This is a genomic window from Pseudomonas sp. JQ170C, assembly GCF_035581345.1.
Lineage (GTDB): Bacteria > Pseudomonadota > Gammaproteobacteria > Pseudomonadales > Pseudomonadaceae > Aquipseudomonas.
The window spans coordinates 227,956-341,467 of sequence record NZ_CP141608.1; the positions used below are offsets into that span (position 1 = coordinate 227,956).

At 63.8% G+C, this 113,512-nt stretch carries 103 protein-coding genes (2 of these 103 running past the window's edge); 47 read left to right on the forward strand and 56 right to left on the reverse strand.

The window, feature by feature from the left end:
- Positions 1–3, reverse strand: partial view of an HAD family hydrolase gene (locus tag U9R80_RS00985; RefSeq protein WP_301838611.1) — the beginning only. It extends 654 nt beyond the left edge of the window; the window shows 3 of its 657 coding nt (coding positions 1–3); its start codon is at positions 1–3; the stop codon falls past the left edge of the window.
- 140 nt (positions 4–143) lie between these two features.
- Between U9R80_RS00985 and U9R80_RS00990 the strand changes: the two genes are divergently transcribed.
- Together U9R80_RS00990 and ptsP are read left to right on the forward strand one after the other, a co-directional pair.
- A complete protein-coding gene (locus U9R80_RS00990) occupies positions 144–623 on the forward strand; it encodes an RNA pyrophosphohydrolase (protein ID WP_010222140.1) in 480 nt (159 codons plus the stop codon).
- A 22-nt stretch (positions 624–645) separates the two neighbouring features.
- Positions 646–2,925 carry a phosphoenolpyruvate--protein phosphotransferase gene (ptsP, locus tag U9R80_RS00995; protein ID WP_301838600.1) on the forward strand — a complete coding sequence of 760 codons (2,280 nt, stop codon included), beginning with the start codon at positions 646–648 and terminating at the stop codon, positions 2,923–2,925.
- 57 nt (positions 2,926–2,982) lie between these two features.
- Here the strand turns inward: ptsP and U9R80_RS01000 are convergent, their stop codons facing one another.
- On the reverse strand, positions 2,983–3,729 hold the full coding sequence (locus tag U9R80_RS01000; RefSeq protein WP_301838599.1) for an NRDE family protein: 747 nt from the start codon (positions 3,727–3,729) through the stop codon (positions 2,983–2,985).
- Between the two features lie 130 nt (positions 3,730–3,859).
- Here U9R80_RS01000 and U9R80_RS01005 point away from each other — a divergent pair, with 130 nt between their 5' ends.
- The 3 genes from U9R80_RS01005 to U9R80_RS01015 are packed head-to-tail and all read left to right on the forward strand — an operon-like array spanning position 3,860 to position 6,485.
- The gene (locus tag U9R80_RS01005; RefSeq protein WP_301838597.1) at positions 3,860–4,642 is read left to right on the forward strand and encodes a sulfite exporter TauE/SafE family protein; all 783 of its coding nucleotides are present in this window, start codon (positions 3,860–3,862) and stop codon (positions 4,640–4,642) included.
- A 14-nt stretch (positions 4,643–4,656) separates the two neighbouring features.
- Positions 4,657–5,466 carry a prolipoprotein diacylglyceryl transferase gene (gene lgt / locus U9R80_RS01010; protein ID WP_301838596.1) on the forward strand — a complete coding sequence of 270 codons (810 nt, stop codon included), beginning with the start codon at positions 4,657–4,659 and terminating at the stop codon, positions 5,464–5,466.
- A gap of 47 nt (positions 5,467–5,513) precedes the next feature.
- Positions 5,514–6,485: a thymidylate synthase gene (locus U9R80_RS01015; protein ID WP_301838595.1), complete on the forward strand. Its 972-nt coding sequence runs from the start codon at positions 5,514–5,516 to the stop codon at positions 6,483–6,485.
- 74 nt (positions 6,486–6,559) lie between these two features.
- Here U9R80_RS01015 and cadR read toward each other — a convergent pair whose 3' ends face one another.
- The gene (gene cadR, locus U9R80_RS01020) at positions 6,560–7,003 is read right to left on the reverse strand and encodes a Cd(II)/Pb(II)-responsive transcriptional regulator (protein WP_028943868.1); all 444 of its coding nucleotides are present in this window, start codon (positions 7,001–7,003) and stop codon (positions 6,560–6,562) included.
- 82 nt (positions 7,004–7,085) lie between these two features.
- On the opposite strand from cadR, the gene U9R80_RS01025 reads away from it, so the two are divergent.
- From U9R80_RS01025 to U9R80_RS01055, 7 genes are all read left to right on the forward strand, one after another.
- Positions 7,086–9,305 (forward strand): heavy metal translocating P-type ATPase, encoded by a 2,220-nt coding sequence (locus U9R80_RS01025; RefSeq protein ID WP_301838592.1) that lies wholly within the window; start codon positions 7,086–7,088, stop codon positions 9,303–9,305.
- A gap of 11 nt (positions 9,306–9,316) precedes the next feature.
- Complete coding sequence (locus tag U9R80_RS01030; RefSeq protein WP_301838591.1) at positions 9,317–10,186, forward strand: LysR family transcriptional regulator; 870 nt, start codon at positions 9,317–9,319, stop codon at positions 10,184–10,186.
- Positions 10,187–10,390: 204 nt separating this feature from the next.
- A complete protein-coding gene (locus U9R80_RS01035; protein WP_301838590.1) occupies positions 10,391–11,455 on the forward strand; it encodes a putative 2-aminoethylphosphonate ABC transporter ATP-binding protein in 1,065 nt (354 codons plus the stop codon).
- 1 nt (position 11,456) lies between these two features.
- Positions 11,457–13,181, forward strand: a complete 1,725-nt coding sequence (locus U9R80_RS01040) for a putative 2-aminoethylphosphonate ABC transporter permease subunit (protein WP_301838589.1) — start codon at positions 11,457–11,459, stop codon at positions 13,179–13,181.
- Between the two features lie 40 nt (positions 13,182–13,221).
- Complete coding sequence (locus U9R80_RS01045) at positions 13,222–14,247, forward strand: putative 2-aminoethylphosphonate ABC transporter substrate-binding protein (RefSeq protein WP_301838587.1); 1,026 nt, start codon at positions 13,222–13,224, stop codon at positions 14,245–14,247.
- 74 nt (positions 14,248–14,321) lie between these two features.
- Positions 14,322–15,449: a TIGR03364 family FAD-dependent oxidoreductase gene (locus U9R80_RS01050; protein ID WP_301838585.1), complete on the forward strand. Its 1,128-nt coding sequence runs from the start codon at positions 14,322–14,324 to the stop codon at positions 15,447–15,449.
- A 10-nt stretch (positions 15,450–15,459) separates the two neighbouring features.
- The gene (locus U9R80_RS01055) at positions 15,460–16,014 is read left to right on the forward strand and encodes a phosphonate degradation HD-domain oxygenase (RefSeq protein WP_301838582.1); all 555 of its coding nucleotides are present in this window, start codon (positions 15,460–15,462) and stop codon (positions 16,012–16,014) included.
- A 57-nt stretch (positions 16,015–16,071) separates the two neighbouring features.
- Here the strand turns inward: U9R80_RS01055 and U9R80_RS01060 are convergent, their stop codons facing one another.
- Together U9R80_RS01060 and U9R80_RS01065 are read right to left on the reverse strand one after the other, a co-directional pair.
- Entirely contained in the window at positions 16,072–17,436 is a 1,365-nt protein-coding gene (locus tag U9R80_RS01060) for a GTPase/DUF3482 domain-containing protein (protein WP_301838580.1), read from the reverse strand.
- The gene (locus U9R80_RS01065; RefSeq protein ID WP_301838578.1) at positions 17,429–18,820 is read right to left on the reverse strand and encodes a DUF2868 domain-containing protein; all 1,392 of its coding nucleotides are present in this window, start codon (positions 18,818–18,820) and stop codon (positions 17,429–17,431) included. The genes U9R80_RS01060 and U9R80_RS01065 overlap by 8 nt, the downstream gene beginning before the upstream one ends.
- Positions 18,821–18,883: 63 nt before the next feature.
- On the opposite strand from U9R80_RS01065, the gene U9R80_RS01070 reads away from it, so the two are divergent.
- Positions 18,884–19,402, forward strand: coding sequence for a dihydrofolate reductase (locus U9R80_RS01070; protein ID WP_301838577.1), 519 nt, complete (start codon positions 18,884–18,886; stop codon positions 19,400–19,402).
- 63 nt (positions 19,403–19,465) lie between these two features.
- Here the strand turns inward: U9R80_RS01070 and U9R80_RS01075 are convergent, their stop codons facing one another.
- Positions 19,466–20,857 carry an L-cystine transporter gene (locus tag U9R80_RS01075; RefSeq protein ID WP_301838576.1) on the reverse strand — a complete coding sequence of 464 codons (1,392 nt, stop codon included), beginning with the start codon at positions 20,855–20,857 and terminating at the stop codon, positions 19,466–19,468.
- A gap of 230 nt (positions 20,858–21,087) precedes the next feature.
- Between U9R80_RS01075 and U9R80_RS01080 the strand changes: the two genes are divergently transcribed.
- The 3 genes from U9R80_RS01080 (at position 21,088) to U9R80_RS01090 (ending at position 25,132) form a co-directional block, all read left to right on the forward strand.
- Positions 21,088–21,621, forward strand: coding sequence for an RNA polymerase sigma factor (locus U9R80_RS01080; protein WP_301838575.1), 534 nt, complete (start codon positions 21,088–21,090; stop codon positions 21,619–21,621).
- A 29-nt stretch (positions 21,622–21,650) separates the two neighbouring features.
- Complete coding sequence (locus U9R80_RS01085; RefSeq protein WP_301838574.1) at positions 21,651–22,595, forward strand: FecR family protein; 945 nt, start codon at positions 21,651–21,653, stop codon at positions 22,593–22,595.
- Positions 22,596–22,726: 131 nt separating this feature from the next.
- Positions 22,727–25,132, forward strand: coding sequence for a TonB-dependent siderophore receptor (locus U9R80_RS01090; RefSeq protein WP_301838573.1), 2,406 nt, complete (start codon positions 22,727–22,729; stop codon positions 25,130–25,132).
- Positions 25,133–25,543: 411 nt separating this feature from the next.
- Here the strand turns inward: U9R80_RS01090 and ilvD are convergent, their stop codons facing one another.
- Together ilvD and U9R80_RS01100 are read right to left on the reverse strand one after the other, a co-directional pair.
- Complete coding sequence (ilvD, locus tag U9R80_RS01095; protein ID WP_301838572.1) at positions 25,544–27,385, reverse strand: dihydroxy-acid dehydratase; 1,842 nt, start codon at positions 27,383–27,385, stop codon at positions 25,544–25,546.
- Between the two features lie 285 nt (positions 27,386–27,670).
- Complete coding sequence (locus U9R80_RS01100) at positions 27,671–28,867, reverse strand: class I SAM-dependent rRNA methyltransferase (protein ID WP_028943884.1); 1,197 nt, start codon at positions 28,865–28,867, stop codon at positions 27,671–27,673.
- A gap of 208 nt (positions 28,868–29,075) precedes the next feature.
- Here U9R80_RS01100 and U9R80_RS01105 point away from each other — a divergent pair, with 208 nt between their 5' ends.
- Both U9R80_RS01105 and mutM read left to right on the forward strand, forming a co-directional pair.
- Positions 29,076–29,888 (forward strand): HDOD domain-containing protein, encoded by an 813-nt coding sequence (locus U9R80_RS01105; RefSeq protein WP_301838673.1) that lies wholly within the window; start codon positions 29,076–29,078, stop codon positions 29,886–29,888.
- A 3-nt stretch (positions 29,889–29,891) separates the two neighbouring features.
- Positions 29,892–30,704, forward strand: a complete 813-nt coding sequence (mutM, locus tag U9R80_RS01110; RefSeq protein ID WP_301838571.1) for a bifunctional DNA-formamidopyrimidine glycosylase/DNA-(apurinic or apyrimidinic site) lyase — start codon at positions 29,892–29,894, stop codon at positions 30,702–30,704.
- Positions 30,705–30,710: 6 nt separating this feature from the next.
- On the opposite strand, the gene ggt is transcribed toward mutM, so the two are convergent.
- From ggt to U9R80_RS01140, 6 genes are all read right to left on the reverse strand, one after another.
- Entirely contained in the window at positions 30,711–32,399 is a 1,689-nt protein-coding gene (ggt, locus tag U9R80_RS01115) for a gamma-glutamyltransferase (protein ID WP_301838570.1), read from the reverse strand.
- Positions 32,399–32,650 carry a YfhL family 4Fe-4S dicluster ferredoxin gene (locus tag U9R80_RS01120; protein ID WP_010222176.1) on the reverse strand — a complete coding sequence of 84 codons (252 nt, stop codon included), beginning with the start codon at positions 32,648–32,650 and terminating at the stop codon, positions 32,399–32,401. Before U9R80_RS01120 ends, ggt begins: the two co-directional genes overlap by 1 nt.
- 108 nt (positions 32,651–32,758) lie before the next feature.
- The gene (gene coaD, locus U9R80_RS01125) at positions 32,759–33,238 is read right to left on the reverse strand and encodes a pantetheine-phosphate adenylyltransferase (protein ID WP_028943888.1); all 480 of its coding nucleotides are present in this window, start codon (positions 33,236–33,238) and stop codon (positions 32,759–32,761) included.
- A gap of 112 nt (positions 33,239–33,350) precedes the next feature.
- On the reverse strand, positions 33,351–34,949 hold the full coding sequence (locus tag U9R80_RS01130; RefSeq protein ID WP_301838566.1) for a GMC family oxidoreductase: 1,599 nt from the start codon (positions 34,947–34,949) through the stop codon (positions 33,351–33,353).
- A 28-nt stretch (positions 34,950–34,977) separates the two neighbouring features.
- Positions 34,978–35,511, reverse strand: coding sequence for a twin-arginine translocation pathway signal protein (locus tag U9R80_RS01135; protein WP_301838565.1), 534 nt, complete (start codon positions 35,509–35,511; stop codon positions 34,978–34,980).
- A 24-nt stretch (positions 35,512–35,535) separates the two neighbouring features.
- Entirely contained in the window at positions 35,536–36,969 is a 1,434-nt protein-coding gene (locus tag U9R80_RS01140) for a coniferyl aldehyde dehydrogenase (protein ID WP_301838564.1), read from the reverse strand.
- Between the two features lie 147 nt (positions 36,970–37,116).
- Between U9R80_RS01140 and U9R80_RS01145 the strand changes: the two genes are divergently transcribed.
- Positions 37,117–37,782, forward strand: coding sequence for a TetR/AcrR family transcriptional regulator (locus U9R80_RS01145; RefSeq protein ID WP_301838672.1), 666 nt, complete (start codon positions 37,117–37,119; stop codon positions 37,780–37,782).
- Between the two features lie 39 nt (positions 37,783–37,821).
- Positions 37,822–38,676 carry a sulfurtransferase gene (locus U9R80_RS01150; RefSeq protein ID WP_301838563.1) on the forward strand — a complete coding sequence of 285 codons (855 nt, stop codon included), beginning with the start codon at positions 37,822–37,824 and terminating at the stop codon, positions 38,674–38,676.
- A gap of 98 nt (positions 38,677–38,774) precedes the next feature.
- Here U9R80_RS01150 and U9R80_RS01155 read toward each other — a convergent pair whose 3' ends face one another.
- The 4 genes from U9R80_RS01155 to U9R80_RS01170 all read right to left on the reverse strand — a co-directional run bounded on the left by U9R80_RS01155 (position 38,775) and on the right by U9R80_RS01170 (position 43,283).
- Positions 38,775–39,767, reverse strand: a complete 993-nt coding sequence (locus U9R80_RS01155) for a hydrolase (RefSeq protein WP_301838562.1) — start codon at positions 39,765–39,767, stop codon at positions 38,775–38,777.
- 75 nt (positions 39,768–39,842) lie between these two features.
- Positions 39,843–40,436, reverse strand: coding sequence for a 16S rRNA (guanine(966)-N(2))-methyltransferase RsmD (rsmD, locus tag U9R80_RS01160; RefSeq protein WP_301838561.1), 594 nt, complete (start codon positions 40,434–40,436; stop codon positions 39,843–39,845).
- The gene (locus U9R80_RS01165; RefSeq protein WP_301838560.1) at positions 40,436–41,935 is read right to left on the reverse strand and encodes a M16 family metallopeptidase; all 1,500 of its coding nucleotides are present in this window, start codon (positions 41,933–41,935) and stop codon (positions 40,436–40,438) included. The genes rsmD and U9R80_RS01165 overlap by 1 nt, the downstream gene beginning before the upstream one ends.
- Positions 41,928–43,283: a M16 family metallopeptidase gene (locus tag U9R80_RS01170; RefSeq protein WP_301838559.1), complete on the reverse strand. Its 1,356-nt coding sequence runs from the start codon at positions 43,281–43,283 to the stop codon at positions 41,928–41,930. The genes U9R80_RS01165 and U9R80_RS01170 overlap by 8 nt, the downstream gene beginning before the upstream one ends.
- A gap of 230 nt (positions 43,284–43,513) precedes the next feature.
- Between U9R80_RS01170 and ftsY the strand changes: the two genes are divergently transcribed.
- The 4 genes from ftsY (at position 43,514) to rpoH (ending at position 47,797) form a co-directional block, all read left to right on the forward strand.
- Positions 43,514–45,136 (forward strand): signal recognition particle-docking protein FtsY, encoded by a 1,623-nt coding sequence (gene ftsY / locus U9R80_RS01175; protein WP_301838558.1) that lies wholly within the window; start codon positions 43,514–43,516, stop codon positions 45,134–45,136.
- Positions 45,133–45,804 (forward strand): cell division ATP-binding protein FtsE, encoded by a 672-nt coding sequence (ftsE, locus tag U9R80_RS01180; protein WP_075805208.1) that lies wholly within the window; start codon positions 45,133–45,135, stop codon positions 45,802–45,804. Before ftsY ends, ftsE begins: the two co-directional genes overlap by 4 nt.
- Positions 45,801–46,829: a permease-like cell division protein FtsX gene (gene ftsX / locus U9R80_RS01185; RefSeq protein ID WP_301838555.1), complete on the forward strand. Its 1,029-nt coding sequence runs from the start codon at positions 45,801–45,803 to the stop codon at positions 46,827–46,829. Before ftsE ends, ftsX begins: the two co-directional genes overlap by 4 nt.
- A 113-nt stretch (positions 46,830–46,942) precedes the next feature.
- Entirely contained in the window at positions 46,943–47,797 is an 855-nt protein-coding gene (gene rpoH, locus U9R80_RS01190) for an RNA polymerase sigma factor RpoH (RefSeq protein WP_301838554.1), read from the forward strand.
- Positions 47,798–47,860: 63 nt separating this feature from the next.
- Here rpoH and mtgA read toward each other — a convergent pair whose 3' ends face one another.
- Positions 47,861–48,619, reverse strand: a complete 759-nt coding sequence (gene mtgA / locus U9R80_RS01195) for a monofunctional biosynthetic peptidoglycan transglycosylase (RefSeq protein WP_301838553.1) — start codon at positions 48,617–48,619, stop codon at positions 47,861–47,863.
- A gap of 33 nt (positions 48,620–48,652) precedes the next feature.
- Here mtgA and U9R80_RS01200 point away from each other — a divergent pair, with 33 nt between their 5' ends.
- The 4 genes from U9R80_RS01200 (at position 48,653) to trmB (ending at position 50,901) form a co-directional block, all read left to right on the forward strand.
- On the forward strand, positions 48,653–49,024 hold the full coding sequence (locus U9R80_RS01200) for a DUF423 domain-containing protein (RefSeq protein ID WP_301838552.1): 372 nt from the start codon (positions 48,653–48,655) through the stop codon (positions 49,022–49,024).
- A 101-nt stretch (positions 49,025–49,125) separates the two neighbouring features.
- Positions 49,126–49,326 carry a sulfur carrier protein ThiS gene (gene thiS / locus U9R80_RS01205; protein ID WP_301838550.1) on the forward strand — a complete coding sequence of 67 codons (201 nt, stop codon included), beginning with the start codon at positions 49,126–49,128 and terminating at the stop codon, positions 49,324–49,326.
- 48 nt (positions 49,327–49,374) lie between these two features.
- Positions 49,375–50,169: a thiazole synthase gene (locus U9R80_RS01210; protein ID WP_038615579.1), complete on the forward strand. Its 795-nt coding sequence runs from the start codon at positions 49,375–49,377 to the stop codon at positions 50,167–50,169.
- Positions 50,170–50,178: 9 nt separating this feature from the next.
- The gene (gene trmB, locus U9R80_RS01215; RefSeq protein WP_301838548.1) at positions 50,179–50,901 is read left to right on the forward strand and encodes a tRNA (guanosine(46)-N7)-methyltransferase TrmB; all 723 of its coding nucleotides are present in this window, start codon (positions 50,179–50,181) and stop codon (positions 50,899–50,901) included.
- Between the two features lie 65 nt (positions 50,902–50,966).
- Here the strand turns inward: trmB and U9R80_RS01220 are convergent, their stop codons facing one another.
- The 9 genes from U9R80_RS01220 to U9R80_RS01260 form a co-directional block, all read right to left on the reverse strand.
- A complete protein-coding gene (locus tag U9R80_RS01220) occupies positions 50,967–51,290 on the reverse strand; it encodes a DUF3392 domain-containing protein (RefSeq protein ID WP_028943907.1) in 324 nt (107 codons plus the stop codon).
- Between the two features lie 9 nt (positions 51,291–51,299).
- A complete protein-coding gene (hemW, locus tag U9R80_RS01225; protein ID WP_301838547.1) occupies positions 51,300–52,514 on the reverse strand; it encodes a radical SAM family heme chaperone HemW in 1,215 nt (404 codons plus the stop codon).
- Positions 52,511–53,107 carry an RdgB/HAM1 family non-canonical purine NTP pyrophosphatase gene (rdgB, locus tag U9R80_RS01230; RefSeq protein ID WP_301838546.1) on the reverse strand — a complete coding sequence of 199 codons (597 nt, stop codon included), beginning with the start codon at positions 53,105–53,107 and terminating at the stop codon, positions 52,511–52,513. Before rdgB ends, hemW begins: the two co-directional genes overlap by 4 nt.
- Positions 53,104–53,538, reverse strand: coding sequence for a DUF4426 domain-containing protein (locus tag U9R80_RS01235; protein ID WP_301838544.1), 435 nt, complete (start codon positions 53,536–53,538; stop codon positions 53,104–53,106). The genes rdgB and U9R80_RS01235 overlap by 4 nt, the downstream gene beginning before the upstream one ends.
- A gap of 22 nt (positions 53,539–53,560) precedes the next feature.
- Positions 53,561–54,181: a methionine biosynthesis protein MetW gene (gene metW, locus U9R80_RS01240; protein WP_028943911.1), complete on the reverse strand. Its 621-nt coding sequence runs from the start codon at positions 54,179–54,181 to the stop codon at positions 53,561–53,563.
- Positions 54,182–54,188: 7 nt separating this feature from the next.
- Entirely contained in the window at positions 54,189–55,328 is a 1,140-nt protein-coding gene (metX, locus tag U9R80_RS01245; RefSeq protein ID WP_028943912.1) for a homoserine O-succinyltransferase MetX, read from the reverse strand.
- A 131-nt stretch (positions 55,329–55,459) separates the two neighbouring features.
- Positions 55,460–56,050: a YggT family protein gene (locus U9R80_RS01250; protein ID WP_301838541.1), complete on the reverse strand. Its 591-nt coding sequence runs from the start codon at positions 56,048–56,050 to the stop codon at positions 55,460–55,462.
- Between the two features lie 10 nt (positions 56,051–56,060).
- Entirely contained in the window at positions 56,061–56,879 is an 819-nt protein-coding gene (gene proC, locus U9R80_RS01255) for a pyrroline-5-carboxylate reductase (protein ID WP_301838540.1), read from the reverse strand.
- Positions 56,880–56,917: 38 nt separating this feature from the next.
- Complete coding sequence (locus tag U9R80_RS01260; protein WP_301838539.1) at positions 56,918–57,604, reverse strand: YggS family pyridoxal phosphate-dependent enzyme; 687 nt, start codon at positions 57,602–57,604, stop codon at positions 56,918–56,920.
- 66 nt (positions 57,605–57,670) lie between these two features.
- On the opposite strand from U9R80_RS01260, the gene U9R80_RS01265 reads away from it, so the two are divergent.
- Positions 57,671–58,699: a type IV pilus twitching motility protein PilT gene (locus tag U9R80_RS01265; RefSeq protein ID WP_301838538.1), complete on the forward strand. Its 1,029-nt coding sequence runs from the start codon at positions 57,671–57,673 to the stop codon at positions 58,697–58,699.
- On the opposite strand, the gene U9R80_RS01270 is transcribed toward U9R80_RS01265, so the two are convergent.
- Positions 58,696–59,319, reverse strand: coding sequence for a C40 family peptidase (locus tag U9R80_RS01270; RefSeq protein ID WP_301838536.1), 624 nt, complete (start codon positions 59,317–59,319; stop codon positions 58,696–58,698). The two genes, U9R80_RS01265 and U9R80_RS01270, sit on opposite strands and share 4 nt — an antisense overlap.
- Before the next feature lie 246 nt (positions 59,320–59,565).
- Between U9R80_RS01270 and U9R80_RS01275 the strand changes: the two genes are divergently transcribed.
- Positions 59,566–59,985: a TM2 domain-containing protein gene (locus U9R80_RS01275; protein ID WP_301838535.1), complete on the forward strand. Its 420-nt coding sequence runs from the start codon at positions 59,566–59,568 to the stop codon at positions 59,983–59,985.
- A 43-nt stretch (positions 59,986–60,028) separates the two neighbouring features.
- Here the strand turns inward: U9R80_RS01275 and U9R80_RS01280 are convergent, their stop codons facing one another.
- The 3 genes from U9R80_RS01280 to U9R80_RS01290 form a co-directional block, all read right to left on the reverse strand.
- A complete protein-coding gene (locus tag U9R80_RS01280) occupies positions 60,029–60,718 on the reverse strand; it encodes an SPOR domain-containing protein (protein WP_028943919.1) in 690 nt (229 codons plus the stop codon).
- Position 60,719: 1 nt separating this feature from the next.
- The gene (gene argS / locus U9R80_RS01285) at positions 60,720–62,456 is read right to left on the reverse strand and encodes an arginine--tRNA ligase (protein ID WP_301838533.1); all 1,737 of its coding nucleotides are present in this window, start codon (positions 62,454–62,456) and stop codon (positions 60,720–60,722) included.
- Between the two features lie 141 nt (positions 62,457–62,597).
- Complete coding sequence (locus U9R80_RS01290; RefSeq protein ID WP_301838531.1) at positions 62,598–64,817, reverse strand: primosomal protein N'; 2,220 nt, start codon at positions 64,815–64,817, stop codon at positions 62,598–62,600.
- A gap of 168 nt (positions 64,818–64,985) precedes the next feature.
- Here U9R80_RS01290 and rpmE point away from each other — a divergent pair, with 168 nt between their 5' ends.
- The 3 genes from rpmE to U9R80_RS01305 all read left to right on the forward strand — a co-directional run bounded on the left by rpmE (position 64,986) and on the right by U9R80_RS01305 (position 67,469).
- Positions 64,986–65,198, forward strand: a complete 213-nt coding sequence (gene rpmE, locus U9R80_RS01295) for a 50S ribosomal protein L31 (RefSeq protein WP_107024884.1) — start codon at positions 64,986–64,988, stop codon at positions 65,196–65,198.
- 2 nt (positions 65,199–65,200) lie between these two features.
- Entirely contained in the window at positions 65,201–66,022 is an 822-nt protein-coding gene (locus tag U9R80_RS01300; RefSeq protein WP_301838529.1) for a thermonuclease family protein, read from the forward strand.
- 178 nt (positions 66,023–66,200) lie between these two features.
- On the forward strand, positions 66,201–67,469 hold the full coding sequence (locus tag U9R80_RS01305; protein ID WP_301838528.1) for a malic enzyme-like NAD(P)-binding protein: 1,269 nt from the start codon (positions 66,201–66,203) through the stop codon (positions 67,467–67,469).
- A 120-nt stretch (positions 67,470–67,589) separates the two neighbouring features.
- On the opposite strand, the gene U9R80_RS01310 is transcribed toward U9R80_RS01305, so the two are convergent.
- Entirely contained in the window at positions 67,590–70,040 is a 2,451-nt protein-coding gene (locus U9R80_RS01310; protein ID WP_442964955.1) for a penicillin-binding protein 1A, read from the reverse strand.
- A 178-nt stretch (positions 70,041–70,218) separates the two neighbouring features.
- Here U9R80_RS01310 and pilM point away from each other — a divergent pair, with 178 nt between their 5' ends.
- From pilM to U9R80_RS01365, 11 genes are all read left to right on the forward strand, one after another.
- Positions 70,219–71,157: a type IV pilus biogenesis protein PilM gene (gene pilM / locus U9R80_RS01315; protein ID WP_301838525.1), complete on the forward strand. Its 939-nt coding sequence runs from the start codon at positions 70,219–70,221 to the stop codon at positions 71,155–71,157.
- Entirely contained in the window at positions 71,145–71,672 is a 528-nt protein-coding gene (locus U9R80_RS01320) for a PilN domain-containing protein (RefSeq protein ID WP_301838524.1), read from the forward strand. The genes pilM and U9R80_RS01320 overlap by 13 nt, the downstream gene beginning before the upstream one ends.
- Before the next feature lie 5 nt (positions 71,673–71,677).
- The gene (locus U9R80_RS01325) at positions 71,678–72,607 is read left to right on the forward strand and encodes a pilus assembly protein PilP (RefSeq protein ID WP_301838671.1); all 930 of its coding nucleotides are present in this window, start codon (positions 71,678–71,680) and stop codon (positions 72,605–72,607) included.
- 51 nt (positions 72,608–72,658) lie between these two features.
- On the forward strand, positions 72,659–73,894 hold the full coding sequence (locus U9R80_RS01330; protein WP_442964956.1) for a type IV pilus secretin PilQ: 1,236 nt from the start codon (positions 72,659–72,661) through the stop codon (positions 73,892–73,894).
- Between the two features lie 4 nt (positions 73,895–73,898).
- Positions 73,899–74,417 carry a shikimate kinase AroK gene (gene aroK, locus U9R80_RS01335; RefSeq protein WP_301838523.1) on the forward strand — a complete coding sequence of 173 codons (519 nt, stop codon included), beginning with the start codon at positions 73,899–73,901 and terminating at the stop codon, positions 74,415–74,417.
- Positions 74,418–74,516: 99 nt separating this feature from the next.
- A complete protein-coding gene (aroB, locus tag U9R80_RS01340) occupies positions 74,517–75,614 on the forward strand; it encodes a 3-dehydroquinate synthase (protein WP_301838521.1) in 1,098 nt (365 codons plus the stop codon).
- Between the two features lie 16 nt (positions 75,615–75,630).
- Positions 75,631–77,232 (forward strand): SPOR domain-containing protein, encoded by a 1,602-nt coding sequence (locus U9R80_RS01345; protein ID WP_301838520.1) that lies wholly within the window; start codon positions 75,631–75,633, stop codon positions 77,230–77,232.
- 363 nt (positions 77,233–77,595) lie between these two features.
- Positions 77,596–82,041 (forward strand): glutamate synthase large subunit, encoded by a 4,446-nt coding sequence (gltB, locus tag U9R80_RS01350; protein ID WP_301838519.1) that lies wholly within the window; start codon positions 77,596–77,598, stop codon positions 82,039–82,041.
- A gap of 116 nt (positions 82,042–82,157) precedes the next feature.
- A complete protein-coding gene (locus tag U9R80_RS01355; RefSeq protein ID WP_301838518.1) occupies positions 82,158–83,576 on the forward strand; it encodes an FAD-dependent oxidoreductase in 1,419 nt (472 codons plus the stop codon).
- Between the two features lie 175 nt (positions 83,577–83,751).
- On the forward strand, positions 83,752–84,816 hold the full coding sequence (hemE, locus tag U9R80_RS01360) for a uroporphyrinogen decarboxylase (protein ID WP_301838517.1): 1,065 nt from the start codon (positions 83,752–83,754) through the stop codon (positions 84,814–84,816).
- A 112-nt stretch (positions 84,817–84,928) separates the two neighbouring features.
- On the forward strand, positions 84,929–85,276 hold the full coding sequence (locus U9R80_RS01365) for a YgiW/YdeI family stress tolerance OB fold protein (protein ID WP_301838516.1): 348 nt from the start codon (positions 84,929–84,931) through the stop codon (positions 85,274–85,276).
- A gap of 63 nt (positions 85,277–85,339) precedes the next feature.
- Here the strand turns inward: U9R80_RS01365 and U9R80_RS01370 are convergent, their stop codons facing one another.
- Positions 85,340–86,566, reverse strand: coding sequence for an MFS transporter (locus U9R80_RS01370; protein WP_301838667.1), 1,227 nt, complete (start codon positions 86,564–86,566; stop codon positions 85,340–85,342).
- A gap of 152 nt (positions 86,567–86,718) precedes the next feature.
- On the opposite strand from U9R80_RS01370, the gene U9R80_RS01375 reads away from it, so the two are divergent.
- The gene (locus U9R80_RS01375; protein WP_301838514.1) at positions 86,719–87,624 is read left to right on the forward strand and encodes a LysR family transcriptional regulator; all 906 of its coding nucleotides are present in this window, start codon (positions 86,719–86,721) and stop codon (positions 87,622–87,624) included.
- A 4-nt stretch (positions 87,625–87,628) separates the two neighbouring features.
- On the opposite strand, the gene U9R80_RS01380 is transcribed toward U9R80_RS01375, so the two are convergent.
- From U9R80_RS01380 to U9R80_RS01460, 17 genes are read right to left on the reverse strand one after another with little or no spacing between them, the layout of a single operon-like run.
- Positions 87,629–88,855, reverse strand: coding sequence for a beta-ketoacyl-ACP synthase (locus U9R80_RS01380; RefSeq protein ID WP_301838513.1), 1,227 nt, complete (start codon positions 88,853–88,855; stop codon positions 87,629–87,631).
- Complete coding sequence (fabG, locus tag U9R80_RS01385; protein WP_301838512.1) at positions 88,855–89,583, reverse strand: 3-oxoacyl-ACP reductase FabG; 729 nt, start codon at positions 89,581–89,583, stop codon at positions 88,855–88,857. Before fabG ends, U9R80_RS01380 begins: the two co-directional genes overlap by 1 nt.
- The gene (locus U9R80_RS01390; protein WP_301838510.1) at positions 89,576–90,046 is read right to left on the reverse strand and encodes a hotdog family protein; all 471 of its coding nucleotides are present in this window, start codon (positions 90,044–90,046) and stop codon (positions 89,576–89,578) included. The genes fabG and U9R80_RS01390 overlap by 8 nt, the downstream gene beginning before the upstream one ends.
- On the reverse strand, positions 90,043–91,242 hold the full coding sequence (locus U9R80_RS01395) for a beta-ketoacyl-[acyl-carrier-protein] synthase family protein (RefSeq protein ID WP_301838509.1): 1,200 nt from the start codon (positions 91,240–91,242) through the stop codon (positions 90,043–90,045). Before U9R80_RS01395 ends, U9R80_RS01390 begins: the two co-directional genes overlap by 4 nt.
- Positions 91,239–91,724 (reverse strand): hypothetical protein, encoded by a 486-nt coding sequence (locus tag U9R80_RS01400; RefSeq protein ID WP_301838507.1) that lies wholly within the window; start codon positions 91,722–91,724, stop codon positions 91,239–91,241. The genes U9R80_RS01395 and U9R80_RS01400 overlap by 4 nt, the downstream gene beginning before the upstream one ends.
- Positions 91,721–94,036 (reverse strand): MMPL family transporter, encoded by a 2,316-nt coding sequence (locus U9R80_RS01405; RefSeq protein WP_301838506.1) that lies wholly within the window; start codon positions 94,034–94,036, stop codon positions 91,721–91,723. Before U9R80_RS01405 ends, U9R80_RS01400 begins: the two co-directional genes overlap by 4 nt.
- Positions 94,026–94,628 carry an outer membrane lipoprotein carrier protein LolA gene (locus U9R80_RS01410; protein ID WP_301838505.1) on the reverse strand — a complete coding sequence of 201 codons (603 nt, stop codon included), beginning with the start codon at positions 94,626–94,628 and terminating at the stop codon, positions 94,026–94,028. The genes U9R80_RS01405 and U9R80_RS01410 overlap by 11 nt, the downstream gene beginning before the upstream one ends.
- Positions 94,625–95,050, reverse strand: coding sequence for an acyl-CoA thioesterase (locus tag U9R80_RS01415; protein WP_301838504.1), 426 nt, complete (start codon positions 95,048–95,050; stop codon positions 94,625–94,627). The genes U9R80_RS01410 and U9R80_RS01415 overlap by 4 nt, the downstream gene beginning before the upstream one ends.
- Positions 95,040–96,587 (reverse strand): HAL/PAL/TAL family ammonia-lyase, encoded by a 1,548-nt coding sequence (locus tag U9R80_RS01420; RefSeq protein WP_301838503.1) that lies wholly within the window; start codon positions 96,585–96,587, stop codon positions 95,040–95,042. The genes U9R80_RS01415 and U9R80_RS01420 overlap by 11 nt, the downstream gene beginning before the upstream one ends.
- Positions 96,568–97,506 (reverse strand): LpxL/LpxP family acyltransferase, encoded by a 939-nt coding sequence (locus U9R80_RS01425; RefSeq protein ID WP_301838502.1) that lies wholly within the window; start codon positions 97,504–97,506, stop codon positions 96,568–96,570. Before U9R80_RS01425 ends, U9R80_RS01420 begins: the two co-directional genes overlap by 20 nt.
- A complete protein-coding gene (locus U9R80_RS01430) occupies positions 97,503–98,237 on the reverse strand; it encodes a glycosyltransferase family 2 protein (RefSeq protein ID WP_301838501.1) in 735 nt (244 codons plus the stop codon). Before U9R80_RS01430 ends, U9R80_RS01425 begins: the two co-directional genes overlap by 4 nt.
- Positions 98,230–99,903, reverse strand: a complete 1,674-nt coding sequence (locus U9R80_RS01435; RefSeq protein ID WP_301838500.1) for an AMP-binding protein — start codon at positions 99,901–99,903, stop codon at positions 98,230–98,232. Before U9R80_RS01435 ends, U9R80_RS01430 begins: the two co-directional genes overlap by 8 nt.
- Complete coding sequence (locus U9R80_RS01440; RefSeq protein WP_301838499.1) at positions 99,900–100,445, reverse strand: hypothetical protein; 546 nt, start codon at positions 100,443–100,445, stop codon at positions 99,900–99,902. Before U9R80_RS01440 ends, U9R80_RS01435 begins: the two co-directional genes overlap by 4 nt.
- Entirely contained in the window at positions 100,442–100,696 is a 255-nt protein-coding gene (locus tag U9R80_RS01445) for an acyl carrier protein (RefSeq protein WP_301838498.1), read from the reverse strand. Before U9R80_RS01445 ends, U9R80_RS01440 begins: the two co-directional genes overlap by 4 nt.
- Before the next feature lie 9 nt (positions 100,697–100,705).
- Complete coding sequence (locus U9R80_RS01450) at positions 100,706–100,978, reverse strand: phosphopantetheine-binding protein (protein ID WP_301838497.1); 273 nt, start codon at positions 100,976–100,978, stop codon at positions 100,706–100,708.
- On the reverse strand, positions 100,953–101,765 hold the full coding sequence (locus U9R80_RS01455; RefSeq protein ID WP_301838496.1) for a lysophospholipid acyltransferase family protein: 813 nt from the start codon (positions 101,763–101,765) through the stop codon (positions 100,953–100,955). The genes U9R80_RS01450 and U9R80_RS01455 overlap by 26 nt, the downstream gene beginning before the upstream one ends.
- A complete protein-coding gene (locus tag U9R80_RS01460; RefSeq protein WP_301838495.1) occupies positions 101,741–102,457 on the reverse strand; it encodes a beta-ketoacyl synthase chain length factor in 717 nt (238 codons plus the stop codon). Before U9R80_RS01460 ends, U9R80_RS01455 begins: the two co-directional genes overlap by 25 nt.
- Before the next feature lie 311 nt (positions 102,458–102,768).
- On the opposite strand from U9R80_RS01460, the gene U9R80_RS01465 reads away from it, so the two are divergent.
- On the forward strand, positions 102,769–103,542 hold the full coding sequence (locus tag U9R80_RS01465) for a ParA family protein (protein ID WP_301838494.1): 774 nt from the start codon (positions 102,769–102,771) through the stop codon (positions 103,540–103,542).
- Positions 103,543–103,615: 73 nt separating this feature from the next.
- Here U9R80_RS01465 and trxC read toward each other — a convergent pair whose 3' ends face one another.
- From trxC to U9R80_RS01485, 4 genes are read right to left on the reverse strand one after another with little or no spacing between them, the layout of a single operon-like run.
- Positions 103,616–104,050: a thioredoxin TrxC gene (trxC, locus tag U9R80_RS01470; protein WP_301838493.1), complete on the reverse strand. Its 435-nt coding sequence runs from the start codon at positions 104,048–104,050 to the stop codon at positions 103,616–103,618.
- A 36-nt stretch (positions 104,051–104,086) separates the two neighbouring features.
- The gene (selO, locus tag U9R80_RS01475; protein ID WP_301838492.1) at positions 104,087–105,547 is read right to left on the reverse strand and encodes a protein adenylyltransferase SelO; all 1,461 of its coding nucleotides are present in this window, start codon (positions 105,545–105,547) and stop codon (positions 104,087–104,089) included.
- Positions 105,548–105,605: 58 nt separating this feature from the next.
- Positions 105,606–108,959, reverse strand: a complete 3,354-nt coding sequence (mscK, locus tag U9R80_RS01480; protein ID WP_301838491.1) for a mechanosensitive channel MscK — start codon at positions 108,957–108,959, stop codon at positions 105,606–105,608.
- A 39-nt stretch (positions 108,960–108,998) separates the two neighbouring features.
- Entirely contained in the window at positions 108,999–110,741 is a 1,743-nt protein-coding gene (locus tag U9R80_RS01485; RefSeq protein WP_301838489.1) for a potassium/proton antiporter, read from the reverse strand.
- A 208-nt stretch (positions 110,742–110,949) separates the two neighbouring features.
- Here U9R80_RS01485 and U9R80_RS01490 point away from each other — a divergent pair, with 208 nt between their 5' ends.
- The gene (locus tag U9R80_RS01490; RefSeq protein WP_301838488.1) at positions 110,950–113,226 is read left to right on the forward strand and encodes a dermonecrotic toxin domain-containing protein; all 2,277 of its coding nucleotides are present in this window, start codon (positions 110,950–110,952) and stop codon (positions 113,224–113,226) included.
- Positions 113,227–113,275: 49 nt separating this feature from the next.
- Here U9R80_RS01490 and betA read toward each other — a convergent pair whose 3' ends face one another.
- Positions 113,276–113,512, reverse strand: the final stretch of a protein-coding gene (betA, locus tag U9R80_RS01495; RefSeq protein WP_301838486.1) for a choline dehydrogenase. The gene runs 1,455 nt beyond the window's last position; only the last 237 of its 1,692 coding nucleotides appear in the window; its start codon lies beyond the right edge, outside the window; its stop codon occupies positions 113,276–113,278.

Below are 113,512 nucleotides of genomic sequence, written 5' to 3' on the forward strand. Positions count from 1 at the left end.
CATTGAAGTCACTCGCATAACATCTGAAAAGTCCCACAGAATACGGACTTTTCACAACGATGCACATAACGTAAACAGGCGCGTTGCTGGCCTTGTGACCTTTGTGGAACAATGCCGTGACATGCGTTTGCGAGGTTGCTGCCGTGATCGACCCCGATGGTTTTCGCCCCAATGTCGGGATCATTCTGACGAATGATCTTGGGCAGGTGCTATGGGCTCGACGGATCAACCAGGATGCCTGGCAGTTTCCCCAGGGTGGGATCAATCCTGAAGAAACGCCGGAAGATGCCCTGTACCGCGAGCTGAACGAAGAAGTGGGGCTTGAGCGGGATGATGTTGAAATTCTTGCCTGCACCCGCGGCTGGTTGCGTTATCGTTTACCCCAACGTCTGGTCCGTACCCACAGCCAACCGCTGTGCATCGGTCAGAAGCAAAAATGGTTTCTCCTGCGCCTGGTCTCCAACGAGCAGCGGGTGCGGATGGATCTGACCGGGAAACCGGAGTTCGATGGCTGGCGTTGGGTCAGTTATTGGTATCCGCTGGGCCAGGTGGTGACATTCAAGCGCGAGGTTTACCGCCGCGCTCTCAAAGAGCTTGCCCCGCGCCTGCTGGCGCGCGACTGACGACGGAGTTCGACCCCGAGCCATGCTCAATACGCTGCGCAAGATCGTCCAGGAAGTTAACTCCGCCAAGGATCTCAAGACGGCGTTGGGGATCATTGTGTTGCGCGTAAAAGAGGCCATGGGCAGTCAGGTCTGCTCCGTCTATCTGCTTGATCCGGAATCCAACCGCTTTGTGCTGATGGCCACCGAGGGCTTGAACAAGCGCTCGATCGGCAAGGTCAGCATGGCACCCAACGAGGGCCTGGTCGGCCTGGTCGGCACTCGCGAAGAGCCGCTGAACCTGGAACACGCCGCCGACCACCCGCGTTATCGCTACTTTGCCGAAACCGGTGAAGAGCGCTTCGCTTCATTCCTAGGTGCACCGATCATCCACCACCGGCGTGTGGTGGGGGTACTGGTTATCCAGCAAAAGGAGCGTCGCCAGTTCGACGAGGGCGAAGAAGCCTTCCTGGTGACCATGAGCGCCCAGCTCGCCGGTGTTATTGCCCATGCCGAGGCCACGGGTTCGATCCGTGGCCTTGGTCGTCAAGGCAAGGGTATCCAGGAAGCCAAGTTCGTCGGTGTGCCGGGTTCGCCCGGCGCGGCAGTGGGCAAGGCGGTTGTCATGCTGCCGCCGGCCGATCTCGACGTGGTGCCCGACAAGTCCGTCGATGACATCGACGCCGAGCTCCAGCTGTTCAACAATGCCCTGGAAGGGGTGCGCGAAGACATGCGCAACCTCTCCGCCAAACTTGCCACCCAGTTGCGCCCGGAAGAGCGCGCGTTGTTCGACGTCTACCTGATGATGCTCGATGACGCGGCCCTGGGCGGCGAAGTGGTGCAGGTGATCAAGACCGGGCAATGGGCCCAGGGTGCGCTGCGCCAGGTGGTGACCGAGCACGTCAATCGCTTCGAGCTGATGGACGACGCCTACCTGCGCGAGAGGGCCTCCGATGTGAAGGATCTGGGCCGGCGTCTGCTGGCCTACCTGCAAGAGGCAAGGCAGCAGACGTTGGTCTATCCCGACAACACCATCCTTATCAGCGAAGAGCTGACCCCGGCCATGCTCGGCGAAGTGCCGGAAGGCAAGCTGGTGGGCCTGGTGTCGGTACTGGGCTCGGGCAACTCCCACGTTGCAATCCTCGCCCGCGCCATGGGCATTCCCACCGTGATGGGCCTGGTCGACCTGCCGTACTCGAAGGTCGATGGCATCGACATGATCGTCGATGGCTACAAGGGCGACGTCTATACCAACCCCAGCGACGTGCTGCGCAAGCAGTATGCCGAGGTGGTCGAGGAAGAACGCCAGCTGGCCCAGGGGCTGGACGCCCTGCGCGAACTGCCGTGCATCACCCTTGATGGCCACCGCATGCCACTGTGGGTCAACACGGGCCTGCTCGCTGATGTGGCCCGTGCCCAGCAGCGCGGCGCCGAAGGGGTCGGGCTGTACCGCACTGAAGTGCCGTTCATGATCAACCAGCGCTTCCCCAGCGAAAAGGAACAGCTGGCGATCTACCGCGAGCAACTGGCCGCCTTCCACCCCCTGCCTGTGACCATGCGCAGCCTGGACATCGGTGGTGACAAGGCGCTGTCGTATTTCCCGATCAAGGAAGACAACCCCTTCCTCGGATGGCGCGGTATTCGCGTTACCCTCGACCACCCGGAAATCTTCTTGGTGCAGACCCGCGCCATGCTCAAGGCCAGTGAAGGCCTGAACAACCTGCGCATTTTGCTGCCGATGATTTCCGGTATCCACGAACTTGAAGAAGCCCTGCACCTGATCCACCGTGCCTGGGGCGAAGTGCGCGACGAAGGCACCGACGTGCCGATGCCGCCGGTGGGCGTGATGATCGAGATCCCGGCAGCGGTGTACCAGACGCGCGAGCTGGCTCGCCAGGTGGATTTCCTCTCGGTCGGCTCCAACGACCTGACCCAGTACTTGCTGGCGGTGGACCGCAACAACCCGCGGGTCGCCGACCTCTATGACTACTTGCACCCGGCAGTGCTGCAGGCCCTGCAGAACGTGGTGCGTGATGCCCATGCCGAAGGCAAGCCGGTGAGTATCTGCGGCGAGATGGCCGGCGATCCGGCGGCGGCGGTACTGTTGATGGCCATGGGCTTTGACAGCCTGTCGATGAACGCCACCAACCTGCCGAAAGTGAAGTGGATGCTGCGTCAGGTGAGCCTGAGCAAATCCCAGGAGTTGCTGGCCCAGGCCATGGGTATCGACAACCCGCAAGTTATCCACAGCTCGCTGCAACTGGCCCTGAAGAACCTGGGGCTGGCGCGGATGATCAACCCAGGGTCGTCCAAGACCTTGTGACATCGCGGGGCAAGCCCGCTCCTACACGGGTAGGCGCGGGCTTGCCCCGAGATGACATCAAACCTGCAAATCCACCTCGCCCAGATGCCCCCCGAACGGCCCAAAGCTGCGCTCGACCAGGCGCCGCCGGCCATCCGCCTCGACAATCAGCACCGTACTGGCTCGCGTGCCGTAGTTCTGGCTGGCAATGAACACACTCGACAGCAACCGCTCGGTACTCATCCCCACGCCGGTTTCCGGCAGCTCGCCGTCCGCCGCCTGCAGGTTATCCCCCAGCAGCTCCAGCAGCTGTGCCGGTTGAGGCTCGGCCAGGTGCTGCTGCAGGCCCGTCCGCGCCTTGACCAGCTTTGGCCACGGCGTATCCAGGCCGGCATTGGAGAGCCCATACACGCCCTCGCTCAGTAACTGCGGCGCTGCCTCACGGGCACTCAAGTAGCCCAGCTGTCCACTGTCACCGGCCAGCAGGTTGAACCCCGAATAGTGCTGGCTGCGGCTGGCCACCTGGTCCAGGTAGGCCTCGACCCCCAGATCCCCGCGCAAAAACGCCGCCACCAGCTCACCCCGTGAGCGGGCGCCCTGGGGTTGGTGCGGGTCGCGGATGTTGGTCAGCGCGGCGAAACGACCTGCCGGGCCCACGCCCAGCCAGGTGCCACCGGCTTCCAGGTCACGGCCGGCATAAACCCCGGGCGCATCGTCCCAAGCCTCAAGCACACGGCTGGGGCGGGCGTAGAACTCATCGCGGTTGGCCGCGACGATCAGCGGTTGGGCATGCCCGGGCCGCCAGGCGAAAACGATCAGACACATAGGTGGTCCTCTGTGTTTTTCACCCACTCTACCCATAGCGTCCGCGCTGTTCCATTGTCTTCACATGTCTTCACTAGAGCCACAGGCCTACCTTCCGTTACCATGCCGGACTGAATTTACGGGGGCGACAATGGAATTCGTGCTCTATCTGCTGCTGGGCGCCTGTGCAGGCGTGCTGGCCGGGCTGTTCGGCGTGGGCGGCGGCATCATCATCGTGCCGGTGCTGGTGTTCAGTTTCACCTTGCAGGGCTTCGATGCCTCGGTGCTGACCCACCTGGCGGTGGGAACTTCCCTGGCGACCATTGTCTTTACCTCGGTCAATGCCATCCGCGAGCACCATCGCAAAGGCGCGGTGCAGTGGCCGATTTTTGTCTGGATGACCCTGGGCATCCTGGTCGGTGCCGGTATCGGCGCCAAGACCGCCTCGGCAATCCAGGGCCCGATGCTGCAGAAAATCATCGGCGTGTTCGCCCTGGTGATCGCCGCGCAGATGGCCCTGGACCTCAAGCCCAAGGCCAGTCGCGGCATTCCTGGCAAGCCCGGGCTGACGGCCGCCGGCGGTGTGATCGGCTGGGCCTCGGCAATCTTCGGAATCGGCGGTGGATCGTTGACCGTGCCGTTCCTGACCTGGCGCAGCCTGCCCATGCAGCAAGCGGTGGCGACGTCCTCGGCCTGCGGTTTTCCGATTGCCGTGGCCAGCGCCCTGAGCTTTATCTGGCTGGGCTGGCACGACCCGCACCTGCCCGACCATAGCCTGGGCTTCGTGTACTTGCCCGCACTGCTGGGGATTGCCCTGACCAGTATGTTTTTTGCCCGCTTTGGCGCGCGACTGGCGCACAAGCTGTCGCCGCGCCTGCTGAAACGGCTGTTCGCCGCGCTGCTGTTCTGCGTTGGCTTAAGCTTTTTGCTTTAACGAGAGGAGTCACCATGCTGCCTTACCCGCAGATCGATCCAGTGGCCATCGCCCTGGGTCCGCTGAAAATCCATTGGTACGGCCTGATGTACCTGATCGGTATCGGCGGCGCCTGGCTGCTGGCGTCGCGCAGGCTCAACCGCTTCGATCCGACCTGGAGCCGGGAGAAACTCTCCGACCTGGTGTTCTGGCTGTCGATGGGTGTGATCGTCGGCGGACGATTGGGCTATGTGCTGTTCTATGACCTGCACGCGTACCTGGCCAACCCGGCGCTGATCTTCGAGGTCTGGAAGGGCGGCATGTCGTTCCACGGCGGCTTCATCGGCGTGATGCTGGCGGCCTTGTGGTTCGGCAAGCGCAACAACAAGTCGTTCTTCGAGCTGATGGACTTTGTCGCGCCGCTGGTGCCGATCGGCCTGGGCGCCGGGCGTATCGGCAACTTCATCAACGCCGAATTGTGGGGCAAGGCTACCGATGTGCCGTGGGCCATGGTCTTCCCGCCGTTCAGCGATCCGGCGCAACTGCCGCGTCACCCGTCGCAACTGTACCAGTTCGCCCTGGAAGGTGTGGCATTATTCCTGATCCTTTGGCTGTACTCGCGTAAACCGCGCCCGACCATGGCCATTTCCGGCATGTTCGCGCTGTTCTACGGCATCTTCCGCTTCATCGTCGAGTTTGTGCGGGTGCCCGATGCCCAGCTGGGCTACATCGCCTTCGGCTGGTTGACCATGGGTCAGTTGCTTTGCGTGCCGATGATTCTCGGCGGCCTCGGCCTGATCTGGTGGGCCTACAACCGCAAACCCACGGCCAAGGCCGCCGTTTGATTTTCCACGGCAGGGTGATCCCCTGCCGTCTTTGTTACAGGTAAGCCATGAAACAGTATCTAGATCTGGTCCGCGATGTGATCGAAAACGGCACCCTGCAGGGTAACCGTACCGGTGTCCGTACCATCAGCCTGCCGGGCGCCATGCTGCGCTTCGACCTGCAGAAAGGCTTCCCGGCCATCACCACCCGCAAGCTGGCGTTCAAGTCGGCCATTGGCGAGATGGTCGGCTTTCTGCGCGGCGTGAAGAACGCTGGCGAGTTCCGCGAACTGGGCTGCAAGGTCTGGGACCAGAACGCCAACGAAAACGCCCAGTGGCTGGCCAACCCGTTCCGCCAGGGCCATGACGACCTGGGTGAGATCTACGGCGTGCAATGGCGCCAGTGGCCGGCCTACAAGCGCATCCCGCTGAGCAACCCGGCTGCGATCGAGCTGGCCCAAAGCCAGGGCTTCCAGCAGATTGCCCAGGCCGAGGAAGACGGCGAAGCCTTCGTGGTGCTGTACAAGGCCATCGACCAGATCCGCCAGTGCGTCGACACCATCATCAACGACCCGGGCAGCCGCCGTATCCTGTTCCACGGCTGGAACTGCGCCCAGCTCGACGAAATGGCCCTGCCGCCGTGCCACCTGCTGTACCAGTTCCACCCCAACGTCGAGACCCGGGAAATCTCCCTGACCCTCTACATCCGCTCCAACGACCTGGGCCTGGGCACACCGTTCAACCTCACAGAAGGCGCGGCGCTGCTGTCGCTGGTAGGCCGCCTGACCGGCTACACGCCGCGCTGGTTCACCTACTTCATCGGTGATGCGCACGTGTACGAAAACCACCTGGACATGCTCAACGAGCAGCTCAAGCGCGAACCGCTGGCAGCGCCGAAGCTGGTGATCAGTGATCGAGTACCGGAGTTCGCCAAGACCGGCGTGTACCAGCCGGAGTGGCTGGAGAAGATCGAGCCGAGCGACTTCAGCCTGGAAGGCTACGAGCACCACGCGCCAATGACAGCGCCAATGGCGGTCTGAACGTAGGAACGGGCTTGCCCCGCGATTGCGATCTGCCAGTCACATCGCATCGCGGGGCAAGCCCGCTCCTACGGTCAATGGCCGTGGCTGCGGCCTACATGGGAATGCTCCGCTTCCGGGGCCGTCACAGCGCCATTGACCTCAAGATGCTGCAGGATCGAGCACTGTACCTCCTTCGGATGGCAGTGCTGACGCAGTTCCAGCAGTTGCGCCTGCAAGGCCTGTAGCCCATCAATGCGCGCCTTGACGTGCTGGATATGCTCGTCGATCAGCGCATTCACGCTTTCGCACTGATCTTCCGGGCTGTCGCGCAGGCGCAGCAGGCTGCGGATTTCTTCCAGGGTCATGTCCAGGGTGCGGCAGTTGCGGATGAAGGTCAGGCGCTCCACATGGGCCTGGGTGTACATCCGGTAGTTGCCCTCGCTGCGTGCCGGTTCCGGCAGCAGGTTCTCCCGCTCGTAGTAGCGAATGGTCTCCACGGCGCAGTCGGTGGCCTTGGCCAGTTCTCCGATCTTCATCTGCAAATACCTCGACAGGTGGCTTGACCCTATAGTGGCTACAGGGTGTTCACTTGGCAACAGGACATTTAAGGATGAACTCATGAACCAGCCTGTCAGCCCCAAAGCGCCCCATGACCACGCCAAGCACGCCCACAGTTGCTGCTCCCACGACGCCGCACCGGCCCTGGTGCAGTTGAGCGAGGCCGCCAGCAGCGATGCTCGCTTGAGCCGCTTTCGCATCGAGGCGATGGATTGCCCGACCGAACAGACCCTGATCCAGAACAAGCTGGGCAAGCTGGCAGGCGTCGAGCAGCTGGAATTCAACCTGATCAATCGCATCCTCGGGGTGCGCCATACCCATGCCGACACCCGGCAAATCGAACAGGCCGTCGCCTCGCTGGGCATGCAGGCCGAGCCCTTGCTCCAGAGCAGTGAAGAACCGGCCGCCGCCCCCGCCCCGGCTAAAAAGCACTGGTGGCCGCTGGCGTTGGCCGGCGTTGCTGCGCTGGCCGCCGAGGGCGTTCACTTCGCCGAGGTGGCACCCGACTGGGTGGTGGCGCTACTCGCCCTGGTGGCCATTCTCAGCTGTGGCCTGAGCACCTACAAAAAGGGCTGGATCGCCCTGAAGAACCGCAACCTCAACATCAATGCGCTGATGAGCATCGCCGTGACCGGTGCCGTGCTGATCGGCCAGTGGCCTGAGGCGGCCATGGTGATGGTGCTGTTCACCCTCGCCGAGTTGATCGAGGCGCGCTCGCTGGACCGTGCCCGCAATGCCATCGGCGGCCTGATGCAGTTGAGCCCGGACATGGCCACCGTACAGCAGGCCGACGGCCAGTGGCGTGAGCTGGAGGTCAAGCAGGTAGCCCTCGGTGCCCTGGTACGGGTACGCCCCGGTGAGCGGATCGGCCTGGATGGCGAAGTGGTCAGCGGTCAGTCGAGCATCGACCAGGCACCCATCACCGGCGAGAGCCTGCCGGTGGAGAAGGGCCCGGGCGACAAGGTGTTCGCCGGTACCATCAACCAGGCCGGCGCCCTGGAATATCGGGTGACGGCAGCGGCCGGGCAATCGACCCTGGCGCGGATCATCAAGGCAGTGGAAGAGGCCCAGGGTGCGCGGGCGCCGACCCAGCGCTTCGTCGATCAGTTCTCGCGCATCTATACCCCGGCCGTGTTTGCGCTGGCCCTGGCAGTGGCCGTGATTCCGCCGCTGTTCATGGCTGGCGCCTGGTTCGACTGGATCTACCGCGCCCTGGTGTTGCTGGTGGTGGCGTGCCCGTGCGCCCTGGTGATTTCGACCCCGGTAACCATCGTCAGCGGCCTGGCCGCAGCCGCGCGCAAAGGCATCCTGGTTAAGGGCGGGGTATACCTCGAAGGCGGGCGCAAGCTCGACTTCCTGGCCCTGGACAAGACCGGCACCATCACCCATGGCAAGCCGGTGCAAACCGACCATGTGGTGCTGGACCCGCTGTTTGAAGGCCGCGCCCAGGCACTGGCGGCAAGCCTTGCCGAGCGCTCCGATCACCCGGTGTCCCGCGCCATTGCCGTGTTCGCGGGCGAGCAGCAACTGGCCTTCAGCGAGGTGACCGCTTTTGAAGCCCTGGCCGGCCGTGGCGTGCGCGGGGAAATCGACGGCGAGTTGTATCACCTGGGCAACCATCGTCTGGTCGAAGAGCTGGGCCTGTGTTCACCGCAGCTTGAAGCCCAACTCGATGCCCTGGAGCGTCAGGGCAAGACCGTCGTGCTGTTGCTCGACAAGTCCGGCCCGCTGGCGTTGTTCGCCGTGGCCGACACCGTGAAGGAGAGCAGTCGCGAGGCAATTGCCGAGTTGCATGAGCTGGGTATCAAGACTGTCATGCTCACCGGCGACAATCCCCACACTGCCCAGGCCATCGCCGCCCAGGTGGGGATTGACCAGGCCCATGGCAACTTGCTGCCCGCCGACAAGCTCAAGACCATCGAGGAGCTGTATGCCCAGGGTCATCGGGTCGGCATGGTCGGCGACGGTATCAACGATGCCCCGGCGCTGGCCCGGGCCGAGATCGGTTTTGCCATGGCGGCAGCCGGTACCGACACGGCCATCGAGACCGCCGACGTGGCGTTGATGGATGATGACTTGCGCAAAATCCCGGCCTTCGTCAGGCTCTCGCGTCACAGTGCGGCGATCCTCACCCAGAACATTGTGCTGGCGTTGGGAATCAAGGCGATATTCCTGGCGATCACCTTTGCCGGCATGGCAACCATGTGGATGGCGGTGTTCGCCGACATGGGCGTGAGCTTGTTGGTGGTGTTCAACGGCCTGCGCCTGCTGCGTAAGTAAATCGAGGATGTATGTTGAGTTCCGAGTTGAAAGCCTTCTACATGGTTGCCCGCTTGGGCAGCATCACTTTGGCGGCAAAGAAACTCGGGCTCAGCCAACCGACGGTCACCACCCAGATCCGCAACCTGGAAAGCCAGTACGCCGTGGAGCTGTTCTACCGCGGCGGCCGGCGCCTGACCTTGAGCGACGACGGCGCGCGGCTGCTGCCGATGGTCAAGGCGCTGCTGCAGCAGGAGGCCGATATCGAGTTCTTCCTGCGCAACAGCGGCCAGGGCCAGGGCAGCCTGCGCATCGCCGCCACCGCGCCGTACTACATCCTCGACCTGGTGAAGATCTTTCGCGAGCGCCTGCCGCAGGTCGAGGTCTCGGTGGAAATCGGCAACTCCCAGCAGGTGCTGGAATTGCTGGAAGACTATCGCGTCGACCTTGCCGCCTCCTCGCAACTGCTTGAGGACGCCCGCCTGGTGCGTCGGGTGCTGGGGACTGACCCGCTGGTGGTCGCCGTGCACCGCAATCATCCACTGGCCAGCCGTGAATCGCTGCCGCTGTCGGCCCTGGCCGGACATTGCCTGCTGGTGCGCGAGCAGGGCTCGACCACGCGCAAGCTGACCGAGCAGATGCTGGAGCAGGCGGGCGTCAAGGTGGGGTCGATGCTGGAGATCGGCAGCCGTGAGTCGATTCGCGAAGCAGTGCTGCGCAACATCGGCATCAGCCTGATTGCTCGCCATGAAGTGCCGCACAACCCGGAGCTGCGGGTGCTGGCACTGGAGAACGCGCCGGTGATGCACGAGTACCTGTATTGCTTGAAGGAGCGGCGCCAGGCGCGATTGCCTGCAGCCTTCCTGGGACTGGCCCAGGAAGTGTCAGCGGTAGAACTGTAGAAACGGGCTTGCTGTAGGAACGGGCTTGCTGTGGGAGCGGGCTTGCCCCGCGATTGCATTCATTCAGCCACATCGCATCGCGGGGCAAGCCCGCTCCTACACCTAAATCTGCCTATACCACTATCGGCAGCTTTTGCTTCCCAGCCACAGAACCTTCGCATTCCCTCCCTAGCATGGCCCTCATTCGTTCGATGAGGTCCTGCCATGAACACTCCGGTCGCAAACCCAGGCGCACAGATGAAAGTGCGCGGTATCCACAAGCGCTTCGGCGCCTTTACCGCCCTGCAGGATGTCTCCCTCGACATCGCCGCCGGTGAACTGGTGTGCCTGCTCGGCCCGTCCGGCTGCGGCAAGACCACGCTGCTGCGCTGCATCGCAGGCCTTGAGCGCCAGGACCGCGGCACCCTGTACATCGGCGACCGTGACATTTCCGACCTGCCGCCCCAGGCCCGTGACTACGGCATCCTGTTCCAGTCCTACGCGCTGTTCCCCAACCTGACCGTCGAGGCCAATATCGCCTACGGCCTGGCCGGCAGCGGTCGTGACGAGGTGCGCCAGCGAGTGGCGCAGATGCTGGAGTTGGTGGGCCTGTCGGGCAGCGAGAAAAAATACCCCGGCCAGCTTTCCGGCGGTCAGCAACAGCGTGTGGCCCTGGCCCGCGCCCTGGCGCCGGCGCCGTCGCTGCTGCTGCTCGACGAGCCGATGTCGGCCCTCGATGCACGGGTTCGCGAGCACCTGTGCACCGAGCTGCGCCAACTGCAGCGCCAGCTCGGCATCACCACCTTGATGGTCACCCACAACCAGGACGAGGCCATGCTGATGGCCGACCGCATTGCCGTGATGAACAACGGCCAGGTCGAGCAGTACGCCACGCCCCAGGACATCTACGACAAGCCGGCCACACCGTTCGTGGCCGAATTCGTCGGCCAGGGCAACTGGCTCCCGTTCCAGCGTCACAGCGACAGCCATGCCCAGGTTGGCGCCTTGAACATGCGCCTGGCCGACGGTGCCGGCCAGGCCCGCAGCGGTCGCTTGTTCTGCCGCCCCGAGGCCATCAGCGTCAACCCGCCGGTGCATGAAGAAAACCTGTTCCCGGCCCGGGTGCGCGAGATCACCTTCCTCGGTAACCGCTGCCGCATGAGCTTTGAATTCAATGAGCTGCCAGGGCACGCCTTGCTGGCGGAAGTGGCGCCCGAGTCGATGCCGCGCCTGGGCAACCAAGACATCTGGGTCGCCCTGCCGCCGCGCAGCCTGCAGGTGTTTGCCTGAGATGGCCGCGCCAATGACCATGCCGATCGCTCACGCGAAGGCAGCACAGCGCTCCGGCGCCTCACTGGGTGATCGACTGTTCGTGGTCGGCGGCAAATGGCTGCTGCTGCTGTTGCTCACCGTTGCCGTGCTGATGCCGTTGATGGCGATCTTCTGGCGCGGTTTCAGCAGCGATGCCGGGCAGGGCGGCGGCCTGGTGGCCGCGCGTGAACTGTTTGCCAGCGCCAACTTCCATTGGCTGCTGGGCAACAGCCTGAAGGTGTCGCTCAGCGTTGCAGCCATCGTCGTGCCGCTGGCGTACCTGTTCGCCTACGCGCTGCAGCGTACGCTGATCCCCGGCAAGCGCATCTGGCGCGGTATCTCGCTGCTGCCGCTACTGGCGCCGTCGATGCTGCCGGCCATTGCCCTGGTGTATCTGTTCGGCAACCAGGGGCTGCTGCGCAGCCTGCTCAGCGACAACATCTATGGCTTCTGGGGCATTGTCCTGGGCGAAGCCATCTACACCTTTCCCCACGCGCTTATGATCCTGCTTTCGGCGCTGTCGCTGGCCGACGCGCGTCTGTTCGATGCCGCATCGAGCATGGGCGCAGGCCCTTGGCGTGCCTTTCACAGCATTACCTGGCCGGCCACCCGCCAGGCCGTGTTCGCGGCCTTCTGCCTGGTGTTCACCCTGACCATCACCGACTTCGGCGTGCCGGTGGTCGTGGGTGGCGACTATCAGGTGCTGGCGCTGGAAGCCTACAAGGCGGTGGTCGGCCAGCAACAGTTCGGTCGCGGCGCCCTGATCGGCATGGTCCTGCTGGTGCCGGCGCTGCTGAGCTTCACCGTCGATGCCTGGCTGCGTCGCCGCCAGGGCGATTCGATGAGTGGCCGTGCCCAGGTGTTCCAGCCGCAGCCCTCGCGTCGTCGTGATGCCTGGTTCCTGGCGGTGGTGGTGATGGTCTGTGCGGTGCTGTTGTTGGTGGTGGGCATGGCGGTGTACTCATCGCTGGTCACCTTCTGGCCCTACAACATGACGTTGTCGCTCAAGCACTACCAGTTCGACGAAACCGCCGGCGGTGGCTGGCTGGCCTACCGGAACAGCCTGACCATGGCCCTGTGCTCGGCGCTGATCGGCAGTGCGGTGATCTTCACCGGCGCCTACCTGATGGAAAAGACCAAGGGCCAGCGCTCGCTGAACCTGGTGCTGCGCCTGCTCAGCTTCGTGCCGATGGCAGTACCTGGCTTGGTGCTGGGCCTGGGCTACGTGTTCTTCTTCAACCTGACCAGCAACCCCCTGCATGTGTTCTACGGCAGCATGGCGTTGCTGGTGGTGTGCACCATCGCCCACTACCTGACCACCGCCAACATGACCGCGACCACTGCCCTGCGCCAGCTCGACGGCGAGTTCGAGGCCGCCGCGCTATCGCTCAAGGCGCCGCTGTACCGGCACTTTCTGCGGGTCACCGTACCGATCTGCCTGCCGGCGCTGCTGGACATCATTCGCTACCTGTTCGTCTCGGCGATGACCACGGTATCGGCAGCGATCTTCCTCTACAGCCCCGACACCATCCTGGCCGCCGTCGCCGTGCTGAACATGGACGATGCCGGCAACGTCGGCGGTGCGGCGGCCATGTCGACCCTGATCCTGCTCACCAGTGCCACCGTTTCGCTGCTCCTAGCCTGGGCCTCGCGCGGCCTGTTGCAACGCTCCCAAGCCTGGCGCCAGCGCGCGCCGGGCAACTGATTGCCTTACCCAACCCTGTACCGTTCAAAGGAACCGCATCATGTTCAAGCCACTTGCTCTTGCCGCTGCCGTCCTCACTGCGTTCAGCCTGCAGGCCACTGCCGCCGATACCCAGCTGACGGTCTACACCGCGCTCGAAGCCGAACAGCTCAAGAGCTACAAGCAGGCCTTCGAGAAGGCCAACCCGGACATCGAAATCAAGTGGGTGCGTGACTCTACCGGCATCATCACCGCCAAGCTGCTGGCCGAGAAAGACCGCCCGCAAGCCGACGCCGTATGGGGCCTGGCCGCTTCCAGCCTGGCGATCCTCGACCAGCAGGGCATGCTGCAAAGCTATGCACCCAAGGACCTCGACAAGATCGGCGGCAACTACCGTGATGCCGCCAACCCACCGGCCTGGGTCGGCATGGACGTCTGGGCCGCCACCATCTGCTTCAACACCATCGAAGCGCAAAAGCAGGGCCTGACCAAGCCTGTGAGCTGGCAAGACCTGACCAAGCCCGAGTACAAGGGCAAGATCGTCATGCCGAACCCGGCGTCCTCCGGCACCGGCTTCCTGGATGTCAGCGCCTGGTTGCAGACCTTCGGCGAGAAGCAGGGCTGGCAGTACATGGACGACCTGCACCAGAACATCGGCCAGTACGTTCACTCCGGCTCCAAGCCGTGCAAGTTGGCGGCAGCCGGCGAGTTCCCGATCGGTATCTCGTTCGAGTACCCGGCCGTGCAGCTCAAGCGCCAGGGCGCGCCGCTGGACATCGTCCTGCCAAAAGAGGGCCTGGGCTGGGAAATCGAAGCCACTGCCGTGCTCAAGGGCAGCAAGCATGAAGCCGCCGCCAAGCGCCTGGCCGACTTCTCCGCAAGCCCGGCGGCGATGGAGCTGTACAAGGAAAACTTCGCCGTGCTCGCCCAGCCGGGTATTGCCAAGCCGCAGACCGAACTGCCGGCCGACTATGAGCAGCGCCTGATCAAGAACGACTTCGCCTGGGCCTCGCAGAACCGCGACAGCATCCTGGCCGAATGGCGCAAGCGCTATGACGGCAAGTCGGAGAAGGTGGCGCAGCAGTAACTTCCAATCGCGGGGCAAGCCCGCTCCTGCGGTAGGAGCGGGCTTGCCCCGCGATCTTTTTCAAGGACTTCGACATGACCGATCTACTGATCGTCGGCGCCGGCATTCTCGGTTTGTCCCACGCCTACGCCGCCGCCCGCCGTGGCCTCAAGGTGCGGGTATTCGAGCGCACCGCCACACCGCTGGGCGCCTCGGTGCGCAACTTTGGCCAGGCCCTGGTCACCGGCCAGCCACCGGGCGAGATGCTCGAACTGGCCAAGGCCAGCCGGGGCATCTGGGCGCACTGGTCGCGCCACGCCGGCTTCGATTTGAAGAGCAATGGCTCGCTGCTGTTCGCCCGCACCGCGCTTGAGCAGGAACTGCTTGAAGCGTTCTGCGCCGAGCGGGCCGTGGCCCATGGCTACAGGGTCGAGCTGCTGTCGGGTGCGGCCCTCAATGACCTGTACGGCGGCCAGTTCCGCCACCACCGCGCGGCCCTGCGCGGCCTGGATGACCAGCAGTTGTACTCGCGCGAAGCCCTGCCGACGCTGATCCGTTTCCTGCAGCAGGAACTGGATGTGCAGTTCCACTTCTCCACTCTGGTGCGCGGCATCGAGCCCGGTCGCGTATCGACCACCGCTGGCGATTTCAGTGCCAGCCAGATCGTGGTCTGCTCGGGCCACGACTACCAGACCCTGCTCGCCGAACCCATCGCCACGCTGCAACCCCAGGTGTGTCGCTTGCAGATGCTGCGCGCCCGGCCACGCTTCAAGCTGGACCTGCAGCACGCGCTGCTGACCGGCCTGAGCTGTGTTCACTACGGCGCCTTTGCCGACCTGCCACAGGCCCAGGCACTCAAGGCGCACCTGCAGGCAAACAGCCCGCACCTGATGGAGCACGGCATTCACCTGCTGGTCAGCCCCACGCCCCATGGCGAGCTGATCATCGGCGACTCCCATGCCTATGGCAGTGATGTTTCGCCCTTCAATGCCGAGCAGGTCGACACCTGGATGATCGAGCTGGCCGAACACACCTTCGGTGGTCGGATCGAGGTGGTCGAACGCTGGCAGGGCGTCTATGGTTCTGGCGGTCCCGGGCCGTTTTCGCTGTTGCAGGTGACGCCGGGCGTGAGTGCGGCGCTGATGCACAGCGGCGTCGGCATGAGCGTCGGCCCGGCCCTGGCCGAGCGGCATATCGCTCGACTGCTGAACGAAACCGATTGAGGGGATAACCATGAGAACAGCCGAACAGGTTGTCAGCGAAATCTTCGCCCTGTACCAGCAGCATGGCGATGACGATTACATCGGCGAGCCGGTGTCGCAGCTGGAGCACATGTCCCAGGCGGCCCAGCTGGCGCTGGACGAAGGTTTTGATGATGAGGTGGTGCTGGCGGCGTTCTTCCATGACATCGGCCATATCTGCGGCGGTGCCGAAGGCGACATGGGCGGCTACGGTGTGGTCAGCCATGAACAGGTGGGTGCCAACTACTTGCGACGCTGTGGCTTCAGTGAGCGCATGGCGACCCTGGTGCAGTACCACGTCGAGGCCAAGCGCTACCTCACCTTGCGCAAGCCCGGTTACTACGAACGCCTGAGCGAAGCCAGCCGGCGCACCCTTGAGTACCAGGGCGGGGTAATGAGCGAAGCAGAAGCCGATGCCTTCGAGCGCGATCCGCTATGTGCGGTGAGCCTGCGGATGCGCGAGTGGGATGAACTGGCCAAGGAGATGAATGTGCCGGTGATTGACCTGGACGTGCTCAAGGGCAAGGCGCTGGGGCTGTTGCATTGAGTTTTCGCGGGGCAAGCCCGCTCCTGCGGCAGGAGTGGGCTTGCCCCGCGATTGGGTCTAAAGCTCCAGCACCAAGGCCTCGATCTGCTCCTGACGTTCCACCTGATTCACCTTGGCCCCCGGGTTGAGCGATGACCATTGCGGATGCGCCCGCGCCTTGCTCAAGGCGTCCGGCAACGTGCCCTCGCGCCAGCTCTGTTCCTGGGGTGCGCTCAACGTGATCTGCCCCATCGCCGCATGGCCGCGGCTGTCCAGCGCCTGGATCAGCTGATGCTGGCGCAGGGCCAACAGGCGCAATACGCTGTCATCCACCGTCAACTCCCGCTGCCCCTTGAGCTTGCCAAGCAGCCGTGAGCCATAGCTGCGCGCAGTTTGCAGGGCGCCACCGGCAATCGCACCGGCCAGTGCGGCCGCCCCGAGGGTGATGCCACCCACCAGCAGGTCGATACCCGCACCCGCCGCCGCACCCGCGGCCACGCCGCTGCCAAGGCGAACACCCAGCAACTTTAGGGTTTCGGGGTTGAACAGGTCGTCGCCCCAGCGCCCGTTGAGCAAGGGAAGGTCGTTGGCGCTGGCGTCGTCCTTGCGAAAGGCATAGAGCTTGAGCAAGGACTCGACGCAGCGTTGTTCGCGCTGGCGAATGTCCTTGCGCAAGGCTTCGATGGCCGCCGCTTCTGCGCCAGGTTCGGTGACTACGCTGCGTCGGCACGCGGCACAATCGAGCAACAGCTCGGCCACCAGGCGCTTGGCACTGAGCTGCCGGGCCAGGCGTTGTGCCTGTTGGTCGTCGATCAGCCGTTGCAGGGCCGGGCGGGACTTTTCCAGCATCAGCGCCAGGCTTTCGTAGAGGCGTCGCTCGCCATCTTCCGGGGGGGCGACGCTGTCGAAACGTACCAGGGCATGCAAGCCCAGGCGCGCCAAGGCCTCCCGCCAGTCCGGCTCACGGTGGTCGCTGCTGGCGACGAAGTTGAGCACCGGCAACAGCGGCTTGCCGCAACCGGCGAGCACCTCCAGTTCATCCCGGTACTTGGCCAGCACCGGTTCACGGGCATCGATCACGTACAGGCCGGCGTCGCTGGCCAGCAACTGGCGCAGCACCTTGGCTTCCTGCTCGAAACGCTGGCGCGCCTCGCTGCCCTGAAGAAAACGCTCCAGCCGGGCCGGGCCATCGAGACGCTCGCCCGGACGCTCCAGGCGCTCGAGATAGTCGAGGAGGGCAATGGCATCTTCCAGGCCGGGGGTGTCGTAGAGCTCCAGCAGGGGCTCGCCGTCTACCGACAGGCGCGCGCCTTCGACGTGGCGGGTGGTGCTGGGGCGATGGGAGACTTCGCCAAAGCCCACGTCGCGGGTAAGGGTGCGCAGCAGGGAGGTTTTGCCGACGTTGGTGTGGCCGACCACGGCCAGCTTCAGTGGCTTAGTCATGGCCATGCTCCAGCCAGTTCAAGGGTGCGCTGTCGGCATACGTCAGCCCAAGTTGCTCCAGTGCCTGGTGCCAGTCGCCCAGGCGGTCGGCGTCCAGTGCCTGCCCGGGCAGCGCCTGCAATAACCAGATGCGTGTGGCGCCGGCATTGCGCGCAAGCTCGGCGAGCAGCGCCAGGCTGCCTCGATCCGGGGAGCGCCGCGGGTCACAGGCAATGGCCAGGCGCGCCGGTGGAAAGCGGCTGAGTTGTTCGAGCAGTTTGTTGCGTGACTCGCGACTGTCGAGGATGCCGGCATTGCTGACCGACTTCGGCAAGGCGGGTGGCCAGGGGCGCTGATCGTCCAGCTCCAGGCCCACCAGCAGGGCCCCGTCGCTGTGTTCTTCACCTGCGCTGCGGACAATCTGCGGCAAGGCTTCGGGCGCGGCATCGTTGACGCCCAGGCGTTCGCTGCTGGGCATCAGGGCTTCGCGCAACTGACTGTAGCCGGGCAGGTTGAGGTCCAGCTGCAGGCGGTCACGCCCGCTGCGCCAACGCCACAGGCACAGGGCGGCCAACACCAGGCGCGGGACAATGCCGTACACCAGCAACACCCCGAGCAGCCAGCTTGCCCAGGCCTGGCGAGCCAGTTCCAGGGCCGGTTGGCTGTCGCCGCTGGCGCGGATCATCTCGACGTCGGGGACGCTGAACCCCAGCAGTGAAGGCAGCGAGCCCAGTGCCTGGGTCAGGCCGACGAACGTATCGGCACCAAGGATGGTGGTTTCCCAGACAAAGCCGTAGCGCCGGGTGGCGAGCAGGATCAACAGCATGACCAGCGCCGTGCTCAGGGCCACCAGCCACAGACCATGCACCAGCAGCCCGAGCAGCCAGCGGTTGAGCTTTTGCCGTTGCAGCAGCACCAGCAGGGCAGGGGCCAGGTGCGCGGCCTGGGCGTCGCGGGCGAATTTTTCGCTAAGCCACATCCACAGCCGCCCCAGCGTCGCGCCCTGTTCACCGGCCAGAAAAAAGCCCAGTGCCCAGCCCAGCAGCAACAGCAGGTTCAGGCCGAGCAGGCTGCCCAGAGCCCAGAACACATTGACCGGCCGCTGGCTGTCGCCCAGGGCCGCCAGCGCCAGGCCGGCGCCACTGAACACCGCCAGCACCAGCAACAGTGCCAGCGCCAGGCGGGCGCCCTGTTTCCAGTGCAGCAGGGCGCTGCGCAAGCCGTCGCGTTCGGCCAGCCACAGGGCGCGCTGCTCGATGCGCGTTGGCAGGTCGCCGCCCTGCTGACGGGCGCGGCGATTGGCTTCCTGGTCTTCCAGCGGGCCTGCATGTTCTTCGCGCAGGCGCACGGCTTCGGTGAGCCAGCGTTTGTCCAGGTCAGTCAGTGCAGTCACACAGTCTTCCATTGATCAAGTGATCCCAAAGCATAACCCAGGCATCGCAGAACGGGCTTTGCTATCCTCGCCGGCATGAAAACATCACTTCCCCTAAGTCTGATCGCGGCGCTCGCCGAGAACCGCGTGATCGGCATCGACAACAGCATGCCCTGGCACCTGCCGGGGGATTTCAAGTACTTCAAGGCCACGACCCTGGGCAAGCCGATCATCATGGGGCGCAAGACCTGGGACTCCCTCGGCCGTCCGCTGCCGGGGCGCCTGAACCTGGTCGTCAGCCGCCAGCCCGGGTTGCAGCTGGAAGGCGCCGAGGTGTTCGCGTCGCTGGATGAGGCCATCGTGCGCGCCGAACAGTGGGCACTGGCGCAAGGCGTCGACGAGCTGATGCTGATTGGCGGGGCGCAGCTTTATACCCAGGCGATCGAGCGCGGTCTTGCAGACCGGCTGTACCTGACACGGGTCGAGTTGAGCCCGGAAGGGGATGCGTGGTTTCCCGCGTTCGATGCGGCGCAGTGGGCGTTGGCGTCGACGCGGGAGAATCCGGCTGAGGAGGGGAAGCCGGCGTATCACTTTGAGGTTTGGGAGCGGGTTTGAAAAAAGCATCGCGGGGCAAGCCCGCTCCTACCTGTGTAGGAGCGGGCTTGCCCCGCGAATTGTTCAGGAGTGCGTCAGTTCCGCGTGCTCCTGAGCCTCCAGCAGCGTCTTGTCAGTCTGCTGCAGCATCTGGCTGGTAATCGCCCCGGCCGTCATCGAACCGTTCACGTTCAGCGCCGTACGGCCCATGTCGATCAGTGGCTCGACCGAGATCAGCAGGGCCACCAGCTCAACCGGCAAGCCCATGGCCGGCAGCACGATCAGCGCGGCAAAGGTCGCACCGCCACCTACACCGGCCACGCCGGCCGAACTCAGGGTCACGATGGCCACCAGGGTGGCGATCCACAGTGGGTCCAGTGGGTCGATGCCCACGGCAGGGGCCACCATCACCGCCAGCATGGCCGGGTACAGGCCGGCACAGCCGTTCTGGCCAATCGTCGCGCCGAACGAGGCGGCGAAGCTTGCGATGGACTGCGGAATGCCCAGGCGGCGGGTTTGCGCCTCGATGCTCAGCGGAATGCTGGCGGCGCTGGAGCGGCTGGTGAAGGCGAACGTCAGCACCGGCCAGACCTTGCGGAAGAAACGCAGCGGATTGACGCCGCTGATCGCCAGCAGCACGCCGTGCACCACGAACATCAGGCCCAGACCGATGTACGACACCACCACGAAACTGCCGAGCTTGAGGATGTCGTCCAGGTTGGAGCTGGCGACTACCTTGGTCATCAACGCCAGCACGCCGTACGGGGTGAGCTTCATCACCAGGCGCACCAGGCGCATCACCCAGGCTTGCAGGGTGTCGATGGCGGCCAGGGCGCGGTTGCCCTTGTCGGCGTCATCCTTGAGCAGTTGCAGGGCGGCCATGCCGAGGAACACCGCGAAGATCACCACGCTGATGATCGAGGTCGGCTTGGCCCGGGCCAGGTCGCCCACCGGGTTGCTGGGGATGAACGACAGCAGCAACTGCGGGATATTCAGGTCGGCGACCTTGCCCACGTAGTCGCTCTGGATGGCCTGCATCCGCGCGGTTTCGGCGGTGCCGGCCACTAGGCCCTCGGCGGTGAGGCCGAAGAGGTTGGTCAGGCCGATACCGATCAGCGCGGCAATGGCCGTGGTGAACAGCAGGGTACCAATGGTCAGGAAGCTGATCTTGCCCAGTGACGAGGCGTTGTGCAGGCGGGCCACGGCGCTGAGGATCGAGGCGAAGATCAGCGGCATGACGATCATTTGCAGCAACTGCACATAGCCGTTGCCGACCAGGTCGAGCCAACTGATGGTGGCCTTGAGCACCGGGTTGCCGGCGCCATAGATGGCATGCAGGGCACCACCGAAAAGCACGCCGAGGATCAGGCCGACCAGGACTTTTTTAGCCAGGCTCCAGTTGCCATGACGGGTTTGCGCCAGGCCTAGCAGCAACGCCAGGAACGCCAGCAGATTGAGAGACAGCGGCAAATTCATTGAAGCTCCAGAGAAAAAGCGGGGGCATCGCCTCTGTGTGCGATTGCGAACGGAAATGCTAACAGCATGAAAACGAACGAATTTATATCGAAATGGAATTTAGATAGTTGTTTTTGGAATAACGAATCGCGAAATAAGACGCCTCCTAGCCGTAAATAGATATCAATTGCGAATTTATCGCATCTTCTGCTAGCGTGCGCTCACCTTGAGACCCTCCGCCAGGAAGTGCCGTGTCTTCGTGGAATACGCAGATTGCCCGGTTGTTTGCCGAGCACAAGAAAGCGCTGGAAGCCTTTGTTGCGCGACGCACCGGCAACGCTCAGGTGGCTGCCGATCTGACCCAGGAGTCCTTCCTGCGCCTGGCGCGGCTGCCGGCCGACAAGAAGATCGACAACCTGCCCGCCTTCCTCTTCACCATTGCCAGCAACCTGGTGCGCGATCACCAGCGCCAGATGATCCGCCGCGAACGCCTGGACGGCGGCGAGCCGAGCGAGGCGCTGGCCTGCAACGCACCCGGCGCCGAAGAGCAGTTGTGGGCACAGCAGGAGCAAGCGTTGATGCACGAGGCCATTGAGTCCTTGCCCGAGGCGACCCGGCATATCTTCCTGCTTTATCATGTCGACGAATGCTCCTACCGGGAAATTGGTGAACGGCTGAAAATTTCCCCGCGTAGTGTCGAATACCAATTGCGTCGTGCGCTGATCGACTGCCGTGCCTTCATCAAGGCGCGGCTGCTCAGTGACACGTCGGGGCCGTCTCGATGAACCGGCCGCCAGCAGCTACGGATACCCCGATGACCGACCCTTGTGCCACGGACGCCGACGACCTGTTCGCTGAAGCCAGTGGCTGGTACTACCGCCTGCAGGCCGAGGACCTCAGCGCCCGTGAGCGCGAGGCCTTTGCTGCCTGGCTGGCCCAGGGCCCTGACCAGGCGCAGGCCTGGGACGAGGTGCTGGGCTTGCTGGGCGCGTTGCGCGAACCGGCCCGGCAGATCCGCCAGGCCCAGCGTGCGCGCTGGAACCGTCCGCGGGCTCGGGTTTGGGCCAGTGCGGCGGCAGTGCTGTTGATGGTGGGCCTGCTGGCCTACAGCCCCTGGCCGGACCGCTGGCGCGCCGACTATGCCACCGCCACGGGCGAAACCCGTACCGTCGCCCTGGCCGATGGCTCGCAACTGCAGCTCAACACCGATACCGCCGTGCAGGTCGAGCTGGGCGATGGCGAGCGGCGGGTGCGCCTGCTGCGTGGCGAGGCCTGGTTCGATGTCAGCCATGATCCTGCACGGCCGTTCGTGATCCGTTCCGGCGACGGCTGGGTCAAGGTGGTGGGCACCCGCTTCAGCGTGGCCCGGCAGGGCGAGCAGACCCGTGTGCGGGTGGCGCAGGGCAAGGTCCAGGTCAGTGCCGACAGCAGGCAATCGGTGCTGCTGGAGCCGGGGGGCGCCGTGGAATACCGCGGCGTGAGCCTGGGCGCGGTGCATGGCTTCGACGGTGCCGCCGAATTTGCCTGGCGCCAGCGCCAATTGGTGTTTCGCCAGCAGCCGCTGGCCGAGGTGGTCGATGAACTCAATCGCTATTGGCCCGGCCAGACTCTGGTGCTCGGCGATGCGTTGCGCCAGCGCAAGGTCTCGGGGGTGTTTGAAATCGACAAGCCGCACGCCGTGCTCAAGGCCCTGATCCACACCCTGGGCCTGCGGGCCGAGCAGTACACCCCGTACCTGCGGGTGTTGCGCGAAGGTTAGAAAAAAAATCAAAAGATTTTCAGGGTTTCCCCGAGGCATGACGTCCTTGAACTCGTAGGCGCAAATAATAAGCACTCTCAGACAGTGCTGCGCGATTCGACGACTTCGACGTTTTTGGGGGAGCACCACCGATGGAAAACACCACCGCCACCCGGCGCCTGCCTGGTTTGCCGACCTTACTGAGCCTGGCCATTGCCCTGGGCTGCGGCGTGCAGGCTGTGCCGGTCTTGGCCGCACCCGCCGCGCAGGCCCAGGTCTATCGCTTCGAGATTCCGGCGCAGTCGCTGGACGCCGCGCTGGCCGCGTTCAGTGCCGTCACCCGGGTGCAGGTGCTGGTCGGTGCGGAGGTGACCCAGGGGTTGCGTTCCCAAGGGCTCAACGGCAGTTATCCACAGGACCAGGCACTGTCCCGGTTGCTCGCGGGGACGGGCCTTACGGCCACCTACATCGATGGCGACAGCGTCACGCTGGAAAAGCGCCTGGGCGGCGACAAGGCCCTGCAACTGGGTGCGACCAGCATCACCGGCCAGCAACTGGGTGCTACCACCGAAGGCTCGCACTCCTACACCACAGGTGCGGTGACCATCGGCAAGGGCGAACAGAAGCTCAAGGACATCCCCCAGTCGGTCTCGGTGGTCACCCGCCAGCGTCTGGATGACCAGAACATGAACAGCCTGCAGGACGCCATGCGCCAAGTCACCGGGGCCACCATCAAGACCTACAACTCCGGCTCCAGCCTCAACGATGTCTACATGCGCGGCTTTCTTGTCGACCAGGTTCAGGTCGACGGCGTTTCCCAGGCTACCGGCCAGGGTGACCTGATGACCAGCTTCGACCTGGCGATGTTCGACCGGGTCGAAGTGCTGCGCGGGCCTTCCGGCCTGTACCAGGGCGCGGGTGAGCCCGGCGGTACCATCAACCTGGTGCGCAAGCGTGCGCTGGGCCAGTTCGCCTTGAGCGGCGAGCTGTCGGCGGGCGATTACGATCACTACCACTCAACAGTGGATATCACCGGCCCGCTTAACAGCGATGGCAGCCTGCGCGGGCGCTTCGTCACCGCTTATGAAGACAACAAGTCCTTCGTCGACTACGCCCAGAACGAGCGGCCGATGGTCTACGGCCGGCTGGAATACGACGTGACCCCGGACACCACCCTGTCGCTGGGTGGCGCCTACCAGCACAACCACTCGACCCCGGCGTTCGGCCTGCCGGCCTATGCCGACGGCAAGTTGCTGGACGTGAAGCGTTCGACCTTTGTCGATGCCAAATGGAACGAGCTGGACGAGCATGTCTGGGAAAGCTTCTTCGAGGTCGACCATGCCCTGGAAAACGGCGGTCAGTTCAAGACCTCGCTGACCTACCGCGACGCCGAAACCCCGACGCGCAACTTCACCTGGGCCGATGGCGCAGTGGACCGAGACACCGGCGCGAGTTCGGCGGTGGCCTATTCCTACTACACCCACATCAAGACCCTGGGCGTGGACAGCTTCGTCACGTTGCCGGTGGAAGCTTTCGGCCGCACCCATGAGTTCACCGCCGGTGCCGAGTACCAGCACCTGGACAAGGACTTCACCTACGGGGGCGGCGAATACTTCGACATCAACGTGTTCGACCCCGGCAGCATCAACATCCCCAAGCAGAAGTTCGAGATGGACAACGGCAACTGGTCGAAATCGCACCAGTACGGCCTGTATGCCCGCACCAAGATCAGCGCCACCGATTGGCTGGACGTGATCCTCGGCAGCCGGGTGACCTGGTTCGAGAGCGAGGCGCACAACGCCAACGCCTTCTTCAACAACTTCACCACCACCGACACCAGCATCAACCGCAAGGTCATCCCTTACGCAGCGCTGGTCGCCAAGCTGACACCGGAGCTGTCGGCCTATGCCAGCTACACCAGCGTGTTCAAGCCGCAGACCGAAGTCGATGCCGACGGCGAGACCATCGACCCGCGCAAGGGCAAGCAGTATGAACTGGGCCTCAAGCGCGAGTTCTATGAAGGCCGCTTCAATGGCAGCGTGGCGTTGTTCCGCATCTACGACGAGAACCGCGCAGAGCTGGTGAACAACGCGCAGTACAACGAACCGCAAGGCAAGATCCGCAGCCAGGGTTGGGAAACCGAGCTGAGCGGCAACCTCACCGACAACTGGAGCATCACCACCGGCTACGCCTTCACCATGCTCAAGTCGATGAGCGGCGAAGACACCAACCAAGGCACCACCATCACCCCCAAGCACAACTTTAATCTATGGACGCGCTACGAGTTCGCCGATGGGCCGCTGAAGGACTTCAGCGTCGGTGGCGGGGTGCGGGCGGTGAGTGCTACCTACTACAAGCGGGACGTGGACTTCGTGCAGGGCGGCTACAGCATTGCCACGGCCCAGGTGGGGTATGCGTTCAACAAGCACCTGTCGGCGACGCTGACGGCCAACAACTTGTTTGACCGTACTTACTATGAGCGGGTGGACAGCGCCTGGGGGTCGAACTTCTATGGCGAGCCGCGCAACCTGACATTTACGGTGCGGGCCAAGTACTGAGGGCTTTCGCGGGCAAGCCCGCTCCTACCGAATCGCGCAGCAGTCGCCTCCAACGCATTACGACCGCTGCGCGGCCGATCGCAGGCAGTCGCCAGCGGCTACAGGGGCTGTGGGAGCGGGCTTGTCCCGCGGGACAATCTCACAACCAGACCGATATCGCGGGGCAAGCCCGCTCCTACCGAATCGCGCAGCAGTCGTCTCCAACGCATTACGACCGCTGCGCGGCCGATCGCAGGCTGTCGCCAGCGGCTACAGGGGCCTGACCTGTAAGTTGTAGCCGCTGCCGAGGAACGAGGCTGCGATCGACTGCATGGCAGTCGCCATCCAGCCGCTGCGAGTGACCCGGCCCCGGGACGTGTTCAAACAAAAAACCGGCGCACAAGGCGCCGGTTTTTTTATTGCCAGGATGCCTTACAGGCCATCGAGCATCGCTTTGTTGCGTACTGCACCCTTGTCGGCGCTGGTGGCCAGCAGGGCGTAGGCCTTGAGGGCGGTGGTCACTTTGCGTGGGCGGGACTCGACCGGCTTCCAGCCTTTCTTGTCCTGCTCGACGCGGCGTGCCGCCAGCTCTTCATCGCTGACCAGCAGGTTGATCGAACGGTTAGGGATGTCGATCAGCACTTTGTCGCCGTCCTGTACCAGACCAATGGCGCCGCCGGCAGCGGCTTCTGGCGAAGCGTGGCCGATGGACAGGCCCGAGGTGCCGCCCGAGAAGCGGCCGTCGGTGAGCAGGGCGCAGGCTTTACCCAGGCCCTTGGACTTGAGGTACGAGGTCGGGTAGAGCATCTCTTGCATGCCCGGGCCGCCTTTCGGGCCTTCGTAGCGGATGATGACGATGTCACCTTCCTTCACTTCGTCGGCGAGGATGCCGCGCACGGCGCTGTCCTGGCTTTCAAAGATCTTGGCGTTGCCCTCGAAGACATGGATCGACTCATCGACGCCTGCGGTTTTCACCACGCAGCCGTCCAGGGCGATGTTGCCGTACAGCACGGCCAGGCCGCCTTCTTGCGAGTAGGCGTGCTCGACACTGCGGATGCAGCCGTTCTCACGGTCGTCGTCCAGGGTTTCCCAGCGGGTCGACTGGCTGAAGGCGGTCTGGGTCGGGATGCCGGCCGGGCCTGCCTTGAAGAAGTGGTGGACCGCTTCGTCGTCGGTCTGGGTGATGTCCCACTTGGCGATGGCTTCTTCCATGCTCGGGCTGTGCACGGTCGGCAGGTCGGTGTGCAGCAGGCCGCCACGGGCCAGCGAACCGAGGATGCTGAAGATGCCGCCAGCGCGGTGGACGTCTTCCATGTGGTACTTCTGGATGTTCGGCGCGACTTTGCACAGCTGCGGCACTTTGCGCGACAGGCGATCGATATCGCGCAGGTCGAAGTCAATTTCCGCCTCTTGGGCAGCGGCCAGCAGGTGCAGGATGGTGTTGGTCGAACCGCCCATGGCGATGTCGAGCATCATGGCGTTCTCGAACGCCTTGAAGTTGGCGATGTTGCGCGGCAGGACGCTCTGGTCGTTCTCGCCGTAGTAGCGCTTGCACAGCTCGACGATGGTGCGGCCGGCCTTCAGGAACAGCTGCTCGCGGTCGCTGTGGGTGGCCAGGGTCGAGCCGTTGCCCGGCAGGGCCAGGCCCAGGGCTTCGGTCAGGCAGTTCATCGAGTTGGCGGTGAACATGCCGGAGCACGAACCGCAAGTCGGGCAGGCGCTGCGCTCGTACTCGGCGACTTTCTCGTCACTGGCCGAGGCATCGGCGGCGATGACCATGGCATCGACCAGGTCCAGGCCGTGGCTGGCCAGTTTGGTCTTGCCGGCTTCCATCGGGCCGCCGGAGACGAAGATCACCGGAATGTTCAGGCGCAGGGCGGCCATCAGCATGCCGGGGGTGATCTTGTCGCAGTTGGAGATGCAGACAATGGCGTCGGCGCAGTGGGCGTTGACCATGTACTCGACCGAGTCGGCGATGATCTCGCGGCTTGGCAGCGAATAGAGCATGCCGTCGTGGCCCATGGCGATGCCGTCATCGACCGCGATGGTGTTGAATTCCTTGGCCACGCCACCGGCGCGTTCGATCTCGCGGGCTACCAGCTGGCCCAGGTCCTTCAGGTGCACATGGCCCGGGACGAACTGGGTGAACGAGTTGGCGATGGCAATGATCGGTTTCTTGAAATCTTCGTCTTTCATCCCGGTGGCGCGCCACAGGGCACGTGCGCCGGCCATATTGCGACCGTGGGTGGACGTTTTAGAGCGGTAATCAGGCATGAAGCACTCCTGGCGGCTAATCAGGTAACAAAAAGGGGAAGTGAGCTTCTCTTGTCCTTTGCACCGAAGGCAGGTGGCCGCTGGTACGGATGAAGCCGATGACGCCGCGGGATCGCCGTGCGCTCGGCCAGAGCTCATAAACCCGCCGGGATACTGGCGATGAATAGCCCGATTCTACACCGCTGAAGGCTTCTGGGAATGGCGTTGTGGATGGTCGGCCGCTTTATGCTGATCGCGGGGCAAGCCTGCTCCTATCGGGTAGGAGCGGGCTTGCCCCGCGAATGGTCAGCTATTGGGCAACAAACGGCAGGTAATGCTCTTGATATAACGGGTTTCCGGGATCGCCGGGTGAACCGGGTGATCCGGGCCCTGGCCGCCGCGTTCAAGCAGCTGGATGTTGCGGTCCAGGTGGCGGGCGCTGGTCAGCAGGATGTTTTGCAGGTCGTCTTCGGGCAGGTGCATCGAGCACGATGCGCTGACCAGGATGCCGTCCTTGGTCAGCAGGCGCATGGCCTGCTCGTTCAGGCGGCGGTAGGCGCCTTCACCGTTCTTCAGGTCTTTCTTGCGTTTGATGAAGGCGGGCGGGTCGGCAACGATCACGTCGAAGCGCTCTTCGGAGGCCTTGAGCTCCTTCAGGGCTTCAAACACATCGCCTTCGATGCAGGTGAGCTTCTCGGCAAAGCCGTTGAGCCCGGCATTGCGCTCGACACCATCCAGGGCAAAGCCGGAGGCATCGACGCAGAACACTTCGCTGGCGCCGAAGGCACCGGCCTGCACGCCCCAGCCGCCGATGTAGCTGAACAGGTCCAGGACGCGCTTGCCCTTGACGTAGGGCGCCAGGCGCGCGCGGTTCATGCGGTGGTCGTAGAACCAGCCGGTCTTCTGGCCTTCCATGACCGGCGCCTCGAACTTGACGCCGTTCTCTTCCAGGGCGACCCACTCCGGTACCAGGCCGAAGACGGTTTCGACGTAGCGGTTCAGGCCTTCGGCGTCACGGGCGGCCGAGTCGTTCTTGAACAGGATGCCGGTTGGCTTGAGCACCTGGACCAGGGCGGCGATGACGTCGTCCTTGTGCTGTTCCATGGTGGCCGAGGCCAGCTGCACCACCAGGATGTCGCCGAAGCGGTCGACCACCAGGCCCGGCAGCAGGTCGGAGTCACCGTACACCAGGCGGTAGAACGGCTTGTCGAACAGGCGCTCGCGCAGCGACAGGGCGACGTTGATGCGGTGTACCAGCAGCGATTTGTCCAGGGCCAGCTTGCTGTCGCGCGACAGCAAACGTGCGCAGATCAGGTTGTTGGGGCTCATGGCGACGATGCCCAGGGCCTTGCCGCCAGCGGTTTCGAGGATCGCCTGGTCACCGGCCTTGAAGCCATGCAGCGGGGTCGCGGCGACGTCGATTTCGTTGCTGTAGACCCATAGGTGGCCGGCGCGCAGGCGGCGGTCGGCATTGGCTTTGAGACGAAGGCTGGGCAGGGACATGACGTCGCTCCGGGAAAAAAGAGCGGGATTATAACCCGATGCCTGTCCTGCAGATTCGTCGTCGCGACAAATAGCAGGGCATCGCGCGCCTTTCGCTTGCCCACCGGGCGTGACGATCGGGTTAGAATCGCGCCTCAGTCCCGAGTGTGTACATATGTCCCAGGAACTCTCCGCCGAACAGATCCAGCAAGCCCTGCAAGGTATCAGCGTGCCGCCGCAACCGCAGATCATGGTTGACCTGCAGTTCGAGCAATACATGCCCGATCCCGACCTGGAGGTGATCGCCAAACTGATCTCCCAGGACCCTGGCCTGTCCGGCGCCTTGCTCAAACTGGTCAATTCGCCCTACTACGGTTTGAGCAACAAGATCGCTTCGATCCAGCGCGCGGTGAACCTGCTGGGCAGCCGCTCGATCATCAACCTGATCAACGCCCAGTCGATCAAGGGCGAGATGAGCGACGAAACCATCGTCACCCTCAACCGCTTCTGGGATACCGCCCAGGACGTGGCCATGACCTGCATGACCCTGGCCAAGCGCATCGGCTCCCAGACCGTGGACGAAGCCTATGCCCTGGGCCTGTTCCACGACTGCGGCGTGCCGCTGATGCTCAAGCGCTTCCCCGACTACATGAGTGTGCTCGAAGACGCCTATGCCAGCGCCGGCCCCAACCAGCGTGTGGTGGATACCGAGAACCAGGTGTTCAACACCAACCACGCCGTGGTCGGTTACTACACCGCCAAGTCCTGGCGCCTGCCGGAGCACTTGAGCAACGCCATCGCCAACCACCACAACGCCTTGGCGGTGTTCAGCGATGATTCGGCGCGCAACAGCCAGCTCAAGAACCTGCTGGCGATCCTGAAGATGGCCGAGCACATCTGCGCGTCGTACCGGGTGCTGGGCAATCAGCACGTGGACCATGAATGGAATACCGTCGGGCCGCTGGTGCTCGACTATATCGGTTTGTCGGAGTACGACTTCGAGAACCTCAAACAGACTATCCGCGAGCTGGGCGGCCACTGATCCATGCCCGAACTACCTGAAGTCGAAACGACCCGGCGCGGTATCGCGCCCTACCTGGAAGGACAGCGGGTCAGCCGGGTGATTGTGCGCGACCGCCGTTTGCGCTGGCCGATCCCTGAAGACCTGGACATTCGTCTGTCCGGGCAGCGTTTCGTCAAGGTGGAGCGGCGGGCCAAGTACCTGTTGCTCAACGCCGAGGTGGGCACCCTGATCAGCCACCTGGGCATGTCCGGCAATTTGCGCCTGGTCGAGATCGGCCTGCCGGCCGCCAAGCACGAGCATGTGGATATCGAGCTGGAGTCGGGCCTGGCCCTGCGCTACACCGACCCGCGTCGCTTCGGGGCGATGCTCTGGAGCCTGGACCCGCTCAACCATGAGTTGCTGATCAGGCTGGGGCCGGAGCCCCTGACCGACCTGTTCGATGGCGAGCGTCTGTTCCAGCTGTCGCGCGGCAAGCACATGGCGGTCAAGCCCTTCATCATGGATAACGCGGTGGTGGTCGGGGTGGGCAACATCTACGCGACCGAAGCGTTGTTCGCCGCCGGCATCGACCCGCGCCGCGAGGCCGGGAGCATTTCCCGGGCGCGTTACCTGAAGCTTGCGATCGAGATCAAACGCATCCTGGCGTGCGCCATCGAGCGCGGCGGCACCACCTTGCGTGACTTTATCGGCGGCGATGGCCAACCGGGCTACTTCCAGCAGGAGCTGTTCGTGTACGGGCGGGGTGAGGAGCCTTGCAAGGTCTGCGGCAGCATTTTGCGTGAGGTCAAGCTGGGCCAGCGCGCCAGCGTCTACTGCCCGCGCTGCCAGAAGTGAACGTGCTCAGCGTGGGCTGAGCACTGCCGATTCACCCACGCCGCGCGGATCGCTCGCGGCTTCCAGGGTGTTGGCGGCCTTGTTCCAATACAGCACTTGTTGATTGCCGTAGGTCCGCCCCAGGTCCTTGAGCGTGTAGCCGCGTGCCTGCAGTTCGCGTTGCTGTGCGGGGCTGAAGGTGCCGGGCTCATGCTCGACCACATCCGGCAGGTACTGGTGGTGATAGCGCGGTACGGCTGGCCAGTTGGCAATCGGTTTGCCTTCCAGGAAGCCCATCATCGACAGCAGCACCATGCTCGGAATCCTGCTGCCGCCCGGTGTACCGAAGGCGGCGAACTGGGTCGGGCTTTCGATGAAGCTTGGGCTCATGCTCGACAGCGGACGCTTGCCGGCCGCCACCGCGTTGGCCTGGCTGCCCGCCAGCCCGTAGCTGTTGCTGCCGCGTGGATCGGCGGCGAAATCGTCCATCTCATTGTTCAGCACCACGCCGGTGCCCGGTGCGCTGAACGCGGCGCCGAAGGGCAGGTTGACCGACAGCGTCGCGGCGACGGCATTGCCGTCGGCATCGATCACCGCAAAGTGGGTGGTGTGATCGCCTTCGCGCCAGGCGGGAGCCGGTGGCAGGTCGCTGCTCGGTGTGGCCTGGTACGCCTCGATGCTGTTGGCAAGGCCGGTGAGGTAAGGCCGAGCGAGCAATTGCGTGACCGGGTTGGCGACATAATCCGGGTCGCCCAGCAGGCCGCGGTCGCGGTAGGCCCGGCGCAGCACCTCCAGCACGTAATGGCTGCGCTGCACGGGCTCGGCGCTCTGCCACGGCAGGCGCTGGAGCATGGCCAGGCTCTGGGCCAGGGCGATGCCGCCGGCCGAAGGCGGCGGGGCACTGATCAGTTCGCGCTGGTCGGCCAATTGATAGCGCAGCGGCTCACGCGTCGCTGTGCGGTAGTTGGCCAGGTCATCCAGGCTCCAGATTCCGCCTGCCGCTTGCACGCCGTTGACCATGGCCTGGGCGGTAGGGCCGGCATAGAAGCCGTCGCGGCCCTGGCTGGCCAGGCGTTCGAGGGTGACCGCCAGCTCCGGTTGGCGGATCTGCACGCCCAGGGCGGGCACTTCGCCTTGCTTGAGGAACAGGCGGGCGCTTTCCGGGTCGTCGCGCAGGGCGGTCAAGCGCATGGTGGCCCGGTCGCGGTAGATGCGGTCGACGGCAAAGCCCTGATTGGCCAGGCGGATGGCCGGGGCCAGGGTGCTTTTGAGCGGGAGTTTGCCGTAGTGCGCGGCGAGGTCGGCCAGCGCCGCCGGCAGGCCCGGAATGGCGGCGGCCAGCGGGCCATTGATCGACAGCCCCGGTTGGACCTTGCCGTCCTTGAGGTACATGGCCTCGCTGGCCTTGCCGGGGGCTCGCTCGCGGGCATCGAGAAAGGCGTACCGCGCCGGGTTGTCTGCCTCGCGCAGGAGGAAGAAACCACCGCCGCCCAATCCCGAGCCATAGGGCTCGACCACCGCCAGCGCTGCACTGACGGCAATGGCCGCGTCGAAGGCGTTACCGCCTTGTTCGAGGATTTCCCGTGCGGCCGCCGTGGCCTGGGCGTGAGGGCTGGCAATCGCCGCCTGCCCCGGCCCTTGTGCCTGTGCACACGCGGCCCCTAGCGCGAACAGCGCGCCAAGGATCAGGGGGGAGAGGCGGGCGACGAACGGCATCAGGCCTTGCCGGTAATTCGGCGGTATTTTTCCATCAGCTGCTCTTCGGTCTCGGGGTGGGCTTCATCCAGGGGGATGCAGTCAACCGGGCAGACTTGCTGGCACTGAGGCTCGTCGTAGTGGCCCACGCACTGGGTGCACAGGTTCGGGTCGATCACGTAGATCTCTTCGCCCTGGGAAATAGCGGCGTTCGGGCACTCGGGTTCGCAGACGTCGCAGTTGATGCAATCGTCGGTGATGATCAGGGACATGGGGACTCCGGCCAGGGCTCAGAACCCTAGCATTTGAAAACCAATGGGCACAATTGTGCCGCATTAGCGCCCGTAGTGCACGCGGGCGCGGTCGTCAAATCACCGATGTCACTTCTTGAAGCGTTCGGTCAGGGCGTCAGCCACGATGGGATGGACGAACTTGGTGATGTCGCCACCCAGCGCGGCAATTTCCCGGACCAGGGTCGAGGAAATGAACGAATAACGCTCGGAGGGGGTCAGGAACAGGCTCTCGACATCGGGTGCGAGCTGGCGGTTCATGTTCGCCAGCTGGAACTCGTACTCGAAGTCGGAAACCGCCCGCAGACCACGCAGGAACACATTGGCCTGCTGTTCCTTGGCGAAATGCGCCAACAAGCTGGAGAAGCCGATGACTTCGACATTGGGCAGGTGCTTGGTGACCTCACGAGCCAGTTCCACCCGTTGTTCCAGCGGGAACAGCGGGTTTTTCTTCGGGCTGGCAGCGACCGCAATGATCACCTGGTCGAACAGCCGCGAGGCACGCTCGACCAGATCGCCATGGCCCTTGGTAATAGGGTCGAAAGTACCTGGGTACAACACTCGGTTCATCGCGTCGTCCTGGCAGGAGTGCGTTGGGGAGTCGGATGGTATCGCAGCAGTGGCAGTCGGCCAAGTCGCCTGCGCACGCTGAAGGCACTATAGACAGTGTGTTGATTTGTTGTCATCTGCTGGCAACCAGGCGCTCGATCAGGGCCTCGGTGAGCCGGGCGGTGAGGCCATACACCGATAATTGCGGGTTGGCGCCGATGCTGGTGGGGAACAACGAGCCGTCATGCACCGACAGATTGGCCAGCTGATGATGCCGTCCCAGGCTGTCGCAGACCGCCCGGCGCGGGTCTTCGCCCATGGCGCAACCACCCATGACGTGGGCGCTGCCAAGGCGGGTGCGGAACAGCTCAAGGCTCAGGCTGTCGATCATTTGCCGGACTTCTGCCAGGGTATTCACGTAACGCCCGTCACTGTGCATCGGCAGTACCGCCTCGGCCCCGGCGGCGAACTGGATCTCGGCCATGGTGTGGAAGGCACGGCGTACGCCTTCCCACAGATAGGGGGACACGGAGTAGTCGAGCACTGGCGTGCCGTCACCGCGCAATTGCACCTCGCCGCCGACGCTGTCGGGGTGGAAGCCGTCTCGCAGCAGGGCGAGCATGACGTGGGTGTTGGGCAGTTGTTCCATGCGCAGGGCATTGTCGTGGCCAAAGCCGCCGAGCAAGGTGGCAGCCAGCGCAGGCTGCAGCGGCGGCACTTCAAGCTTGTAGCCGACCGGCCCGGTGACGCCGTCGCGCCATTGGAAGTGATCGGAATAGATCGACTGTGGGGCACCGTAGAACGGGTTGACCTTGTCTTTGAACAAGCCGGCGCTGAAGTTGACCAGGTGCAGGAACGTGCGTTTGCCCAGGCGCTCATGGGGGTCGGGGGCGTCGGAGCGCAGCAGCAGGGCCGGGCTGTTGATACCGCCACCGGCGAGGACGTAGTGCCGCGCCTTGACCTGGATCTGCCGCCCGGTGGGGTTCACGCAACGCGCGTCCATGGCCACGCATTGCAGGCTGCTGATGCGCTCGCCGTCGTGGACCAGGCGTTCGGCGCGGGCCAGGTAGAGCAGCTCGCCGCCCTTGTCGAGGGTGGCCGGAATGGTGGTCACCAGCATGGACTGCTTGGCGTTGACTGGGCAGCCCATGCCGCAGTAACCCAGGTTCCAGCAGCCGCGCACATTGCGCGGTATCACTTTCCAGCTGTAGTTCAGGGCCTCGCAGCCGCGGCGCAGGGCCTCGTTGTTGGCATTGGGCGGCATGATCCAGGGCGCGATACCCAGGCGTTGTTCCATGCGCTCGAAATAAGGGGCCAGCTCGGCACTGCTCAGGCCTTTGACGTCATGCTCGCTGGCCCAGTGCTGCAGGGTCGGTTCGGGGGTGCGGAAGCTCGAGGTCCAGTTGATCAGGGTGGTGCCGCCCACAGCGCGGCCTTGCAGGATGGTAATGGCGCCATCCTTGCTCATGCGGCCGATGCCTTCCTGGTAGAGGCTGGCGTAGGCCTGGTCTTCGAGCAGGTGGAAGTCGCTGCTGGTCTTGAGCGGGCCTTCTTCGATCAGCAGCACCTTGAAGCCGGCGGCGCTGAGCAGCTCGGCGCTGGTGGCGCCCCCGGCACCGCTGCCGATGATGGCGATATCGGCTTCCAGGGTCAGGTCGTGGTCCAGGCGCGAGGCGTCACGGGTTTTCCAGCCGCGGGCAAGGCCTTCGCGAAACAGGTCGGGTACGGGCATCTTCAGCCTCTTGTCGTTATGGGGTGATTCAGACCTTGGGTGGGCCTGGGTAGCCGCAATGCGCCCAGGATTCAGGCATCTCGTACCAGGCCATATGCAGCAGTTGCAGCAGCGAGGCATGGCCCATGCGCAGCAGCTTCAGCGAGCTGTTCTCCCAGCGCCGCAGAAAGGCCTCGATCTGTTCGCTGCTGGCGTTTTCCCAGCTGCCCCAGATGCCGGTCAGCGGGCCGCGTGTGACGGGCAGGGCGAGCACATCGAACAGTTGCCGGGTCAGCTTGAGCATCGCCGGGGACAGGCTGGCGAGCTTGGTGTCCAGGCGATGCAGCAGGGCCTCGCGAGTATTGGGGGCCGCCGTGCCGGCGAGGATCACCGGGATCACGGTGTAAAGGATGGGCAGATCGCCCTGGCGCAGGGTGATGAAACCGCTGGCGGGCGTCTGCGCCGAACAACCGCTGAGGCTTGCGCCCAGCCCGGCGGTGGCCAGGAAGGCACTGGCGCCGAGGCTGAACTTGAGTAGGCCGCGGCGGCTCAGGGTGGGTGACGGAGGCAGGCTTGTGGTCATTGTTGTTGTGCCTGTTGGGTGTTGTTAGCGAATGAACAGTTTGTACACCAGCTTGATTAACGACTTGCCGTAGGGCGGGTAGATGAGCCGTGCGGCGTTGAAGCGCTGCTTGGCGAAAACCGCCTTGGCCTTGCTGAAGGTCAGGAAGCCCTCATGGCCGTGGTAGTGCCCCATGCCCGAAGGGCCGACGCCACCGAAGGGCAGGTCGTCCTGGGCCACATGCAGCAAGGTGTCGTTGAGGCAGGCACCGCCGGAATGGGTGTTTTCGAGCACTTTCTGTTGCTCGGCGCGGTCGTAGCCAAAGTAGTAGAGCGCCAGGGGGCGCTGGCGTTGATTGATGTACGCTAGCGCCTCATCGAGGCTGTCGTAGGGCACCAGCGGCAGCAGCGGTCCGAAGATTTCGTCCTGCATGACGCGCATGTCGTCGCTGACCTGCAGCAGCAGATGAGGCGGCAAGCGGCGGCCCTGACGGGGTTCCTGGGGGTACAGGTCAACGATTTTGGCGCCCTTGTTGCGGGCATCGCTCAGGTAGCTGTCCAGGCGGGCCAGATGGCGCGGATTGATGATCGCGCTGTAATCCGGGTTGTCGGCAACGGTCGGGTAAAAGCGGTGGACGACGCTGCGGTAGGCGTCGGCAAAGTCGTCCAGGCGCTCGCGCGGCACCAGCACGTAGTCCGGGGCCACGCAGGTCTGCCCGGCGTTCAAGGTCTTGCCGAAGGCGATACGTTCGGCGGCGTCTTTCAGGGGGACGGTGGCCGAAACGATGGCCGGGGATTTGCCGCCGAGTTCCAGGGTGACCGGGGTCAGGTTCTGCGCTGCCGCCAGCATCACATGGCGGCCGATGCTGGTCGCGCCGGTGAACAGCAAGTGGTCGAAGGGCAGGCGCGAGAAGGCTTCGCCGACTTCCGCCTCGCCCAGCACCACGCTGACCAGATCGGTGGGGAACACCGATTCGAGCAGTCGCTTGAGCAACAGCCCGGTCGCCGGGGTGGCTTCGCTGAGTTTGAGCATGACCCGGTTGCCCGCGGCCAGGGCGCCGGTCAATGGGCCCATGGCGAGGAACAGCGGGTAGTTCCACGGCACGATGATCCCGACCACGCCCAGTGGCTGGTACAGCACCTTGGCGCTGGCGGGCTGGAAGGCCAGGCCGACCTTGCGCGGCGAGTCTTTCATCCATTGCTTGATGTGGCGTTCGGCATGGTGCAGTCCCTGAACGCTCGGCATCAGTTCGGCAAGCCGGGTTTCGTCGGCGCTGCGGCCGCTGAAATCCTCGCTGATGGCCTGGATCAGTGCGTCCTGTTGATTGAGCAGCAGTTGGCGCAGGCTTTTGAGCCACTGCCGGCGCTGGGCCAGGGGGGGCATGGGGTTGCCGGCAAACGCCTGGCGTTGGGCGCTGAACTGCGCGGTGAGTTCTTCAAGGGCGGTCGAAGGCAAGAGACGAGCAGCATTGGCGGTCATGCGAAACTCCACGGCAGCGTTTTTTCTAGAGCTTATACTCTAATATGATTTTTTTGCGACCCCTTTTTGACGACGGGCAGGTACATCCGCATCCGGATAAACCGTAAGATGGACCCATTCATTCAAGCCCGGTATCTGGAACTGATCATGGCCCCGCGTATCAAGACCCGCGAGCGCATCGTGCAAAACAGCCTGGAGCTGTTCAATCAGCAAGGCGAACGCAGTGTCAGTACCAACCACATTGCTGCCCACATGGAGATTTCCCCGGGCAACCTGTACTACCACTTCGCCAACAAGCAGGAAATCATTGCCGTGCTCTTCACCCAGTATGAAGAGCTGGTGGAGAGCTTCCTGCGCCCGCCCCAGGGGCGGCCTTCGACCGTCGATGACAAGCGCTTCTACCTCAAGGAGTTGCTGGCGGCGATGTGGAACTACCGCTTCTTGCACCGTGACCTTGAGCACCTGCTCGACAGCGACAAGGAGCTGGCGGCCCGCTACCGGCGCTTCTCCCAGCGCTGCCTGATCCAGGGACAGGCCATCTATCGCGGCTTCGTCGACGCTGAAATCGTGCAGATGGACGCCGTGCAGATCGAGTCGCTGACCCTCAACGCCTGGATCGTGCTGACCTCCTGGGTGCGCTTTTTGTGTACAACCCGGGAAAACTCAAGCCACCTGAGCGAGGACGCCTTCAAGCGCGGGATCTATCAGGTGTTGGTACTCGAACTCGGTTTTGTCACCGCCAAGGCCCGTCCGGCGGTGGATGCGTTATGCCAGGAATTCTACGTTTCGCTCAATCAGGCACTGGAGCAATAACGCCCAGGCCCTACTCGTTCAATCGTTCAGGAGACTGTCATGCCCCTCGCGCAACTGATCACCGCCCAGCAATTGGCCGAGCGCCTGGAGGCGCCGGCGCTGGTGATTCTCGATTGTCGTTTTGCTCTGGAGGATATTGATTATGGTCAGCGCAGCTACGCCGAGGGTCATATCGCCGGGGCGCATTTTGCTGACCTTGAGCGCGACCTCAGTGGCCCGATCGTCAAGGGCGTGACCGGGCGCCACCCGCTGCCTGATCCGCAGCGGCTGATCGAGCGCCTGCGCGCCTTTGGTATCGACAACGACAGCGACATTGTCCTGTATGACGACGGCCCGGGTGCCTTTGCTGCCCGTGCCTGGTGGCTGCTGGCCTGGCTGGGCAAGCGCAGTGGGGTGTCCATCCTCGATGGCGGCTTGAAGGCCTGGCATGCGGCTGGCCTGCCGTTGAGCCTTGATCCGCCTGCCAAGCGCGAGGGCAGCTTCAGCGGTGAGCCAGACATGAGCCTGGTGATCGCTGCCAACCAGCTGGCCGAACGTCTGGGGCAACCTGAGATGACCCTGATCGATGCCCGTGGCTTGCCGCGTTTTCGCGGTGAAGTCGAGCCGATCGATCCGGTTGCCGGGCATATTCCCGGGGCGCAGTGCGCGGCCTTTACCGACAACCTCGGCGCCGATGGCCGCTTCTTGCCGGCCGAGCAGCTCAAGCAGCGCTTTGCCCAGAAGCTCGGCAAGCGCTCACCTGAACAGTTGGTGGCCTATTGCGGTTCGGGCGTGACGGCGTGTCACAACCTGTTTGCCCTGGCATTGGCGGGGTATCCGCTGGGCAAGCTGTATGCAGGGTCGTGGAGTGAGTGGATCACTGATCCGCAGCGGCAGGTGGCTACGGGCGACTGACAAGTAGGAGCGGGCTTACCCCGCGATGCGATGTGACTGACAGATCGCTATCGCGGGGCAAGCCCGCTCCCACAGCATGCCAGTTCCCACAACAATCATCAGTTTCCCGCCAACCACTGCGGAATCCGTCGCTCCAGGTAATACCCCGGATTACGCAGGCTGCCATCGACAAAGCCCACATGCCCACCGCGCGCGTGCAGCTCGAACGTGGTCTGTGCCGGCAGTTCATTGGCCGAAGGCAGGCTGTGGCTGAACACGAACGGGTCGTCACTGGAGTGAATGATCAGCGTCGGCGTGCGGTTCTCACCCAGAAAGTAGCGGCTCGAAGCCCGGCGGTAATAGTCCTTGGCATCGGCAAAGCCATTGAGTGGCGCCGTCACCCGGCCATCAAAATCCCAGAACGTGCGCAGGTTCTCCAGCGGGCCCAGGCGCTCCAGGGCGGCCAGGCCTTCCTGGTGGTCGTGATGCTTGAAGTGCCGCTGCTTGTCTTTCACGTAAGCCAGCATCGCGCGCATGAAGTGCGCCTGATACACCTTGGAGAACCCCAGGCCGATGCGGTCGGCACAATGGTCCAGGCGAAACGGTACCGACACCGCCACCGCCGCCTCGAGCTGGCTCGCCGAGCCCACTTCCCCCAAGTGCTTGAGCAGCACGTTGCCCCCCAGCGAATACCCCACGGCATACAGCGGTGCTTGCGGGCGGCTGGCGCGAATGTGGCCGATGGCTTCGGCAAGGTCCTCGCTGGCGCCGGAGTGGTAGCTGCGCGCAAGCAGGTTCGGCTCGCCCGAGCAGCCGCGCCAGTTCAGCGCCACGCTGGCCCAGCCGCGACCCGCCAGGGCCTGCTGCAAACCGATTACATAAGGAGAGCTGGATGACCCGGTCAATCCGTGCAGCACCAGTACCAGCGGCGTGGAGGCTTCGTGCGGGCCGTGCCAGTCGAGATCAAGAAAATCGCCGTCGGCGAGCCACAGCCGTTCACGTAGACGGCTCAGTGCAGCAGATTTGCGCCACAGTGGCCCCCATAGCGTCTGCATATGCGGGTTACCCAGTCCCAGGGCGGGTTTGAAGGGGCGGGACGGAGAAGGGGACATCGGTTGTATCTCGGCAAAAAAAAGGCGCAACAGTTGGTTACAAGTGTAACGAACGTTGCGCCTTTTTGCGTTCAATCAGCCGCGTTGCCAGAGTGCGTAGTACACCTGGCCGGCTTTCTTTTCCCGGTGCAGGCGCCAGTTGCCGGGCAGCTGCAGGGTCGAGGGCGGGGTTTCGCTTTCGGTGTAGATCCAGGCGTTGGCGGCCAGCCAGTTGCGCTCTTCAAGCAGGGCGCAGGTGGTGGGCAGCAGTTCCTGGTGGAACGGTGGGTCGAGGAACACCAGGTCGAAGGCCATTTTCGGCTCGCCCTGCAAGTAACGCTGGGCGTCGCTCTGGATCAACTGGCCGCGCGGGCAGCGCAAAAGCTCCAGGTTCTGCCGCAGGCTGGCAATGGCAGCGGGGTTGCTGTCCAGGGCTACGGCCTCGGCTGCACCACGGGACAGCGCCTCAAGGTACAGGGCGCCGCTGCCGGCGAAGGCATCGAGCACCTTGGCGCCTTCGATATGCGGCGCCAGCCAGTTGAACAGGGTCTCGCGTACCCGGTCTGGCGTGGGGCGCAGGCCGGGGGCGTCGGGGAAGCTCAGGCGACGACTGCGCCATTCGCCGGCGATGATGCGCAGTTGACCCGTGCCGTGATGTGGCTTGGCCGATTTTGCAGATGGACTGGCCATTAATGCTCCGGTACGCCAAGCGGCTGCTCGGCGGGTTTGTCAGTGGGCGGCGGCAAAGGCTTTTGCGGCACGCTTGGGCCTGCGGTGACGATGACCATCTTGTCCGCAGACAGGTGTTTGTTCAGGGCAGCCTTGACCTGTTCGGTGGTCAGGGCCTGGGATTGTTGCATGTAGTCTTCCAGCCAGGTCAGCGGCAGGTTGTAGAAGCCGATGGCGCCCAGTTGGCCGACGATGCTGGCGTTGCTGGCATTGGACAGCGGGAAGCTGCCGGCCAGTTCACGCTTGGCATCATCGAGCTCCTGCTGGCTCGGGCCGGTCTTGAGGTAGTCGCTGAGAATGTCCTGGACCAGCTTGAGCGTGCCTTCGCTGAGTTCGGCGCGGGTTTGCAGGTTGATCATGAACGGGCCACGGACCTGCATCGGGCTGAACACCGAGTATACGCCGTAGGTCAGGCCGCGTTTTTCGCGCACTTCGCTCATCAGGCGAGTACCGAAGGTACCGCCGCCGAGGATCTGGTTGCCCAGCGACAGGGCCGCATAGTCCGGATCGTTACGGTCGATGCCCAGCTGGGCCAGCATCAGGTGAGTCTGCTTGGACGGGAAGTCGATGTGCGTGGTGCCAGGCTTGGGTTCGCTGGGTTGAGCCGGCTTGGCCAGCGCCGGGCCTTTGGGCAGGGCGGCCGAGACGTTCGCGGCAATGGCTTCGGCTTCGCTGCGACTCAGGTCGCCGACCAGGGCAATCACCGCGTTGCCGGCGGTGTAGGCCTTGGCGTGGAAGGCGCGCAGTTGCTCCAGGGTGATCGGCGGAATGCTCTTGGCGGTGCCGTCACTTGGGTGAGCGTAGGGGTGGGTGCCGTACAGGCGCTCGAACAGTGCGATGCTGGCCTGTTTGCCGGGGTTCTGCTTCTGGTACTCGAAGCCTGCCTGCAGCTGGTTCTTGATGCGCTCGAGGGCATCCGGCGGGAAGGTCGGCTCGCCGACTACTTCAGCGAACAGCTTCAGCGCCGGTTCGCGCTTGTCGGCCGCGCTCAGGCTGCGCAGGGTGGCCACGGCCATGTCACGGTAGGCACCGTTGCCAAAATCGGCGCCCAGGCCCTCGAAGCCTTCGGCGATGGCGGTCACGTCCTTGCCGGCCACACCTTCGTTGAGCATGGCGTTGGTCAGCGTTGCCAGTCCTGGGGTGTCACCGTCCTGGCTGCTGCCGGCGGCGAAGGTCAGGCGCAGGTCGAACATCGGCAGCTCGCGGGCTTCGACGAACAGGACCTTGGCACCTTCGGTGGTGTTCCAGGTCTGGATGTTCAGCTGGCGGCGGCTGGGTGCCTTGCCGTCAAGCTCGGCCAGCGTCTGCAGGGTGTTGGCCGGTTTGGCGGCGGTGCTTGGCGCAGGTTGTGCGGCGTTGTCCGATTGGACGGGCTTGGCCAGGAAGAATGCCACGGCGCCAACCAATACCAGGACACCGAGGCCGATCAGGGTGTAGCGGGGTGCGCTGTGATCACTCATGAGCGGTCTCCTCGGGCAGTACGTGGGCAACGCTCAGGCGTTCACGGGTGAAATAGGTGCGCGCAGCGTTCTGGATGTCGGCCGGGGTCACGCTTTTGAGTTCATCGAGTTCGCTGTCGATCAGCTTCCACGACAGACCGACGGTTTCCAGCATGCCGATGGCGGTGGCCTGGCTGCTGATGGAGTCGCGGTCGTAAACCAGCCCGGCAATTACCTGGGCGCGCACGCGTTCGAGTTCTTCAGCGGTTGGCGGGGTGGTCTTGAGTTCGTCGAGCAGCTTCCAGATACCGGTTTCAACTTCGGCCAGGGTCTTGTTCTTCTGCAGGTTCGGCGTGGCCGAGATCAGGAACAGGCTGTCACCGCGGGTGAACGGGTTGTAATTGGACGAGGCCCCGGAGACCAGCTCCTGGCCGCGCTCCAGACGGCTCGGCAGGCGGGCGCTGTAGCCGCCGTCCAGCAGTGCCGAGATCAGGCGCAGGGCGTGCACGGTGCGCGGGTCCTTGGCGGTGGCCAGGCCAGGGACGTTGAAGCCGTAGATCAGGCTCGGCAACTGGGTGCGTACATGCAGGGTGGTTTCGCGCAGGCCAGGCTCGGCCAGCTCCAGCGGCAGCTTGGCCGGCGGGATCGCGCGCTTGGCAATCGGACCGAAGAAGCGCTGGGCAAGGCCCTTGACCTCTTCGGCGGTGACGTCACCCACTACCACCAGGGTGGCGTTGTTGGGTGCATACCAGGACTCATACCAGTGACGCAGTTCCTCGACCTTCATGCGGTCCAGGTCGGCCATCCAGCCGATGGTCGGGGTGCGGTAGCTGCTGGCGGGGAAGGCCATGGCGCTGAACAGCTCGAAAGCCTTCGCGCTGGGCTGGTCATCGGTGCGCAGGCGGCGCTCCTCCTTGATCACCTCGATTTCGCGGCTGAACTCGTCGGGCGGCAGGCGCAGGCTGGCCATGCGGTCGGCTTCTAGCTCAAGAGCGACGGGCAGGCGGTCGCGGGCCAGTACCTGGTAATAGGCGGTGTAATCGTCGCTGGTGAAGGCGTTCTCTTCGGCGCCCAGGTCACGCAGGATGCGCGAAGCTTCGCCGGGGCCCAGCTTCTCGCTGCCCTTGAACATCATGTGTTCCAGCGCATGGGACAGGCCGGTCTGGCCCGGGGACTCGTAGGTGGAGCCGACCTTGTACCAGATCTGCGAAACCACCACCGGCGCCCGGTGGTCCTCGCGCACCACTACTTTGAGGCCGTTGTCGAGAATGAACTCATGGGTGGGTTGCGGATCGGCGGCAAAGGCGGCGAGCGGCAGAAAAACTGTGCTGAGCAACAGGCCAGCGGCGCGGCGGGCTAGAGCATTCATACGTTGTTTAACCTGTAGGACTGCCCGCGTGGTCTTAGCGTCAGCGGGCTAGGAGGTGCTAGGATACTGATCCGGTTGCCTGACGACCATGCCTGTCGTGGGTCTGACCCGCAGGCCTCAAGACAAAATGTTGCGCATGAACGAGCCGGAATAAAAGTAGTCTGTTCTGCGTTAAAAGTATTTTCGAGGCGCCGCAGTGGCGCATCGCTACCCTGAGATAGCCGTCTTCCATGTTTGGTTCCAACGACGACAAAAAGACGCCGGCCGCGGCTGGTGAAAAGAAAGGCCTGTTCGGCTGGCTGCGCAGAAAGCCGCAGCAACCCGTTCCCGAGCAGCCACAAATTCCTGAGCCGACTGAAGCGGAGCAGCCTGCAGCGCTGATCACCGAGGCGCCGGCTGCCGTTGCCCCGGTCGAGGTCGCACCTGCACCTGCGCCTGTATCTGCACCGGAGCCGGTACTGGCACCTGCGCCTGTTTCCGCACCGGAGCCGGTACCTGCACCTGTAACGGCGCCGGAGCCTGTTCATGTCGTGCCACCGGTGGTTGCAGTCGAGCCCGCGCCGTCCGCTGGTCTGGTCCTGCCTGTGCCTGAAGAGCCGGTCGCCCTGGTGACCGACCTTGAGCCGCATACTCCGCCGCCAATTCCCGAGCGCCCGGCCCCTGTCGCGCCGCCCGTGGTAGCGCCGGCGCCGGTAGTGGTCGCCCAGCCTGAGCCTGTTGCGTCTCCGGTCGTTATCTCCGAGCCCGCGCCCGTTGCAGCTCCGGTCGTTATCTCCGAGTCTGTGCCCGTTGCGGCCCCGGTCGCTACCCCCGAGCCTGCGCCTGTAGCGCCTGTAGCGCCTGTAGCGCCTGTAGCTGCCGTCGCGCCAGTGGTCGCGCCCGAGCCTGTCGAGGCACCTGCCCCGGCACGCAGCGAAGAGAAGGGCGGGTTCTTTGCCCGTCTCAAGCAGGGCCTTACAAAGACCAGCGCCAGTATCGGCGAGGGCATGGCGAGCCTGTTCCTGGGCAAGAAAGCCATTGATGACGACTTGCTCGACGAAATCGAAACCCGCCTGCTGACCGCCGACGTTGGCGTCGAGGCCACCTCGGTGATCGTCCAGAGCCTGACCCAGAAGGTCGCGCGCAAGCAACTGGCCGACAGCGATGCCCTGTACAAGTCCCTGCAAGGTGAACTGGCCGACCTGCTCAAGCCGGTCGAGCAACCTTTGCGCATTCAGGCCCAGGCCAAGCCTTTCGTGATCCTGGTGGTCGGCGTCAACGGCGCCGGCAAGACCACCACCATCGGCAAGCTGGCGAAAAAGCTCCAGCTCGAAGGCAAGAAGGTTATGTTGGCCGCTGGCGATACCTTCCGTGCCGCCGCAGTCGAGCAGTTGCAGGTGTGGGGTGAGCGCAACCAGATCCCGGTGATCGCCCAGCACACGGGCGCCGACTCTGCTTCGGTGATCTTCGACGCCGTCCAGGCGGCCAAGGCCCGTGGCATCGATGTACTGATCGCCGATACCGCCGGTCGCCTGCACACCAAAGACAACCTGATGGAAGAGCTGAAGAAGGTTCGTCGGGTCATCGGCAAGCTCGACGCCGATGCGCCGCACGAAGTCCTGCTGGTGCTGGATGCCGGCACCGGCCAGAACGCCATCAACCAGGCCAAGCACTTCAACCAGAGCGTCGAACTTACAGGCCTGGCCCTGACCAAGCTCGACGGCACCGCCAAGGGCGGGGTGATCTTTGCTCTGGCCAAGCAGTTCGGTTTGCCGATCCGCTATATTGGCGTGGGCGAAGGTATCGACGATCTGCGCACCTTCGAGGCCGAACCCTTCGTGAAAGCACTGTTTGCCGAGCGGGAGCATCCATGATTCGATTCGAGCAGGTCGCCAAGCGCTACCCCAATGGCCACGTAGGCTTGCATGAGTTGAGTTTTCGGGTGCGTCGGGGCGAATTCCTGTTCGTCACCGGTCATTCCGGCGCCGGCAAGAGCACCTTGTTGCGCCTGTTGCTGGCAATGGAGCGCCCCACCAGCGGCAAGCTGCTGCTGGCCGGGCAGGACCTGGGACAGATCAGCAATGCGCAGATCCCCTTCCTGCGCCGTCAGATCGGCGTCGTGTTCCAGAACCACCAGCTGTTGTTCGACCGTACCGTATTCAATAACGTCGCCCTGCCGCTGCAGATCCTTGGCCTTTCCAAGGTCGAAATCGCCAAACGGGTCGATTCCGCGCTGGAGCGCGTGGCCCTGTCGGACAAGGCCGAGCTGTTCCCGGGCGACCTGTCCACCGGCCAGCAACAGCGCGTCGGTATCGCCCGCGCCATCGTTCACCGTCCGGCCTTGCTGCTGGCGGACGAACCCACCGGTAACCTCGACCCGCGCCTGGCCGCGGAGATCATGGGTGTATTTGAAGATATCAACCGCCTGGGCACCAGCGTACTGATCGCCAGTCACGACCTGGCGCTGATTGCGCGCATGCGCCATCGCATGCTGACCCTGCAGCGCGGCCGCTTGATCGGCGACGGGGAGGCCGGGCAATGAGTGCAACACGTAGTCCCAAGGTTTCCGAGCGGGTAGCGCCCAAGGCCGCTGATCCGCAGCCGGAAAAGAAAAAGCGCGACAGCCATGACGACGATGGCCCTGACTTCCGCACCCTGCTGCATGCCTGGCTGGAAAGCCATCGCTCAAGCCTGATGGACAGCCTGCGCCGCCTGGGCAAGCAGCCCATCGGCAGTTTCTTTACCTGCCTGGTGATGGCCGTGGCCTTGAGCCTGCCGATGGGGTTGTCGCTGTTGCTGAGCAACGTCGAACGCCTGGGCGGCTCCTGGCAGCGCGCTGCGCAGATTTCCCTGTATCTCAAGCTTGACGCCAGCACCGCTGACGGCGAGGCCCTGCGTGAGCAGATCAAGGCCCTGCCCGGTGTCGCCGAGGCCGAATACGTGAGTCGCGAAAAGGCGCTGGAAGAGTTCCAGCAGCAGTCCGGCCTGGGCGATGCGTTGCGTGAGCTGCCGGAAAACCCGCTGCCCGGCGTGGTGGTGGTGACCCCGGCAGAAGTCGACAAGCCCGCCCTTGAAGCCTTGCGCCAGCGCCTTGCGGAACTGCCCAAGGTCGATGTGGCGCAATTGGACCTGCTGTGGGTCGAACGCCTGGCAGCGATCCTCAAGCTGGGTGACCGCTTTGTCTTTGGTCTGACGGTATTGCTGGTTTCTGCGCTGCTTTTGGTAATTGGTAACACAATTCGCCTGCATATCGAAAACCGTCGTACTGAGATCGAGGTGATCAAGCTTGTAGGCGGCACAGACAGCTATGTTCGCCGACCTTTCCTGTATATGGGCGCCTTGTATGGCCTGGGTGCAGGGGTATTGGCCTGGGGAGTGCTGGCGTTTGGTCTTAACTGGCTCAACGACGCGGTTATCGGGCTTTCCGGCTTGTATGGCAGCGATTTTTCCCTGGCCGGCGTGCCATCAGCCGATGGTCTGTCGCTCTTGCTTGGTGCGGTACTGTTAGGGTATATCGGTGCTTGGATTGCGGTCGCCCGCCATTTGAGCGAGCTTGCACCGCGATAGTGTCTTTTTGCTGGTATTGACTCTTTTCATTTTTAGGGAACTTGTTTCGTGGTTCCCGGTCAATGTTGGCAGTGCCTGAGGGCACGAGTTTAGTGAGTCGGAGGTTTTTTCGTATGACCACTTCGTTGCAACCTGCCTATGCCCTGGTTCCCGGCGCAAACCTGGAAGCCTACGTGCACACGGTCAACAGCATTCCATTGCTGACGCCGGAGCAGGAGCGTGAACTGGCCGAGAGTCTCTACTATGAGCAGAATCTTGAGGCGGCTCGGCAAATGGTGCTCGCCCACCTGCGGTTTGTCGTACATATCGCGCGTAGCTATTCCGGTTACGGGCTGGCCCAGGCTGACCTGATCCAGGAAGGCAACGTTGGCCTGATGAAAGCGGTCAAGCGTTTCAACCCGGAAATGGGTGTACGCCTGGTGTCCTTTGCGGTGCACTGGATCAAGGCCGAAATTCACGAGTTCATCCTGCGTAACTGGCGCATTGTCAAAGTGGCCACCACCAAGGCCCAGCGCAAACTGTTCTTCAACCTGCGCAGCCAGAAAAAACGCCTGGCCTGGCTGAACAACGATGAAGTTCATCGTGTTGCCGAAAGCCTGGGTGTGGAGCCGCGTGAAGTACGCGAGATGGAAAGTCGCCTGACCGGTCAGGACATGGCCTTCGACCCGGCGTCCGAAGCCGACGACGACAGCGCCTTCCAGTCACCGGCCAACTACCTGGAAGACCACCGCTACGACCCGGCGCGTCAGCTTGAGGATGCCGACTGGAGCGACAACTCCACCAGCAACCTGCATGACGCCCTGCAAGGCCTGGACGACCGCAGCCGTGACATCCTCTACCAGCGCTGGCTGGCCGAGGAGAAAGCCACCCTGCATGACCTGGCTGAGAAATACAGTGTTTCGGCTGAGCGGATTCGTCAGCTGGAGAAGAACGCGATGAACAAGGTGAAAGCGTTGATCGCGGTTTGAGTGCAGAGGATCGCGGGTCAAGCCCGCTCCTATATGAAGAAGCCCCGACTTGTCGGGGCTTTTTTATTGCGTCCAGGGTGCCTTGCGCGGGCTTTCGAGCTGGGCCAGGTAGTCGCTGCCACCCAGCTGGCGCATTTGCTGGCGAATCCAGCCGGCGCGCCGAGCTACATAGCTGCTGGGACGGCTGGCGCTCCAGTTCAGCGGGCTGGGCAGCACGGCCGCCAGCAGGCTGGCCTGCTGGCGGCTCAGGCGGCGGGCATCGACACCAAAATGATGCTGCGCCGCCGCCTGGGCACCAAATACCCCTTCGCCCCATTCGGCACTGTTGAGGTAGACCTCAAGAATCCGCTCCTTGGACCACAGCAGCTCGATCAAGGCGGTGAACCAGGCCTCCAGCCCCTTGCGCAACCAGCTGCGACCTGACCAGAGAAACTGGTTCTTGGCCACTTGCTGGCTCAAGGTGCTGGCACCCCGCAACGTACCGCCACGCTCGTTGTGGGCCAGTGCGGCCTGAATGGCGTTGAAATCAAAGCCCCAGTGGTTGGCGAACTTCTGGTCTTCCCCGGCAATCACCGCCACCTTGAGTTCATCGGAAATGTTCTCCCAGGGCTCCCAGTCGCGTTGCAGGTCAATGGGCTGGCCGTTGAACCAGGACTCGACCTTGCGTTCGACCATCAGCGCCGTGCCCGGCGGCGGCACCCAGCGAAACACCAGTACCAGCAGTACGCTGCCAGCGGCAAACCAGAGCAGGGCGCGGGTGAGGCGACGGAAAATGGAAGACAACATAGGTGATGGCTTGGCCGAACCGATGGAGCGGGCCATTATACAGACCCTGTGCTGACTAGGAGTCATCCCATGCTTCGTAGCTTCCTGCTGCTTGCGGCGTTTTTCGGATTCACCGGCGTGGCCCTGGGTGCCTTTGCTGCCCATGGCCTCAAGGGGCGCCTGAGCAGCGAATACCTGGCCATTTTTCACACCGGCGTGACCTATCAGCTGGTCCATGCCCTGGCCCTGCTCGGCGTTGCCGTGCTGGCGACCCAGTTGCCGGGCCGCCTGGTGGGTTGGGCCGGTGGTCTGTTCGCCCTGGGGATCGTGCTGTTCTCCGGTAGCCTGTACCTGCTGACCCTCAGCGGCATCGGCAAGTTGGGCATCATCACGCCCATCGGTGGCCTGGCATTCCTCGGTGGCTGGCTGTGCCTGGGCCTTGCTGCCTGGCGCCTAGGTTGACCCAGCGGTCCAAATCGAGACGAATGGCGATGCTTGGCCTTGGTCGCAGCACCTGATCGGGGCTAGAATGCGGGCCCCTAAAAATAATGGTGGCCGTGCGCATGCGCATTCAATTGAACGGTGAACCCTTCGAGTTGCCCGACGGCGAAAGCGTCGAGGCCCTGCTGACCCGGCTGGACCTTGTCGGGCGCCGCGTCGCAGTAGAGCTCAACCTGGATATCGTGCCGCGTAGCCAGCACGCCGCCACGGCACTGTGCGATGGCGACCAGGTCGAAGTCGTGCATGCCATCGGCGGCGGCTAGGGCCCCAGGATTACCTTGCAAGTCCCTCAACCTTTCAGAGGATTTCCGATGAGCAACCTTCGCAGCGACAAGCCCTTCACTCTGGCCGGCCGTACCTTCCAGTCGCGCCTGCTGGTCGGCACCGGCAAGTACCGTGACCTTGAAGAAACCCGCCTGGCCATCGAGGCTTCGGGTGCCGAGATCGTCACCGTGGCCGTGCGTCGCACCAACATCGGCCAGAACCCGGGCGAGCCGAATCTGCTCGATGTGCTGCCGCCGGATCGCTACACCATCCTGCCGAACACCGCCGGTTGCTACGACGCGGTCGAAGCCGTGCGCACCTGCCGCCTGGCCCGTGAGCTGCTCGACGGCCACAACCTGGTCAAGCTGGAAGTGCTGGCCGACCAGAAAACCCTGTTCCCCAACGTGATCGAAACCCTCAAGGCCGCCGAAGTGCTGGTCAAGGACGGTTTCGACGTGATGGTCTATACCAGCGACGACCCGATCATTGCCCGCCAACTGGCCGAAGCCGGTTGCATTGCCGTGATGCCGCTGGCAGGCCTGATCGGTACCGGCCTGGGCATCTGCAACCCGTACAATCTGCAGATCATCCTTGAAGAATCGAAAGTGCCTGTGCTGGTCGACGCCGGTGTCGGTACTGCATCCGATGCCACCATCGCCATGGAAATGGGCTGTGAGGCGGTGCTGATGAACTCGGCAATCGCCAACGCCCAGCAGCCGATCATGATGGCCGAAGCCATGAAACACGCCATCGTTGCCGGCCGTCTGGCCTACCTCGCCGGGCGTATGCCGAAAAAACTCTATGCCAGCGCCTCGTCGCCGCTGGATGGTCTGATCAAGTAAGAGCCCCTGATGACTGAATCGCAAGAAACGCCGATCTCCCCCGAAGGCGAAGAGCGCCAACACCGCCGCATCAAGAGTTTCGTGATGCGCGCCGGGCGCATGACCGAAGGCCAGCAACGTGGCCTGGAGCAGGGTGGGCCGCTGTTCATCCTGCCGCTGGCCGAGAGCCCGGTGGACTACGACCAGGTATTCGGCCGTTCGGCGCCGCGCACCCTGGAGATCGGTTTCGGCATGGGCCATTCCCTGCTGGAAATGGCCGCTGCCGCGCCTGATCAAGACTTCATCGGTGTCGAAGTACACCGTCCGGGTGTGGGCGCGCTGCTCAACGGCGTACTGACCCAGGGCCTGAAGAACCTGCGGGTGTATGACTGCGATGCCATCGAAGTACTGAACAAGTGCGTGGCCGACAACAGCCTCGATCGCCTGATGCTGTTCTTCCCCGACCCATGGCACAAGAGCCGTCACCACAAGCGTCGTATCGTGCAGCCGGAGTTCGCTGAGCTGGTGCGCAGCAAGCTGAAGGTGGGCGGTGTGTTCCATATGGCCACCGACTGGGAGCCCTATGCCGAATACATGCTGGAGGTGATGAATGTCGCCCCGGGTTATCGCAACCTGGCAGCCGACGGCAAGTGCGTGGAGCGCCCGGCCGAGCGCCCGATCACCAAGTTCGAGCGCCGCGGCGAGCGACTTGGGCATGGGGTGTGGGATTTGAAGTTCGAGAAGCTGGCGTAAGTTGAACTGATCGCGGGGCAAGCCCGCTCCCATTGGAGCGGGCTTGCCCCGCGATCTTTTCAGCTTCAGCGCCGATCAGCTACAACGCCAATCAGCACCAGCACGATCAGCAATACCGGCGCCAACGCATAGTTGTTGAACTGCGCCAGACCGCGCACCACCCAGGGCGTGGCATAGATCAACGCGGCGCCACTGCCGATCATCACCAGCACAGCCATGAACGGCACACGCAAGGCGCCTGCCAGGCCGCCCAGGCGCTGTTCTACCCAGCCTTTGATGTCGGTGCCAAACAGCACCAGCAAGCAGCCTACAAGCGCCAGTGAGATCTCCGACAAGTTGCTGCGACTCCAGCGGGAAACGGTCGAGAGCAGGTCGAGTACCAGGTCCATTCGCAATCCTTAGGTCAAGAAATACTGCAGCAGGTCGTTGAGGAACAACTGGCCTCGCGGGGTGGCGACCAGTCGCGTCGTTTCGACCTGCAATAAGCCTTTTTGTTCGGCCTCGCGCCGTGCGGCAGTGAGTTGCTCCAGCGCCAGTCCTGTGCGCTGGCTGAACAGCTCGACGTCCACGCCCTGGGTCAGGCGCAGGGCGTTCATCAGGAACTCGAACGGCAGTTCGTCCACTGGCAACAGCTTCTCGCCTGCCTTGAAAGCCTTGGCCGGGTTCAGGTAGTCCTTCGGCAGGCGGGTCTTCCAGGTGCGCAGGATGCGTCCGTCCGGATGGCTGAGCTTGCCATGGGCGCCGGCACCGATGCCGATGAAATCGCCGAAACTCCAGTAGTTGAGGTTGTGCCGGGCCGCCCGGCCGGGCTGGGCGTAGGCCGAGACTTCGTACTGGCTGTAGCCGTTGCTGGCCAGCAGGGCCTGGCCGGCTTCCTGGATGTCCCAGAGGATATCGTCTTCAGGGAGCAGTGGTGGCTGGTTCCAGAACACAGTGTTCGGTTCCAGGGTCAACTGGTACCAGGACAGGTGCGTAGGCGCTAGCGCGATGGCCTGGCGCAGGTCGCCCAGGGCGTCGTCCAGGGATTGGTCGGGCAGGCCGTGCATCAGGTCCAGGTTGAAGTTGTCGAAGCCGGCGTTGCGCGCCATGTCGGCAGCGCGAATGGCTTCGTCACCATTGTGGATGCGCCCAAGCGCTTCGAGCTTGGCCTGCTGGAAGCTCTGGATGCCGATCGACAGCCTGTTGATGCCCAGCTGCCGATAGGCCTTGAACTTCTCCTGCTCGAACGTCCCGGGGTTGGCTTCCAGGGTGATTTCGATATCGCTGGCGAACGGAATGCGTTGTTCCACGCCCGCCAGCAAGCGGCCCAGGGCGCGGGCGCTGAACAGGCTGGGGGTGCCGCCACCGAAGAAGATCGAGCTGATCGGGCGGCCGTACACCGCGCCCAGTTCCTGGTCGAGGTCGGCCAGCAGCGCATCGACGTAGGCCTCTTCAGGCAACTCTGGCGTTGCGGCGTGGGAGTTGAAGTCGCAATACGGACACTTGCGCACGCACCAGGGGATGTGGATGTACAGCGCCAGGGGCGGCAGCTGCGGCAAGGCCGCCCGTGGTGTTTGGGAAGTAAAGCCAGCCTCGCCCAGATGCAGTGGCTGTGCCGGCGAACGATCGGTCATGCCAGGCCCAGACGTTGACGCAGCAGGCTCATGGCACGGGCACGGTGGCTGATCTGGTTCTTGTCGGCAGGGCTGAGTTCGGCGCTGGAGCAGTCGCGCTCCGGTACCCAGAACAGGGGATCGTAGCCGAAGCCGTGTTCGCCACTGGCCTGGGTCAGGATACGGCCGTGCCACAGCCCTTCGCAGAGAATCGGCAGCGGGTCGTCGGCATGGCGCACCAGGGCCAGGACGCAGACGAACTGGGCGCCGCGCTCGGCCTCGGGTACATCCTTGAGGGCTTCGAGCAGCTTGGCGTTGTTGGCCGCGTCGCCCTGGCCATCGGCGTAGCGCGCCGAGTAGATACCCGGTGCGCCGCCGAGGAAGTCCACTGCCAGGCCCGAATCGTCGGCCAGCGCCGGCAGGCCGGAGATGCGCGCAGCATTGCGCGCCTTGAGGATGGCGTTCTCGACGAACGACAGGCCGGTCTCGTCCGGCTCTACGCTGCTGAATTCGCCGATGGAGCGCAGTTGCACGGTGTCACCGAGCATGGCCTGCAATTCCTTGAGTTTGCCAGCGTTGTGGCTGGCCAATACGAGTTGCTGGAAAGTCATCATTCGCCTGGGAAAAGCTCTTGGTTGAAGCTGATGGTCTCGGTCTTGCCATCAATGCCAACGTTAATGGTGAAAGTACGGGTTTCCTGTTGTTCAACAGGGTACTGGGCGATGTAGTAGATCGCACCTTGCTCGGTGATCTGCTTGAACTTCAGCGGGACCGAAGCGCTGGTCAGGTCCTTGACGGTGCCGTTGACCTGGGTAACCACGGGCTTGCCGGCCTTGATTACCGACACGTTGATCACGCCCTGGTTCTTGCTGCGGATCAGTTCGGCGGCCTTGGCGGTGTCCGGTTGCAGGAAGGTGGAGATGAAGGTGCTGTAGTGCACCGTCGTGTCCCCGAAGACTTCCTTGCGTTCACCCTTGATGGCATCGGCAGCAACTGCCGATGCGCTCAGGCAGGCAACCAGTAAAAAGCTCAACAAGCGGCGCATGTTCGTTCTCCTCAGCTGATGGTTAGACAGCGACCTTGTGTTCCAGAAGGCCGGGGCTGCTGACACGGTAAATGCCGATCTCCCCTAGAAGATTAGGCCATAGCCTGCTCGCCCACCCGTGGCGGTGCAAGTGGTCGACCGCCAGGCGGTCAAGTACCTGGGCGCGACGCTCGCTGCACAGCGCCTCAAAGTCTTCAAAGGTGCAGAAGTGGATGTTCGGCGTGTTGTACCAGGTATACGGCATGAAGTCGGAAACCGGCATGCGACCTTTGGTCGCCAGGTACCAGCGGCACCGCCAGTGGCCAAAATTGGGGAAGGTGATGATGCACTGGCGACCTACGCGCAGCATTTCGTCGAGGATCCGGTCAGGGTACTCCACGGCCTGCAGGGCCTGGGTCATGACCACCACGTCGAAACTGTTGCTGGCGAAATTGCCCAGGCCCTTGTCCAGGTCCTGCTCGATCACGTTGACGCCCTTGGCCACGCACTGGGCAATGTTGTCGGGGTCGATCTCCAGGCCGTAGCCGGCAACCTGCTTGTTGTCGCGCAGTGAAGCCAGCAGCTCGCCGGTACCACAACCGAGGTCGAGTACCCGGCTCCCGGCGGGGATCCAGTCTTGGATGATTTCCAGGTCGGCTCTCATAGGGTCCTCAGCAGACGATGCGGTTCATGTAGTTCGTGAAACCCGTGATGTAGCGCGGGGTCGGGATCAGGAAGGCATCGTGGCCATAGGGCGAGTCGATATCCAGGTAGCAGACATTCTTGCGCGCGGCGATCAGGGCATCGACGATCTCCCGCGAACGTGCCGGCGAAAAGCGCCAGTCGGTGGTGAACGACATCACGCAGTAGTCCGCCGTGACGTTGGCCAGGGTCGCGGCCAGGTCACCACCGTGGGCGGCGGCCGGGTCGAAGTAGTCCAGGGCCTTGGTCATCAGCAGGTAGGTGTTGGCATCGAAACGTCCGGAGAACTCCTCGCCCTGGTAACGCAGGTAGCTTTCGACCTGGAACTCGACGCTGTGGAAGTCGTAGTTGAGCTTGTCGCTCTTGAGCTCGCGGCCGAATTTCTCGCCCATGGAGTCATCGGACAGGTAGGTGATGTGCCCGACCATGCGCGCCAGCATCAGGCCGCGCTTGGGAATCACGCCGCGGTCCTGGAATGAGCCGCCATGAAACTCAGGGTCGGTAAGGATGGCCTGGCGGGCCACCTCGTTGAAGGCGATGTTCTGTGCCGAGAGCTTGGGTGCCGAGGCGATGTCCAGGCAATGGCGCACGCGATCCGGGTAGGTGATGGTCCATTGCAGTGCCTGCATGCCCCCCAGGCTGCCACCGACCACGGCGGCCCACTGCTGGATGCCCAGGCGATCGGCCAGGCGGGCCTGGCTGTGCACCCAGTCTTCGACGGTCAGCACCGGGAAGTCGGCGCCGTAAGGCTTGCCGGTGACCGGGTTGACGCTGCTGGGGCCGGTGCTGCCGTTGCAGCCGCCAAGGTTGTTCAGGCTGACCACGAAGAAGCGGTTGGTATCGATCGGCTTGCCTGGGCCGATGCAGCTGTCCCACCAACCCGGCTTGCGGTCGTTGGGGCTGTGGTAGCCCGCCGCATGGTGGTGACCGGACAACGCATGGCAGATCAGCACGGCGTTGCTGGCCGAGCTGTTGAGCGTACCGTAGGTTTCGTAGATCAGTTCATAGGATGCCAGCGAGCGGCCGCAGGCCAGTGCCAGGGGCTCGTTGAACTGCGCCAGTTGCGGTGTTACCAGACCGACCGAATCTTCGGGAAAGACAGTGGACATCGACCCTGCTCACGCTTAAATGAGGCGTAAGTCTAAAGACCACTGATGAGTGCGGCAAGGAAAGCATCGCGGGGCAAGTCCGCTCCTACAAACCCTGCAGGAGCGGGGCTTGCCCCGCGAAGCATTCAGCATCAAACCAGCAGGCGCAGCATCTCCGGCATACCGGTCATGGCCGCCAGGTTGTTGATCACCAGCATGTCGATCAGCTTGAGTGCCATGAATGCCAGGATCGGCGAAATGTCCAGGCCACCCAGGTTCGGCAGGAAGCGGCGGAACGGTGCCAGGAACGGATCGCAGATCTGGTTGATCAGCTCGGCGCCCGGGTTGTGGCTGCCCGGTGCGACCCAGGAGAGAATCACGCTGATGATCAGGGCGAAGAAGAAGATCTTCAGGAACAGCGCGGTCACGCCGATGATCGACCAGATCAGCAACTGCACCGGGTTGCCGGTGGTGCCGTAGGCCAGCAGCAGCGTCAGGCCCATGATCAGCATCTGCACGATGATCGCCAGCAGCAGCGAGGACATGTCCAGGCCGAACAGGCTCGGGATGATCCGGCGCATGGGCTTGAGCAGGGGTTGGGTGGCGCGCACGGCGAATTGGCTGAGCGGGTTGTAGAAGTCGGCGCGTACCAGCTGCAGGATGAAGCGCAGCATGATGATCAGCAGGTAGAGGCTGCCCAGGGTTTGCAGGATATAGATGGCAGCGGTGTTCAATCCGATCATGTTCGGCTCCTTAGTTGCCCAGTTGTTCGGCCATCTCGGCCGAGCGATGCGCCGCGGCGCTCAGCGCTTTCTCCACCAGCGCTTCAAATCCATCAGCCTGGAACGACTTGATCGCCGCTTCGGTGGTGCCGGCTGGCGAGGTGACACGGCGGCGCAGTTCGGCGGCGTCGACATCGCTGCTGACGGCCATATGGGCAGCGCCCAGGGCGGTTTGCAGGGTCAGCTTGGCGGCAGTTTCCCGTGACAGGCCGAGTTTTTCGCCGGCGGCGGTCATCGCTTCGATCAGCAGGAAGAAGTACGCAGGGCCGCTGCCGGATACGGCGGTGACGGCGTCGAGCTGTTGCTCGGTGTCCAGCCACAGGGCGATGCCCACCGCCGACAGCAGCTGTTCGGCTTGCTGGCGTTGACTGGCCGAGACCTGGGCCGTGGCGTACAGGCCGCTGACACCCTGGCGCAGCAGGGCCGGGGTATTGGGCATGCAGCGCACGATCGGTTGGGCGCCGAGCCAGTTGTTCATGCTCGCGCAGGTAATGCCGGCAGCGATCGAAACCACCAGTTGCTCAGGCTTGAGGCTGGGCTTGAGGGCCTCGCACACGGTTTTCATGGCCTGTGGCTTGACTGCCAGGACGATAACGTCGGCGCCGTCGATGGCCTGGGCGTTGTCGGCGAACATTTCGATGCCGTGCTCGGCATGGACTTTTGCCCGTTGCTCGGCACCCGGGTCGCTGGCGCGAATCTGCGAAGCGTCCAGGCCCTGGGCGCGCAGGCCGCCGATCAGGCTGGCGGCCATGTTGCCGGCGCCGATAAAGGCAATACGAGTCTTGCTCATGTCAGGTCCTTGAAGGGAAAGGTTGAAAAAGGCATGGGTCAGGGCTGGCCGTAATCGCGGGCGCCAAACAGCGCCGTGCCGATACGGACCCAGGTCGCGCCCTGGGCGATGGCCGCTTCCAGGTCGTGGCTCATGCCCATGGAAAGCGTGTCCAGCCCCAGGTCCAGGCTGGCCTGCAGTTGGCGAACCTGGGCGAAGGCCGCTTCTTGTGCGGCGCGATCGTCGGTGGGCTCGGGAATCGCCATCAACCCGCGCAAACGCAGGCGCGGCAGCGCAACGATGGCGCGGGCCAGGGCCGGGAGTTCGTCCGGGGTGCAGCCGGATTTGCTGGCTTCGCCACTGACATTCACCTGCAGGCAGATGTTCAGCGGTGCCAGGCCATCGGGGCGTTGCTCGGACAGGCGTTGGGCGATTTTCAGGCGGTCCACGGAATGTACCCAGTCAAAATGCTCGGCGATTGCACGCGTCTTGTTCGACTGAATGGGGCCGATGAAGTGCCAGGTCAAGGGCAGGTCGGTCAATTCGCCCTGTTTGTTCAAGGCTTCCTGCAGGTAGTTTTCACCCACGTCACGCACCCCGGCAGCATAGGCCTCACGCACGGCGGCGGCGGGTTTGGTCTTGCTCACTGCCAGCAGGCGGATGTCGGAAGGCTCGCGCCCGGCGGCCTGGGCGGCGGCACGGATGCGTGCGGCAAGCGTGGAAAGGTTGTCTGCTATGGTGGACATTGATCGATGCCAGCGGCTCTTTGGGTCTGCGGCATTCTACCTGCTTGGCAGCCTTTGGGGAGTCTCATGGATGTGACTGAACTGCTGGGCCTGGCCATGAAGGCCGGCGCCTCGGACCTGCACCTGGCCGCAGCGGAGGTGCCAGCGATCCGCCTGGATGGACGAATCCGCCGCCTGTACCTGCCGGTGCTCAGTGCTGAACAGCTGCAGGCGTTGCTTGGGCAATTGATGTCCGAATCGCAGAAACAGGATTTTGAAGCCCAACTGGATATCGACTTTGCAGTCGCGGTGCCGGGACTTGGACGTTTTCGAGTCAATGCGTTCAATCAGTTGCAAGGCCCGGGTGCGGTCCTTCGAGTGGTGGCGAGCAAGGTGAGCAGCTTGGCCGACTTGGGCCTCGGGGATGTGTTTCGCCAGATTGCAGAGTTGTCGTCTGGACTGGTGCTGGTCACCGGGCCCACGGGGTCGGGCAAGTCCACGACCCTGGCGGCCTTGATCGATCACCTGAACCGCGAGCGAGCGCTGCACATCCTGACTCTCGAAGATCCCATCGAATTTATCCACAGCCCGCAACGCAGCCTGATCAGCCAGCGTGAGGTCGGCCGGCACAGTCATGGATTCGCCCAGGCCTTGCGCGCCGCTCTGCGTCAGGACCCGGATGTCATCATGCTGGGCGAACTGCGCGACCCACAAACCATCCGCCTGGCCCTGACGGCCGCCGAGACCGGGCACTTGGTACTGGCGACGGTTCACACCGGCTCGGCTGCAAAGACCATCGACCGTCTGGTGGACGTGTTCGCCGCCGAAGAAAAGCAACTGGTCCGCGCCATGCTGGCCGAAGCGCTGCAGGCGGTGGTGTCACAGGTGTTGGTGGAGCGGGTGGGGGGCGGGCGGGTGGCGGCCCATGAGGTGCTGCTGGCCACGCCGGCGGTGCGCAACCTGGTGCGCGAGGGCAAGGTGGCGCAGTTGTATTCGACGATTCAAACGGGGGGAGCACTGGGTATGCAGACCCTGGACAGTTGCCTGCAGGGGCTGCTCCAGCGTGGGCTGATCAGCCCGGACAGCGCCCGGGAACGGGCGCATGGCAACCTTTAGTGGTTGGAGGCCAGGGCCAATTGCTGGCTCTTTGGCAGGACGCGCTTGGCCACCACGTAGCGGCTGCGCCAGTAGGGCTTGCTCAAGGTGTCGATGCTGACCCGCTTGCCCGTGCGAGGTGCATGGATGAAGCGATCGTTACCCAGGTAAATGGCAACGTGATTCACCCGACGGCTCTTGATGTTGAAGAAGATCAGGTCGCCAGGCTTGAGGTCGTCGCGATCGACTTTAATGCCGTGGCCCTGGGCCATGGCATTGGAGGTGCGGGGCAAGTCGACTTCTTCAACTTCATGGAAGGCGTACTTGACCAGGCCGCTGCAGTCGAAGCCCTTGCTTGGGCTGCTGCCACCCCAGCGGTATGGGGTGCCCAGTACATTGACGGCGCGGCTGAGCACATCGCTGCTCTGCTGGGGCGACATCGACGCCACCGGCAGGCTTGGCTTGCTTGCGCGAGTGCGGTTCTGGACTTTGGGGGTGACGTTCTTGGTGGAACGCACAGCCGATGAATTTGTGGTGTACCCGGAAAAGCCGTTGGGTAAACGTTGCTCACGGTTGGTGGCGTGGGCGGCCAGTGGCAATAATAGGCAAAGGGTCAGCCATGTCTTGAAAAGAGGACGCATAGGCAGGGCTCTTGTTGGTTAGCGCGCAACTTTATAACAGCTTTTTGATCAATTTTTGATCCGTTGGTCGATTGCAACGGCCTTGAAAACCGGCCACATTGCAGCAAAAAAACGCTATCAAGCGGCGCAGCCCAGGCGGGGCAAGCCTTTGCGCGCGGCAAGCGGGCCAAATGCCACACGTCGGCTCGCCACAATAAAGTCACATTTTTTCTTAGAAAATTTTCCGATAACCCTCAGAGGCTATGAATGAACAGTTATCAACAGGACGGACAGCTGCATGACACTCACAGCAAAGTGATTGGCTATCTGCTGTGGATTTTGGGCTTTACCGGCGCTCACCGCTTTTATTACGGCAAGCCGGTCACCGGTACGATCTGGTTCTTCACCCTGGGCCTGCTGGGCATCGGCTGGCTGATCGACCTGTTCCTGATCCCGGCCATGGATCGCGAGGCCGATCTGCGCTTTCACGCTGGCCCGCTGGACTACAGCCTGTCGTGGATCCTGCTGACTTTCCTGGGCGTGTTTGGCGTGCACCGCATGTACCAGGGCAAATGGATCACCGGGATCCTCTACCTGTTCACGGGTGGGTTGTTTCTGGTGGGGGTCTTGTACGACTTCTGGACGCTGAACACCCAGGTGTCGTTGGCCAACGCACAGCGGCGTTGAAAGAACTGCGGCCTTGTCGATGTCGACAAGGCCGCAGGCAGTTTTACTGGCGGGTCTGGCGCTGCTGCAACAGCAAGTTGCTGAAGCCGCTGCCGGCCAGTTGCTTCTGGGCGACGGTCAACTGTTCACGGTTGCTGAACGGGCCGACCAGTACGCGGTACCAGGTTTCATCCTTCACGGTACCGGACTCCACCTTCACCGCCTGCCCGAGCAGAATGATCTGCGCGCGCACCTTGTCGGCATCGGCCTGCTTGCGGAACGAACCTGCCTGCAGGAAGAACTGGGTGGTTGCCGCAGGCTTGATGACCGGTGGCGCTGGGGGTGGCGTCTGCCCCATCAGCGCCGCCTGGGCACGGGCGGTGTCGATCTTCGCGGCCTCGGCCGGGGTGACCGGAGGCTGCGCCGGCACCGGCGGGGTTTTCTCCGGTACGGCTTCAGGCGGCACGATCACTTCAGACTCGGGCAGCAAGGTATAGAAGTCGTACTTGGGCTTGACCGGCTGTTGCGGGCTTGGCGCGGTCTTGTTGGCTTCAGCGACCTTTTCGGCCTTGTGCTGCTCGGGCTTGGTGCGCTTGACCTCTTCGTTGCCAGGCTCAAGCTTCATCAGGAAAACCACGAAGGCGCCGACGCTCAGGCCAATCGCCAGCCACAGCCAACCCGGGATCGGTTGCTTGGCAGGTGGCTGGTAGCGACTGGCGCCGCGCTTGGGTGCGGGTTTTTTCTTGGCAGCCAACTTACATACGCTCCAGGGTTTCCAGGCCGAGCAGTTCCAGACCTTGCTTGAGGGTGCGACCGGTCAGGGCAGCCAGGCGCAGGCGGCTCTGCATTTGCTCCGGGGTGTCGGCGGCCAGGATCGGGCAGTTCTCGTAGAAGCTGGAGAACAGGCCGGCCACGTCGTAGAGGTAGGCGCACAGTACGTGCGGGGTGCCTTTTTCGGCGACGTTGTTCAGGATCTCGCCGAACTGGGCCAGGCGTGCGGCCAGGTCCTGCTCTTGCGCCGCTTGCAGAATGATCTGGCCGTCGACTTCATCGAAGCTTTTGCCCAGCTTGCGGAACACGCCGGCAACCCGGGTGTAGGCATACAGCAGGTACGGTGCGGTGTTGCCTTCAAAGTTGAGCATCAGCTCGAAGTTAAAGCTGTAGTCGCTGGTGCGGTGCTTGGACAGGTCGGCGTACTTGACCGCGCCGATGCCGACCACTTCGCCGATGGCGCGCAGTTCGTCTTCGGCAAGCTCGGGGTTCTTCTCCTTGACCAGGGCGTAGGCACGCTCCTTGGCTTCGGTGAGCAGGTCGATCAGCTTGACGGTGCCACCGTCACGGGTCTTGAACGGGCGGCCATCGGCGCCGTTCATGGTGCCGAAGCCCATGTGCTCCATTTGCATCGGGTGGCCGACGAAGCCTGCCAGGCGAGCTACTTCAAACACCTGGTTGAAGTGCAGGGCCTGACGCTGGTCGACGAAATACAGGGCGCGGTCAGCCTTGAGCACGTTGCTGCGGTAGCGCACGGCGGCAAGGTCAGTGGTGGCGTACAGGTAGCCGCCGTCGGCCTTCTGCACGATCACAGGCAGAGGTTCACCCTCGGCGGTCTTGAAGTCGTCGAGGAACACGCACTGGGCGCCCTTGCTTTCGACCAGCATGCCTTTGGCCTTGAGGTCGGCGACCACGTTGGCCAGGTCGTCGTTATAGGCGCTCTCGCCCATGACGTCGGCCATGGTCAGCTTGACGTTGAGCAGCTCGTAGGTCTTCTGGCAGTGGGACAGGGAGATGTCCTTGAAGCGGGTCCACAGCTTCAGGCATTCCTCGTCGCCGGCCTGCAGCTTGACCACCAGGCCGCGGGCACGGTCGGCGAATTCTTCGGACTCGTCGAAGCGCTTCTTCGCGGCACGGTAGAAGTTCTCCAGGTCCGACAGCTCGTCGCTGGTGATCGGGTTTTCCTGAAGGTAGGCCATCAGCATGCCGAACTGGGTACCCCAGTCGCCAACGTGGTTCTGGCGAATCACGGTGTCGCCGAGAAACTCCAGTACGCGCGAGACGGCATCACCGATGATGGTCGAGCGCAGGTGGCCGACGTGCATCTCTTTGGCAAGGTTGGGCGCCGAGAGGTCGACTACAACCTTCTGCTGCGGGCCGGCCTTTTGCACGCCCAGCTTGGCATCGGCCAGGGCGGCGTCGAGGCGGGCAGCCAGGGCCTGGGTGTTCTGGAAGAAGTTCAAGAAGCCTGGGCCGGCGATCTCGACCTTGCTGACCTGCGGGTCGGCAGGCAGGGCGTTGATGATTTTCTCGGCCAGGTCACGAGGTTTCATGCCTGCAGGCTTGGCCAGCATCATCGCGATGTTGCTGGCGAAATCGCCGTGGGTCTTGTCCCGGGCGTTTTCTACCTGGATCGCCGGCGTCAGCCCTTCAGGCAGCACACCGTCGGTGACGAGTTGGGTGAGGGCTTGCTGGATCAGCTGGCGAATGGTGTCTTTCATGGGCTTCTCTTTCGACCGCAAGCGCGGCGGCGCTTCGATGCGCAGGTGGAAAAACTGAACATTATCCGTTGCCGGGGCGGGGTTGCCAACCTTTGGGGGATTTGCGGTGTCGGGATCGCGGGGCGAGCCCGCTTCTGCAGATCAATAAAGGTCTACAGGGTCCACATCCAACGACCAGCGCACCTGTCGCCCGGACGGCATCTGCTCCAACAGTAGCAACCAGGCACTGATCAGTCGATGCAAAGGCGCCCGGGCATTGGCCTGGAGCAATAGTTGTGCACGAAAACGTCCCGCGCGTCGTTCCATGGGCGCTGGCACCGGGCCGAGCAGTTCAATGCCGTGCAGGTTGTGCTCGGCCAGCAGCTGTTCGGCAGCGCTGCAGGCTTCGTCGAGAAAACCTTCGGCTTGCCCGGGCTTGTGTGCTTCGGCGCGCAGCAGGGCCAGATGGGCAAAGGGCGGCAGCCCGGCGGCGCGGCGCTCGCTCAGGGCCTGTTCGGCGAAGGCGAAGTAGCCCTGTTCGGTCAGTTGCACCAGCAGTGGATGGTCGGCCAGGTGGGTCTGGATGATTACCTTGCCCGGCTCTTCGGCACGGCCGGCGCGGCCGGCAACCTGGACGATCATCTGCGCCATGCGCTCGCTGGCGCGAAAATCGCCGGAGAACAAACCGCCGTCCGCATCCAGGATCGACACCAGGGTCACCCGTGGGAAGTGATGACCTTTGGCGAGCATCTGGGTGCCCACCAGGATGCACGGCTGGCCGCGCTGGATGGTGGCGAACAACTGGTTCATGGCGTCTTTGCGCGAGGTGCTGTCGCGGTCCACGCGTAACACGGGGTAGTCCGGGAACAGAATGCTCAGGCGCTCTTCGGCGCGCTCGGTGCCGGCACCCACCGGCCGCAGGTCGACCTTGTTGCACTGTGGGCACTGGCGCGGCACGCGCTCGTCGTAGCCGCAGTGGTGGCAGCGCAGTTCGTTGGAGCGCTGGTGCACGGTCATGCGCGCATCACAACGCGGGCACTCGGACATCCAGCCGCAGTCATGGCACAACAAGGTCGGGGCGAACCCGCGTCGGTTGAGGAACACCAGCACTTGCTGGCCGGCGGCGAGGGTCTGGCCGATGGCCTGTTGCATGGGCCCGCTGATGCCGCTGTCCAGGGGCCTGCTCTTGACGTCCAGGCGCAGGAAGCGCGGTTGCTTGGCGCCACCGGCGCGGTGATTGAGGCGCAGCAGGCCATAGCGGCCGGTGTAGGCGTTATGCAGGCTTTCCAGTGAAGGTGTCGCCGATCCGAGCAGGATCGGGATGTTTTCCTGGCGGGCGCGCACCAGGGCCAGGTCGCGGGCGTGGTAGCGCAGGCCTTCCTGCTGTTTGTAGGAGCCGTCGTGCTCTTCGTCGATGATGATCAGCCCCGGGTGCTTCATCGGAGTGAACAGCGCCGAGCGGGTGCCGATGATGATGTCGGCTTCGCCATCGCGGGCTGCCAGCCAGGCATCCAGGCGCTCGCGGTCGTTGACGGCCGAGTGCAGCAGGGCAATGCGGGCATTGAAGCGTTGCTCGAAGCGCGCCAGGGTCTGCGGCCCGAGGTTGATCTCCGGGATCAGGATCAATGCCTGCTTGCCGGCCTCCAGGGTTTCGCGGATCAGTTGCAGGTAGACCTCGGTCTTGCCGCTGCCGGTGACCCCCGCCAGGAGGAACGCATGAAAGCTGTCAAAACCCGAGCGCACGGCATTGAACGCGGCCCGCTGCTCTTCGTTCAGGGGCAGTTCCGGTTGGGCCAGCCAGTGTTCATGACGCTCCTGGGGCAGGTGCCGGCGTACTTCGACCTGAACCAGCTCCTTGGCCAGCAGCAGGTCGAGGCTGTCCTTGCTCAACATCAGTTTGCTCAACAAGGCATGGGCGACGCCGTGGGGGTGCTGTGCCAGGGTCGCCAGCGCCTCGCGCTGGCGCGGCGCGCGGGCGATGCGCGGGTCGTCCAGGCGCGCCCCCGGGGCTATCTGCCAGAAGCGCTCCTGGCGTGCCTCGGCCGGCTCGCCCTGGCGCAGCAGCACCGGCAGGGCCCAGCTCAGGGTGTCGCCTAGGCTGTGCTGGTAGTACTGGGCGGTCCAGAGGCAGAGCTTGAACAGGGGGGCAGGTAGCGGCGAGACCGGGTCGAGCAGGGCGATCGCCGGCTTGAGCTTGTCGGCCGGGACCTCGCTCTTGTCGGCGACCTCGATCAGGATGCCGATCATTTCCCGGCGCCCGAACGGAACACGGATGCGCATGCCCGGGGTCAGAGCCTGGCGCGCCATGCTTGCCGGAGCCCTGTAGTCGAACAGTCGCCGCAGGGGCGAGGGCAGGGCGAGGCGCAGAATGACGTCGGACACGCGAAGAGTTCTCTGAAGGGGATTTCCAAGACCCGGCGAGCCTAGCAGACGACAGCCGGTGTAAGCGACAACTTGCGTTGACAGCATGCTCTGGTATTATTCGCCGCCTAATTACGTGCGGTATTCAACAATGGTGTTGGGTGGCGGCACGCAGTCGAGGAAGTGACCATGAAGCCAGAAATTCACCCGAATTATGAAGTAGTCGCAGTCACCTGCAGCTGCGGTAACAAGTTTGAAACTCGTTCCACCCTGTGCGCTCCACTGGGTACCGACGTATGCAACGAGTGCCACCCGTTCTACACCGGTAAGCAGAAGACTCTGGACACCGGCGGCCGCGTCAAGCGCTTCGAAGATCGCTTCGCAGCGTTCGGCAAGAAGTAAGATTGCGCATCGCTGGCCCCATGGGCTTGGCAATGCTGCTGAAAAAGGCGTCCCTTGTGGGCGCCTTTTTTATGGGCGTCATTTGGCAGTTGCCAGCGCACGCCTTCTGCCCGACCCCGGCCGATCCCCAGCGCGTGGGCGTGAGTCAGGTGGTCGATGGCGATACCGTGCGTCTGGTGGATGGGCGCAGTGTGCGCCTGATTGGTATCAATGCACCGGAAATCGGCCGCAAGGGCCGAACCAGCGAACCCTTCGCCGAAGCCGCCCGGCAACGCTTGCAGGCCCTGGTCAAGGCCAGCGGGGGTGAGGTCGGGCTGGTGCCGGGGGTCGAGTCCAGAGACAAGTATGGCCGTACCCTGGCCCATATCTATGGCCGCTCTGGCGACAATTTTGAAGCACAACTGCTCAGCGAAGGGCTCGGCTATCACGTGGCGGTGGCGCCGAACGTCAGCCTCACTGGCTGTCAGCAGCAGGCCGAACGCGCCGCTCGGCAGATGAAGGTCGGGCTCTGGCGGCAAACCCCAGTGATTCCGGCGGCGCAGGTGCAAAACTCCGGTTTTGCGCTGATCGGCGGAAAAGTCAAAGGCATCGAGCGTAATCGCGGGGGTATCTGGATCGAAATCGACAACGCACTGGTTGTTCAGGTGCCAGCCCGGCTGCAGCGCAACTTTCCCTCTTCCTTCTTTGATGGCTTGAAAGGCAGCAGCGTCGAAGTGCGCGGTTGGGTGCTGGATCGTTCCCGCAAAGGCGGCCTGAAAGCCGGGCAAAAGCGCTGGCTGCTGCCATTGACCGATCCAACGATGCTGGAACGGGTCAAAAGATAAAAAATTGTGGACATTTTTTTGTACGATTGTACACATTGAAACCCTTGCAGGCTGCGGCTCTTGGCGGAAAGTCGTAGGTTAAAGGCCTTGACACAAGTGACCGGGCAGTCTTGTCGGCCCTTTGCTCTTTGCGTATCCTCGGCGGTCCGTCAGAACAGTAAATAGCGGAATGCCCACCATGTCAGATTTGAAAACTGCCGCTCTCGAATACCATGCTCAGCCTCGTCCGGGGAAACTGAGCGTCGAGCTCACCAAACCTACCGCGACTGCTCGCGACCTGGCGCTGGCCTACAGCCCCGGCGTGGCCGAGCCGGTACGTGAAATTGGTCGCGATCCGGAGCTGGCCTACAAGTACACCGGCAAGGGCAATCTGGTAGCAGTCATTTCCGACGGCACCGCCATTCTCGGCCTGGGTAACCTCGGCCCACTGGCCTCCAAGCCAGTCATGGAAGGCAAGGGTGTTCTGTTCAAGCGTTTCGCCGGTATTGACGTGTTCGACATCGAAGTCGACTCCGAAAGCCCGCAAGCCTTCATCGACACCGTCAAGCGTATTTCCATCACCTTCGGTGGCATCAACCTGGAAGACATCAAGGCACCTGAGTGCTTCGAGATCGAGCGCGCCCTGATTGAACAGTGCGACATCCCGGTATTCCACGATGACCAGCACGGTACCGCGATCGTGACCGCTGCCGGCATGATCAACGCCCTGGAAATCGCTGGCAAAACCCTGTCCGACGCCAAGATCGTCTGCCTGGGTGCCGGTGCTGCCGCCATCTCCTGCATGAAACTGCTGGTGAGCATGGGTGCGCAGATCGAGAACATCTTCATGGTTGACCGTACTGGCGTGATCCACGCTGGCCGTGACGACCTGAACCAGTACAAGGCGGTCTTCGCCCATGCTACCGACAAGCGCACCCTGGCCGATGCCCTGGAAGGCGCTGACGTGTTCGTCGGCCTGTCCGGTCCGAACCTGCTGAGCCCTGAAGGCCTGAAGTCGATGGCGCCAAACCCAATCGTCTTCGCCTGCTCCAACCCGGATCCGGAAATCTCCCCGGAACTGGCTCACGCTACCCGTAGCGACGTGATCATGGCCACCGGTCGTTCCGACTACCCGAACCAGGTCAACAACGTACTGGGCTTCCCGTTCATCTTCCGTGGTGCCCTGGACGTTCGCGCCAAGCGCATCAACGAAGAGATGAAGATTGCTGCGGCCAACGCCCTGAAAGACCTGGCCAAGCTGCCAGTACCGAAGGAAGTCTGTGCAGCCTACGGCGTGGACGCGCTGGAATTCGGTCGTGAGTACATCATTCCGAAGCCAATGGATGCTCGCCTGATCACCGTCGTCTCCGACGCCGTGGCCAAGGCTGCGATCGAGACTGGCGTTGCAACCCTGCCGTATCCGAAGAACTACCCGCTCAAGAGCGTGGATGACGTGTTCAACGGCTAAGCCGTTGTAGCGTTGTAACAAAAAGCCCCGGCTCGCAAGAGTCGGGGCTTTTTTGTTGGCCTTTGTTCGCGGGGTAAACCCGCTCCCGTAGGAGCGGGCTTGCCCCGCGAATAGGATGGATCAGAACAGGTCGATCGGCGCTGCTTCATCCGCTGGTAGCGGGCTGCCTGGCGCCGCACCGTTACCCAGCTCGTTCACCGACGGTGGCGTGTCTTCGGCCTTGAATAGCTCGAAATAGGCGTTGGGCGTGCCCGGCGATGCCGCCCGGCCACTGACCGGGTCGACCCGCAGGCTGAGGATGCCTTCGGGCTCGGCTGGCGCATGGTTGGGCTTGTCTTTGAGTGCCGCACCCATGAAGTTCATCCAGATCGGCAGCGCCACGGTACCGCCATACTCGCGCCGTCCCAGGGTTTCCGGCTGGTCGAAGCCACTCCACACGGTAGTCACCAGATCGGCGTTGTAGCCGGAGAACCAGGCGTCCTTGGACTCGTTGGTGGTACCGGTCTTGCCCGCAAGGTCGGTACGGCCCAGGGCCAGTGCGCGTCGCCCGGTGCCGCGCTTGATCACGTCCTGGAGCATGCTGGTGAGAATGTAGCTGGTGCGGCCATCAATGATGCGCTCGGCAACCGCTGGCGGTTGAGCAATGGCCGGGTCGCTGGCAGTGGTTGTTGCCGCCGGTTCACCCGGGAACTGCACGCTGATTGGCGCCTCCGGTGCGGCCAGGCCTGCCTCGACCGGCTCCGATTGGGGCACCCGTGGCGGATTGGCCGTAAACAGCGTTTCGCCGTTGCGGCTCTCGATGCGTTCGATCAGGTACGGGGTGATCTTGTAGCCGCCATTGGCAAAGGTGCTCCAGCCGGTAGCGATTTCCATTGGCGTCAGCGTGGCGGTGCCCAGGGCAAGGGACAGGTTGGGCGGCAGGTCCTGCTTGTTGAAGCCGAACTTGCTGATGTAGTCGATGGTCGAGCCCACACCCATGGCCTGCAGCAGGCGGATCGACACCAGGTTGCGCGACTTGTACAGCGCTTCGCGCATGCGGATCGGGCCCAGGAAGGTGTTGGTGTCGTTCTTGGGGCGCCAGACCTTGTCCAGGTACTCGTCGACGAACACGATCGGGGCGTCGTTGACCAGGCTGGCAGCGGTGTAGCCGTGGTCCAGTGCCGCGGCATAGACGAACGGCTTGAAGCTTGAGCCTGGCTGACGCTTGGCCTGCATGGCGCGGTTGTAGTTGCTCTGCTCGAAGGAGAAGCCACCGACCAGGGCGCGGATGGCGCCGGTGTTCGGGTCCAGCGAGACCAGTGCGCTTTGGGCGCCGGGCACCTGGCTGAACTTGAGGGTGCCGTTATCCAGGCGCTGGACGCGGATCAGGTCGCCGACCTGGGCGACATCCGAAGGCTGTTGTGGCGCGCGGCCCTGGCTGTTGGTGCTAAGGAACGGGCGGGCCCATTTCATGGTTTCCCAGGCCACGCTTTCCTGCTGGCCGGCACGGGTCAGCACCTGCAGGCCGGTCTTGTCGACGTGGGTGACGATGACGGGCTCCAGGCCGCCCAGTGGGCGCTGTTTGCTCAGTTCCTGCAGCCAGGCGGCTTGGGTCTTGCCTGGGAAGCGCGCTTCCGGACCGCGGTAGCCGTGACGTTCGTCATAAGCGCTCAAGCCGTCGAGCACGGCCTTGTTGGCGATTTCCTGCAGGTCGCTCGGCACCGTGGTGGTGACGCGGAAACCTTCGGTGTAGGCGTCGCTGCCATAACGGCCGACCATTTCGGCGCGGGCCATTTCAGCAATGTACGGCGCGCTGACTTCAGGTGTCGGGACGTGGTAGCTGGCGTTGATCGGCTCGGCCAGGGCCGCCTGGTAGCTGGCTTCGTCAATCTTGCCCAGCTTGTACATGCGCCCCAGGATCCAGTCGCGGCGTTCCTTGGCGCGTACCGGGTTGGCCAGCGGGTTGAAGCGCGACGGTGCCTTGGGCAGGCCGGCGATCATCGCCATCTGGGCCAGGCTGATGTCGCGAATCGACTTGCCGTAGTAGACCTGCGCCGCTGCCTCGATGCCGTAGGCGCGGTTACCCAGGTAGATCTTGTTGACGTACAGCTCGAGGATCTCGTCCTTGGTCAGTTCGCGTTCGATCTGCAGGGCCAGGAGAATTTCGTTGGTTTTGCGCGAGAAGCTGCGTTCGCTGCTGAGGAAGAAGTTTTTCGCCACCTGCATGGTGATGGTGCTGCCGCCGGTCTGGATGTGCCCGGACTTGAGCAATTGTGTTGCAGCACGCATCAGGCTGGTGGGGTCGACCCCATAGTGATTGGCGAAATTGTCGTCTTCGGCCGAGAGCAAAGCCTGGATGAAATGCGGGGGAATGTCGGCGAAACGGATAGGAGATCGGCGCATTTCGCCAAACTCTGCAATCAGTTTTCCGTCGCTGCTGTAGACCCGCAAAGGGATCTGCAACTGGATACTTCTGAGGGCCTCTACCGAGGGCAAGCTGGGGCTAAGATACAGAAACGCGCCGCTCAGACCGAGCACGAGAGCGCAAATGACTGCGACGAAAGACCACCAGAAAAACTTCAGCAGGCGTATCAAGGCTTTTGGGCGTCCAGTTAAAAGAATGGGTTGCGCGCGGGGCCAGCGGACAAGGAAAAACGCTGGGCATTATAAGCATTTTTCGCACGGCCGCGTTATTGGCGCGGGTGCCAAGGAAGCGGTCAGGTCTTGTCGGGATAACCCCATCGACCTGCCACCACCAAAGGAAAAACCGATGCTTGGACGCTTTGGCAGGGATGCCGGTTCACTGCTGGGGGTGGAAATTACCCCTCCATTCATCAGACTGGTGCATGCGCGCCGTCGCCAGGGGCGCTGTCAAGTCAGCGCCTGGGCCGTCGAGCCTTTGCCTGAGGCGGCCCTGCGCAATGGCTGGATCGTTGACCCCGAACTCGTGGGAGTAGCCCTGCTCAGGGCGGTTCGCCGAAGTGCCATGCCGGGGCGGCGGGTAGCCGTCGCGCTGCCGGGCGCCCTGGTGGTAGAAAAGCAGATCGCAATGCCTATCGAGCTGGATGACGACGCGCTCGTCGAGCAACTACCTGACGAGGCCAGCGCATTCATCCCCTTCGCCCTGGAAGATGCGGCGCTCGACTTCCAGGTGCTGGGCCCAGATCCCGAGAACCCACAGTGCCAGCAGGTTGCAGTTGCCGCCTGCCACCTGGCGTTGCTGGACGTGCTGCATGCTAGCCTGGAACTCGCCGGGCTGCGAGCTTGCGTGGTGGAGGCCGATCACCATGCCCTGCGCCGTGTCTTGCCGGTATCTCCGTCGCGCAACGCGTTATGGCTTCAGGTCGAGGAGCAGTCTGTGGTTTTCCACGAAGCGGGTAACGAGGTCTTAGGGCTGCGCCGCCAGATTCCTCTGGGCGCCCAGCTTGCCGATGCGCAAGCGTTGGTCGCTGCAGTGGATGCCTATCTACTGTCCACCCCGGGGCGAGCACTGCCTGATCAATTGCAACTTCTGGGTGGTGGGGTACTGGAGGCCCACTTGCCAGGGCAATTGCAGCAACGCCTTGGTATCGAGGTGCTCCATGCCGACCCCTTCGCAGCGACCGCGTTGGCGCCGGGCCTGGGGTCGGATGCGCTGACCGCGCAGGCACCCAGCCTTGCGGTTGCCTGTGGCCTGGCAATGCGAGTGAATGACCCATGCCTGGATTGAATCTTCTACCGTGGCGAGTGCGCCGGCATCAGGCAGCCATTCGGCGGCTGCAGGGCATGTTGGTGGCCGTGGGGTTGCTAGCGGCCTTGATCATCGGGCTGCTGGACGCTCAGGGGCGGCAGGCGCTGCAGCGACAGTTGCAAGGCAGCGCCGCGGCGCACCAGCCCATCGTGCAACAGGATGCCCGGCTGGCAACGCTTGCGCAGTATCAGGTCGAGCACGAACAGGTACGGCAGCAGCATCTGGAGCTCGAGGCGCTTCACGCCCGACGGTTTGCGCTTGTGGATTTTTTCGAGCAGATCGAACGTGCAGTGCCGGAGGGCGTTCACCTCACCGAGGTGGCCCTGCAAGGGCAGCGCTTGAGCATCAGCGGGTTGGCGCACTCGGGCGCGCTGGTGGCGCAATTGCTTCGTATGCTGAACGACACGCTCGGCGAGGTGGATACGCCGCAGATGAAAGCCGTGGATGAGGGCGAGGCATTTGAATTGGCCGTAGCCCTGCGGGGGATGCCTTGAACGCGGTGTCGTGGCATGCCTTGCAGCGCTGGGCAAGTGGCTCGCGCATCAGATCGGTGATGCTGCTGGCGGGTTGGTTGTCATTGTTGCTGGGGTTGGCCTACGTCGTTCACCTCCGGGCGCTGTTCATGGGCGTCAACCAGGTGGCCGGGCAAACGCAGCAATTACAGGCGGAGCAAGCGGCAAAGGTCGAGCGTGTCCAGGCGCTGTCAGCCAGCGATGCACAGCATGCTGCGGCCTCTCAGGCACTTGATGCGTCGCGTTGGCGGTTGGCGGCCGGAGGAGATTCCGCCGGCCTGCTGGAGAGCATTGCCTACCAGGGGCAGCAACACGGGGTGTTCATTGAGCAACTGGAGCTGTTGCCACAGATTCTTCAGGGCGAGTATGTCGAACTGCCGATACAACTGAAGGTAGAAGGGAGCTACCCGGCATTGGCCGCGTTTGCTCAAGGTCTGGCCCAGTTGCCTCGCCTGATTACCCTGCAGGACTTCTCTGTTTTGTCTGTCCAGGCGCAGCACCCGGCGCAACTGCGCATGCAGCTACGGGCCAGTGCTTACCGCAGCGAGCGACCAGATAGTGCACCCTCGGCCCTGGGCGCCGATTCGGCTGTCGAGCGGCCACTTCTGGATTTTTCGCGCAGTCCCTTCGAGCGGCCGCTGTTGCAACAGTCCCGGCAACTCCTGGAAACCCTGCCAATAGAGCAATTCGAGCTGGTGGGCAGCCTTGCGCGTCAGCACAGGCGCTTTGCCCTGCTGCGCGCTGCTGGTGCGGTGCATCGTCTGCAACTGGGCGACCGGCTGGGTCGGGACAGGGGGCGGGTCGTGGCGATCGAAGAGGGCCATGTCGAGATCATCGAAGAGGTGTTCGTGGCGGGCAAGGGGTGGGCGGAGCGGCGACGCACGCTGACCCTCAAGGCCGCCGCCGGTACGGGATAGCATCGCAGGCCAGGGAGGTCGCTGATGAGCGTAAAACGGTACATGACGGTGATGGGAGTGTTGTTGGGCGCCCAAATGATAAGTGGGATACCCGGCAGCAGTGCGCTGGAGCGCGAGCCCCTGTCACTGAATTTCCAGGATGTAGAGGTGCGCACGGTACTGCAGGTGCTGGCCGATTTTTCCGGCGTGAACCTGGTCGCCAGCGATGCGGTGCAGGGCAAGGTCACCCTGCGTCTGCAGGAGGTACCGTGGCAGCAGGCGTTGGACCTGGTGCTGCGTAGCAAGGGCCTTGAACAACGCATGGAAGGCAATGTGCTGTTGGTGGTGCCGGCGGGTGAACTGGTGGACCAGGACCGGCGCGCGCTGGAGCCCACTCATCAGGTGCTTTTGCCCGTGCATTACGCCCAGGCCGCCGATATCGCCTCCGTGTTCCAGTCCCTTGCCGCCGGTGATCCGTTCGAGCCAGCCCAGGGCATGGTGAGTGTCGATGAGAGAACCAACACCTTGATCGTCCGCCAGACGCCGGAGCGCCTGGACCAGTTGCGGGAGTTGATCGCCCGCCTGGATGTGCCGGTACGCCAAGTGATGATCGAGGCGCGAATTGTCGAGGCCAATGTCAATTATGAGAAACATCTCGGGGTGCGCTGGGGAGGTGAATTCCAGCTGGGCAGCGGCCTGGTCCTGGGAGGTGGCGATACCTTTGTCGATCTGGGCGCTCCACGGGCGACATCGGCCATCGGCCTGGGCCTGGTGCGTGACAATGCACTGCTCGACCTTGAGCTCAGTGCCATGGAGAAGTCCGGCAATGGCGAAATCATCTCCCAGCCCAAAGTGGTCACCGCCGACAAGGAAACCGCGCGGATCATCAAGGGCGCCGAGGTGCCCTACCAGCAAACCAGTGGCAGTGGTGCCACGTCGGTAACCTTCCGCGAGGCTTCGTTGTCATTGGAGGTGACGCCGCAAATCACGCCGGACAACCGAGTGATCATGGCTGTAAGGGTGACCAAGGACGAGCCGGACTACGTCAATGCCCTGAACAACGTACCGCCAATCAAGAAAAACGAGGTGAATGCCAAGGTCCGGGTCAACGATGGCGAGACGATCGTGATTGGGGGCGTGTACTCCACGGTGCAAAGTAAAGTTGTCGACAAGGTGCCATTTTTCGGCGATGTGCCGTATGTTGGGCGGCTGTTTCGTCGCGATGCTATACAAGAGAAAAAATCCGAGCTGCTGGTCTTCCTGACTCCGCGTATCATGAGTGACCAGGCGATTGCTGTGAGTCGTTGATTCTGTGCGAAATTTGATACTTGTGGGGCCCATGGGTGCTGGTAAAAGCACCATCGGCCGCCTGCTGGCTAAAGAGCTGCGCCTGCCGTTCAAGGATTCCGACAAGGAAATTGAACTGCGCACAGGCGCCAATATCCCGTGGATCTTCGACAAGGAAGGCGAGCCGGGCTTTCGTGATCGCGAGCAGGCGATGATCGCCGAGCTGTGCGCGTTCGATGGCGTGGTCCTGGCCACTGGCGGTGGCGCGGTGATGCGCGATGCCAATCGCCAGGCCCTGCATGCCGGGGGGCGGGTGGTGTACCTGCACGCCTCGGTCGAGCAGCAGGTCGGGCGTACCGCGCGTGACCGCAATCGTCCGTTGCTGCGCACGGCCAATCCCGAGGCCACCTTGCGTGCGCTGCTGGAGGTCCGTGACCCGCTGTACCGCGAGATTGCCGACCTGGTCGTCGAAACCGACGAACGGCCGCCGCGAATGGTGGTGCAGGACATTCTCGATCGCTTGCAGAAGTTGCCGCCCCGTTAAGCCGGGCTTATCCTCGGCGACCAGTCATGCCGTGACAGGGCACACCGTTATCGCGCGGGTCGAGCCATCGACGCCGCGCCTCGTTCATTGTGGGGACACATGCAGACACTTAAGGTCGAACTGGGCGAACGTAGCTACCCGATCTACATTGGCGAAGGCCTGCTGGATCAAACCGAACTGCTGGCGCCGCATATTGCCGGTCGGCAGGTCGCCATCGTTTCCAACGAGACGGTTGCCCCCCTCTACCTTGAGCGTCTGAGCCGTACCCTGGGTGCTTATTCGGTGCTGCCGGTCGTACTGCCCGATGGCGAGGCCCACAAGAACTGGGAAACCCTGCAGCTGATTTTCGATGCCCTGCTGACGGCGCGTCATGATCGCCGAACCACCGTGGTCGCCCTGGGCGGCGGTGTGATTGGTGACATGGCTGGTTTTGCCGCCGCCTGTTACCAGCGTGGCGTGGACTTTATCCAGGTACCGACCACCTTGTTGTCCCAGGTCGATTCGTCGGTGGGCGGCAAGACCGGTATCAACCACCCGCTGGGCAAGAACATGGTGGGCGCTTTCTATCAGCCCAACGCCGTGCTGATCGACACCACCAGCCTCACCACCCTGCCACCGCGCGAGCTGTCGGCCGGTCTTGCCGAGGTGATCAAATACGGTCTGATTTGTGACGAGCCGTTCCTGGGATGGCTCGAAGCCAATATGGATGCCTTGCGTGGTCTGGATCAGGTCGCACTGACCGAAGCCATTCGCCGCTCGTGCGCCGCCAAGGCCGCCGTTGTCGGTGCCGATGAGCGTGAATCCGGTGTGCGCGCCACCCTCAACCTTGGACATACCTTCGGCCACGCCATCGAAACCCACATGGGCTATGGTGTCTGGCTGCATGGCGAGGCGGTGGCGGCAGGTACGGTGATGGCGCTGGAGATGTCGATGCGCCTGGGCTGGATCAGCCAGCAGGAACGTGACCGTGGCATTCGCCTGTTCCAGCGCGCCGGTCTGCCGGTGGTTCCGCCCGAGGAAATGACCCCTGCCCAGTTCATGGAACACATGGCAGTGGATAAAAAGGTACTCGACGGTCGTTTGCGTTTGGTCCTGCTGAGCTGGATGGGCGAGGCAGTGGTCACCGACGACTACCCGAAAGAGATTCTTCAGGCCACGCTGGCCGCGGATTACCGCGCGATCGTGGCCCAGCTTTGAGGTTGATGAGAGTTCGATGACTAGTCTGCACGCCGACGAGGCCTTTCTCGGCCATTACCAGTTGAACCATGACCCCTTCGCTGCGCGGGTGCCTGGTTTCAAATTCTTCCCGGCCCAGCGCAAGCCGGTACTGGGCCAGTTGCACCACTTGGCCCGCTACAGTCAGCTATTGCTGGTAGTGACCGGCCCCAACGGCAGTGGCAAGACCCTCCTGCGCCAGGCCCTGGTGGCCAGCACCAACAAGCAGACGGTGCAGAGCGTTGTGGTGTCTGCCCGTGGAGCCAGTGATGCTGCCAGCGTCCTGGGTCAGGTCGCCCAGTCCCTGGGCGTGGCGCAACCGGAAGTCCCCGACCTGCTTGCCCAGGTGGTGCAACTGGCCTTGACCGGTCAGGAAGTCTATCTGCTGGTGGACGATGCGGAACAACTGGACGAGTCGGCACTCCAAGCCTTGCTGGAACTGGCGGCGGGTACCCCAGAAGGGCGTCCGCACGTGTTCCTGTTCGGCGAGCCGTCACTGATCGCCGGGCTGGAAGAGCTCAATGCCGATCAGGAACGTTTTCACGTGATCGAGCTTGCGCCCTACAGCGAGGAAGAAACCCGGGAATACCTCGAGCAGCGCCTGGAAGGTGCCGGGCGGGGTATCGAAGTGTTCACCAGCGAGCAGATTGTCGATATTCACCAAAACTCGGACGGCTGGCCTGGAGCAATCAACCAGGTTGCCCGCGACACCTTGATCGAAGCCATGATCGCCAGCCGGAACACGGCGAAGCGACCATCTATGGGGTTTATGGGGTTCAATATGCCTAAGAAACATGTGCTGGCGCTGTCTGCCGTCGTAGTGGTCGCCGTTGCCGCGGCCGTGCTGATGCCCAAGAAGGGCGACCAGGCGCCCACCGCGCCAGCAGAGCAGGCTCAATTGCCGCTGGGTGAGGGGCAGCCGGGCAATGCCCAGTCGAACAATGGCGGCCCAGCCATCGAGTTCGCCGGTAACTCGCAACCGATGCCCTTGCCGCTGGTCGGTCAGTCGCAGCCGGTAATGCGCGGCCCGCTGGCCGAAGCTGCCGGCATGGGTGAAGGTGAAGAGGGCGGGCCTGCCGGTGATACCGCGCTGCAGCCGCCTACCGTAACCACCATTGCGCCGCCTGCTGGTGTTGCAGCGGGTCCTGCGCCTACCCCCGCCCAGCCGATCGCTCAGGCACAGCCGTCACGCCAGGTTGCACCAGCTGCAAGCAAACCGGTTGCACCTGTTGCGAAACCAGCGCCTGTCCAGGTTGCAACGGCCAAGCCTGCTCCTAAGCCTGTCGAGAAGCCGGCCGCCAAGCCTGCGGCAGGTGGTGGCTGGTACGCCGGACAGAAGCCGGGTAATTACGTCGTGCAAATCCTCGGTACCAGCTCCGAAGCTTCTGCCCAGGCCTACGTCAAGGCCCAGGGTGGCGACTATCGCTACTTCAAGAAAACTCTGCAGGGCAAGCCGCTGTACGTGATCACTTACGGCAACTTCGCCAGCCGCGATGCAGCCCTGGCTGCAATCAAAACCTTGCCAGCCAAGGTCCAGGCTGGTAAACCTTGGCCACGTACCGTCGCCAGCGTCCAACAAGAACTGGCCTCGACCCGCTGATATAGCCTGGTGGCACTACCCCCGCCACCTGCTGAGCGACTCCTGAACCTCGGTCAAGCCTGCTGCGTACTGCGCGGCAGGCTTTTCTGTCCCAGACTGCCGGCCACAAGCCCATCTTGCAGTCCAGGCTGAAACGCTTCAGACTCAAGCCATTCCGTTGCCACGGATCGCGCTTAAAAACATTCAAAAATGCGACATAGACTTATGGCGATGCGTCATAAATTTGTGGGCTTCCCTGTCGCTGTGCAACAATGGCTCCCCTATTGCCCCCGCAAAGCTGGCATTCGTTCGGCGTGGATGGTAAGTGGTTGTACTAAAAAGAGATTTGCCTTGGTGAGAGGCGAACCTGGTGAGAAAGTGTCTATGAAAACAGGTCTGTACCATCCCGAAGAATTCAAGGATAACTGTGGTTTCGGCCTGATCGCCCATATGACGGGTGAACCCAGCCACCACCTTCTGCAAACAGCCATGCAGGCCCTGACTTGCATGACCCACCGCGGTGGGATCAACGCTGACGGCAAGACCGGCGACGGTTGTGGCCTGTTGATGCAAAAGCCCGATCAGTTCCTGCGGGCTGTCGCCCAGGAGCAGTTCGGCGTCGAGCTGCCCAAGCAGTACGCGGTCGGCATGGTGTTCTTCAACCAGGACAACGTCCGCGCTGAAGCTGCACGCGAAAACATGAACCGCGAGATCCTCGCGGCTGGCCTGCAATTGGTGGGCTGGCGCAAGGTCCCGATCGACACCAGCGTCCTGGGCCGCCTGGCACTGGAGCGCCTGCCGCAGATCGAGCAAGTGTTCGTCGGTGGTGAAGGCCTGAGCGATCAGGAATTCGCGATCAAGCTGTTCAGCGCCCGTCGTCGTTCCTCGGTGGCCAACGCCGCGGATACCGACCATTACATCTGCAGCTTTTCCCACAAGACCATTATCTACAAAGGCCTGATGATGCCGGCGGACCTCGCCGCCTTCTATCCAGACCTGGGTGACGAGCGCCTGCAGACCGCCATTTGCGTGTTCCACCAGCGCTTCTCCACCAACACCCTGCCGAAATGGCCGCTGGCGCAGCCGTTCCGCTTCCTCGCCCACAACGGCGAGATCAACACCATCACCGGTAACCGCAACTGGGCCCAGGCCCGGCGTACCAAGTTCGAGAACGAACTGATCCCGGATCTCGAAGAGCTCGGCCCGCTGGTCAACCGCGTAGGCTCCGACTCATCGAGCATGGACAACATGCTCGAGCTGATGGTCACCGGTGGTATCGACCTGTTCCGCGGCGTGCGGATGATCATCCCGCCAGCGTGGCAGAACGTCGAGACCATGGACGCCGACCTGCGCGCGTTCTACGAGTACAACTCCATGCACATGGAGCCGTGGGACGGTCCGGCCGGCGTGGTCATGACCGAAGGTCGCCACGCGGTCTGCCTGCTCGACCGTAACGGCCTGCGCCCGGCGCGCTGGGTGACCACCAAGAACGGCTACATCACCCTGGCCTCGGAAATCGGCGTCTGGGACTACAAACCTGAAGACGTGATCGCCAAGGGCCGTGTGGGCCCTGGCCAGATCTTCGCCGTGGACACCGAGACCGGTCAGATCCTCGACACCGACGCCATCGACAACCGCCTCAAGTCGCGCCACCCGTACAAGCGCTGGCTGCGCCAGAACGCCTTGCGCATCCAGGCGACCCTGAGCGACGACCAGGGCGTGGCCAGCTACGACGCTGACCAGCTCAAGCAATACATGAAGATGTTCCAGGTCACCTTCGAGGAGCGCGACCAGGTACTGCGTCCGCTGGGCGAACAAGGCCAGGAAGCGGTCGGTTCGATGGGCGACGACACGCCGATGGCGATCCTGTCCCAGCGCGTGCGCTCGACCTACGACTATTTCCGCCAGCAGTTCGCCCAGGTCACCAACCCGCCGATCGACCCGCTGCGTGAAGCGATCGTGATGTCGCTGGAGATCTGCCTGGGTGCCGAGCGCAACATCTTCCAGGAATCCCCCGAGCACGCCTCGCGGGTGATCTTGAGCTCGCCGGTGATTTCACCTGCCAAGTGGCGCTCGCTGATGAACCTCGACCGCCCAGGCTTCGAGCGTCATCTGATCGACCTCAACTACGAAGAAGGTGTGGGCCTTGAAGCGGCAGTGCGCAACATTGCCGACCAGGCCGAAGAAGCCGTGCGCAGTGGCAAGACCCAGCTGGTGCTGAGCGACCGCCACATCGCCCCGGGCAAGTTGCCGGTGCATGCGTCGCTGGCCGTGGGGGCGGTACACCACCGCCTGACCGAGCAAGGCCTGCGTTGCGACAGCAACATCCTGGTCGAAACCGCCACCGCCCGCGATCCGCATCACTTCGCCGTACTGATCGGCTTCGGTGCTTCGGCGGTCTACCCCTACCTGGCCTACGAAGTGCTGGCAGACCTGATCCGTACCGGCGAAGTGCTCGGTGACCTGGATGAAGTCTTCAAGTACTACCGCAAAGGTATCTCCAAGGGCCTGCTGAAGATCCTGTCGAAGATGGGTATCTCCACCATCGCTTCCTACCGTGGCGCCCAGCTGTTTGAAGCCGTGGGCCTCTCGGAAGAAGTGGTTGGCCTGAGCTTCCGTGGCGTTGCCAGTCGCCTCAAGGGCGCGCGCTTCGTCGACATCGAGAACGAGCAGAAGCTGCTGGCCGCCGAAGCCTGGAGCGCACGCAAGCCGATCCAGCAAGGCGGCCTGCTCAAGTTCGTCCACGGTGGCGAATACCACGCCTACAACCCGGATGTGGTCAACACCCTGCAGGCTGCCGTGCAGCAGGGCGACTACGCCAAGTTCAAGGAATACACCGCGCTGGTCGACAAGCGCCCGGTGTCGATGATCCGCGACCTGCTCCAGGTCAAGGTCGCCGACCAGCCGCTGGCGCTGGAAGAAGTCGAGCCGCTGGACGCGATCCTCAAGCGCTTCGACTCCGCCGGTATCTCCCTGGGTGCACTGTCGCCGGAAGCCCATGAAGCCCTGGCCGAGGCAATGAACCGCCTGGGTGCGCGCTCCAACTCCGGTGAGGGCGGTGAAGACCCGGCCCGCTACGGCACCATCAAGAGCTCGAAGATCAAGCAAGTGGCGACCGGCCGCTTTGGCGTGACCCCCGAATACCTGGTCAACGCCGAAGTGCTGCAGATCAAGGTAGCCCAGGGCGCCAAGCCCGGCGAAGGCGGCCAATTGCCGGGCGGCAAGGTCAATGGCCTGATCGCCCGCCTGCGTTATGCCGTGCCTGGCGTGACCCTGATCTCGCCTCCGCCGCACCACGACATCTACTCGATCGAAGACCTGTCGCAGCTGATTTTCGACCTCAAGCAGGTCAACCCGCAGGCGCTGGTCTCGGTCAAGCTGGTGGCGGAAGCCGGCGTTGGCACCATTGCTGCCGGCGTGGCCAAGGCCTATGCCGACTTGATCACCATCTCCGGTTACGACGGTGGCACCGGCGCTTCGCCGCTGACCTCGATCAAGTACGCCGGTGCCCCGTGGGAACTGGGCCTGGCCGAAACCCACCAGACCCTGCGCGGCAATGACCTGCGCGGCAAGGTCCGGGTACAGACCGACGGTGGTTTGAAAACCGGCCTGGACGTCATCAAGGCAGCCATCCTCGGCGCTGAAAGCTTTGGCTTCGGCACCGCGCCAATGATCGCCCTGGGCTGCAAATACCTGCGTATCTGTCACCTGAACAACTGCGCGACCGGCGTTGCCACCCAGAACGACAAGCTGCGTAAAGACCACTACATCGGCACCGTCGACATGGTGGTGAACTTCTTCACCTACGTGGCCGAAGAAACCCGTGAGTGGCTGGCCAAGCTGGGTGTGCGCAGCCTCGGCGAACTGATCGGGCGTACCGACCTGCTGGAAATGCTCCCCGGCGAAACCGAGAAGCAAAAACACCTGGACCTCAGCCCGCTGCTGGGAAGCCCGCACGTGCCGGCCGACAAGCCGCAGTTCTGCGAAGTCGACCGCAACCCGCCGTTCGACAAGGGCGTGCTGGCCGAGAAGATGGTCGACATGGCCCTGCCGGCCATTCGTGACCTCAGCGGCGGCGAGTTCAGCCTCGATATCTGCAACTGCGACCGCTCCATCGGTGCGCGCATCTCTGGCGAAGTGGCTCGTCTGCACGGCAACCAGGGCATGGCCAAGGCGCCGATCACCTTCCGCTTCAAGGGTACGGCTGGCCAGAGCTTCGGCGTTTGGAACGCCGGTGGCCTGAACATGTACCTCGAAGGTGATGCCAACGACTACGTCGGCAAAGGCATGACCGGTGGCAAGCTGGTGATCGTGCCGCCTGCGGGCAGCCCGTTCGCGACCCAGCACAGCGCCATCATCGGCAACACCTGCCTGTATGGCGCCACGGGCGGCAAGCTGTTCGCCGCCGGTACCGCGGGCGAGCGTTTTGCGGTGCGTAACTCCGGTGCCCACGCGATTGTCGAGGGCACAGGCGATCACTGCTGTGAGTACATGACCGGTGGTTTTGTCTGCGTTCTGGGCAAGACCGGCTACAACTTCGGCTCGGGCATGACCGGTGGTTTTGCCTACGTGCTGGACATGGACAACAGCTTCGTCGACAAACTCAACCACGAACTGGTCGAGATCCAGCGCATCAGCGGCGAGGCGATGGAGGCTTATCGCAGCCACCTGTCCCGCGTGCTGGCTGAGTACGTCGAAGAAACCAACAGCGAATGGGGTCGTGAGCTCTGGGAAAACCTGGATGACTACGTGCGTCGCTTCTGGCTGGTCAAGCCGAAGGCGGCAAACCTGAAGAACCTGCTGTCCAGCACCCGAGCCAATCCGCAGTAGCGGCAAGCGGCAAGCCTTGAGCTGCACATCTGAAGCAGTACGAGGTTTGCCGGCCCACGTGATCGTCTTGCAGCTTGCAGCTTGAAGCTGGCAACTGCGGTAAAGAGGTATTGAAAATGGCTGAACGTCTCAGCAATGACTTCCAGTTCATCGAAGTCGGGCGCAAGGATCCGAAGAAGAAACTGTTGCGTCAACGCAAGAAAGAGTTCGTGGAAATCTACGAACCCTTCAAGCCCCAGCAGTCGGCCGAACAGGCCCACCGCTGCCTGGGCTGCGGCAACCCGTACTGCGAGTGGAAGTGCCCGGTACACAACTTCATCCCCAACTGGCTGAAGCTGGTGTCCGAAGGCAACATCCTCGCCGCCGCGGAGCTGTCGCACCAGACCAACACCCTGCCGGAAGTGTGCGGCCGGGTGTGCCCGCAGGATCGTCTGTGCGAGGGTGCCTGCACCCTCAACGACGGCTTCGGGGCCGTGACCATCGGTTCGGTGGAGAAATACATCACCGACACCGCCTTCGCCATGGGCTGGCGCCCGGACATGTCCAAGGTCAAGCCGACCGGCAAGCGTGTCGCGATCATCGGTGCGGGCCCGGCGGGCCTGGGCTGTGCCGACGTGCTGGTGCGCGGCGGGGTGACCCCGGTGGTGTTCGACCGCAACCCGGAAATCGGCGGCCTGCTGACCTTCGGTATCCCGGAGTTCAAGCTGGAAAAGACCGTGCTGAGCAATCGCCGCGAAGTCTTCACCGGCATGGGGATCGAGTTCCGCCTCAACACCGAGGTAGGCAAGGACATCACCATGGAGCAACTGCTCGCCGAATACGATGCCGTGTTCATGGGCATGGGCACCTACACCTACATGAAGGGCGGGTTCCCGGGTGAAGACCTGCCAGGCGTGCACGACGCCCTGGATTTCCTGGTGGCCAACGTCAACCGCAACCTGGGCTTTGAAAAGTCGCCGGAAGATTTCGTCGACATGAAGGGCAAGAAGGTCGTGGTGCTGGGTGGCGGCGATACGGCAATGGACTGCAACCGCACCTCCATCCGCCAAGGCGCCAAGGCCGTGACCTGTGCCTACCGTCGTGACGAGGCGAACATGCCCGGCTCGCGCAAAGAGGTGAAGAACGCCAAGGAAGAAGGCGTGAAGTTCCTCTACAACCGCCAGCCGATCGCCATCGTCGGTGAAGACAAGGTCGAAGGCGTGAAGGTGGTCGAGACCCGTCTCGGCGAGCCGGATGCCCGTGGCCGTCGCAGCCCCGAGCCGATCCCGGGTTCCGAAGAGATCATCCCGGCCGATGCCGTGGTCATCGCTTTCGGATTCCGTCCAAGCCCTGCGCCGTGGTTCGAGCAGTTCAGCATCCAGACTGACAGCCAGGGCCGCGTCGTGGCGCCGGAGAAGGGCCCGTTCAAGCACCAGACCAGCAACCCGAAGATCTTCGCCGGTGGCGACATGGTTCGCGGTTCCGACCTGGTGGTAACGGCGATCTTCGAAGGCCGCAATGCGGCTGAAGGGATCCTGGATTATTTGGAAGTCTGAGGGTGATCGCGGGCAAGCCCGCTCCTGCAACCCCTGTAGGAGCGGGCTTGCCCCGCGATGAATACATCAAAATCTATTGACCCACCGCAGGTCGATAGACAAAAGGCACGGTACTTACCGTGCCTTTTCCGTTGGTGTCTGAGAAAATGCCCGCACTTTTTTTCCGGATGCCGACATGACTGCCTTGAAGAACGATCGTTTTCTGCGCGCCCTGCTCAAGCAACCCGTAGACGTCACCCCGGTGTGGATGATGCGCCAGGCCGGCCGCTACCTGCCGGAGTACCGCGCCAGCCGCGCCAAGGCCGGTGATTTCATGAGCCTGTGCATGAACCCGCAGTTTGCCTGCGAGGTCACCCTGCAGCCGCTGGACCGCTACCCGCTGGACGCCGCGATCCTCTTCTCCGACATCCTGACCATCCCCGATGCCATGGGCCAGGGCCTGTACTTTGAAACCGGCGAAGGCCCGCGTTTCAAGAAGGTCATCAGCACCCTGGCCGATATCGAAGCGCTGCCGATCCCTGATCCACAAAAAGACCTGGGCTACGTGATGGATGCGGTCAGCACCATTCGCCGCGAGCTCAACGGCCGCGTCCCGCTGATCGGCTTCTCCGGAAGCCCGTGGACCCTGGCCACCTACATGGTCGAAGGCGGCTCGTCGAAAGACTTCCGCAAGACCAAGGCCATGCTCTACGACAACCCCCAGGCCATGCACCTGCTGCTCGACAAGCTGGCCCAGTCGGTCGTCAGCTACCTCAATGGCCAGATCCTGGCCGGCGCCCAGGCCGTGCAGATCTTCGATACCTGGGGCGGCAACCTCTCGGCGGCGGCGTACCAGGAGTTCTCCCTGGCCTACATGCGCAAGATCGTCAGCGGCCTGATCCGCGAGCACGAAGGGCGCAAGGTTCCGGTGATCCTGTTCACCAAGAACGGCGGCCTGTGGCTGGAAAGCATCGCCGACGCTGGCGCGGATGCCCTGGGCCTGGACTGGACCTGCGACATTGGCGAAGCCCGCCAGCGTGTCGGCAACAAGGTCGCCCTGCAGGGCAACATGGACCCGACCGTGCTGTACGCCAAGCCTGAAGCCATCCGTGCTGAAGTCGGTCGCATTCTGGCCAGCTACGGCCAGGGCACCGGCCATGTGTTCAACCTGGGTCACGGAATTACCCCGGAAGTCGATCCAGAGCATGCTGGCGCGTTCATCAACGCCGTGCACGAGCTGTCGGCGCAGTACCACCAGTAAGCACTGCTGCAACAAAAAACGCCCGGCCAATGCCGGGCGTTTTGCTGGTTAAGGTTCAATTCAGCCTGCCTGGGTAATCTGTCCTCATCGAAACCCAAACAGGATCTGAACCATGAAAACCCGTTACCTTGCCCTGCTGCTTGCTCCCCTGTTCAGCACTGCTGCCCTGGCGGCCGGCTACACCGGCCCTGGCGCCCAGCCGGTAACCACCGTGGCCGCCGCCAACGACGCTGCCGACGACACCCCGGTGGTATTGCAGGGTTTCGTGGTCAAGCAGTTGAACAACGATGACAAGTTCGAGTTCAAGGACACCACCGGCACCATCACCGTCGAGATCGACAAGGAAGACATGCCGCCGGTGGCCTTCAACGACAAGACCAAGGTCAAGCTGACCGGTGAAGTCGAGAAGAAGCTGATGAGCCGTGAGATCGACGTTGATCTGGTTGAAGTCGTCAACTGAGAAACTTCGCGGGGCAAGCCCGCTCCTACCGGGTAGGAGCGGGCTTGCCCCGCGATTCGCATCTCACACCTTGGCCGGCAACCGGCTCAAGTGCAACGCCACCAGCAATGCCACCACCAGCAAGCTGCCGATGAACAGCCCGATGCCGTTCCACCCCGCCTGATGCCAGAACACCCCGCCGGCCGTCCCGGCCACACTTGATCCCGCGTAATAACTGAACAGGTACAGCGACGAAGCCTGGCCCTTGGCTTTGGTGGCGCGTCGGCCGATCCAGCTGCTGGCCACCGAGTGCGCGCCAAAAAAGCCGAAGGTGAACACCAGCATGCCGACGATCACCAGCAGCAGGGGTGTGAACAGGGTCAGCAGCAGGCCGCTGAACATCAGCACGATGGTCGCCCAGAACACCTTGCGCCGGCCCAACTTGTCGGCCAGGGCCCCGATTTGCGCCGAGCTGTAGATGCCCGACAGGTACACCACCGACAGCAAGCCCACCAAGGCCTGGCTCATGTAATACGGCTCGGCCAGAAGGCGGTAGCCGATGTAGTTGAACAGGGTGACAAAGGCGCCCATCAGCAAGAAGGCTTCAAGGAACAGCCAGGGCAGGCCGGCATCGCGAAAGTGCAGGGTGAAGCCTTCGAGCAGGCTGCGCGGGTGCAGGGAGCGCGGGCGGAAGTTGCGCGATTCGGGCAGGACTTTCCAGAACACCACGGCCGCGATCAGCGCCAGGCTGCCGATCACCAGCAGCGCGGTGTGCCAGCTGACGAAGTCGATCAGCACCCCGGTGATCAGTCGGCCGCTCATGCCGCCGATGGCATTGCCGCCGATGTACAGGCCCATGGCCAGGCCGATGTGTTGCGGGTGAATCTCTTCGCTCAGGTAGGTCATGGCCACCGCAGCCAGTCCGCTCAACGACAGGCCCAGCAAGGCGCGGCTCAGCAGCACCGTCTGCCAGCTCGGCATCAGTGCGCTGACGATCGTGCACAGGGCTGCGCAGAACAGCGCCGCCACCATCACCGGCTTGCGTCCGATGCGGTCAGAAATGGGCCCGGTGATCAGTAGCCCGACCGCCAGCATGGCAGTGGAGACCGAGAGGATCAGGCTGCTTTGCGCGGCATTGATGGAAAACTCCTGGGACAGCATCGGCATCATCGGCTGCACGCAGTAGAGCAGGGCGAAGGTGGCAAAGCCGCCGCAGAACAGCGCCAGGACCGTGCGCAAAAAGGCCGGGGTGCCTTTTTCGATCCAGCTTTCGGTAACAGTGACGCGAGCGTCGACAGCGGCAGGGGATATTTCGTGGGCGTGTAGAGCAACAGCAGTTTTCACGGGTGACCTCGGGCGTCACAACCTGGCAGGCAGTGAAAAAAGCATATAGCTGGCTAATGATCATTTCCAATATATTGTTCGACCTGTTTAAGAGGTTTTACGACCTATTGGAGCACCTTATGGAACTGCGCCATCTGCGCTACTTCATCGCCGTGGCCGAAGAGCTGCACTTTGGCCGCGCCGCGCAGCAACTGGGGATCTCCCAGCCACCCTTGAGCCAGCAGATCCAGGCCCTGGAACAGGAGCTGGGCGCACGCCTGTTCGAGCGTACCAATCGTCGGGTTGCGCTGAGCGAGGCGGGGCGGCTGTTTCTGGAGGAGGCGCGGCAAGTGCTGGCGCAGGTCGACAAAGCGGCCGATGTGGCGCGTCGCGCGCAGCTGGGCGAATTGGGCGAGATGAAGATCGGATTCACCTCGTCAGCCCCGTTCAACTCCAGCATCTCCGCGGCAATCTATGCGTTCCGCCAGCGTTTTCCGGCCGTTCACCTGCACCTCAACGAAATGAGCAGCCAGGCGGTAGCCGACGCCCTGCTGGATGAAAGCATCGAAGTCGGACTGATGCGGCCGCTGGCGCTGCCAGACAATCTGGTCGCTACGGAGCTGCTGCGCGAGCCGCTGGTGGCAATCATCAACGCCACACACCCGCTGGCCCACGGCAGTGAAGGCGGGCTGTACCTGGCGGCGCTGGCCAATGAGCCGTTCGTGTTCTTCCCCCGCAGCTACGGCAGCGGCCTGTATGCGCAGTTGCTGAGCCTGGCCCGCCAGGCAGGCTTCAGCCCGCATTTTGCCCAGGAGGCCAGTGAGGCGATGACCATCATCGGCCTGGTGTCGGCGGGGTTGGGGGTGTCGGTGCTGCCGGCATCCTTCCAGCGCATGCGCATGGAGGGCGTGGTCTACCGGACCTTGCTCGACAGCGATGCGATGACGGCCGTGTGGGTGGTGCAACGACGCCAATCGACGTCGGCAATGGCCAGGGCATTTGTGTCGTTGCTGAGCGGGCGCGAGGCACCCGCGCCCCAGGCCTGAAGCCTCAGCGCCAACGGCGGAAAATCAACGAGGTGTTGACCCCGCCAAAGGCGAAATTGTTGTTCATCACGTACTCGTTGCTCATCACCCGCCAGTCGTCGCACAGGTAATCCAGCTCGCCGCATTGCGGGTCGATGTTGGCCAGGTTGAGGGTGTGCACGTAATGGTCGCTGTTCAACATCTCGATGCTGAACCAGGACTCCAGCGCACCGCAGGCGCCCAGGGTGTGACCGAGAAAACTCTTTTGCGAGCTGATCGGCATGCGGGGGCCGAACAGGCTGCTGGTGGCCAGGGTTTCGGCGATGTCGCCCTGCTCGGTGGCGGTGCCGTGACCATTCACATAGCCGATGGCATCGGGCGCAAGGTTGGCATCTTCCAGGGCCAGCGCCATGGCGCGGCGCATGGTCACCTGTTCCGGGCGGGTGGTGTGCTGGCCGTCGGCGTTGGTGCCAAAGCCGACGATCTCGGCGTAGATGTGCGCGCCACGGGCCAGTGCATGCTCCAGTTCTTCGAGCACCAGCATGCCGCCGCCTTCACCGATCACCAGGCCATCGCGGCCGCTGTCGTAAGGGCTGGGGGTGCTCTGCGGGGCGTCGTTTTTCAGGCTGGTGGCGTACAGCGCATCGAACACCATGGCCTCGGTGGGGCAGAGCTCTTCGGCACCCCCGGCGAGCATCAGTGGCAGGCGCCCGAACTTGATGGCCTCGTAGGCATAACCGATGCCCTGGCTGCCGCTGGTGCAGGCGCTGGAGGTGGGGATCAGGCGCCCGGTCAGGCCAAAGAAAATGCTGATATTGGCCGCCGTGGTGTGCGGCATCATGCGTACGTAGGAGTTGGCGTTCAGGCCTTCGGCGACCGAATTGAGCAGCATGTTGCCGAAGGTTTTCATTTCGTCGGTACTGCCGGTGGACGAGCCGCAGGCCACGCCCATGCGTCCGTCGCGAATCATCGGGTCGTCCAACAGGCCCGCGTCGCGCAGGGCCTTCTCGGCCGCCGCCACCGCCAGGCGTGAAACCCGGCCCATGCTGCGCAGCTGCTTGCGGGTCCAGCTATCGGGCACCACGAAGTCATCGATAGGGCCGGCCAGGCGCGTGTTGAGCTCCTCGAAGCGGTCCCATTCGTGCATTCGGCGAATGCCGCTGCGATGGCTGGAGAAGTGCCCGGCGATGGTCGCCCAGTCATTGCCCAGGGAGGTGATACCGGCCATGCCGGTGACCACTACGCGCTTCATCAGCACAACCCTCCGTTGACCGCCAGCACCTGGCGGGTGATGTACGCGGCCTCTGCCGACATCAGGAAATTGACCGCGCCTGCCACTTCTTCCGGGGTACCCATGCGCTGGGCCGGAATCATTTTCAGCAGCTCATCGACCGGCACGTGTTCATCGAGCATGGCCGTGTCGATCAGCCCGGGGGCCACGCAGTTGACGGTGATCTTGCGCTTGGCCAGCTCAATCGCCAGGGCCTTGGCGGCGCCGATCACCCCGGCCTTGGAGGCGCTGTAGTTGACCTGGCCGCGGTTGCCGATCATGCCCGACACCGAGGTGATGCACACGATGCGCCCTGCGGCACGACGACGGATCATCGGCATCATCAAGGGGTGCAGCACGTTGTAGAAACCGTCGAGATTGGTGCGCAGCACCTGGTCCCAGTCCTCTTCGCTGAGCGCCGGAAAGGCACCGTCGCGGGTCAGGCCGGCGTTGCACACCACGCCGTAATAAGCGCCATGGGTTTCGACATCGTCAACGAGGATGGCGGCGCAGGCACTGCGATCCGCCACGTCGAATTGCAGTACGCGCGCCTGCTGACCCAGCGCCCGAACTTCATCGGCAACAGTCTCGGCCTCGCTGCGGCCGCTGCGGCAATGCACGACCAGGTCGAATCCGGCGCGCGCCAGGCGCAGGGCAATGGCCCGGCCAATGCCGCGACTGGAGCCGGTAACCAGAATGGTGTCAGTCATTGGGGGACTCCTGCGGGCCTGCTTCGGCCAGGTAGCTGGCCGCTTGCGGCGGGCTGAAAACGTTCAATCGGGCCGAGGCATGAATGCCCGGTCCGTGTAGATGACACTCGAACACACCCATGCCGTTCTCGTCTTCGAGCGAGCGTTGGGCATGAATGCGCAGTTCGGCACCGGCGGGAAAGCACTCGACGTTGCTTTCGAATTTGCGGGTGCCCAGTAAAAAACCCAGCCCGGCGGGTTTGCCCCGGGTGCGCGCGCGACAACCGGCGAAGGCGGCCACGCTCTGGGCCATCAGCTCGATGCCGACCCAGGCTGGCAGGCTGCCGTCGGCGCGGTTGAACAGGCCACCCGGACGCACGGTCAGGCGGGTATGAACCTGCTCCTCATCGAAGGACTCGACCGCATCGATCAGGATCATGTCGCCGGCATGGGGCAGTAGTTCGGCCAGGGGCCAGGTGATCATGACGCGTCTCCGAGAATCAGGCTGACATTGTTGCCGCCGAAGGCGAACGAGTTGCTCATCAGTCGCCGTTGCCCGGTAACGGGCAGGCGCTGGCTGGCGTCGACCAGGTTCAGTAGCGGCAGTTGCGGGTCGATCGCGCCATCCCAGATGTGCGGCACCAGGCGCCCATCGGGGTTGTGCGCCGACAGGCTCAACCAGCAGAACGCCGCCTCCAGCGCGCCGGCCGCACCCAGGGTGTGACCGGTCATGGGTTTGCTTGAAGAGCAGGCCAGCTGGCTGCCGAACAGGGCATGCACGGCCTGGCTCTCCATGGCGTCATTGTGCGCGGTGGCGGTGCCGTGCAGGTTCAGGTAGTCGATCTGGGCAGGCTGCAGACCTGCATTGTCCAGCGCCTTGGCCATGGCCTGCAAGGCGCCCTTGCCCTGTGGATCGGGCGCCGAGATATGGTGCGCATCGGAGCTGGCGCCAGCACCCAGCAGTGCAACGGTGGGGCCTTCGCCGTTCGCCTCGCGGGTCATCAGGAACACGGCTGCCGCTTCACCAATGGTGATGCCGTCACGATTGGCCGAGAACGGGTTGCAACGGTGTGCGCTGACCGCCTCAAGGGCGCTGAAGCCATTGAGGGTGAGCTTGCACAGGCTGTCTACGCCGCCGCAGATCACCGCATCGCACACACCCAGGTCGAGCAGCCGGCGTGCGCTCATCAAGGCGCGGGCACTGGAGGTGCATGCAGTGGAAATCACATAGGCCGGGCCGTTCAGTTGCAGCCAGTCGGCGAGGAAATTGGCCGGTGCGCTGAGCTCTTGTTCGGCATAGTCGTAGCCTGGCGGGAACTGCTGTTCACGCAGGTAATGGGCGATGCCGTCGCCCGCCTCGGCAATGCCCGAGGTACTGGTGCCCAGCACGATGGCCACGCGCGCGTTGCCGTGGCAGGCGATGGCGGCGTGGATCTGCGGGAGTATCTGCAAACAGGCTTCGTAGAGTAGCTGATTATTGCGGCTGTGCCGCGACTGCAGTGCCTGCGGCAACGCCAGCAGAGCGCCGTGAACAGCGGCAACCGGAACGCGCTGCTGCGGCACCCAACCTTCGGCTTCGCGCACCCCGGAGCAGTCGCCGGCAAACAGGTGGCGGGCGACGTCGGCCTGATCGCGCCCCAGGGCGCAGACCAGGCCCAGGGCATTGAGATAGGCGGTCATGGCGGCGTCTCGCTGGGTAATGGGCTGACTAGATAACGCAGGCCCTGCCCAAGGTTCAAGGTGAAGTCATCGGCATTGCGGTAATCGACCCGCCAGCGCTCGCCCAGCCAGCGCTGCCGGCCTTGCTGGCGGGCGGCAGGATAACCCTGCTGCAGCTGGTCGTCGGGCGTCAGGGCAAACAGCAAGGCAGCAAACAGTTCCCGCGCCGCCGGGTTGGGCGGCAGCAGGCCGTCGGCCTGCCACTGGCCGTGATCGAGCAACTGCCGCGCCTGGGGAATGCCCAGCAAGTCGAGCATCGACCAGCGCAGGCGGCTGCCCTCTTGCTGGATCACCAGCAGCCAGTCCTGGCGTTGTCCGGCCTGCTCGCGCTGGATATGCAGCTGCATCGGCAGCGCCAGTGCAGGCGCTTGATCGGGTAGCGGCGGCGGGCTTGCGCAGGCACAGAGCAAGGCAAAGGCCAGCATCGGCAACAAGCGTTTCATGGCTGCTCCTTGTGCCCGGTGGCGGCCCAGGGGGCGAGGAGGAAGCTGAACACCAGCCCCAGGCTCACGGCCAGGCCAAAATTGCTCACCGCCGGGGTTTGCGATACCGCCAGCAGGCCGAACGACAGCCACGTCGTGGTGGCGGCCAGCAAGGTCCCCAACAAACTGACCGCGGCGCCGCCAATCTGTTCGTGCATGAGGATGGCGTAGTCGACGCTGATGGCGGTGACCAGCAGCAACCCGAACAGGCTGAACAGGGTCAGCGGCTGGCCCAGCCAACCGAGGCACGCCAGGCTGCACAAGGCGGCCAGCAGGGGCAGGGCGACGATGCGCAGGGCCCCGCCCATGCCGAACGGAACAATCAGCAGCACCACGATCAGCGCACAGGACAACAGCTTGAGCTCGGCGGCGCTGACCTGGGTGGCGGCGAACACCCGGTTCAACTCGCCGAGGCGGTCCACAAGCTGCACGCCTGCCAGGCTTTCGGTTTGCCGTTGCAGCAACGCCGGATCACTCAGGCCCTGCAAGCTGACCATCGCCGCAACGCCCTGGCCATCGGCGCCCAGCCACAAGGTGCGCCACGGCTCGCCCAGAGGGCCGCTGAGGGCGTGATCGATGTCCAGGGGTGGCAGTGCCTGCAACTGGCTGAGCTCGGCCTGCAATGCGTGCTGAGGCACGCCCAGGGCCAGCAGCGGCTGCCAGTGCGCGGGCAGCTTGCTCAGCGCATCGCGCACGTGCTGTTGTTCGATGCTGCTGGCGACCAGTTGGTTGAGCGCCATGTAGCCCTTGAGCTTGTGGGTCTCGACCAGGGTGTCGAGGCGCTCGCCCAGCGCTTCCAGGCGGCCAAGCAACTCGGCCTGGTCGGCGCCGCGCACCAGGTAGAACTGGCTGGTGGGCTGGTAGCCGGTGATGCGCGCGACGGCGCGGGCTTCATCGAGCAGTTGCGGCGAGCTGTCGACCCATTGGCGGATGTCGTTGCGGCTGTCCAGCCGCCACAGGCCCGCGGCGCAGAACAGGATCAGCAGGCCGAGCAGTACCGGGCTGGGCACCTTGGCCAGCAGCCTGGCGCGCAGGTTCATCAACCCTTGCGCAACCTGCAACGGCCAGTGCGCCGGGTGCACGCTGTCGCCCTTGAGCAGGGCCGGCAGCAGGCACACGGCACTGAGGTAGGCGCCGAGCAGCCCGGCGGCGGAAAACACCGCGATCTGGGTCAGGGCCGGAAAGGGGGTGAAGGCCAGTGCCAGGTAGCCGATGCAACTGGTGACCAGGCTCAGGCTCAGCCCCGGCAGGGTCAGGCGCAGGGCCGGCCAGGCCCGCCAGGGGCGCAGGCTCCAGCTTTTCGAGAGGTAGTGCAGTGGATAGTCCACCGCCACGCCAATCAGGCTGGAGCCCAGTACCAGGGTGATCACATGCATCTGGCCGAACAGGGCCACACAGGCCACGGCGCCGAACAGCATGCCGACCACCACCGGGACCAGCGCCAGCAGCACGCGCAGGCGCCGGAAGGCCAGGAGCAACAGCAGCACGATGCCCACGGTAGCGCCGCCGCCGACCCAGGTGATTTCCTGGCTGGCCTGGCGCTGGCCGTTGGCGGCGTACAGAAGGCCGCTGGCGGCCAGTAGCCGGGCACCTTGCTGCTGGGCTAGCTGACGGCCGTTGTCGAGCAGGCTGACCACTTGCAGCGGCAACTTCACATCGAAGGCGTTGCCCTCGGTGTGGGCGCGCAGCAGTACCCAGGTCTGGCCGTCGGCCTCGGCCAGCAGCGCGCCGCTGGCGGTGTCCAGCTGTACGGAGGCCGGACGCGGCTGGCTGCTCTGGATGCGGGCCGCCAGGCCCAGCCAGTCGTCCTGGCTGGGCACCAGGCTCATCCCGGCGAACGGGTCATAGAGACGCTGCACCCGTTGTTCGACAAAGGCCTGGGGGTCGTCGATCAGCGCCTCGCGGTCGGTGCGTGAGAGCATCGCCAGACGGCCTTGCAGCAGTTGCTCGCGCACCGCCTGCAGATCGGCCTGCACGCTCCATTGGACCTTCGTGAACACGCCACTGGCCTGCCACTGCTCACCCAGCAGGCGGGCCAGGGCGATGGCCTGTTCGCGTTGCGGATGGCCGACCAGCACCAGCATCTCGCTGTTCAACGGTGCCTGCATGCGTTGTTCGGCGCGTTTCACCAGCGGGTCCTGGGCGTCGCCGGGTACCAGGGTCATCAGGTCGGCATTGAGCGGCGCACCGCGATGCCACTGCCAGCCGGCCAGGGCCAGGACCGCGGCCAGCAGCACCAGGAACAGCCGTGGCAACCAGCGCTCACTCGGCAAAGTCGCGGCGCTCCGTATCGCTCAGCTGGCTGGCGCTGTTGCTCGATGGCATGCGCAGCACCGTGCTGTCGCCCTGGGTTTCAAGCATCTGGATGCGCTCGACAAATTGCCCGCCGTCGATGTCGATCTGTTTGAACACCTGCTTGAGCAGCATCGAACGCGGCGTCAGGCGCAGTTGCCAGTGCTGTGCATCGCCTTGCAGGCTGAGCTCGAAGTCGCGCTGCAGGCCGCTGCTGTCGCCTTGCAGCACGGCGAAGAACAAACGGTTCTGCTCGGCACCGGCGCTCTTGTTCGGTAGCGTCTGCCAGCCCTTCGGGTCACGGCGCGAGATGCCCCGGGCATCGAGGCGGTAGTCCTGCTTGAGGGGCGTTTGCAGCAGCCAGAGCAAGCCGTGATCGCGGGCCAGCACGAACTGGCCCTTGCTCACCAGCGGCTGGGGCAGGGCGCGCAGGTGTTTTTCCTGGATGAACGGGCCCTTGACTACCGCAGGCTCACCCAACTGCTTGCTCAGGTCATCCAGGCCAAAGGCCTGGGCCAGGCCGCAGGCAAGCAGGAGGGTGGCGCCGAGCAGGCTGTGCATCAGCGTTTTCATGCGAGCACCCTGGCCACGGCATCGAGCATTGCCTGGGGCGAGGCCAGTTGCATCTCGCCGCTGGCAATGTCTACCGCCACCTGCACGGAGCTGGCGCGGGTCATGCGTTCGCCGGTGACAGCGTCGCTGATCAGGTAGTTGATCTTCAGGCGGTTCTCCCACTCCACCAGGCTTGCGCGCACGTTCAGGCGCTGGCCGAAGAGGGCACCGCGCATGTAGCGCAGTTGCAGGTCGATCACCGGCCAGGCGTAGCCTGAGTCGCGCATTTGCAGGTAGTTGTGGTCGAGCCGGTCGAGCAGCGCGCAGCGCGCCACTTCCAGGTATTTGACGTAGTGGCCGTGCCAGACCACCTGCATGCTGTCGACATCAAAAAACGGCACCTGCACTTCGGTGTCGACGTGCAGCACTCCCTTACTGCGCATGCAGCCTCCAGTGTTGTTCGGCAATACGGTTCAGGCACAGGCGCAGATCGCTATCCAGCGCACGGTCCTCGATGACCGGGGCGAAATCGGCCAGCAGTTCGTTGTGCATGGCCGCCAGGGTTGGCGGCAGGTCGCGGGCATCGGCCTCGCGGCTGCGCAGCCACACGCCTTGATTGGCCGCCAGCAGCGTGGCGGCGGCCACCTGTTCGGTCAGTTCCAGTACACGCAATGCATCGCGGGCGGCGATGGTGCCCATGCTGACTTTGTCCTGGTTGTGGCACTCGGTGGAGCGCGAGAACACGCTGGCCGGCATCGTCTGCTTGAGGGCTTCGGCGGTCCAGGCGCTGGCGCCGATCTGCACGGCCTTGAAGCCATGGTTGAGCATGGCCCGCTCGGCGCTGGCGCCGGACAGATTGCTGGGCAGGCCGTGGTTGTAGCGCACATCCACCAGCAAGGCGAACTGGCGGTCGAGCAGGTCGGCGATGTTGGCCACCAGGTTCTTCAGGCTGTCCATGGCAAAGGCGATGTGCCCGCCATAGAAGTGCCCGCCATGCAGCACCCGTTCGGCGTCGGCGTCGATGATCGGGTTGTCGTTGGCGCTGTTGAGTTCGGTCTCGATGAAGCCGCGCAACCAGCCCAGGCTGTCGGCCAGCACACCCAGCACATGGGGGGCGCAGCGCAGCGAGTAGCGGTCTTGCAGGCGGTGCAGGGGTGCGGTGGGTGCGTCGATGGCCAGGTCCTGGCGCAGCCAGGCGGCGACCTGCATCTGCCCCGGGTGCGGCTTGGCGGCGAACAGGCGCTCGTCGAAGTGTTCCGGGTTGCCTTGCAGGGCGACCACGTTCAACGCGGTGATGCGGGTGGCCAGCCTGAGCAGGTAGTCGGCGCGGGCGAAGGCCAGGCAGGCAAGGCCGGTCATCACCGCAGTGCCGTTCATCAACGCCAGGGCTTCCTTGGGGCGCAGCACCAGGGGCGTCCAGCCCAGCGCGCGGTGAACGTCGGCTGCGTCGCGACGCTCGCCCTGGTACATGACCTCGCGCTCACCCGACAGGGTCGCGGCCACATAGGACAACGGCGTCAGGTCGCCGCTGGCGCCCACCGAGCCTTCTTCCGGGATCAGCGGCAGGATGTCGTGGGCGAGGAATGCCTGCAGGCGCTCCAGCAGCTCCACCCGCACCCCCGACACGCCCTGGCACAGCGACTGCAGCCGCGCCGCCAGCACCGCACGGGTCGACGGTGCATCCAGTATCCGCCCCAGGCCGCAGCCGTGGAACGTGTACAAGTGCCGGGGCAGGGCCTCGACGTGCTCCAGCGGCACCGCCACCACGCACGAGTCGCCGTAGCCGGTGGTCACGCCGTAGATCACCCCTTCCTGGTGCAGCAAGGTGTCGAGAAACTGCGCGCCGCGGGCGATGCGGGCACGGTAGGGGGCGTCGTCCTGCAGGCGGGTCTGGGCCTGGTGGTGGGCCAGGGCCAGGACGTCTTCGATCGCAAGCGGCGACTCGCCGAAGGTCACAGGCTCATGCACGGGCATCGTCATCGGTCTTCCAGAAAGGGTAGAAATTGAACCATTGCTGTGGCGCTTGCAGGCAGTAATGCCCCAGGCGGTCGGCATAGCGCCCGGCCCACTCGGCGATCACCGGGTCGCGCTGGCCACGGCGCCACTCGATGGTGCTGGCGAAGGGTTCGAGCATCACCTGATAGCGCCCTTGCTGCTTGAGGCAGAACAGCAAGTTGAGCGGGCACTTGAGCAGCCCGGCCAACAACCAGGGGCCTTGGGGAAACGCCGCCGGGTGGCCGAGAAAGTCTACCTCGACGGTGCGCGCACCGTGCAGCGGCACGCGATCACCGGCAATCGCCAGCCACTCGCCACGTTCCAGGCGCTCGCTCAGTTGCAGCATGATCGCCGGGTCCAGCTCGCTCACCTGGATCAGGCGCAGGTGCGTGGCCCCGGCTTCGCCAAGCAGGCGATTGAAGCGTTCGGCATGTTTGGTGTGGACCAGCACATTCATGGTCACCTGTTCGCCCAGCTCGGCCAGGGCGCGACACACCTCAAGGTTGCCCAGGTGGGCACCGACCAGCATCTGCCCGCGCTCACCGCGCAATTGCTGGCGCAGCTGGGCCGGGTCGATGATTTCGATCTGCTCAAGGCTCAGCTTGCCGTTCCACACGTCTAGCTTGTCGAGCAAGGCATCGGCAAACGCCATGAACTGGCCGAACACCCGCCTGTGGCTGGGCAGCAAGTCGGGGCGGTTGCTCCACTCGGCCAGGCGCTGCTGGTACTGCCAGGCACTGCGCCGGGCTTGTCGGCCGAACAGGAAAAAGTACAGCACCACGCCGTAGAGGATCGGGCTGAGCAGGCGCCGGCCAAGCAACCGGGTGCCCAGGGCGGTCAGTTTCATCAGCCAGAAACTGCCCCGCTCCTGTTGCTCGGCCCAGTGCTGCTCGCTGCGGCTCATGCCTGCCACCGCTGCCAGAGAATTACCGGCGCGCGCAGCAGCATGCCGAAGAACAGCTTGGCGTGCATGCGTGAAATCAGTGCGTTGTCGTGCACCAGGCGAAAGTGCGACAGGCCGTCGGCCGGGTAATGCACACGGGTCGGCAGCCAGCGCATGGGCTGGTTGCGCCAGGCCAGGCGCACCAGGATCTCCGTGTCGAAGTCCATGCGCGTGCCCAGCTTCACCGCGTTGATCAAGGCCAGGGCAGGCGCCAGGGGGTAGACGCGAAAGCCGCACATCGAGTCGCGGATCTGCAGCGACAGGGTGTTGATCCAGACCCACACATGGGTGAGGTAGCGGGCATACAGGCGGCCCTTGGGCACGCTGGCGTCGAACTGTGGGTAACCGCAGATCAGCGCTTGCGGGTGGGCCTCGGACTGTTCGAGAAAGCGGCGCACATCGGTCAGGTCGTGCTGGCCGTCGGCATCTACTTGCAGGGCATGGGTAAAGCCCAGGCGTGCGGCTTCACGCAGGCCGGCCATGACCGCGCCACCCTTGCCCTGGTTGAGCGCCAGTGACACCAGATGGACCCGCTCGTGTTCGGCCAGTTGCTGCAACACTGCCGCGCAGGCCGGGCTGCTGGCGTCGTCCACCAGCACGCAGGGCAAACCTGCCGCCAGCAGTTCGGCGACCACGGCCGGCACGGCGCGTTCATGGTTGTACACCGGGATCACCGCGCAGGGCTTATGCACCGATGGCCTCCAGCACGATACGGCCGCTGGAGCAGGTTTCAGCGGCGTTGCTGAAGGTGAAGTAGAGCTTGCCGCGCTCGCGGTCGAAGCGCAGGTGCAGCGCCAGCAGGTCACCCGGGCGCACCACGCGCTGGAACTTGATCACTTCCATGCCGACAAAGCGCCGGGGGCAGTCCAGCAGGGCCTGGCCCAGCTCGATGGCCCAATCGACCTGCACCACCCCGGGCAGCACCGGCGTCTGCGGAAAGTGACCGCTGAAGTAGGCCAGGTCGGCCGGCACGGCAAGTTGCAGGTGCAGTTCGTGGCCTTGCAGCGTCTGGCTGATCACCTCGGGGCCGGTAGCGCGCGGTGCGTGCAGCAGTGCTTCGACGTCAGCCTGGGGCAGTTTGCCCTGGCTGTTGAACGGCAGCTGGCGCAGCAGGCGCCAGCGTCGCGGCAGGGCCAGGGCTTCGCAGTGCTGGCTCAGGTGCGCGCGCAAGCCGTCGGTGATGGCGCGTCGGCCCTGGTTGCGCAGGGCATGCAGCCCGGCGGCGCTGAGTACCAGCAAGGCGCCCAGCGAGGCGCGGCTTTCCTGGACCACGGCCAGCCGCGTGTCTTCGACCCAGGGGTGGTCGAGCAGGGCTTGTTCCAGCATCGGCAACGAGATGCGCTTTTCTTCCAGCTTGACGATGCGGTCCAGGCGCCCGAGCAGGCGAAAGCGACCATCGGCGGAAAACTCGACGGCATCGGCGCTTTGCTCGATATGCCCTGCGGGCAGGTAGGGCGAGGCGATGCGCAGGGCGCCTTCGGCATTCTGGCTCAGGCGCACACCGGCGAACGGCTGCCACAGGCTGTCGCCCTGACGCCAGGCGATGCCGCCGGTCTCGGAGCTGCCGAGAATCTCGGTGGGCCATTGTCCCAGGCGTTGCTGCAAGGCGCGCGCAGCCTCGGCGGGCAACTCGCCCCCGGAGGAGAACACCCGGCGCACCTGGCTCAGGGCAGGCCAGTCGAGGTTGTCGCCCATGCGCTTGAGCAGGGCGGGGCTGGCGACCCAGGCGAAGGTCGGGTGCTGGCGGCTGGCGCGCTGCAGGTCTTCGGGGAAGGGCAATTGGCGACGCAGGAACGGCCGGCCGGCGCACAGCGGCCAGAGCACGCGAAACAGCAAGCCGTAGATGTGCTGGGCGGCGACACTGCCGATGATGCAGGCCGTACCCAGTTCGGCGCCCCAGCAGTGCTCCAGCGCCACCACTTCGTTGGCCAGCTGGCGCAGGGTCTTGTCGATGCGCTTGGGTTCGCCACTGGAGCCGGAGGTACACAGGCTCAGGCGGCAGGTATCGAGATCGAGGTCGGCAGCGGCCAGGGGGGCTTCGAGCAGTGATTCAAGCGCCTGGTCCTGTTCGCTGATCCACAGATCGACAGCGTCTTGCCAGCGCAGGCGGGTCTGGGGTTGCAGGTCGGCGGGCAGGAGCACCTCTACACCGGCGCGCCAGGCGCCCAGCAGTGCGATGGCCAGGTCGGCGGCATCTTCCAGGTGTATGGCAACGCTGCGCACGCCACGTCGCTGCAGGCCTGCGGCCAGTTGCAGGGCTTTGTCGCAGAGCTCGGCATGGTCCAGCGCCGGGTCCAGGGTGACCGGACGCGGCGCAGGGGCCGGGTGCAGGAGCTGCTCAAGGTTCAACCAGATCATGAGCGTCCTCGCACGCGTTGTCGTATCAGCCATTCAATGGCGAACAGCAGGCCCATCAAGCCATAGGCGATCAGGCCGTTGTACAGGGTCCACCAGCTCAGGGGCGCCCACAGGGTCAGTGCGGTGGCGACCAGGCCGTTGGCCAGGAAAAACACGCACCAGGCCTGAGTGACCTGGCGGGTATAGCGGATGGCGGCATCGGGCAGTTGCGGCTCTCGCAGCCGCGCCAGACGCTCGACCACCGGCGGGCCGAACTTCAGGCTCAGGCCGAACAGGCCGAGCAGGCAGGCGTTGATCAGGACCGGATACCAGCGCAGCAGCGCCGGGCTGTCGAGCAGCGCCAGCACGGCAAAGAAGCCGATGACGACCACTGCCATCCAGTGCCCGCCCGGGCGGCGCGGCTCGCTCAGGGCGCGGGCCAGCCACAGCCCTGCCAGCAGCAGGGCGAATTGCCAGGGGGCAAAATGGGCCATGCCGAAATACACCGCAAAGGGGTACAGCAGACCGGCCACGACCAGGCCGAGGCCGATCAGGCGTTTCATGCCGCCGGGCTGACCAGGCGGTACACCGCCTCGACCACGTCATTGACGGTGCGCACGGCCTTGAAGTCCTCGGCGGTGATTTTCTTGCCGGTCTGGCGCTTGATGTGATCGAGCAGGTCGACCGCGTCGATGCTGTCGATTTCCAGGTCCTTGTACAGGTTCGAGTCCAGGCTGATGCGCTCGGGTTCCAGTTCGAACAATTCGACCAGCGCATCGCGCAGGGTAGTGAAGATGTCTTCGCGGGTTTGCATGGTGCTGTCTCAGGCGGCCTGTTTGGCGGTGACGAAAGCGGCGAGGCTGGTCACGCTGGTGAAATGGTTGCGGGTGTCCTTGGCGTCGGCGTCGATCTTGATGCCGTACTTTTTCTGGATGGCCAGGCCAAGTTCCAGGGCGTCCACCGAATCCAGGCCAAGGCCTTCGCCGAACAGGGGCTGATCGTCGTCGATATCCTGGGCGCTGATGTCTTCCAGACCCAGTGCCTCGATGATCAACAGCTTGATGTCACGGTTAAGGTCGTGCTGTGGAACGCTCATCTGTGGCGAGCTCCTTGATGAAATACTGGTGCAGGTAGTCATTGAGTTTGCGCGAGGCCTGCGGGGCAGCCCCGAGAGCTGCGAATGCCTGCGGGTCGATATCCTCGCCGATCTGCAGACTGAAGTGCACCCGGCGCAGCGGGATACGGTACCAGGGCTCGGCCTTGGTCAAGGTGGTGGGGCTGACCTTGATGGTCACCGGTGTGATGAGTTTCGCACCGCGCAGGGCGATTGCGGCTGCACCGCGATGAAAGGCGGGCGTCTCTCCGGGCGGGGTGCGCGTGCCTTCGGGGAAGATGATCAGCGTCTGGCCATCGTGCAGGGCGGCGGCGGCACTGTCGAGCATGTCCATGCTGCCATCGTTGCTGATGTACTGCGCCGCGCGCACCGGGCCGCGGGTGAAGAGGTTGTGGAACAGGCTCTGCTTGACCACGCAGTTGGCCTGGCGCACCAGGCCGATCAGAAACACCACGTCGATCAGCGACGGATGATTGGCAAGGATCATCTGGCCGGGGCGCCCGAGCTTGCTTGCGCCACGCACCTCATACGTCAGCACGCCGCTGACCGCCATGAAGCGGACGAATCGCCAGAACAGCCAACTGATGGTGTGCCGGGTTCGCTGGCGAAGGCGCGTGCTGCCGCCGGGCAGGCACGCCAGCAGCGGGATGACCAGCACCCGCAGGCACAGGCTGCCGACACCGAACAGACAGAAGCTGAACGCGGTGGCGAACAGTCGCCAATAGTAGGCGTCCCGAGGCCGGTTCAAGGCTTGCGTCGCCAGGTCCATGCACGGCGCTTCCAGGTATGGGTAAAGGTGGTCTGGCCGGTCAGCAGGCTGCGCAGCCAGCTCAGGGCGTGTGGTTCGTTGCCGGGGGCCGGGGTGGCGGCGCCTTGCTGGGTCAGGCTCCAGGTGTCGCCGGGGGTCAGCAGCAGTGCCAGCGCATAGTCGAACGGCACGTCGTCGACCCAGTCGCTATAAGCTTGGGGCGGTTGTTCTTCAACGACGATCAGCAGCACCGCCGGCGCGCCTTCGTGCAACAGGCCCGCGGCTTCCAGCACGCCTTGCTCGAAGCCGTCACCGGCGCCGGCAAGGGCGGTCATTTCGGCAGTGGAGCCGCGCATGATCGACCACAGGCCGATCACGGCGTTGTGTACCGAGAGGCTGAACTGGGTGGGGGAGAGCGGTTGCTCCCGGGCCAGGTCGCTGAGAATGGCGAAGGTGCGTGGGGTCTCGCCATGCCGGCAGACAAACACCAGGGGCAGATCGGGCAGCCCTTCGGCCAACGGCCAGCCGACGGCGAAGGCGATGCGTGCCAGTCGGCTCAGGCGGCGGCGTTGCATGGCAGGCAAAAACGACACATCCGGCGCCTGATCGGTCGGCGCAAAGGGCTGGCTTGCCTGGCTCCAGTGCTGCCAATCGGCAGTCGTCTGCGCGCCTGGCGCCCAGGCTCGCCACTGGCTGATGTCGAATGTGATCACGATGCTTGTTTTCCGCCCTGAGGGACTGCCTTGCCGAGGGTGCCGCAGCTGTTGAACTGGCAGAGTTTGGCGCTAAAACCGAGTGGCGCGCATTATCCCGGTGCCTGCGGCGGGTAGCAAATGCTGGTTGCAGATTCGCCCGCCAGTAAAAGACCTCGAAGGATCTGCTTCGTCAGACTAGCCTGTTTTTTCCCGACAGACGGTAGCAAACGGTTGTCGGTCGATTCCTTGGCATCTTGAGCATACGGTGCTGGTCAAGCTTGCGCCGGCATCACATACTCGGTCATTCCCTGATACACGGAGGTCATTCCATGCGGCGTGTGGTGTTCAATCAGAAAGGTGGCGTGGGCAAGTCGAGCATTGCCTGCAACCTGGCAGCAGTGAGTGCCAATGAAGGCTATCGAACCTTGCTGATCGACCTGGATGCCCAGGCAAACTCGACCCAGTACCTGACCGGGTTGACCGGTGACGACATCCCCATGGGGATTGCCGATTTCTTCAAGCAAACCCTGTCTTCAGGCCCGTTTGCCAAGAAGAACAAGGTCGATATCTATGAAACGCCCTTCGACAACCTGCATGTGGTGACCGCCACCGCCGAGCTGGCTGACTTGCAGCCCAAGCTTGAGGCCAAGCACAAGATCAACAAGCTGCGCAAACTGCTCGATGAGCTGAGCGAAGATTACGACCGGATCTACCTGGATACGCCGCCAGCGCTTAACTTTTATGCGGTTTCGGCGCTGATCGCGGCAGATCGGGTATTGATTCCCTTCGACTGCGACAGCTTTTCCCGCCAGGCGCTGTATGGCCTGCTGGCCGAGATCGAAGAGCTCAAAGACGATCACAACGAAGACCTGCAAGTGGAAGGCATCGTCGTCAACCAGTTCCAGGCCCGCGCGAGCCTGCCCCAGCAGATGCTCGATGAACTGTTGGCCGAAGGCCTGCCGGTGTTGCCGGTGTACCTCAACAGCTCGGTGAAGATGCGCGAATCACACCAGGCCAACCTGCCGTTGATTCACCTGGAACCCCGGCACAAGTTGACCCAGCAGTTTGTCGAGTTGCACGCCTTGCTGGAAGAGAACGCGTAGGAGCGGGCTTGCCCCGCGATGCGGTGTGACTGATAGATCGCGATCGCGGGGCAAGCCCGCTCCTACGGGCGGTTCAAATCCCCTGGCTACGCAGCCACTCCAGCAACTGCTGAAGTGGAAACGCACCGCTCTGGCGCGCCACTTCCCGGCCATTTTTGAACAGGATCAGGCTGGGAATCGAACGAATCCCCAATTGCCCCGCCAACTGCTGATTGGCCTCGCTGTCGAGCTTGGCCAGGCGGCAGCGGCCGCTCAGTTGGCTGGCAGCCTGTTCAAAGACCGGTGCGAAGGATTTGCACGGCCCGCACCAATCGGCCCAAACGTCGATCAGCAGTGGCAGGTCGCCCTTGATCTGGCTGGCGTAGTCGCCCTGCTTGAGCTCGAACGGCTTGCTCAGCAGTACCGGGCTTTTGCAGCGGCCGCATTTGGGCGCATCGCCCAGGCGCTCGGCCGGGATGCGGTTCAGACCGTTGCAGTGCGGGCAGGGGATCAGCAGGGGGTCAGTCATCAAAAACTCCGTAGGAGCGGGCTTGCCCCGCGATTATCAGGAAGAGCAACTGATTTCCAGGTGCTTGCCCCACTCGGGCGGGCGCTCGGCATAGGCCTCCATTCCCGCCTGTTGTTCAAACGGTTTGCATAGCACCTGATGCAGACGCCGCACTTCTTCGTAGTCACCGCCTTCGGCGGCTTCGATAGCACGCTGGGCGAGATAGTTGCGCAGGATGTACAGCGGATTGACCGCGTGCATGCGCTCGCGCCGGCCTTCGGCATTGCCCGGTTCGCGGGCGACACGTGCCAGGTAGTCCGCTGACCAGCGATCAAAGCCTGCCAGGTCGATGAAGTCGTCGCGAACCACCCGCAGCGCCTGCTCGGCGTCCTGGTCGCCCAGCTTGCGGAAGAACAGGGTGTAGTCCACCGCGCCTGGCTGCATCAGTTGCAACAGCCGTTCGATCAGTGGCTTGTCGTCATCTTCTGCCTGGGTCAGGCCCAGGCGGCGACGCATCAGGTGCAGGTAATGGGCTTCGTACAGCGGCAGGAACAAGGCCAGGGTGTCTTTGAGCGCCTCGACACTGATGAACGGCGTCAGGGCCTGGGCCAGGGCGCTGAGGTTCCAGTGGGCGATGGGCACCTGGTTGCTGTAGCTGTAGCGGCCCTGGTCGTCGGAATGGTTGCAGATGAAGTTGGCGTCGAAATCGTCGAGGAATGCGAACGGGCCGAAGTCGAAGGTGATGCCCAGGATCGACATGTTGTCGGTGTTCATCACCCCGTGGCAGAAGCCATAGGCCTGCCACAGCGCGATCAGCTCGGCATTGCGCTCGACGATGCTGCGAAACATCGCCAGGTATGGCTCAGGCTCGGTCTGGCATTCGGGGAAATGCAGGCTCAGCACATGCTCGGCAAGTTGCCTTTGTTGCTCGGGCTGGCGGGTGTAGTAGAAGTACTCGAAGTGGCCGAAGCGCACATGGCTCGGCGCCAGGCGCAACAGCATGGCGGCGCGCTCCTGGGTTTCGCGCCAGACCGGGGTGCTCGAGCCGATCACGCACAGGGCGCGACTGCTGGGAATGCCCAGGGCCTGCAAGGCTTCGGAGGCCAGGAACTCGCGGATCGAGGAACGCAGTACGGCGCGGCCATCGCCCATGCGCGAGTAAGGCGTCTGGCCCGCACCCTTGAGGTGCAGGTCCCAGTGCTCGCCGGCGTCGTTGTACACCTCGCCCAGCAGCAGGCCACGGCCGTCTCCCAGGCGCGGGTTGTACGAGCCGAACTGGTGCCCGGAATACACCATGGCCCGGGGCTCGGCGTCACTCCACAGCTTGTGCCCGCCGAACAGCTCGGCGAATACCGGGGAGTGGGCTTCAGTGGGTTCCAGGTCAAGCAGGGCCATGGCCGAGTCGCTGGCGACCACAAGACGTGGTTCGGCGATCGGCTCGGGCAGCACGGAAGTTGAGAACGCGTCGCCCAGGCGGGCAAAGCGGTTGTCGAAGGTCAGTTCGTCGAGGGCTTTCAACGGCCATCTCCAGCAGAATATCCGATCATTCTGCAAGGGTATGGCCGTTGGCGTCCAGTCAGGCCGGCTTGGCGGGTGCGTCGCCGTCGGGCTTGCTGTCGTCGGGGCCGGTCGGCAGTACGGTCTTGTCCCGGCTTTCGACCGGCACCATCTTGTACTCCTGGCCCTGCATGTTCTTCAGGTAGACCTCCATCTGCCGGAACGAGATATTGATCTTCTGCTTCTTGAACTCTTTGTTGATGAAGCGGTTGATTTCGTCCAGCACCGGGTTGCGGTCGCCCAGGTCACGCACGTGCATGCGCAATTCGTGGTCCAGGGTGCTCTCGCCGAAGTTCAGGAAGTAGACAATCGGCTCGGGCTCCTTGAGCACCCGCGGGTTGTCGTTGGCCGCCTTGAGCAGCAGGGTGCGCACCAGGTCCAGGTCCGAGCCGTAGTCGACACCGAGCTTGAGGGTCACCCGGGTGATGGTGTCGGTCAGCGACCAGTTGATCAGTTGCCCGGTGATGAAGGTCTTGTTCGGGACAATGATGTCCTTGCGGTCGAAGTCGGTGATGGTGGTGGCGCGGATGCGGATCTTGCTCACCGTGCCGGAGAGGTTGCCGATGGTGATGGTGTCGCCGATCCGCACCGGGCGCTCGAACAGGATCATGATGCCGGAGATGAAGTTGGCGAAGATCTCCTGCATACCGAAACCGAGACCGACCGAGAGCGCGGCCACCAGCCACTGCAGCTTGTCCCAGCTCACGCCCAGTGCCGACAGCGTCGAGACGAAACCGACCCCGGCAATCACATAGGACAGCAGGGTGGTGGTGGCGTAGGCGCTGCCCTGGGCCAGGTTCAGGCGCGACAGCACCAGCACTTCAAGCAGGCCGGGCAAGTTGCCGGCCAGGGCAATGGTGATGCCGATGATCACCAGGGCGCCCAGCAGGTCGCTGAGGCTGATCGGCACCATGCTCATGGTCGCACCGGTGCCGCTGGTGTACTCGTACAGGGTGATGTTGTCGAGGTAGGCCACCACGCTGATCAGGTCGGACCAGACCCAGTACAGCGCCGCGATGAAGCCGCCGAGCAGGGCCAGGCGGATCAGGCGCAGGGACTGCTGGTTAACCTGCTCGATGTCCAGGGTCGGTTCTTCGACGATGACTTCGCCATCGAGCCCTTCCTTGGTGGTCTGCTGGCGCTTGCTCAGTGCCCGCTGGTAGGCCAGGCGCCGCGCCGCCACGGCCAGGCCGCGAACGAAGGCGGCCTCGATCACCAGCCAGAACATCAGCAGGTAGAGGGTGTCGATCAGGCGGTCGGTGAGCTTGAGGGCGGTGTAGTAGTAGCCAAAGCATACGGCGATGAACAAGGCCACCGGCAGGACGGTGAAGGCCACGCCGACGAACTTGCGAAACAGCGAGGTGTTCTGGTGGGTCGGGCTGCTCAGCAGCAGGCGGCTGAGCAGCCAGGCCATCAGGGCGTAGCAGGTCAGCACCACGCCGATGCCCAATACGTCGTCCGCCAGCGCCGAAGGCTGGTGTTCAGCCACTGCCACCACGCCGACCAGGGCCATCACCACGGTACCGAGGCGACGAATCCAGCCACGCAGGAATTCGACCTGGGGTTTTTCCCAGCGGAAATGCAGTTCGGCCACGCCGCCTGGCGCCAGGATCCGGTAGGCGGTGTAGAACACCAGCCATGCCTGGGCGATCTGAAGCAGGGCGGCGCCGAGGTTGGCGTTCTGGCCACGGGCATCGATCTGCAGGGCCAGGCCGCACAAGGCCAGGCCCAGGCTCAGCGGCATGGCCAGGAGGATGTTGATCAGGATCGCCTGGGGCGTGTGCCACTGGCTGTCACGCTTGAAGTGGCCAACGTCCTGGTGAACCTTGTTCAGGCGCGCATACAGGTACTTGCGCCGCCACAGCAGGGCACCGATCAGCAGCAGCAACGGCGTGAACAGCAGCGGACGCTGGCTCAGGCCATCGGCCAGCTCCTTCAGGCCGGAGCCCCAGGGCAGGCTGACCACTTGCTTTTGCAGGCGCTCGGGGACAGTGCGCAACCACTCGAAATCCAGCGGCTTGTTGCTGGGAATCCAGAACATCTGCTCATCCAGGGTGGTGCGCAGGCTCTGCGAGGTGCTCAGCAGTTGCTTCTGGTTCAGTTGCAGGGTGATGGATTCGTTGAGCAGGGCGCTCAGTTCGCGGTTCAGGCGTTCGAGCAGGTCACTGCGGGTGATCGCCACTTCCAGCAAGGCCTTGCGCAGTTGCGGGGTGACGTCTTCCTGCGGCTGGTTGGCCAGCAGCTTGTCGACATAGCTGCTGGGGCTGCTGATCTGTTCGCGTTGCTGGTTGATCTCGAACTGGTACAGGCGGATGTCGGCGATCTGGTCGGCCAGGTCGCGGTCGACTTTCAAGTGCGGCAGCGCCTGCTTTTGCTTGTAGAGAATCTTGGACAGCAACAGGCTGCCCTTGAGTACGCTGATCTGCTCGTCCAGGGCCTGGTCAGCCTGGGTCAGGCTGTCGAGCTGCTGCTTGGTCTTGAGGTTCTGCTGGGTCAGTTCGTTGAGGCGGTCGGTGCTGCGCAGCAGATAGTCGGAAAGCTTGAGGTTGGCTGCGCTCTCGGTCGCGAGCAGGGTGCTGCCGCCGGCTTTCTGCGCCTCAAGGGATTGCTCGGTGACGGTCTGTTGGGATTGGGCCAGGCGTTTCTGGTTGATCAGCGTCTGCAGGTCCTGGATCTCCTGCTCCATGCGCGTGGCACGTTCGATCAGCAAGTCGTGCTGGCTGTTGCCCAGGTCTTGCAGCAGGCTGTTGCCGGCCAGTTCCTGGCGGCGCAGCAGGGTGATTGCATTGAGGGCTGCCAGCTCGGCATTGAGCTGGTTGCGCTGGTCGGCGGTCAACGGCTTGCCGGCGTCCTTGCCCGCCTTGAGTGTGTTGTTGATCTGCTGGGAGCGGGTCTGGTTGGCGCTGATCTCGGCCTGGGCCCGCTCCGGGCGGGTTTGCGAGGTGATGGTCAGGCTGTTGGCTTCCGACAGCGCCTTTTGCAGCTCACCCTGCTGGGTGGTGCGCTCGGCCAGCATCTGCTCCAGCTGAGGCACGCTCAGGGCCGCATAGCGCTGCGCCACGGGGATCACTTTGCTCTCGTTGAGCTTGGTCAGCTCGCGCTGGTTTTCGCGGGTCTGGTTGGGCGCGTCACTGAGCTGCTGCTTCAGGGCGGCGAGCTTTTTCTCGCTGTCTTCCTTGGTGCCGAGGAAGGTCAGGGTCTGTTCCAGGACTTGCTGCAGGGCTTTCTGTTCAGCCTCAGGCAGCTTGCGCTCGGCGATCTTGTCGAGGCTGGACTGGATGGACGCGCTGGTCGGCGGTTCTGCCGCCCAGGCGAAGGAGAGGGACAGGCACAGCCCGAGCAGGGCTGCGCAAACATAGATGCGCAGGGACATAGGCAGAAAATTCATGCAACCAGGGGCGAAGTTCGGAGTTTAAAGGAACAATCCGGGGCCGGGTCGAGTTCCTTCGGGGAATTTGACGCCCACTTTGAGGATCTTGTTCCCTTCCATCATCGCCACCGTCCATAGCGTGTTGTTCCATTCGATCTGGTCGCCCACCACCGGTGCGCCGCCAACCTTCTGCGCAATGAAGCGGCTGAGCGGCATATGCGGGTCCTGGCCATCGAGCTGCAAACCGTACAACGCCGCTACAGCCCCCAGTTCTGCGTCACCTTCGAGCACGAAGTCACCAAAGAAGCGCAGGTCCAGACCGCGCTGCGGCGCCTGGCTGAATAACTTGCCGAGGGCCGGAAGGTTGTGTTCGTGGCCGATCACGCAGAGCAAATCATCGACTTCCAGGGTGGTACTTCCCGACGGGTGGAGCAGTTGCTGGCCACGAAACAGGGCCGCGATACGGGTGCCCTCGGGCATTTTCAGTTCGCGCAGGGCGGCACCGATGCACCACTTTTCCGCCCCCAGGCGATAGACGAACAGCTCCCACTCGCTGGTGATATGGACTTCCAGGGCCGAACGGGAGATGGGCGCAGGGTCGGGCGGTACGGTGACTTTGAGCAGCTTGGCCATCCACGGCAGGCTGGTGCCCTGCACCAGCAGCGAGACCAGCACGATAAAGAACGCCAGGTTGAAGAACAGCTGGGCGTCAGGCAGGCCGGCCATCAGCGGGAACACCGCCAGGATGATGGGGACCGCGCCGCGCAGGCCGACCCAGGAGATAAACGCCTTTTCCCGGCCATGGAACGCCTTGAACGGCAACAGGCTGGCGATTACCGACAGCGGCCGGGCGAAGATGATCATCCACAGCGCCAGGCCCAGTGCTGGCAGGGCGATGGGCAGCAGGTCATGGGGGGTGACCAGCAGGCCCAGCACCAGGAACATGCCGATCTGCGCAAGCCAGGCCATGCCGTCGAGCATATGCAGGATGCCGTGGCGGCTGCGGATCGGTCGGTTGCCCAGCACCAGGCCGCACAGGTACACGGCGAGGAAGCCGCTGCCGTGAAGGGCGTTGGTAAGCGAGAACACCACCAGGCCGCCGGCGATCACCAGGATCGGGTAGAGGCCGCCGGCGAGGTTGATCCGGTTGACCATCTGCAGCATCAGCCAGCCGCCGCCCAGGCCCATCAGGCTGCCAATACCGAACTCGCGCAGCAGATGGCCGAGCAGGCTCCAGTGCAGGCCGGTCTGGCCGCTGGCGATCATCTCGATCAGGGTGACGGTGAGGAATACGGCCATCGGGTCGTTGCTGCCCGACTCGATCTCGAGGGTCGCGGTGACCCGCTCGTTCAGGCCCTTGCCGCCCAGCAGCGAGAACACCGCCGCGGCGTCGGTAGAGCCGACGATGGCGCCGATCAGCAGGCCCTGGATCAGGCTGAGATCAAACAGCCACGCCGCGACCATGCCGGTCAGGCCCGTGGTGATGAGCACGCCCACGGTGGCCAGCGACAGGGCCGGCCACAGGGCCACGCGAAAACTTGCCACCCGTGTGCGCAAGCCGCCGTCGAGCAGGATCACGGCCAACGCCAGGTTGCCCACCAGATAAGCGGTTGGATAATTGTTGAAGATGATGCCGCCACCATCCACGCCGGCCAGCATGCCGACGGCAAGGATGATGACCAGGATCGGGATGCCCAGGCGCGAAGACAGTGAGCTGACCAGAATACTTGCACCTACCAGCAATGCGCCGATCAAGAACAGGCTATTGATGGTGGACGCATCCAAAGGCGGTACTCCGGGGAAAAGCAGAAAGGGGACCGGCTTGAACAAGCAGGTCGCATGCCAACTGATTCTAACCTGAGGGCTTGGCGCGCTGTAAAGCGTTCCGTGGCGTTGATTTCAAATGCGGGGTGCGGTGGTGGATAGATGACACCCCGGCGCATGGGCAATGGCTTGAAGTGAGGGCCCCTCCATTGCACCGAGGTCCCACACCATGCCTGACGCTACCCTTACGCCAGTTCAGCCCGATGCCAGTGCCACCTTGCAGGGCATCGCCGAACGCTACATGGCCAACTTCCCCTCCCTGCATACCTTGGCGCGCCAGGCTGCCGGGCACATCGTGCGCCAGCAGTTGGGTTACTGGCTGGACCCTGACCGCATTTACTGGCATCGCTTCGAGGGTGCGATCAGCAGCAACCGGACCTTCACCGGCTGGCGGCACGAGGGTTCCCCCGTGCGCTCGATGACCCTGAGCGAACTGACCTTGCGCCGCTTCGCGGCGGGCGAGCAGGGCAACAGCGATCTGCTGGGCCTGTACGGCGGCTTCTACCGGGTGGATGGCCACCATGGCCGTTACGACGAGACCAATGAAGTTCGCTTGCTGCCCAGTGCGATTCTGCAGGCATTCTGGAACCTGGATTTCCAGCCCGTGTACCTGGCGACGCTGGCGAAATTCTGGGAGGACTCGGGCGAGGATTTTTGCCTGCTGGCGCGTACAAGCTACCTGGCGGCGGTCGCCCTCGCGCAGGCGCAAGGCCGGCTGAGCGAGCGGGATTACACGCAGTTGTGCGCGGCGGTGGCGGCTGGCGCCGCACTGCCTTTGAGCCTGCAGCAGTTACGGGTAAAGGCCGCAGCAGAGACTGAATCGCCGTTTCGCCAATGTCGGCTGGGGGCGTACACGGCGCGGGATCTGTTCTGGCTGACGCTCACTGGAGGCCGGCAGGTGCTGTATTTCTGCGGGCAAGGCCGCAGCGAGTTGCAGGTGTTCGACAGCACGAAACGCCTGAACGCCTGGCTCCAGAAGCAACTGCGCGATCCGTCCGCCCGTGAGCGCTTCATTGCGCACTTTCTCCACGACGCTGGGGCGTTGGCCGACGATGGCGCTACCTTGCGCGCCTTGTGTGATCAGTTGGTGGCGGCAACGGTGCACCTTGAGCGGGCCGGGCACCCGAGCCGGGGCGATGTCTTCGACACGCTGTACCGCGTCACGGTGACTGAAATGGTGCGCGATGCCCGCGCCCGCAGCACCTCCAACAGTGAGCTGCACAAGGGCGAGTGGATGAACTACCTGAAACTGGCGCCGCGCTTTGTAACGCCGTTGGCCTTGATCTGGTGGCCCTTTGCCGGAGTTGCCCTGGGGGCGGGCGTCGGCAACCTGGGGCTGCACCTGGATCAGGCGCTGAACGCGCCGTTGCTGGCACAGCGCCGGGCAGGCTGGGGAGATGCCTTCGTTGATGTGTTGTTCATTCTGATTGATGCGCAGATGTTGCACCTCGGCGAGGTCTTCGAGGCACCGGGGCTGGCCGAAGCCCCGGCACTGGCGCCGGAAGAAGGCTATGTGCCGGATTCGCTGCGGGGTGTGCAGGACGAGCGGCCGGCGCTGGCGCTGGATGAGGGCGGTGGCGAACAGGGCGGGGATTTTCCCGGGCGCCGCTCGTCGTTCTGGGACCTGCACATGCAGCCTTCGGCCGATGAGTTGCTGGCCGTTTCGGATGTGGCCCTGGCCCGTCAGCGCGGGCTGATGGTTCACGTGCCGCGGGTCGAGCTGGAGGCGTTCTCGGCCGATGGCGATTATCTGGATGCCTTTGGCCAGCCGTATCCGGTGTATCGCGACGAGTTGGGCTTCGGTGCGCGCAACATCAAGACGTACACCCATTCGCCCGAGCGCTATAACAACCTGCTGCGAGGGCTGGCGCTGGACGGCGAGTTGGCCGCCAACGTGGCCCGAGTGCATGGCCTGGCGGATGAGTTGGAGAGCCTGGGCGGCGACAACCAGGTGCGTCTGTACCGGGTCGGTATGGGAAGGCGTGACACCAGCGGTGCGTATTGGCGTGACGGGCGGATCAAGGTGGGGGACCGGTTGCTGACCACCGATTTCACCTCGTTTTCGGAGAACCCGTATTTTGCCTGGGAGATGTTCAACAGCCCGGCGGCGCAGGTGAGCGGGCAGGCGGCGTTCGACGACGGCTCGGTGGTGTATGTGCTGGAGCCGGGAGGTGCGCGCTGTGCAGTGCCGGTGGCGCCGTTTTCCGATCTGCAGCATGAGGCCGAGTCGGTCGTGCTGCCGGGGTGGCATTTGCAGGTGGAGGACATCGCGCACATCAGCGGCGCGGATTACCGGTTTGTGCAGGTGCGGTTGCGGGCGATGGAGGCGGGGAGCGGGCAGGTGTACGAGTTGCGGACCGGGCAGCCGTTTGAGCGGGAGCGGTTTGCGCAGCGTCTGGGGGTGGTTGGCGCGTCGGTGATGGAGCGGTTTTTCCTGCGGTATTGATCGTAGGGCAAGCCCGCTCCGGTAGGAGCGGGCTTGCCCCGCGAAAATGTTACGACTGCTTCACTTCACGCATCGGCTTGCCTTTGACCGGCGCGCCGTTGGCCACGTAGTACTTGGCGGTGCTGCGCGGCAGTGGCTGGCGGCCACGGATCTTGTCGGCGATTTTCTCGGCGATCATGATCGTGGTGGCGTTCAGGTTACCGGTGATGATGATCGGCATGATCGAGGCATCGACCACACGCAGGCCCTGCATGCCATGCACGCGACCCTGGCCATCGACCACAGC

Excerpts from the sequence above, each read along its gene's own strand:
- ptsP (WP_301838600.1), top strand. The coding sequence starts at position 646 with ATGCTCAATACGCTGCGCAAGATCGTCCAGGAAGTTAACTCCGCCAAG.
- U9R80_RS01000 (WP_301838599.1), bottom strand. The coding sequence starts at position 3,729 with ATGTGTCTGATCGTTTTCGCCTGGCGGCCCGGGCATGCCCAACCGCTG.
- U9R80_RS01005 (WP_301838597.1), top strand. The coding sequence starts at position 3,860 with ATGGAATTCGTGCTCTATCTGCTGCTGGGCGCCTGTGCAGGCGTGCTG.
- lgt (WP_301838596.1), top strand. The coding sequence starts at position 4,657 with ATGCTGCCTTACCCGCAGATCGATCCAGTGGCCATCGCCCTGGGTCCG.
- U9R80_RS01015 (WP_301838595.1), top strand. The coding sequence starts at position 5,514 with ATGAAACAGTATCTAGATCTGGTCCGCGATGTGATCGAAAACGGCACC.
- cadR (WP_028943868.1), bottom strand. The coding sequence starts at position 7,003 with ATGAAGATCGGAGAACTGGCCAAGGCCACCGACTGCGCCGTGGAGACC.
- U9R80_RS01025 (WP_301838592.1), top strand. The coding sequence starts at position 7,086 with ATGAACCAGCCTGTCAGCCCCAAAGCGCCCCATGACCACGCCAAGCAC.
- U9R80_RS01030 (WP_301838591.1), top strand. The coding sequence starts at position 9,317 with ATGTTGAGTTCCGAGTTGAAAGCCTTCTACATGGTTGCCCGCTTGGGC.
- U9R80_RS01035 (WP_301838590.1), top strand. The coding sequence starts at position 10,391 with ATGAACACTCCGGTCGCAAACCCAGGCGCACAGATGAAAGTGCGCGGT.
- U9R80_RS01040 (WP_301838589.1), top strand. The coding sequence starts at position 11,457 with ATGGCCGCGCCAATGACCATGCCGATCGCTCACGCGAAGGCAGCACAG.
- U9R80_RS01045 (WP_301838587.1), top strand. The coding sequence starts at position 13,222 with ATGTTCAAGCCACTTGCTCTTGCCGCTGCCGTCCTCACTGCGTTCAGC.
- U9R80_RS01050 (WP_301838585.1), top strand. The coding sequence starts at position 14,322 with ATGACCGATCTACTGATCGTCGGCGCCGGCATTCTCGGTTTGTCCCAC.
- U9R80_RS01055 (WP_301838582.1), top strand. The coding sequence starts at position 15,460 with ATGAGAACAGCCGAACAGGTTGTCAGCGAAATCTTCGCCCTGTACCAG.
- U9R80_RS01060 (WP_301838580.1), bottom strand. The coding sequence starts at position 17,436 with ATGACTAAGCCACTGAAGCTGGCCGTGGTCGGCCACACCAACGTCGGC.
- U9R80_RS01065 (WP_301838578.1), bottom strand. The coding sequence starts at position 18,820 with ATGGAAGACTGTGTGACTGCACTGACTGACCTGGACAAACGCTGGCTC.
- U9R80_RS01070 (WP_301838577.1), top strand. The coding sequence starts at position 18,884 with ATGAAAACATCACTTCCCCTAAGTCTGATCGCGGCGCTCGCCGAGAAC.
- U9R80_RS01075 (WP_301838576.1), bottom strand. The coding sequence starts at position 20,857 with ATGAATTTGCCGCTGTCTCTCAATCTGCTGGCGTTCCTGGCGTTGCTG.
- U9R80_RS01085 (WP_301838574.1), top strand. The coding sequence starts at position 21,651 with ATGACCGACCCTTGTGCCACGGACGCCGACGACCTGTTCGCTGAAGCC.
- U9R80_RS01090 (WP_301838573.1), top strand. The coding sequence starts at position 22,727 with ATGGAAAACACCACCGCCACCCGGCGCCTGCCTGGTTTGCCGACCTTA.
- ilvD (WP_301838572.1), bottom strand. The coding sequence starts at position 27,385 with ATGCCTGATTACCGCTCTAAAACGTCCACCCACGGTCGCAATATGGCC.
- U9R80_RS01100 (WP_028943884.1), bottom strand. The coding sequence starts at position 28,867 with ATGTCCCTGCCCAGCCTTCGTCTCAAAGCCAATGCCGACCGCCGCCTG.
- mutM (WP_301838571.1), top strand. The coding sequence starts at position 29,892 with ATGCCCGAACTACCTGAAGTCGAAACGACCCGGCGCGGTATCGCGCCC.
- ggt (WP_301838570.1), bottom strand. The coding sequence starts at position 32,399 with ATGCCGTTCGTCGCCCGCCTCTCCCCCCTGATCCTTGGCGCGCTGTTC.
- U9R80_RS01120 (WP_010222176.1), bottom strand. The coding sequence starts at position 32,650 with ATGTCCCTGATCATCACCGACGATTGCATCAACTGCGACGTCTGCGAA.
- coaD (WP_028943888.1), bottom strand. The coding sequence starts at position 33,238 with ATGAACCGAGTGTTGTACCCAGGTACTTTCGACCCTATTACCAAGGGC.
- U9R80_RS01130 (WP_301838566.1), bottom strand. The coding sequence starts at position 34,949 with ATGCCCGTACCCGACCTGTTTCGCGAAGGCCTTGCCCGCGGCTGGAAA.
- U9R80_RS01135 (WP_301838565.1), bottom strand. The coding sequence starts at position 35,511 with ATGACCACAAGCCTGCCTCCGTCACCCACCCTGAGCCGCCGCGGCCTA.
- U9R80_RS01140 (WP_301838564.1), bottom strand. The coding sequence starts at position 36,969 with ATGACCGCCAATGCTGCTCGTCTCTTGCCTTCGACCGCCCTTGAAGAA.
- U9R80_RS01145 (WP_301838672.1), top strand. The coding sequence starts at position 37,117 with ATGGCCCCGCGTATCAAGACCCGCGAGCGCATCGTGCAAAACAGCCTG.
- U9R80_RS01150 (WP_301838563.1), top strand. The coding sequence starts at position 37,822 with ATGCCCCTCGCGCAACTGATCACCGCCCAGCAATTGGCCGAGCGCCTG.
- U9R80_RS01155 (WP_301838562.1), bottom strand. The coding sequence starts at position 39,767 with ATGTCCCCTTCTCCGTCCCGCCCCTTCAAACCCGCCCTGGGACTGGGT.
- rsmD (WP_301838561.1), bottom strand. The coding sequence starts at position 40,436 with ATGGCCAGTCCATCTGCAAAATCGGCCAAGCCACATCACGGCACGGGT.
- U9R80_RS01165 (WP_301838560.1), bottom strand. The coding sequence starts at position 41,935 with ATGAGTGATCACAGCGCACCCCGCTACACCCTGATCGGCCTCGGTGTC.
- U9R80_RS01170 (WP_301838559.1), bottom strand. The coding sequence starts at position 43,283 with ATGAATGCTCTAGCCCGCCGCGCCGCTGGCCTGTTGCTCAGCACAGTT.
- ftsY (WP_301838558.1), top strand. The coding sequence starts at position 43,514 with ATGTTTGGTTCCAACGACGACAAAAAGACGCCGGCCGCGGCTGGTGAA.
- ftsE (WP_075805208.1), top strand. The coding sequence starts at position 45,133 with ATGATTCGATTCGAGCAGGTCGCCAAGCGCTACCCCAATGGCCACGTA.
- ftsX (WP_301838555.1), top strand. The coding sequence starts at position 45,801 with ATGAGTGCAACACGTAGTCCCAAGGTTTCCGAGCGGGTAGCGCCCAAG.
- rpoH (WP_301838554.1), top strand. The coding sequence starts at position 46,943 with ATGACCACTTCGTTGCAACCTGCCTATGCCCTGGTTCCCGGCGCAAAC.
- mtgA (WP_301838553.1), bottom strand. The coding sequence starts at position 48,619 with ATGGCCCGCTCCATCGGTTCGGCCAAGCCATCACCTATGTTGTCTTCC.
- U9R80_RS01200 (WP_301838552.1), top strand. The coding sequence starts at position 48,653 with ATGCTTCGTAGCTTCCTGCTGCTTGCGGCGTTTTTCGGATTCACCGGC.
- thiS (WP_301838550.1), top strand. The coding sequence starts at position 49,126 with ATGCGCATTCAATTGAACGGTGAACCCTTCGAGTTGCCCGACGGCGAA.
- U9R80_RS01210 (WP_038615579.1), top strand. The coding sequence starts at position 49,375 with ATGAGCAACCTTCGCAGCGACAAGCCCTTCACTCTGGCCGGCCGTACC.
- trmB (WP_301838548.1), top strand. The coding sequence starts at position 50,179 with ATGACTGAATCGCAAGAAACGCCGATCTCCCCCGAAGGCGAAGAGCGC.
- U9R80_RS01220 (WP_028943907.1), bottom strand. The coding sequence starts at position 51,290 with ATGGACCTGGTACTCGACCTGCTCTCGACCGTTTCCCGCTGGAGTCGC.
- hemW (WP_301838547.1), bottom strand. The coding sequence starts at position 52,514 with ATGACCGATCGTTCGCCGGCACAGCCACTGCATCTGGGCGAGGCTGGC.
- rdgB (WP_301838546.1), bottom strand. The coding sequence starts at position 53,107 with ATGATGACTTTCCAGCAACTCGTATTGGCCAGCCACAACGCTGGCAAA.
- U9R80_RS01235 (WP_301838544.1), bottom strand. The coding sequence starts at position 53,538 with ATGCGCCGCTTGTTGAGCTTTTTACTGGTTGCCTGCCTGAGCGCATCG.
- metW (WP_028943911.1), bottom strand. The coding sequence starts at position 54,181 with ATGAGAGCCGACCTGGAAATCATCCAAGACTGGATCCCCGCCGGGAGC.
- metX (WP_028943912.1), bottom strand. The coding sequence starts at position 55,328 with ATGTCCACTGTCTTTCCCGAAGATTCGGTCGGTCTGGTAACACCGCAA.
- U9R80_RS01250 (WP_301838541.1), bottom strand. The coding sequence starts at position 56,050 with ATGATCGGATTGAACACCGCTGCCATCTATATCCTGCAAACCCTGGGC.
- proC (WP_301838540.1), bottom strand. The coding sequence starts at position 56,879 with ATGAGCAAGACTCGTATTGCCTTTATCGGCGCCGGCAACATGGCCGCC.
- U9R80_RS01260 (WP_301838539.1), bottom strand. The coding sequence starts at position 57,604 with ATGTCCACCATAGCAGACAACCTTTCCACGCTTGCCGCACGCATCCGT.
- U9R80_RS01265 (WP_301838538.1), top strand. The coding sequence starts at position 57,671 with ATGGATGTGACTGAACTGCTGGGCCTGGCCATGAAGGCCGGCGCCTCG.
- U9R80_RS01270 (WP_301838536.1), bottom strand. The coding sequence starts at position 59,319 with ATGCGTCCTCTTTTCAAGACATGGCTGACCCTTTGCCTATTATTGCCA.
- U9R80_RS01275 (WP_301838535.1), top strand. The coding sequence starts at position 59,566 with ATGAACAGTTATCAACAGGACGGACAGCTGCATGACACTCACAGCAAA.
- argS (WP_301838533.1), bottom strand. The coding sequence starts at position 62,456 with ATGAAAGACACCATTCGCCAGCTGATCCAGCAAGCCCTCACCCAACTC.
- rpmE (WP_107024884.1), top strand. The coding sequence starts at position 64,986 with ATGAAGCCAGAAATTCACCCGAATTATGAAGTAGTCGCAGTCACCTGC.
- U9R80_RS01305 (WP_301838528.1), top strand. The coding sequence starts at position 66,201 with ATGTCAGATTTGAAAACTGCCGCTCTCGAATACCATGCTCAGCCTCGT.
- pilM (WP_301838525.1), top strand. The coding sequence starts at position 70,219 with ATGCTTGGACGCTTTGGCAGGGATGCCGGTTCACTGCTGGGGGTGGAA.
- U9R80_RS01320 (WP_301838524.1), top strand. The coding sequence starts at position 71,145 with ATGCCTGGATTGAATCTTCTACCGTGGCGAGTGCGCCGGCATCAGGCA.
- U9R80_RS01330 (WP_442964956.1), top strand. The coding sequence starts at position 72,659 with ATGGGAGTGTTGTTGGGCGCCCAAATGATAAGTGGGATACCCGGCAGC.
- aroB (WP_301838521.1), top strand. The coding sequence starts at position 74,517 with ATGCAGACACTTAAGGTCGAACTGGGCGAACGTAGCTACCCGATCTAC.
- U9R80_RS01345 (WP_301838520.1), top strand. The coding sequence starts at position 75,631 with ATGACTAGTCTGCACGCCGACGAGGCCTTTCTCGGCCATTACCAGTTG.
- gltB (WP_301838519.1), top strand. The coding sequence starts at position 77,596 with ATGAAAACAGGTCTGTACCATCCCGAAGAATTCAAGGATAACTGTGGT.
- U9R80_RS01355 (WP_301838518.1), top strand. The coding sequence starts at position 82,158 with ATGGCTGAACGTCTCAGCAATGACTTCCAGTTCATCGAAGTCGGGCGC.
- hemE (WP_301838517.1), top strand. The coding sequence starts at position 83,752 with ATGACTGCCTTGAAGAACGATCGTTTTCTGCGCGCCCTGCTCAAGCAA.
- U9R80_RS01365 (WP_301838516.1), top strand. The coding sequence starts at position 84,929 with ATGAAAACCCGTTACCTTGCCCTGCTGCTTGCTCCCCTGTTCAGCACT.
- U9R80_RS01375 (WP_301838514.1), top strand. The coding sequence starts at position 86,719 with ATGGAACTGCGCCATCTGCGCTACTTCATCGCCGTGGCCGAAGAGCTG.
- U9R80_RS01380 (WP_301838513.1), bottom strand. The coding sequence starts at position 88,855 with ATGAAGCGCGTAGTGGTCACCGGCATGGCCGGTATCACCTCCCTGGGC.
- fabG (WP_301838512.1), bottom strand. The coding sequence starts at position 89,583 with ATGACTGACACCATTCTGGTTACCGGCTCCAGTCGCGGCATTGGCCGG.
- U9R80_RS01390 (WP_301838510.1), bottom strand. The coding sequence starts at position 90,046 with ATGATCACCTGGCCCCTGGCCGAACTACTGCCCCATGCCGGCGACATG.
- U9R80_RS01395 (WP_301838509.1), bottom strand. The coding sequence starts at position 91,242 with ATGACCGCCTATCTCAATGCCCTGGGCCTGGTCTGCGCCCTGGGGCGC.
- U9R80_RS01400 (WP_301838507.1), bottom strand. The coding sequence starts at position 91,724 with ATGAAACGCTTGTTGCCGATGCTGGCCTTTGCCTTGCTCTGTGCCTGC.
- U9R80_RS01410 (WP_301838505.1), bottom strand. The coding sequence starts at position 94,628 with ATGAAAACGCTGATGCACAGCCTGCTCGGCGCCACCCTCCTGCTTGCC.
- U9R80_RS01415 (WP_301838504.1), bottom strand. The coding sequence starts at position 95,050 with ATGCGCAGTAAGGGAGTGCTGCACGTCGACACCGAAGTGCAGGTGCCG.
- U9R80_RS01420 (WP_301838503.1), bottom strand. The coding sequence starts at position 96,587 with ATGACGATGCCCGTGCATGAGCCTGTGACCTTCGGCGAGTCGCCGCTT.
- U9R80_RS01425 (WP_301838502.1), bottom strand. The coding sequence starts at position 97,506 with ATGAGCCGCAGCGAGCAGCACTGGGCCGAGCAACAGGAGCGGGGCAGT.
- U9R80_RS01435 (WP_301838500.1), bottom strand. The coding sequence starts at position 99,903 with ATGATCTGGTTGAACCTTGAGCAGCTCCTGCACCCGGCCCCTGCGCCG.
- U9R80_RS01440 (WP_301838499.1), bottom strand. The coding sequence starts at position 100,445 with ATGAAACGCCTGATCGGCCTCGGCCTGGTCGTGGCCGGTCTGCTGTAC.
- U9R80_RS01445 (WP_301838498.1), bottom strand. The coding sequence starts at position 100,696 with ATGCAAACCCGCGAAGACATCTTCACTACCCTGCGCGATGCGCTGGTC.
- U9R80_RS01450 (WP_301838497.1), bottom strand. The coding sequence starts at position 100,978 with ATGAGCGTTCCACAGCACGACCTTAACCGTGACATCAAGCTGTTGATC.
- U9R80_RS01455 (WP_301838496.1), bottom strand. The coding sequence starts at position 101,765 with ATGGACCTGGCGACGCAAGCCTTGAACCGGCCTCGGGACGCCTACTAT.
- U9R80_RS01465 (WP_301838494.1), top strand. The coding sequence starts at position 102,769 with ATGCGGCGTGTGGTGTTCAATCAGAAAGGTGGCGTGGGCAAGTCGAGC.
- trxC (WP_301838493.1), bottom strand. The coding sequence starts at position 104,050 with ATGACTGACCCCCTGCTGATCCCCTGCCCGCACTGCAACGGTCTGAAC.
- mscK (WP_301838491.1), bottom strand. The coding sequence starts at position 108,959 with ATGTCCCTGCGCATCTATGTTTGCGCAGCCCTGCTCGGGCTGTGCCTG.
- U9R80_RS01490 (WP_301838488.1), top strand. The coding sequence starts at position 110,950 with ATGCCTGACGCTACCCTTACGCCAGTTCAGCCCGATGCCAGTGCCACC.